The 110473-nt window shown below is 70.7% G+C and carries 119 protein-coding genes, 1 tRNA gene and 1 pseudogene (2 of these 121 running past the window's edge); 64 read left to right on the forward strand and 57 right to left on the reverse strand.

Translation table 11 applies throughout. The annotated features are described in order from the left end of the window. The 3 genes from ACVDFE_RS40125 to ACVDFE_RS40135 all read left to right on the forward strand — a co-directional run. Positions 1–280 carry the 3' end of a DUF2786 domain-containing protein gene (locus ACVDFE_RS40125; RefSeq protein WP_458434080.1) on the forward strand. 761 nt of this gene lie to the left of the window's left edge, so the window shows 280 of its 1041 coding nt (coding positions 762–1041); its start codon lies beyond the left edge, outside the window; its stop codon occupies positions 278–280. Positions 281–374: 94 nt separating this feature from the next. Further along, positions 375–857 (forward strand): hypothetical protein, encoded by a 483-nt coding sequence (locus ACVDFE_RS40130; protein ID WP_360400640.1) that lies wholly within the window; start codon positions 375–377, stop codon positions 855–857. A 64-nt stretch (positions 858–921) separates the two neighbouring features. Further along, positions 922–1197, forward strand: a complete 276-nt coding sequence (locus ACVDFE_RS40135; protein WP_360400637.1) for a GlsB/YeaQ/YmgE family stress response membrane protein — start codon at positions 922–924, stop codon at positions 1195–1197. A gap of 1187 nt (positions 1198–2384) precedes the next feature. Here ACVDFE_RS40135 and ACVDFE_RS40140 read toward each other — a convergent pair. Further along, positions 2385–3851 carry an aromatic amino acid ammonia-lyase gene (locus ACVDFE_RS40140; protein ID WP_458434081.1) on the reverse strand — a complete coding sequence of 489 codons (1467 nt, stop codon included), beginning with the start codon at positions 3849–3851 and terminating at the stop codon, positions 2385–2387. A gap of 30 nt (positions 3852–3881) precedes the next feature. Between ACVDFE_RS40140 and ACVDFE_RS40145 the strand changes: the two genes are divergently transcribed. Genes ACVDFE_RS40145 through ACVDFE_RS40155 form a run of 3 tightly spaced genes read left to right on the forward strand, consistent with a single transcriptional unit; the run spans position 3882 to position 8078 of the window. Then, positions 3882–6857, forward strand: a complete 2976-nt coding sequence (locus ACVDFE_RS40145) for a DEAD/DEAH box helicase (protein ID WP_458434082.1) — start codon at positions 3882–3884, stop codon at positions 6855–6857. Further along, positions 6850–7695, forward strand: coding sequence for an SWIM zinc finger family protein (locus tag ACVDFE_RS40150; protein ID WP_458434083.1), 846 nt, complete (start codon positions 6850–6852; stop codon positions 7693–7695). Before ACVDFE_RS40145 ends, ACVDFE_RS40150 begins: the two co-directional genes overlap by 8 nt. A 23-nt stretch (positions 7696–7718) precedes the next feature. Beyond that, positions 7719–8078 (forward strand): hypothetical protein, encoded by a 360-nt coding sequence (locus ACVDFE_RS40155; protein ID WP_458434084.1) that lies wholly within the window; start codon positions 7719–7721, stop codon positions 8076–8078. Positions 8079–8200: 122 nt separating this feature from the next. Here the strand turns inward: ACVDFE_RS40155 and ACVDFE_RS40160 are convergent, their stop codons facing one another. Both ACVDFE_RS40160 and ACVDFE_RS40165 read right to left on the reverse strand, forming a co-directional pair. Beyond that, a complete protein-coding gene (locus tag ACVDFE_RS40160) occupies positions 8201–8485 on the reverse strand; it encodes a ubiquitin-like small modifier protein 1 (protein ID WP_360400622.1) in 285 nt (94 codons plus the stop codon). Positions 8486–8939: 454 nt separating this feature from the next. Next, positions 8940–9521: a WD40/YVTN/BNR-like repeat-containing protein gene (locus ACVDFE_RS40165; protein ID WP_458434085.1), complete on the reverse strand. Its 582-nt coding sequence runs from the start codon at positions 9519–9521 to the stop codon at positions 8940–8942. Positions 9522–10150: 629 nt separating this feature from the next. On the opposite strand from ACVDFE_RS40165, the gene ACVDFE_RS40170 reads away from it, so the two are divergent. Beyond that, positions 10151–11833: an acyl-CoA dehydrogenase gene (locus ACVDFE_RS40170; protein ID WP_458434086.1), complete on the forward strand. Its 1683-nt coding sequence runs from the start codon at positions 10151–10153 to the stop codon at positions 11831–11833. Here ACVDFE_RS40170 and ACVDFE_RS40175 read toward each other — a convergent pair. Then, entirely contained in the window at positions 11830–12459 is a 630-nt protein-coding gene (locus ACVDFE_RS40175; RefSeq protein ID WP_360400613.1) for a TetR/AcrR family transcriptional regulator C-terminal domain-containing protein, read from the reverse strand. The genes ACVDFE_RS40170 and ACVDFE_RS40175 overlap by 4 nt on opposite strands. 67 nt (positions 12460–12526) lie before the next feature. Between ACVDFE_RS40175 and ACVDFE_RS40180 the strand changes: the two genes are divergently transcribed. Next, positions 12527–12967 carry an ester cyclase gene (locus ACVDFE_RS40180; protein ID WP_458434088.1) on the forward strand — a complete coding sequence of 147 codons (441 nt, stop codon included), beginning with the start codon at positions 12527–12529 and terminating at the stop codon, positions 12965–12967. An 88-nt stretch (positions 12968–13055) separates the two neighbouring features. Here ACVDFE_RS40180 and ACVDFE_RS40185 read toward each other — a convergent pair whose 3' ends face one another. Next, complete coding sequence (locus ACVDFE_RS40185; protein WP_030468404.1) at positions 13056–13262, reverse strand: cold-shock protein; 207 nt, start codon at positions 13260–13262, stop codon at positions 13056–13058. A 232-nt stretch (positions 13263–13494) separates the two neighbouring features. On the opposite strand from ACVDFE_RS40185, the gene ACVDFE_RS40190 reads away from it, so the two are divergent. Both ACVDFE_RS40190 and ACVDFE_RS40195 read left to right on the forward strand, forming a co-directional pair. Next, entirely contained in the window at positions 13495–13734 is a 240-nt protein-coding gene (locus tag ACVDFE_RS40190) for a hypothetical protein (RefSeq protein ID WP_360400607.1), read from the forward strand. A gap of 76 nt (positions 13735–13810) precedes the next feature. Further along, entirely contained in the window at positions 13811–14503 is a 693-nt protein-coding gene (locus tag ACVDFE_RS40195) for a hypothetical protein (protein ID WP_360400604.1), read from the forward strand. Positions 14504–14533: 30 nt separating this feature from the next. Here the strand turns inward: ACVDFE_RS40195 and ACVDFE_RS40200 are convergent, their stop codons facing one another. Next, complete coding sequence (locus tag ACVDFE_RS40200; RefSeq protein ID WP_458434089.1) at positions 14534–15652, reverse strand: sugar ABC transporter substrate-binding protein; 1119 nt, start codon at positions 15650–15652, stop codon at positions 14534–14536. A gap of 214 nt (positions 15653–15866) precedes the next feature. On the opposite strand from ACVDFE_RS40200, the gene ACVDFE_RS40205 reads away from it, so the two are divergent. The 4 genes from ACVDFE_RS40205 (at position 15867) to ACVDFE_RS40220 (ending at position 22287) form a co-directional block, all read left to right on the forward strand. Next, complete coding sequence (locus ACVDFE_RS40205; RefSeq protein ID WP_458434471.1) at positions 15867–17576, forward strand: S8 family serine peptidase; 1710 nt, start codon at positions 15867–15869, stop codon at positions 17574–17576. A gap of 180 nt (positions 17577–17756) precedes the next feature. After that, complete coding sequence (locus ACVDFE_RS40210; protein WP_458434090.1) at positions 17757–18545, forward strand: chitosanase; 789 nt, start codon at positions 17757–17759, stop codon at positions 18543–18545. 227 nt (positions 18546–18772) lie between these two features. Further along, on the forward strand, positions 18773–20683 hold the full coding sequence (locus ACVDFE_RS40215) for a hypothetical protein (RefSeq protein WP_458434091.1): 1911 nt from the start codon (positions 18773–18775) through the stop codon (positions 20681–20683). Beyond that, positions 20680–22287: an ABC transporter substrate-binding protein gene (locus ACVDFE_RS40220; RefSeq protein ID WP_458434092.1), complete on the forward strand. Its 1608-nt coding sequence runs from the start codon at positions 20680–20682 to the stop codon at positions 22285–22287. The genes ACVDFE_RS40215 and ACVDFE_RS40220 overlap by 4 nt, the downstream gene beginning before the upstream one ends. Before the next feature lie 57 nt (positions 22288–22344). Here the strand turns inward: ACVDFE_RS40220 and ACVDFE_RS40225 are convergent, their stop codons facing one another. Next, positions 22345–25275 (reverse strand): glycine--tRNA ligase, encoded by a 2931-nt coding sequence (locus ACVDFE_RS40225; protein WP_458434472.1) that lies wholly within the window; start codon positions 25273–25275, stop codon positions 22345–22347. Positions 25276–25622: 347 nt separating this feature from the next. Between ACVDFE_RS40225 and ACVDFE_RS40230 the strand changes: the two genes are divergently transcribed. The 4 genes from ACVDFE_RS40230 to ACVDFE_RS40245 all read left to right on the forward strand — a co-directional run bounded on the left by ACVDFE_RS40230 (position 25623) and on the right by ACVDFE_RS40245 (position 29982). Further along, positions 25623–27308, forward strand: a complete 1686-nt coding sequence (locus ACVDFE_RS40230) for an LCP family protein (protein WP_458434093.1) — start codon at positions 25623–25625, stop codon at positions 27306–27308. A gap of 116 nt (positions 27309–27424) precedes the next feature. After that, a complete protein-coding gene (locus ACVDFE_RS40235) occupies positions 27425–27910 on the forward strand; it encodes a helix-turn-helix domain-containing protein (protein ID WP_458434094.1) in 486 nt (161 codons plus the stop codon). 124 nt (positions 27911–28034) lie between these two features. Beyond that, entirely contained in the window at positions 28035–29282 is a 1248-nt protein-coding gene (locus tag ACVDFE_RS40240; RefSeq protein ID WP_360398248.1) for a Mur ligase family protein, read from the forward strand. Continuing rightward, positions 29275–29982, forward strand: a complete 708-nt coding sequence (locus tag ACVDFE_RS40245) for a type 1 glutamine amidotransferase (RefSeq protein ID WP_360398246.1) — start codon at positions 29275–29277, stop codon at positions 29980–29982. The genes ACVDFE_RS40240 and ACVDFE_RS40245 overlap by 8 nt, the downstream gene beginning before the upstream one ends. Here ACVDFE_RS40245 and ACVDFE_RS40250 read toward each other — a convergent pair. Beyond that, positions 29966–30577, reverse strand: a complete 612-nt coding sequence (locus ACVDFE_RS40250; protein ID WP_360398244.1) for a TetR/AcrR family transcriptional regulator — start codon at positions 30575–30577, stop codon at positions 29966–29968. The genes ACVDFE_RS40245 and ACVDFE_RS40250 overlap by 17 nt on opposite strands. Positions 30578–30652: 75 nt before the next feature. On the opposite strand from ACVDFE_RS40250, the gene ACVDFE_RS40255 reads away from it, so the two are divergent. Further along, positions 30653–32137 (forward strand): flavin-containing monooxygenase, encoded by a 1485-nt coding sequence (locus ACVDFE_RS40255; RefSeq protein ID WP_458434095.1) that lies wholly within the window; start codon positions 30653–30655, stop codon positions 32135–32137. Between the two features lies 1 nt (position 32138). Here ACVDFE_RS40255 and ACVDFE_RS40260 read toward each other — a convergent pair whose 3' ends face one another. Next, on the reverse strand, positions 32139–33173 hold the full coding sequence (locus tag ACVDFE_RS40260; RefSeq protein ID WP_458434096.1) for a zinc-dependent alcohol dehydrogenase family protein: 1035 nt from the start codon (positions 33171–33173) through the stop codon (positions 32139–32141). A 111-nt stretch (positions 33174–33284) separates the two neighbouring features. Here ACVDFE_RS40260 and ACVDFE_RS40265 point away from each other — a divergent pair, with 111 nt between their 5' ends. The 3 genes from ACVDFE_RS40265 to ACVDFE_RS40275 all read left to right on the forward strand — a co-directional run bounded on the left by ACVDFE_RS40265 (position 33285) and on the right by ACVDFE_RS40275 (position 36026). Continuing rightward, a complete protein-coding gene (locus ACVDFE_RS40265) occupies positions 33285–34439 on the forward strand; it encodes a carboxylesterase family protein (RefSeq protein WP_458434097.1) in 1155 nt (384 codons plus the stop codon). Further along, positions 34436–35182, forward strand: a complete 747-nt coding sequence (locus ACVDFE_RS40270) for a class I SAM-dependent methyltransferase (protein ID WP_458434098.1) — start codon at positions 34436–34438, stop codon at positions 35180–35182. The genes ACVDFE_RS40265 and ACVDFE_RS40270 overlap by 4 nt, the downstream gene beginning before the upstream one ends. A 232-nt stretch (positions 35183–35414) precedes the next feature. Beyond that, a complete protein-coding gene (locus tag ACVDFE_RS40275; protein ID WP_360398234.1) occupies positions 35415–36026 on the forward strand; it encodes a TetR/AcrR family transcriptional regulator in 612 nt (203 codons plus the stop codon). A gap of 188 nt (positions 36027–36214) precedes the next feature. Here ACVDFE_RS40275 and ACVDFE_RS40280 read toward each other — a convergent pair whose 3' ends face one another. Next, positions 36215–36436, reverse strand: coding sequence for a DUF3618 domain-containing protein (locus ACVDFE_RS40280; RefSeq protein WP_360398232.1), 222 nt, complete (start codon positions 36434–36436; stop codon positions 36215–36217). Positions 36437–36556: 120 nt separating this feature from the next. Between ACVDFE_RS40280 and ACVDFE_RS40285 the strand changes: the two genes are divergently transcribed. After that, a tRNA-Leu gene (locus ACVDFE_RS40285) sits at positions 36557–36630 on the forward strand. A 23-nt stretch (positions 36631–36653) separates the two neighbouring features. On the opposite strand, the gene ACVDFE_RS40290 is transcribed toward ACVDFE_RS40285, so the two are convergent. Further along, positions 36654–39197 (reverse strand): LuxR C-terminal-related transcriptional regulator, encoded by a 2544-nt coding sequence (locus ACVDFE_RS40290; protein WP_458434100.1) that lies wholly within the window; start codon positions 39195–39197, stop codon positions 36654–36656. Between the two features lie 341 nt (positions 39198–39538). Here ACVDFE_RS40290 and ACVDFE_RS40295 point away from each other — a divergent pair, with 341 nt between their 5' ends. Continuing rightward, on the forward strand, positions 39539–40219 hold the full coding sequence (locus tag ACVDFE_RS40295) for a DedA family protein (RefSeq protein WP_458434102.1): 681 nt from the start codon (positions 39539–39541) through the stop codon (positions 40217–40219). Positions 40220–40438: 219 nt separating this feature from the next. Here ACVDFE_RS40295 and ACVDFE_RS40300 read toward each other — a convergent pair whose 3' ends face one another. Then, on the reverse strand, positions 40439–41539 hold the full coding sequence (locus tag ACVDFE_RS40300; protein ID WP_458434104.1) for an NAD(P)-binding domain-containing protein: 1101 nt from the start codon (positions 41537–41539) through the stop codon (positions 40439–40441). A 145-nt stretch (positions 41540–41684) separates the two neighbouring features. Between ACVDFE_RS40300 and ACVDFE_RS40305 the strand changes: the two genes are divergently transcribed. From ACVDFE_RS40305 to ACVDFE_RS40320, 4 genes are all read left to right on the forward strand, one after another. Then, positions 41685–42713 (forward strand): LLM class flavin-dependent oxidoreductase, encoded by a 1029-nt coding sequence (locus tag ACVDFE_RS40305; RefSeq protein ID WP_458434106.1) that lies wholly within the window; start codon positions 41685–41687, stop codon positions 42711–42713. A 325-nt stretch (positions 42714–43038) separates the two neighbouring features. After that, on the forward strand, positions 43039–43566 hold the full coding sequence (locus tag ACVDFE_RS40310) for a hypothetical protein (RefSeq protein WP_458434107.1): 528 nt from the start codon (positions 43039–43041) through the stop codon (positions 43564–43566). A 10-nt stretch (positions 43567–43576) separates the two neighbouring features. Further along, entirely contained in the window at positions 43577–44044 is a 468-nt protein-coding gene (gene bcp / locus ACVDFE_RS40315; protein WP_360398220.1) for a thioredoxin-dependent thiol peroxidase, read from the forward strand. A gap of 289 nt (positions 44045–44333) precedes the next feature. After that, positions 44334–44675, forward strand: a complete 342-nt coding sequence (locus ACVDFE_RS40320; RefSeq protein WP_360398218.1) for a DMT family transporter — start codon at positions 44334–44336, stop codon at positions 44673–44675. On the opposite strand, the gene rdgB is transcribed toward ACVDFE_RS40320, so the two are convergent. Both rdgB and rph read right to left on the reverse strand, forming a co-directional pair. Continuing rightward, complete coding sequence (rdgB, locus tag ACVDFE_RS40325) at positions 44672–45271, reverse strand: RdgB/HAM1 family non-canonical purine NTP pyrophosphatase (protein WP_458434108.1); 600 nt, start codon at positions 45269–45271, stop codon at positions 44672–44674. The two genes, ACVDFE_RS40320 and rdgB, sit on opposite strands and share 4 nt — an antisense overlap. Next, complete coding sequence (rph, locus tag ACVDFE_RS40330; protein WP_360398214.1) at positions 45268–46035, reverse strand: ribonuclease PH; 768 nt, start codon at positions 46033–46035, stop codon at positions 45268–45270. The genes rdgB and rph overlap by 4 nt, the downstream gene beginning before the upstream one ends. Before the next feature lie 49 nt (positions 46036–46084). Here rph and ACVDFE_RS40335 point away from each other — a divergent pair, with 49 nt between their 5' ends. Next, positions 46085–46582 (forward strand): DUF2231 domain-containing protein, encoded by a 498-nt coding sequence (locus tag ACVDFE_RS40335; protein ID WP_360398212.1) that lies wholly within the window; start codon positions 46085–46087, stop codon positions 46580–46582. Here ACVDFE_RS40335 and ACVDFE_RS40340 read toward each other — a convergent pair. From ACVDFE_RS40340 to ACVDFE_RS40355, 4 genes are read right to left on the reverse strand one after another with little or no spacing between them, the layout of a single operon-like run. Next, a complete protein-coding gene (locus ACVDFE_RS40340; protein WP_360398210.1) occupies positions 46540–46956 on the reverse strand; it encodes an OsmC family protein in 417 nt (138 codons plus the stop codon). The two genes, ACVDFE_RS40335 and ACVDFE_RS40340, sit on opposite strands and share 43 nt — an antisense overlap. Further along, complete coding sequence (locus ACVDFE_RS40345) at positions 46953–47720, reverse strand: MBL fold metallo-hydrolase (RefSeq protein WP_360398270.1); 768 nt, start codon at positions 47718–47720, stop codon at positions 46953–46955. Before ACVDFE_RS40345 ends, ACVDFE_RS40340 begins: the two co-directional genes overlap by 4 nt. A 2-nt stretch (positions 47721–47722) precedes the next feature. Continuing rightward, positions 47723–48472, reverse strand: a complete 750-nt coding sequence (murI, locus tag ACVDFE_RS40350; RefSeq protein ID WP_458434473.1) for a glutamate racemase — start codon at positions 48470–48472, stop codon at positions 47723–47725. A gap of 11 nt (positions 48473–48483) precedes the next feature. Further along, a complete protein-coding gene (locus ACVDFE_RS40355) occupies positions 48484–49095 on the reverse strand; it encodes a rhomboid family intramembrane serine protease (RefSeq protein ID WP_458434109.1) in 612 nt (203 codons plus the stop codon). A gap of 32 nt (positions 49096–49127) precedes the next feature. On the opposite strand from ACVDFE_RS40355, the gene ACVDFE_RS40360 reads away from it, so the two are divergent. Then, entirely contained in the window at positions 49128–49988 is an 861-nt protein-coding gene (locus ACVDFE_RS40360) for an SMP-30/gluconolactonase/LRE family protein (RefSeq protein WP_458434111.1), read from the forward strand. Between the two features lie 34 nt (positions 49989–50022). Here ACVDFE_RS40360 and ACVDFE_RS40365 read toward each other — a convergent pair whose 3' ends face one another. The 7 genes from ACVDFE_RS40365 to clpS all read right to left on the reverse strand — a co-directional run bounded on the left by ACVDFE_RS40365 (position 50023) and on the right by clpS (position 53865). Then, complete coding sequence (locus ACVDFE_RS40365) at positions 50023–50973, reverse strand: PLP-dependent cysteine synthase family protein (protein ID WP_458434112.1); 951 nt, start codon at positions 50971–50973, stop codon at positions 50023–50025. A gap of 8 nt (positions 50974–50981) precedes the next feature. Then, entirely contained in the window at positions 50982–51254 is a 273-nt protein-coding gene (locus ACVDFE_RS40370; RefSeq protein WP_053735880.1) for a MoaD/ThiS family protein, read from the reverse strand. Between the two features lie 25 nt (positions 51255–51279). Further along, positions 51280–51690, reverse strand: coding sequence for a M67 family metallopeptidase (locus ACVDFE_RS40375; RefSeq protein ID WP_053735881.1), 411 nt, complete (start codon positions 51688–51690; stop codon positions 51280–51282). A 96-nt stretch (positions 51691–51786) separates the two neighbouring features. Beyond that, a complete protein-coding gene (locus ACVDFE_RS40380) occupies positions 51787–52086 on the reverse strand; it encodes a hypothetical protein (protein WP_053735882.1) in 300 nt (99 codons plus the stop codon). 17 nt (positions 52087–52103) lie between these two features. Then, the gene (locus ACVDFE_RS40385) at positions 52104–53015 is read right to left on the reverse strand and encodes a P1 family peptidase (protein ID WP_458434113.1); all 912 of its coding nucleotides are present in this window, start codon (positions 53013–53015) and stop codon (positions 52104–52106) included. After that, the gene (locus tag ACVDFE_RS40390; RefSeq protein ID WP_360398199.1) at positions 53012–53569 is read right to left on the reverse strand and encodes a DUF2017 domain-containing protein; all 558 of its coding nucleotides are present in this window, start codon (positions 53567–53569) and stop codon (positions 53012–53014) included. Before ACVDFE_RS40390 ends, ACVDFE_RS40385 begins: the two co-directional genes overlap by 4 nt. After that, the gene (gene clpS, locus ACVDFE_RS40395; protein ID WP_053736042.1) at positions 53566–53865 is read right to left on the reverse strand and encodes an ATP-dependent Clp protease adapter ClpS; all 300 of its coding nucleotides are present in this window, start codon (positions 53863–53865) and stop codon (positions 53566–53568) included. Before clpS ends, ACVDFE_RS40390 begins: the two co-directional genes overlap by 4 nt. Positions 53866–53944: 79 nt before the next feature. On the opposite strand from clpS, the gene ACVDFE_RS40400 reads away from it, so the two are divergent. Both ACVDFE_RS40400 and ACVDFE_RS40405 read left to right on the forward strand, forming a co-directional pair. Continuing rightward, the gene (locus tag ACVDFE_RS40400; RefSeq protein ID WP_360398197.1) at positions 53945–55234 is read left to right on the forward strand and encodes a nicotinate phosphoribosyltransferase; all 1290 of its coding nucleotides are present in this window, start codon (positions 53945–53947) and stop codon (positions 55232–55234) included. Then, positions 55231–55770 carry an isochorismatase family protein gene (locus ACVDFE_RS40405; RefSeq protein WP_360398195.1) on the forward strand — a complete coding sequence of 180 codons (540 nt, stop codon included), beginning with the start codon at positions 55231–55233 and terminating at the stop codon, positions 55768–55770. Before ACVDFE_RS40400 ends, ACVDFE_RS40405 begins: the two co-directional genes overlap by 4 nt. A gap of 13 nt (positions 55771–55783) precedes the next feature. Here the strand turns inward: ACVDFE_RS40405 and ACVDFE_RS40410 are convergent, their stop codons facing one another. The 4 genes from ACVDFE_RS40410 to ACVDFE_RS40425 form a co-directional block, all read right to left on the reverse strand. Further along, complete coding sequence (locus ACVDFE_RS40410) at positions 55784–56443, reverse strand: hypothetical protein (protein WP_360398193.1); 660 nt, start codon at positions 56441–56443, stop codon at positions 55784–55786. 136 nt (positions 56444–56579) lie between these two features. Then, a complete protein-coding gene (gene wecB, locus ACVDFE_RS40415) occupies positions 56580–57752 on the reverse strand; it encodes a non-hydrolyzing UDP-N-acetylglucosamine 2-epimerase (RefSeq protein WP_360398191.1) in 1173 nt (390 codons plus the stop codon). Between the two features lie 69 nt (positions 57753–57821). Next, complete coding sequence (locus ACVDFE_RS40420) at positions 57822–58019, reverse strand: LPXTG cell wall anchor domain-containing protein (protein ID WP_360398189.1); 198 nt, start codon at positions 58017–58019, stop codon at positions 57822–57824. Positions 58020–58030: 11 nt separating this feature from the next. Then, entirely contained in the window at positions 58031–58795 is a 765-nt protein-coding gene (locus ACVDFE_RS40425) for a choice-of-anchor P family protein (RefSeq protein WP_458434115.1), read from the reverse strand. 293 nt (positions 58796–59088) lie between these two features. Between ACVDFE_RS40425 and xrtP the strand changes: the two genes are divergently transcribed. The 6 genes from xrtP (at position 59089) to ACVDFE_RS40455 (ending at position 65288) form a co-directional block, all read left to right on the forward strand. Beyond that, the gene (xrtP, locus tag ACVDFE_RS40430) at positions 59089–59607 is read left to right on the forward strand and encodes an exosortase P (RefSeq protein WP_458434116.1); all 519 of its coding nucleotides are present in this window, start codon (positions 59089–59091) and stop codon (positions 59605–59607) included. A gap of 44 nt (positions 59608–59651) precedes the next feature. After that, positions 59652–60974 (forward strand): glycosyltransferase, encoded by a 1323-nt coding sequence (locus ACVDFE_RS40435; protein ID WP_458434474.1) that lies wholly within the window; start codon positions 59652–59654, stop codon positions 60972–60974. Positions 60975–61066: 92 nt separating this feature from the next. Further along, positions 61067–61642 (forward strand): biotin transporter BioY, encoded by a 576-nt coding sequence (locus tag ACVDFE_RS40440; RefSeq protein ID WP_360398183.1) that lies wholly within the window; start codon positions 61067–61069, stop codon positions 61640–61642. A 10-nt stretch (positions 61643–61652) separates the two neighbouring features. Beyond that, positions 61653–62321, forward strand: a complete 669-nt coding sequence (locus tag ACVDFE_RS40445) for a hypothetical protein (RefSeq protein ID WP_360398181.1) — start codon at positions 61653–61655, stop codon at positions 62319–62321. 50 nt (positions 62322–62371) lie between these two features. Beyond that, entirely contained in the window at positions 62372–63178 is an 807-nt protein-coding gene (locus ACVDFE_RS40450) for a TIGR04222 domain-containing membrane protein (protein ID WP_458434118.1), read from the forward strand. 100 nt (positions 63179–63278) lie between these two features. Next, a complete protein-coding gene (locus ACVDFE_RS40455) occupies positions 63279–65288 on the forward strand; it encodes an ATP-dependent DNA helicase (RefSeq protein WP_360398177.1) in 2010 nt (669 codons plus the stop codon). Here ACVDFE_RS40455 and ACVDFE_RS40460 read toward each other — a convergent pair. The 8 genes and pseudogenes from ACVDFE_RS40460 to ctaD all read right to left on the reverse strand — a co-directional run bounded on the left by ACVDFE_RS40460 (position 65245) and on the right by ctaD (position 72312). After that, entirely contained in the window at positions 65245–65853 is a 609-nt protein-coding gene (locus ACVDFE_RS40460) for a hypothetical protein (protein ID WP_458434120.1), read from the reverse strand. The genes ACVDFE_RS40455 and ACVDFE_RS40460 overlap by 44 nt on opposite strands. 48 nt (positions 65854–65901) lie before the next feature. Beyond that, positions 65902–66201, reverse strand: coding sequence for a hypothetical protein (locus tag ACVDFE_RS40465; RefSeq protein ID WP_360398173.1), 300 nt, complete (start codon positions 66199–66201; stop codon positions 65902–65904). Further along, entirely contained in the window at positions 66198–66503 is a 306-nt protein-coding gene (locus ACVDFE_RS40470) for a PadR family transcriptional regulator (RefSeq protein WP_360398171.1), read from the reverse strand. The genes ACVDFE_RS40465 and ACVDFE_RS40470 overlap by 4 nt, the downstream gene beginning before the upstream one ends. Positions 66504–66513: 10 nt before the next feature. Continuing rightward, on the reverse strand, positions 66514–67086 hold the full coding sequence (locus ACVDFE_RS40475) for a hypothetical protein (protein ID WP_458434121.1): 573 nt from the start codon (positions 67084–67086) through the stop codon (positions 66514–66516). 23 nt (positions 67087–67109) lie between these two features. Further along, positions 67110–68492, reverse strand: coding sequence for a phospholipase D-like domain-containing protein (locus ACVDFE_RS40480; RefSeq protein ID WP_458434122.1), 1383 nt, complete (start codon positions 68490–68492; stop codon positions 67110–67112). A gap of 43 nt (positions 68493–68535) precedes the next feature. Further along, positions 68536–69162: a peptidyl-tRNA hydrolase gene (locus tag ACVDFE_RS40485; RefSeq protein WP_458434475.1), complete on the reverse strand. Its 627-nt coding sequence runs from the start codon at positions 69160–69162 to the stop codon at positions 68536–68538. A 56-nt stretch (positions 69163–69218) separates the two neighbouring features. Continuing rightward, positions 69219–70434, reverse strand: a pseudogene (gene serB / locus ACVDFE_RS40490) (phosphoserine phosphatase SerB). A 90-nt stretch (positions 70435–70524) separates the two neighbouring features. Then, the gene (gene ctaD, locus ACVDFE_RS40495; protein ID WP_360398163.1) at positions 70525–72312 is read right to left on the reverse strand and encodes an aa3-type cytochrome oxidase subunit I; all 1788 of its coding nucleotides are present in this window, start codon (positions 72310–72312) and stop codon (positions 70525–70527) included. Between the two features lie 176 nt (positions 72313–72488). Here ctaD and ACVDFE_RS40500 point away from each other — a divergent pair, with 176 nt between their 5' ends. Continuing rightward, the gene (locus ACVDFE_RS40500) at positions 72489–72977 is read left to right on the forward strand and encodes a DUF305 domain-containing protein (protein WP_458434123.1); all 489 of its coding nucleotides are present in this window, start codon (positions 72489–72491) and stop codon (positions 72975–72977) included. A 16-nt stretch (positions 72978–72993) separates the two neighbouring features. Next, a complete protein-coding gene (locus ACVDFE_RS40505; protein ID WP_360398159.1) occupies positions 72994–73788 on the forward strand; it encodes a phosphotransferase in 795 nt (264 codons plus the stop codon). 161 nt (positions 73789–73949) lie between these two features. Here ACVDFE_RS40505 and ACVDFE_RS40510 read toward each other — a convergent pair whose 3' ends face one another. The 4 genes from ACVDFE_RS40510 to ACVDFE_RS40525 form a co-directional block, all read right to left on the reverse strand. Beyond that, positions 73950–74669: an LPXTG cell wall anchor domain-containing protein gene (locus tag ACVDFE_RS40510; protein WP_458434124.1), complete on the reverse strand. Its 720-nt coding sequence runs from the start codon at positions 74667–74669 to the stop codon at positions 73950–73952. A 186-nt stretch (positions 74670–74855) separates the two neighbouring features. Next, positions 74856–75035, reverse strand: coding sequence for a hypothetical protein (locus ACVDFE_RS40515; protein WP_458434125.1), 180 nt, complete (start codon positions 75033–75035; stop codon positions 74856–74858). 331 nt (positions 75036–75366) lie between these two features. Then, complete coding sequence (locus tag ACVDFE_RS40520; RefSeq protein ID WP_458434126.1) at positions 75367–76578, reverse strand: aKG-HExxH-type peptide beta-hydroxylase; 1212 nt, start codon at positions 76576–76578, stop codon at positions 75367–75369. 104 nt (positions 76579–76682) lie between these two features. Beyond that, positions 76683–76835, reverse strand: a complete 153-nt coding sequence (locus ACVDFE_RS40525) for a hypothetical protein (RefSeq protein WP_360398153.1) — start codon at positions 76833–76835, stop codon at positions 76683–76685. 160 nt (positions 76836–76995) lie between these two features. Between ACVDFE_RS40525 and ACVDFE_RS40530 the strand changes: the two genes are divergently transcribed. The 4 genes from ACVDFE_RS40530 to ACVDFE_RS40545 all read left to right on the forward strand — a co-directional run bounded on the left by ACVDFE_RS40530 (position 76996) and on the right by ACVDFE_RS40545 (position 79398). Next, the gene (locus tag ACVDFE_RS40530) at positions 76996–77793 is read left to right on the forward strand and encodes a FadR/GntR family transcriptional regulator (RefSeq protein ID WP_360398151.1); all 798 of its coding nucleotides are present in this window, start codon (positions 76996–76998) and stop codon (positions 77791–77793) included. 89 nt (positions 77794–77882) lie between these two features. Beyond that, complete coding sequence (locus tag ACVDFE_RS40535) at positions 77883–79013, forward strand: hypothetical protein (protein ID WP_458434127.1); 1131 nt, start codon at positions 77883–77885, stop codon at positions 79011–79013. A gap of 55 nt (positions 79014–79068) precedes the next feature. Continuing rightward, the gene (locus tag ACVDFE_RS40540; protein ID WP_458434128.1) at positions 79069–79227 is read left to right on the forward strand and encodes a hypothetical protein; all 159 of its coding nucleotides are present in this window, start codon (positions 79069–79071) and stop codon (positions 79225–79227) included. 48 nt (positions 79228–79275) lie between these two features. Then, positions 79276–79398 (forward strand): hypothetical protein, encoded by a 123-nt coding sequence (locus ACVDFE_RS40545; RefSeq protein WP_458434129.1) that lies wholly within the window; start codon positions 79276–79278, stop codon positions 79396–79398. Positions 79399–79470: 72 nt separating this feature from the next. Here the strand turns inward: ACVDFE_RS40545 and ACVDFE_RS40550 are convergent, their stop codons facing one another. Next, the gene (locus ACVDFE_RS40550) at positions 79471–79623 is read right to left on the reverse strand and encodes a hypothetical protein (RefSeq protein WP_458434130.1); all 153 of its coding nucleotides are present in this window, start codon (positions 79621–79623) and stop codon (positions 79471–79473) included. Positions 79624–79743: 120 nt separating this feature from the next. Here ACVDFE_RS40550 and ACVDFE_RS40555 point away from each other — a divergent pair, with 120 nt between their 5' ends. The 8 genes from ACVDFE_RS40555 (at position 79744) to ACVDFE_RS40590 (ending at position 90506) form a co-directional block, all read left to right on the forward strand. Beyond that, positions 79744–80727, forward strand: coding sequence for a LacI family DNA-binding transcriptional regulator (locus tag ACVDFE_RS40555; RefSeq protein WP_458434132.1), 984 nt, complete (start codon positions 79744–79746; stop codon positions 80725–80727). Between the two features lie 105 nt (positions 80728–80832). Continuing rightward, entirely contained in the window at positions 80833–82161 is a 1329-nt protein-coding gene (locus ACVDFE_RS40560; RefSeq protein ID WP_458434133.1) for an ABC transporter substrate-binding protein, read from the forward strand. Position 82162: 1 nt separating this feature from the next. Then, positions 82163–83851, forward strand: a complete 1689-nt coding sequence (locus ACVDFE_RS40565; RefSeq protein WP_458434134.1) for an ABC transporter permease — start codon at positions 82163–82165, stop codon at positions 83849–83851. Positions 83852–83864: 13 nt separating this feature from the next. Beyond that, positions 83865–85349, forward strand: a complete 1485-nt coding sequence (locus tag ACVDFE_RS40570; RefSeq protein WP_458434135.1) for a glycoside hydrolase family 13 protein — start codon at positions 83865–83867, stop codon at positions 85347–85349. Positions 85350–85542: 193 nt separating this feature from the next. Further along, entirely contained in the window at positions 85543–86304 is a 762-nt protein-coding gene (locus tag ACVDFE_RS40575; RefSeq protein ID WP_360398135.1) for a DeoR/GlpR family DNA-binding transcription regulator, read from the forward strand. Between the two features lie 119 nt (positions 86305–86423). Then, complete coding sequence (locus ACVDFE_RS40580) at positions 86424–87761, forward strand: ABC transporter substrate-binding protein (RefSeq protein WP_458434136.1); 1338 nt, start codon at positions 86424–86426, stop codon at positions 87759–87761. A 13-nt stretch (positions 87762–87774) separates the two neighbouring features. Continuing rightward, positions 87775–89520: an ABC transporter permease gene (locus tag ACVDFE_RS40585; RefSeq protein ID WP_458434137.1), complete on the forward strand. Its 1746-nt coding sequence runs from the start codon at positions 87775–87777 to the stop codon at positions 89518–89520. Then, complete coding sequence (locus ACVDFE_RS40590) at positions 89517–90506, forward strand: zinc-dependent alcohol dehydrogenase family protein (RefSeq protein ID WP_458434138.1); 990 nt, start codon at positions 89517–89519, stop codon at positions 90504–90506. The genes ACVDFE_RS40585 and ACVDFE_RS40590 overlap by 4 nt, the downstream gene beginning before the upstream one ends. A gap of 42 nt (positions 90507–90548) precedes the next feature. Here the strand turns inward: ACVDFE_RS40590 and ACVDFE_RS40595 are convergent, their stop codons facing one another. The 3 genes from ACVDFE_RS40595 to ACVDFE_RS40605 form a co-directional block, all read right to left on the reverse strand. Beyond that, complete coding sequence (locus tag ACVDFE_RS40595) at positions 90549–90929, reverse strand: Imm1 family immunity protein (protein WP_360398125.1); 381 nt, start codon at positions 90927–90929, stop codon at positions 90549–90551. A gap of 61 nt (positions 90930–90990) precedes the next feature. Continuing rightward, positions 90991–91200: a DddA-like double-stranded DNA deaminase toxin gene (locus tag ACVDFE_RS40600; protein WP_360398123.1), complete on the reverse strand. Its 210-nt coding sequence runs from the start codon at positions 91198–91200 to the stop codon at positions 90991–90993. Further along, the gene (locus ACVDFE_RS40605; RefSeq protein ID WP_360398274.1) at positions 91145–91381 is read right to left on the reverse strand and encodes a hypothetical protein; all 237 of its coding nucleotides are present in this window, start codon (positions 91379–91381) and stop codon (positions 91145–91147) included. The genes ACVDFE_RS40600 and ACVDFE_RS40605 overlap by 56 nt, the downstream gene beginning before the upstream one ends. Positions 91382–91550: 169 nt before the next feature. Here ACVDFE_RS40605 and ACVDFE_RS40610 point away from each other — a divergent pair, with 169 nt between their 5' ends. The 4 genes from ACVDFE_RS40610 to ACVDFE_RS40625 all read left to right on the forward strand — a co-directional run bounded on the left by ACVDFE_RS40610 (position 91551) and on the right by ACVDFE_RS40625 (position 95005). Then, a complete protein-coding gene (locus tag ACVDFE_RS40610; protein ID WP_360398121.1) occupies positions 91551–91841 on the forward strand; it encodes a hypothetical protein in 291 nt (96 codons plus the stop codon). Continuing rightward, complete coding sequence (locus tag ACVDFE_RS40615) at positions 91820–93694, forward strand: sensor histidine kinase (protein ID WP_458434139.1); 1875 nt, start codon at positions 91820–91822, stop codon at positions 93692–93694. The genes ACVDFE_RS40610 and ACVDFE_RS40615 overlap by 22 nt, the downstream gene beginning before the upstream one ends. Positions 93695–93709: 15 nt before the next feature. Beyond that, on the forward strand, positions 93710–94351 hold the full coding sequence (locus tag ACVDFE_RS40620) for a response regulator transcription factor (protein WP_360398117.1): 642 nt from the start codon (positions 93710–93712) through the stop codon (positions 94349–94351). Positions 94352–94453: 102 nt separating this feature from the next. Beyond that, the gene (locus ACVDFE_RS40625) at positions 94454–95005 is read left to right on the forward strand and encodes a hypothetical protein (RefSeq protein WP_458434140.1); all 552 of its coding nucleotides are present in this window, start codon (positions 94454–94456) and stop codon (positions 95003–95005) included. On the opposite strand, the gene ACVDFE_RS40630 is transcribed toward ACVDFE_RS40625, so the two are convergent. The 10 genes from ACVDFE_RS40630 to ACVDFE_RS40675 all read right to left on the reverse strand — a co-directional run bounded on the left by ACVDFE_RS40630 (position 94989) and on the right by ACVDFE_RS40675 (position 102650). Beyond that, complete coding sequence (locus ACVDFE_RS40630; RefSeq protein WP_458434141.1) at positions 94989–95165, reverse strand: DUF397 domain-containing protein; 177 nt, start codon at positions 95163–95165, stop codon at positions 94989–94991. The two genes, ACVDFE_RS40625 and ACVDFE_RS40630, sit on opposite strands and share 17 nt — an antisense overlap. Then, positions 95140–95892, reverse strand: coding sequence for a DUF5753 domain-containing protein (locus ACVDFE_RS40635; RefSeq protein ID WP_458434142.1), 753 nt, complete (start codon positions 95890–95892; stop codon positions 95140–95142). Before ACVDFE_RS40635 ends, ACVDFE_RS40630 begins: the two co-directional genes overlap by 26 nt. A 154-nt stretch (positions 95893–96046) precedes the next feature. Continuing rightward, complete coding sequence (locus ACVDFE_RS40640; RefSeq protein ID WP_458434143.1) at positions 96047–96982, reverse strand: asparaginase; 936 nt, start codon at positions 96980–96982, stop codon at positions 96047–96049. Between the two features lie 4 nt (positions 96983–96986). Further along, entirely contained in the window at positions 96987–97883 is an 897-nt protein-coding gene (locus ACVDFE_RS40645) for an NAD-dependent epimerase/dehydratase family protein (RefSeq protein ID WP_458434144.1), read from the reverse strand. A gap of 61 nt (positions 97884–97944) precedes the next feature. Continuing rightward, positions 97945–98622, reverse strand: a complete 678-nt coding sequence (locus tag ACVDFE_RS40650) for a polysaccharide lyase family 7 protein (RefSeq protein ID WP_458434145.1) — start codon at positions 98620–98622, stop codon at positions 97945–97947. A gap of 111 nt (positions 98623–98733) precedes the next feature. Beyond that, on the reverse strand, positions 98734–99303 hold the full coding sequence (locus ACVDFE_RS40655) for a 1,2-dihydroxy-3-keto-5-methylthiopentene dioxygenase (protein ID WP_360398103.1): 570 nt from the start codon (positions 99301–99303) through the stop codon (positions 98734–98736). After that, the gene (gene mtnB / locus ACVDFE_RS40660; RefSeq protein WP_360398101.1) at positions 99300–99899 is read right to left on the reverse strand and encodes a methylthioribulose 1-phosphate dehydratase; all 600 of its coding nucleotides are present in this window, start codon (positions 99897–99899) and stop codon (positions 99300–99302) included. The genes ACVDFE_RS40655 and mtnB overlap by 4 nt, the downstream gene beginning before the upstream one ends. Beyond that, positions 99896–100552 (reverse strand): acireductone synthase, encoded by a 657-nt coding sequence (gene mtnC, locus ACVDFE_RS40665; protein ID WP_360398099.1) that lies wholly within the window; start codon positions 100550–100552, stop codon positions 99896–99898. The genes mtnB and mtnC overlap by 4 nt, the downstream gene beginning before the upstream one ends. After that, a complete protein-coding gene (locus tag ACVDFE_RS40670; protein WP_458434146.1) occupies positions 100549–101550 on the reverse strand; it encodes a s-methyl-5-thioribose-1-phosphate isomerase in 1002 nt (333 codons plus the stop codon). The genes mtnC and ACVDFE_RS40670 overlap by 4 nt, the downstream gene beginning before the upstream one ends. After that, the gene (locus tag ACVDFE_RS40675) at positions 101550–102650 is read right to left on the reverse strand and encodes an acyl-CoA dehydrogenase family protein (RefSeq protein ID WP_458434147.1); all 1101 of its coding nucleotides are present in this window, start codon (positions 102648–102650) and stop codon (positions 101550–101552) included. Before ACVDFE_RS40675 ends, ACVDFE_RS40670 begins: the two co-directional genes overlap by 1 nt. A 139-nt stretch (positions 102651–102789) precedes the next feature. Here ACVDFE_RS40675 and ACVDFE_RS40680 point away from each other — a divergent pair, with 139 nt between their 5' ends. After that, complete coding sequence (locus ACVDFE_RS40680; RefSeq protein ID WP_360398093.1) at positions 102790–102993, forward strand: cold-shock protein; 204 nt, start codon at positions 102790–102792, stop codon at positions 102991–102993. On the opposite strand, the gene ACVDFE_RS40685 is transcribed toward ACVDFE_RS40680, so the two are convergent. Then, a complete protein-coding gene (locus ACVDFE_RS40685) occupies positions 102986–103468 on the reverse strand; it encodes a hypothetical protein (RefSeq protein WP_458434148.1) in 483 nt (160 codons plus the stop codon). The genes ACVDFE_RS40680 and ACVDFE_RS40685 overlap by 8 nt on opposite strands. Positions 103469–103610: 142 nt before the next feature. Here ACVDFE_RS40685 and ACVDFE_RS40690 point away from each other — a divergent pair, with 142 nt between their 5' ends. From ACVDFE_RS40690 to ACVDFE_RS40700, 3 genes are all read left to right on the forward strand, one after another. After that, positions 103611–103835, forward strand: coding sequence for a hypothetical protein (locus ACVDFE_RS40690; protein WP_458434149.1), 225 nt, complete (start codon positions 103611–103613; stop codon positions 103833–103835). A 468-nt stretch (positions 103836–104303) separates the two neighbouring features. Then, positions 104304–105512, forward strand: coding sequence for a PI-PLC domain-containing protein (locus ACVDFE_RS40695; RefSeq protein WP_458434150.1), 1209 nt, complete (start codon positions 104304–104306; stop codon positions 105510–105512). Between the two features lie 30 nt (positions 105513–105542). Next, entirely contained in the window at positions 105543–106622 is a 1080-nt protein-coding gene (locus ACVDFE_RS40700; protein ID WP_360398087.1) for an aminotransferase-like domain-containing protein, read from the forward strand. Here the strand turns inward: ACVDFE_RS40700 and ACVDFE_RS40705 are convergent. Continuing rightward, entirely contained in the window at positions 106585–107412 is an 828-nt protein-coding gene (locus ACVDFE_RS40705) for a glycosyltransferase family 2 protein (protein WP_360398085.1), read from the reverse strand. The two genes, ACVDFE_RS40700 and ACVDFE_RS40705, sit on opposite strands and share 38 nt — an antisense overlap. A gap of 94 nt (positions 107413–107506) precedes the next feature. Between ACVDFE_RS40705 and ACVDFE_RS40710 the strand changes: the two genes are divergently transcribed. The 4 genes from ACVDFE_RS40710 to ACVDFE_RS40725 form a co-directional block, all read left to right on the forward strand. Beyond that, on the forward strand, positions 107507–108085 hold the full coding sequence (locus ACVDFE_RS40710; protein ID WP_360398083.1) for a TetR/AcrR family transcriptional regulator: 579 nt from the start codon (positions 107507–107509) through the stop codon (positions 108083–108085). Further along, positions 108082–109413: an FAD-binding oxidoreductase gene (locus ACVDFE_RS40715; RefSeq protein WP_458434151.1), complete on the forward strand. Its 1332-nt coding sequence runs from the start codon at positions 108082–108084 to the stop codon at positions 109411–109413. Before ACVDFE_RS40710 ends, ACVDFE_RS40715 begins: the two co-directional genes overlap by 4 nt. Positions 109414–109428: 15 nt before the next feature. Then, positions 109429–110259, forward strand: a complete 831-nt coding sequence (locus ACVDFE_RS40720; protein WP_458434152.1) for an alpha/beta fold hydrolase — start codon at positions 109429–109431, stop codon at positions 110257–110259. Between the two features lie 75 nt (positions 110260–110334). Next, positions 110335–110473, forward strand: partial view of a MarR family winged helix-turn-helix transcriptional regulator gene (locus ACVDFE_RS40725; RefSeq protein ID WP_458434153.1) — the start only. It continues 311 nt past the right edge of the window; 139 of the gene's 450 nt are visible here — the first part of the coding sequence; it begins with the start codon at positions 110335–110337; its stop codon lies beyond the right edge, outside the window.

Consider the following 110473-nt stretch of genomic DNA (forward strand, 5'->3'; position numbering starts at 1 on the left):
CGAGGCGCGGTCGCGGCCGTTCCGCAAGTCGTTCCTGATCGCCTACGCGTCCCGGATCGCGGAGCGGCTGCACACCGCCGACGAGCCGGTGCCGGACGAGCGGCTGCTGCCGGTGCTGGCGAACCGCAGGAAGGCCGTGGACACGTTGTTCGACGAGATGTTCACGCGGACGCGGACCTCGCGCGTGACGGTGCGGTCGGCCGCCGGGTGGGGCGCGGGGCGGGCGGCGGCGGACGCCGCGGACCTGGGAACGGGCCGGAAGGCCGTGCCACGGGGCTGACCCCGTACCCGTTCGAGTGAACTCCCCCTTCCCGGGGCCGTCCCGGGGCAACCGGGGCCGAAAACCGTCAGACCCCCTCCCTAACGTCAACCCCATGCCAAGCACCTACCAGAACGAGACGAAGCTCGGCGAGGTCCTGTACCGGCTGAGCGCCACGACGGACGCGGACGAGTCCGTGGTCCTGGACCTGCTGGGGTCCGCCCCCTCGGGGGAGGTGGTGGCCGACGGCCGCCTCAGGCTGCCCTCCGAGGGCGGGGCAGCCGTCGGCAAGCTGCTCTCCCGCGTCCTGGGCGCCCACACGCGCCTGCGCGGCCGCCCCGCCCGCCATGCGAACGCCAACCAGCCCTGGACCGACTCCCTCGACTCCGACCTCCGCGCAGCCTGGCTGGCCCCGTCCACCGACGACGCCACCGTCCTCATCCGCGCACTGGGCGAGGAGATGCAGCGCTCCTCGACCGCCATCCGGGCCCGCCTGGCCCGCGTGGGCTGCGACCCGGACGTGCCCGGCCGCGAGCTCTCCTCCACCGCCGCCGCACTGCTAGGGGGAATGTCAGGGCAGCCTCAGGGGAAGACCTGATTCGGCGGACCCCCGCGGCGGCGGACCCTGGAGCAGTACGCACCAGAGTCTTCAGGGGGTAACCGTGGAAATCACCGGCCTGATCAGCGCCCTGCTCATCGGCGCCTTCATCGGCGGCCTCGGCCGCCTGGTGGTCCCCGGCAGGCAACACGTCTCGCTGCTCACGACGATCCTCGTCGGCATCGCGGCGGCTCTGCTGGGCACCGCGGCGGCCACCGTCCTCGGCGTCGCCGACACCGCGGGCATCGACTGGATCGAGCTGGCCCTCCAGGTCGGCCTGGCCGGCGCCGGCGTCACCACCCTCGCCAACCGCCGCACGAGGTCCCCCCTCGTCCACTGACCCATCCCTCGTGGCCGGCTTCCCGCCGCCACCGGCCGGGTGGACCCGTCAGTGCCCCACCCGGCCTTGTCCACCCCGTCACCGCACAACCTCCCCACAAACCGCACCTCTCCCGACCGCCGACCGCCCTCGCGCCAACCGCCGTCGCACAGCCCGCCGGCACCTCGGCCCGCCACCGGTCCCCGGTCGCACCTGACCCCGCCCTCGGCGCCCGCCGCGCACACCCCGTGCCTTGATCCCGCACGCCTCGCGCGCCGCCCGCCGTCCCCGCGGCCCACCTCCCCGGCCCTTCGACGCGCCCGCTTCCCCGGCCACGCCCGCACCGCTTCCCCCGGCCACGCCCGCACCGCGTACCCCGCAAGCGCCCGCGCCGACCACCGCCGCTCCGGCACGCGCATCCTCGGCCGCCCGCCGCACCCCGACCACGCCCAACGCGTGCTCCGCAAGCGCCCGCGTCAACCACCGCCACCCCGCGGTCTCCGACGCGCCCGCTGCCCAGCCACGCCTCACGCGTTGCCACGCAAGCGCCCGCACTGTCCGCCGCCAACCCGGCACTCCGCGGTTTCCGGCCGCCCGCCCCACCTCAACCACGCCTCACGCGTTGCTCCGCAAGCGCCCGCGTCAACCACCGCCATCCCCCGGCACCCCGCGGTCTCCGACGCGCCCGCTGCCCAGCCACGCCTCACGCGTTGCCCACGCAAGCGCCCGCGCCGTCCGCCGCCATCCCGGCACCTGCGGTCCCGGCACGCCCGCCGCACCCGGCCACGCCCCACACCCGTGTCCCACAGCGCCCGCGCCGACCGCCGCATCCCTGGCCACGCATCACGTCCCGTGCCGCCCCAGGCCCGCACCTCAACGCCAGGCCCACCTCACCCAGCGACGAGAGGAGCACCTCCCACCACACCACCAGCTGGCTCGCCCAGCCTCACCAACGCTCGCACCCGTCACAGGACCGGTCCCGCCGCCAGGCCCGTTCCCTCCCCCGGCTCCCCAGGGCCCCGGCGCGCCCGCTGCTCCCGGCCGACTCCCGTCGCCAGCACAGCGCCCGCGCCGCTTCGCGCCACAGGCCGCCTCACCCCACCCATCACCGGCAACAGGCCAACCCATCCACCACTGACACCCCCAGCGTCCGCCCACCCCACCCACAGCAACCCCACCGCCCAACAGCGGGGAGAGGAAGGTGCGAATCAGCAGGAAGCGAACTCGGCGAGCAGACCGGAGGCCACCTCCACGTCCGGGCTGAGCTGGCGGTCGGACATGTCCGGGTTGAGCTTCGACTCGGCGAGCTCGAAGGCCGCGCGCAGCTCCGGGGTGTCGGGCGCGATGCCGCGCAGCCGCAGGGCGCGCACGGCGGCGACGATCTCGCAGGCGAGCACGAGGCGGAACGCGCCGAGCGAGCGCAGGGCCTGGCTCGCGGACTGGAAGGCGAAGCTCGAGTTCTCCTCCTGGCCGCGCGAGACGACGGCGTTACCGATGCTGGCCGGCTCGGCCAGGGTGCGGACCTCGGCGAGCGCGGAGTTGGCGCTGTACTCCAGGATCATCACGCCCGAGCTGCCGCGCACGCCTTCGGCCAGGAACGGGTGCAGGCCGGTGAAGTTCGGCTCGACGAGGGTGGCGAGCCGGGCGGTCGAGAGGTGACCGGTGTGCAGCAGGGCCAACCGCAGGCGGTCGAGGGCCTGGCCGAGGTACGCGCTGTGGAAGGCGCCGTGGTGGTAGGCGGCGTCGTCCTCGGGGCCGAAGTGGTCGGAGACGATGAGCGGGTTCTCGGCGGCGGCGTTGAACTCGACGTCGAGGACGCGGCCGAGGTCGGTGGCGGCGTCGACGGCGGGGCCGTGGATCTGCGGGAAGCAGCGGTAGCCGAACGGGTCCTGGATGCGTGCGGGCGGGCGGGACGGCTCGCCGAGCAGCCTGCGCATCTCGGCGGCGACGGCGACCTGGCCGGGGTGCGGGCGGCCGAGGTGGACGCGTTCGGCGTAGGCCTCGACGGCGCCGTCGACGGCGAGGAACGACAGGGCGGCCACGACGTGGGTGGCCCTGAGCAGTTCCGCGGCGTCGTGCCAGGCGAGGCCCGCCATGCCGATGGTCAGGGCGTTGCTGCTGATCAACGCGAGGGCGTCGCCGGAGTCGAGGTCGATCGGGTCCGGGGTTTGCGTGGACCCGAGCCAGTAGCGCTCGCCGATCAGGGTGAGGCCGGTCTCGGCGAGTGCGGTGAGGTCGCCGGTGCCGATCGCGCCGTACTCGTGCACGCCGGGGTAGCAGCTGCTGTTCAACGCCGCGAGCAGGGCGTCGGCCACGGCACGGCGGACGCCCGCGCCGCCGGCGAGGAGCTGGTTCAGGCGCACGACCATCATGGCGCGCACCTGTTCCTCCGGCAGCATGCCGCCGAGGCCGCCGGCGTGGCTGCGCAGCAGGCGCAGACCGTGCTCGGCCCAGCCTTCGTTGGTGACGAGCTGGTCGCGGTTCGCGCCCACACCGGTGGTGCGGCCGTACACCTGCCTGCGCACGACGAGGCGCTGGCTGGCGCGCCACGACGCTTCGAGGCGGTCGAGCCCGTCGGCGTGCAGGACCACCGGCGTGTGGTACCTAGCCACGCGCAGGACGTCGTCGCCGCCGAGGGACTGACCGTCCAGCACGACAGGGGTGTCATCGACCATGGCGACAATGTGAACACATAGGGTTCACAGGTGCTCGTACTGCATGGCCTGTGCACGACCGACGGCGCGCTTGCGCTGTGGGCCGAGGATTCCGGGCTGCCCGCACGCAGTGAGAGCAGCCGCCGGGACGCACCGCACCCGTTCGCGGCCACGGCGGAGTCGCTCGCGGCGGCGCTCGGGATCGACGACGAACGGGCGACGCGGCGCGCGTTGCTGCTGCCCTCCTACGCGTCGGGTCCGATGGCGTCGCCGGAGCTGGTGCGCGACCCGCTCACGGCGGGCCGGGCGCAGCGCGGCAAGGTCGGGCTGAAGCAGTGGGGTGTGCCCACGATCCGGTTCGGCGATCGGCCGGAACCGGGTCCGGACGTGCGGTTGAGCGACTCGGCGCGGTTCGTGTTCGACGTGGCGGGCTTCGCGGCGGACCTCGTCACGCGCGGGCGCGTGCTGCCCTCGGTCGCACCGGACCGGCCGCGGGCGCGGTGGGTGCCGGTGCTGTCAGGCACGGACTCGGCGCGGTTCGCCGCGTTGCAGGCCGCGATGCCGCCCGCGTGCCGCTGCGAGGAGATCGCCGCCGACCCGACGGAGCTGGTGCGCGCGGCGCTCACGGCGGTGGTGGACGAGCAGGTGCGCGCCCGCCTCGACAAGACCTCGCTCGCGCCGCGCCGCCGAGGGCAGCAGACGACGGCGGAGGCGTGGCTCGCCGCGCTGACCGGGGACCCGGAGTTCGACGCGGACCCGGTGGAGCTCTACGAGCTGCGCGAACAGCTCGACCGGTGGCGGCAGAGCGCGGGCAGCGAGAGTCCGGTGCGCACGTGCTTCCGGTTGCGTTCGCCCGAGCAGCGCGGCGAGGACGAGTGGGCGGTCGAGTTCCTGCTGCAGGCCGTCGACGAGCCGAGCGTGCTGGTGCCCGCGCACCAGGTGTGGTTCGCCGACGACGCCGTGCTGCGGCGCTGGATCCCGGCGCCGCAGGAGCACCTGCTGGCGGACCTCGGCCGCGCGAGCCGGCTGCACCCCGACCTGGACGAGGCGCTGCGCGGCCCGCACCCGGCGGAGCTGGAGGTCGGAACCGAAGGCGCGTACCGGTTCCTGACCGCGGCGCCGGTGCTGGCGCAGGCCGGTTTCGGCGTGCTGCTGCCGTCGTGGTGGCAGCAGCGGGTGCGGCTCGGGTTGAAGCTCACCACGAAGAGCCGCGGCACCGCGGGGACCGTGGCGAAGGAGAGCGAGATCGGCCTGAAGTCCATCGTGGACTACAGGTGGGAGCTCGCTCTGGGCGAGGACTCGCTCACCGACGCGGAGCTGGCCGAGCTCGCCAGGGCGAAGGTGCCGCTGGTGCAGGTGCGCGGCCAGTGGGTGCAGGTCGACCAGAAGCGCCTGGCGGCGGGGCTCGCGTTCCTCCGGCGCGGCGGTGGCCAGATGACCGCCGCCGAGGTGATGCTCCACAGTGGACTGACCGAGGAGGACGAGAGCCTGCCGCTGCCGCTCACGTCGGTCGAGGCGGACGGCTGGCTCGGCGACCTGTTGTCCGGCAGGGCCGACGAGCAGATCGAACCGGTCGAGCCGCCGGCGGGCTTCGGCGCCCGGCTGCGCCCGTACCAGCAGCGCGGTCTGGCGTGGCTGGCGTTCCTCGACAAGATCGGCCTGGGCGCCTGCCTCGCCGACGACATGGGCTTGGGCAAGACCGTGCAGCTGCTGGCGCTGGAGGCCCTGAACCGCGCGAACGGCAAGCGCCCGCCGACCCTGCTGATCTGCCCGATGTCGGTCGTCGGCAACTGGCAGCGCGAGGCGGCGAGGTTCACGCCGGAGCTCTCCGTCCACGTGCACCACGGCACCGGCCGCCTCGACGGCGACGCGCTGCGCGAGGCCGTCGAGAGCCACGACCTGGTCCTCACGACGTACGCGCTGGCGGGCCGCGACAGTGCCGCGCTGGGCGACCTGACCTGGGACCGGGTCGTGCTCGACGAGGCGCAGAACATCAAGAACAGCGCCACCCGCCAGTCCCAGGCCGTGCGCCAGCTCAAGGCCCGCCACCGCGTCGCCCTGACCGGCACCCCGGTGGAGAACCGCCTCGCCGAGCTGTGGTCGATCATGGACTTCGCGAACCCCGGCGTGCTCGGCACGATCAACACCTTCCGCGCGCGCTTCGCGGTCCCGGTGGAACGCCACAACGACAAGGACGCCGCCGCCCGCCTGCGCAAGATCACGAACCCGTTCGTGCTGCGCCGCGTGAAGACCGACCCGCGCATCATCAGCGACCTGCCGGACAAGGTCGAGGTGCGCCAGCTGTGCAACCTCACCACCGAGCAGGCCTCGCTCTACCAGGCCGTCGTGAACGACATGCTGGAGAAGATCGAGGAAGCAGAGGGCATCGGTCGCAAGGGCCTGGTGCTGGCGACGATGTCGAAGCTCAAGCAGGTCTGCAACCACCCGGCCCACTTCCTGGGCGACGGCTCCCGCATCTCCGGCCGCTCCGGCAAGCTCGCGCGCCTTGAGGAAGTACTCGAAGAGGTCCTCGCCGAGGGCGACAAGGCGTTGTGCTTCACGCAGTTCACCGAGTTCGGCAGCATGCTCGTGCCCCACCTCGCGGCCCGCTTCGACACCGAGGTGATGTTCCTGCACGGTGGCACCGGCAAGGCGGCCCGCGACCGCATGGTCGAACGCTTCCAGGACAGCACCGGCCCGTCGCTGTTCCTGTTGTCCCTCAAGGCAGGTGGCACCGGCCTCAACCTGACCGCCGCCAACCACGTCATCCACCTGGACCGCTGGTGGAACCCCGCGGTCGAGGACCAGGCGACGGACCGCGCGTTCCGCATCGGCCAGAACCGCAACGTCCAGGTGCGCAAGTTCGTCTGCATCGGCACGCTCGAAGAACGCATCGACACCATGATCGAGGAGAAACGCGCACTGGCCCAGCTGGTCGTGGGCGCGGGCGAGAACTGGCTCACCGAGCTGTCCACCTCTCAGCTGCGCGACCTGCTCATGCTCTCCGGGGAGGCCGTCGGTGAGTGACCACTGGTCCGGTGAACACCCCCGCTACGGCAGGACCATCAAGGCCGACAACGGCATCAGGGCGAAGAGCCAGCGCGGCGACATCGCCACCACCTGGTGGTCGCGCTGCTTCCTGGAGGTCCTGGAGTCGTTCGGCATGGGCGGCCGCCTGACCCGCGGCCGCAACTACGCGCGCCAGGGCCAGGTGCTGAGCCTGTCGCTGTCCACGAGCATGGTGATCGCCCTGGTCCAGGGCTCCCGCCCCACCCCGTACCGGGCCCGCATCGCGATCAAGTCGTTCACCACACCCGAGTGGCAGCGCATCGAACACGCCCTCGCCGGCCAAGCCCTCTACACCGCGAAGCTGCTGGCCGGCGAGATGCCCCGCGACATCGAGACCCTCTTCGCCGGCCTCGGCCTGCAGCTGTTCCCGGCGACGATGCGCGAGCTGACGATGGACTGCACCTGCCCTGACTGGGAGGTGCCCTGCAAACACCTGGCCGCCACCTGCTACCTGCTGGCCGAGTCCTTCGACAACGACCCGTTCGAGATCCTCGCCTGGCGCGGCCGCGGCCGTGAGGACCTCCTCGACCGCCTCCGCACCCTCCGCGGCGCCACCCGCACGACGGTGACCCGCGAGGAGGCCCCGCCGCTCACCCAGTGCCTCGACACGTTCTGGCACCGCCAGACCACGACCGCCATCCCCCTCGGCGACCCGACGGCCGCGGTGCGCCCGGACGCGGTCCTCGACCAGCTCGACGCGGTTCCGATCTCCGTTCGGCGCGACAACCTCGTGGACCTGCTGCGGCCGGCGTACCTGCGGCTCGCCGAACCGCCTACCGATGTGACCGGCACGTGAGCGATTTGCGGGATGCTGGCCAGATGAGGGAGAAGCTGACCTGGCTCGTCGTGCCGGTCCCGCTGTTGCTGGTGCTCATGGGGGCCGTTTTCGCCTGGGGCAACATCCTGTTCGTCATCAGCGAGCACGACGAGATGTGCGCGCGAGGCCTGGTCTACGAGAGGGCAGTGCTCAAGGAAGAAGTGCAGGACCCGTGGACGCTCACGAGCACCTGCGTCTTCGAGGACGGCCGCACCCACGACGAACAGCCGACACCGTGGGTGCCACCGCTGCTCGTGGTGCTCGCTTCGGTGACCGTGCTCTGCGCCGTCGTCGGTGGCTGGGCCATGTGGACCCAGAGGTCCGCCGCCCGTGCGGGCGGTTCCGGGGACCAGTCGCACTGACCAGCGAGGTCAGGAATGCGAATGGCGGGCACACCCGCCTCGGAGGCCGGTACCCGTGAGCGCGCCGTCCGGAGGTCCGCGACCCGTCCCCGTGGCCGCGGACCCCTGGACGACACCGGCGGCTAGCCGCCGGCCACCGAGGGCAGGATCTGGATCTCGGCGCCTGCCGGGAGTGGGGTGGCCGGGCCGGAGAGGCGGCGGCACTCCTCGCCGTTGACGTAGAAGTTGACGTAGCGGCGGAGGGTGGAGCGTTCGTCGCGCAGGCGGCGGTCCAGGCCGGGGTAGGTGTCGGCGAGGACGTCCAGGGCGGCGCCGAGGGTGGCGGGTTCGGGGACGTCGACGTCGACGTGGGAAGCGCCGGCCGTGGCGGTGCGCAGGACGCCGGGGATCAGGACGGTGACCTTCATGCGGGCACCTCCGGGGTGAGCGCGGACGCCGCGTGGGCGGGCACCACGGCGGACTTGGGCGCCACGGACTCGGGCCTTGCTGCGGGCCTGAGGGCTGTGTGGGCAGGCGCCGCGGCGGGCCTGGACGACAAGCGCGCCGGGACCGCGGCGCGACCGGGTGTCGCGGGTGTCGCGGGTGTCGCGGCGAGCCTGAGCACCGCAGGCGCGGGCCTTGCGGCGGGCCTGGGAGTCGCGGCGGGTGGGGGCGCTGCGGGACGGGGTGCCGCGGGTGGGGACACCACGGTTGGGAGCGCCGCGAGTAGAGGCGTCGCGGAACAGAGGGCCGCGAGTGGAGGCGGAGGCGCCGCAGGCACCAGCGCCGCAGGACGGAGCGCCGCAGGTGGAGACGCCACGAGTTGAGGCGCCGCGGAACAGAGGGCCGCGAGAGGAAGCGCCGCGAGTGGGCCGGCGGGCGTCAAGGGAGCACCGCCGCGCGGATCGACATCACGTCGGGCAGGTGGGCGGCTACCTGGTGCCAGGTCTCGCCCTCGTCGGGGCTCGCGTAGACCTCGCCGGAGCGGGAGCCGAAGTAGACGCCGGGGGTGGGGGCGGTGTCGGTGCACATGGCGTCGCGCATCACGGCGGTCCAGAAGGCGTCGGGCAGGCCGGCGCCCAGGGCCTGCCACGACGAGCCGGCGTCGCGGGTGCGGTAGACGCGGCACTTGCCCTCGGGTGGGAAGCGGCGGGCGTCGGCCTCGATCGGGAACGTGAAGACGGTGTCCGGGTCGTGGGGGTGCACGACCATGGCGAAGCCGAAGTCGGTGGGGAGGCCGTCGGCGATGGACTGCCAGGTGTCGCCGCCGTCGTCGCTGCGGTAGACGCCGTGGTGGTTCTGGGCGTAGAAGCGGGACGGGGACGAGGGGTGCTGGGCCACCTTGTGGACGCACTGGCCGAACTCGGGCCACGGATCGGGGAAGAAGTACGCCTTGATGCCCTTGTTGCGGGCCTCCCAGGACTTGCCGCCGTCGGCGGTGCGGTAGACGCCGCCGGTGGACATGGCCACGAGCACGCGGTCGGGGTCTTCCGGGTCGGGGACGATCGTGTGGACGGCCTGGCCGCCGAAGCCCGCCGACCACTCGGGGCGGTGCGGGTGGTTCCAGAGGCCCTCGACGAAGCTCGAACGTGCGGCCGCCGTCGGTGGACTTGAACAGCGCGGAGGGCTGGGTGCCCGCGTAGACGACGCCGGGCTGGGTGGCGGGGGCGGGCTGGAGCTGCCAGACGCGTTCCAGGGAGGCGTCGGCCGGGAACGCGATCGGGGGTGACTCCGGTTCGTCCCAGGTGGCGCCGAGGTCGTCCGATGTGGACACGCCGGGGCCGAAGTGCGGGGACGACACCCCGGCGAGCAGGCGGGTGCCCCCGCGGGTGTCGAACGCGACCGCGTACACCTCCTGCATGGGGTGGTGCGGGCCGTCCACCTGCCACGTCACGCGGTCCTCGCTGCGGGCCAGCCACAGGCCCTTGCGGGTGCCGATCGCCAGCAACACCGTCATCTCGCGCCTCCTCGAAGATGTGATGTGGAGCACGTTACGCCGGGGGTCTGACAATTTCCGGTGGTGGAGGAAAGGCCACGTAGACCCGCAAGTTACTCACTGGTAGCGTCCGGCGGAGAGACGAAGGAGGCTCCCCGTGCTGCTCGACCCGAACCACTACGACCCCGCGCACCTCGACGACGAGACCCGCCGCCTGCTCAAGGCCACGGTCGACTGGTTCGAGGCCCGCGGCAAGCGGCAGCTCATCGCCGACGCCCAGGACAAGGTCTGGTACGCGGAGTTCCTCGACTTCGTGAAGCGGGAGAAGCTCTTCGCCACCTTCTGCACGCCCGCGAGCGTCGACCCCGCCAAGCGCTGGGACGCCGCACGCAACGCCGCGTTCAGCGAGGTGCTCGGCTTCTACGGCCTGCAGTACTGGTACGCCTGGCAGGTCACGGTGCTCGGCCTCGGCCCGATCTGGATGAGCGGCAACGAGGAGGCCAAGCAGAAGGCGGCCGCGCTCCTCGACTCCGGCGCCGTCTTCGCGTTCGGCCTCTCCGAGAAGGAGCACGGCGCCGACGTCTACAGCACCGACATGATCGTCACGAAGACCGCCGACGGTTACCGCGCCAACGGCAGCAAGTACTACATCGGCAACGGCAACGTCGCCGGCATGGTCAGCGTCTTCGGCAAGATCGACGACGAGTACCTCTTCTTCGCCGTGGACAGCCAGCACGAGAACTTCAAGCTGGTGAAGAACGTCGTCGACAGCCAGATGTTCGTCAGCGAGTTCCGCCTGGAGGACTACCCGCTGACCGACGCGGACGTCCTGCACCGCGGCCCCGACGCCTTCTCCGCCGCGCTGAACACCGTCAACGTCGGCAAGTTCAACCTGTGCACGGCCAGCATCGGCATCTGCGAGCACTCCTTCTACGAGGCGATCACCCACGCCCACAACCGGATCCTCTACGGCAACCCGGTCACCGACTTCCCGCACGTGCGGCAGAACTTCGTCGACGCCTACGCCCGCCTCGCCGCGATGAAGCTCTTCGCCGACCGCAGCGTCGACTACTTCCGCAGCGCCGGCGAGGACGACCGCCGCTACCTGCTCTTCAACCCCATCACCAAGATGAAGGTCACGAGCGAGGGCGAGAACGTCATCGACCTGCTCTGGGACGTCATCGCCGCCAAGGGTTTCGAGAAGGACACGTACTTCACCCGCGCCACGGCCGACATCCGCGCACTGCCCAAGCTCGAGGGCACCGTGCACGTGAACCTGGCCCTGGTGCTGAAGTTCATGCCCAACTACCTGTTCAACCCCAAGGACTACGCCGAGGTCCCGACCCGCCACGACGCGAGCGACGACGACTTCTTCTGGCACCAGGGCCCCGCGCGCGGTCTCGGCAAGGTCCAGTTCCACGACTGGGAGCCGATCTACACCGAGCACGCGCACCTGCCGAACGTGGCGCTGTTCCACGAGCAGGCGAACGCGCTCAAGACCCTGCTCACCACCGCGGCACCGGACGCGGAGCAGCAGAAGGACCTCGACTTCCTGCTGAACCTGGGTCACCTCTTCACCCTGGTCGTCTACGGCCAGCTGGTGCTGGAGCAGGCCAAGGCCACCGGCACCGGTGACGCCGTCGTCGACCAGATCTTCGACGTGCTGGTCCGCGACTTCGCCGGGTACGCGACCGCGTTGCACGGCAAGCCGAGCAGCACCGAGGCCCAGCAGCAGTGGGCGGTGCGGCAGATCCGCAAGCCGCACGTCGACCAGGCCCGCTTCGACGCCGTGTGGCAGCAGGTGGTCGCGCTCTCCGGCCGCTACGAGATGCGCCCCTAGCCCTGGTAGCGCTCCAACGCCGTGATCAGGAGTTCGAGCCCGAACTCGAACTCCTGGTCGTGGTCGTAGGTCCCCAGCTCGTCGATGACCTCCGCCGACAACGGGAACGCCGCCGCGTCCACGCCCTCGAACGGTGAGAGCGCGATCCCGCCGAGCTCCGGCGACGTCGCGACCTCCCTCATCAGGGTTCCGAGCAGGTACGACACCATCGCCCGCATCATCCCGACGGCGACCTTGCCGCGGAAGCCGGCCTTCTCGATGTTCACCAGCGCGGCCTCGATGGTCCGGAACCCCGCCTCCCCGCTCAGCCGCCGGGTCGCGAGCAGCACGAACGCCCGCGGGTGCTGCCGCGCGAGCTCCCGCACCGCACGCGCGTGCGCACGGACGTGGTCGCGCCAGTCGTCGCTGTCGACGTGGTAGGGCTTGGCCTGCGCCATGATCCGCTCGGCGGCGAGGTCGACCAGCACCGCCTTGTTCGGCACGTGGTTGTACAGCGACATCGTGCCCGCGCCCAGCTCCGCCGCGAGCCGCCGCATCGAGACGGCCTCCACGCCCTCGCGTTCGATCAGCCGCACCGCCACATCCACGATGCGGGCGCGGGTCAGCGGTTCACGGGGCGAGGACACTGGCGAAGACCATACGACGTGGAGTAGCTTCCGTCCGACGTACGGCGTACGTAGGAGGTCGGGCGGCATGACCGAGTCCAAGGCGCTCAGAGCGCTGCGCGAGGCGATCGTCCTGGAGCTCATCGAGTCGCAGAACGAGTACGACTTCGACGCGGGCCTGGCCCCCTTCAGCCGCCCCCGGTTCGAGATCATGGCCACCGGTCAGGTCCTCGACGGCACCAAGGCGGTGCGGGACTACTGGACGCGCACGCGCGCGGCGTTCCCCGACCAGAAGAGCAAGGTCGTCGAGGTCTACCACGCCGACGACGCCGTGATCGTCGAGTTCGAGCTGCAGGGCACGCACCTGGGCAGCCTGACCGGCGAACCGGTGACCGGCAAGTCGTTCAAGGTCCGGATGTCCGGGTTCTTCCTGTTCGACAAGGACGTGCTGGTCTGCCAACGCGTCTACGGCGACTCTGCGACGGTGCTGCACCAGCTCGGCCTGATCGAGGCCCCGCAAGAGTATTAGCGCCCGCACGGGCACAAGACGCAGCGAAGCCGCTGCCCGAAAACGGACAGCGGCTTCGCGACAGATCAGATGTGCTGACCAGTCAGACTCAGACGGCGCGAACGCCCTGGGCCTGCGGGCCCTTCTGGCCCTGACCGATCTCGAACTCGACCCGCTGGTTCTCCTCGAGAGCCTTGTAGCCGTTCATCTGGATCTCGGAGTAGTGGACGAACACGTCGGCGCCACCGTTGTCAGGGGAGATGAAGCCGAAGCCCTTCTCCGCGTTGAACCACTTGACGGTGCCCTGTACTGCCATCTTGCTACTTCTCCTCTAACAGGTGCCGGATCGCGCTCGCGACCACCGGGTCAAGCTTGGAACTGCGTCATCTCCGGAACCTGGAGAATCCACACGCTCTCAACCTCGTCGCATGATCACGCTCAAGCACGAACACACAACGTACGACCATGGACAGTGAACCACGACCTCCCGCTCCCAGTCGAGCCATCGTTCGCGCTGCTACCGTGAGATCCGGAACGAGGACGCGGAGGTGGCCGTGCCCCAGGTGGCGGCGTTGTCGATCACGGTGGCGGTGGCCCCGCGCGTGCGCGCCGGACTGCACGCCCTCCTGCTCGCCCGGTTGACCAGCCTGTCCGCCGAGCTCGCCCCGCGGCCCTCCGGCGGCGTGACGAACCTCGTCACCGGGACCGTCACCGGCAACGTGGTCCAGGTCACCGGAAACGTCGACGGTGGCATCAACATCGGCTCCGGGCCGCACCGGAGGCGGTAACCTGGAGGGTCGTTGGACCCGGGGGGCCGTGGCTTTGACCGGCAGTGAACGACTGCTCTTCTTCTTCGTCGGACTGGTGACCACGTTCGTGTTCATCCGCATCAGCGTGCGCATGATCAGGGCGAAGGTGCGCTGGTGGCCGCGCAACGTCGTGCACGGGGACACGCACGTGCACCACGTCGTGTTCGGCACGGTGCTGCTGCTCCTGTCCAGCGTGACCAGCCTGGTGATCCCGGACGACCTGCACGGCGCGCGGCTCGCGGCCGCGGCCGGGCTCGGGGTCGGGGCCGCGCTGGTGCTGGACGAGTTCGCGCTGATCCTGCACCTGCGGGACGTGTACTGGACGAAGGCGGGCCGGCTGTCGGTGGACGCGGTGTTCCTCGCCGTGGGGCTGACCGGGCTGTTCCTGCTGGGCGCGCGGCCGCTGGGCTACGACGAGGTGCTGCAGCTCAACCCGGAGACCACGCCGGCGAGCACGTTCACGTTGCGGCTCATCGCGATCGGCGTCAACCTGTGCTTCGCCATCGCGGCACTGCTCAAGGGCAAGATCTGGACCGGGCTGCTGGGCCTGCTGGTGCCGGTCGTGCCCGCGGTGGGCGCGGTCCGGCTCGCGCGGCCGGGGTCGCCGTGGGCGCGCTGGCGCTACCGGGAGGGCTCGCGGAAGCTGGCCCGCGCGTACCGGCGCGAGGCGCGGATCCGGCAGCCGATCATCCGGGCGAAGATCGCCGTGCAGGAGTTCATCTCCGGCCGCCACGACCTCCCCGACTAGTGCCGGGGAGGTCGTGGCGGGCGACCGGGGTCAGCCGCCGACGATGTCCTGCTGCACGCACACCGGTTGCAGCTCGCTCGCGCACAGCTCCTGCGCCTTGATCACGCCCTGGGTCACCATGGTGCGCACCGTGTCGCGCTTGATCAGCGTGGCGCCCAGCAGCACGGCCTTCACGTCCCGCCGGGAGACGGGGTCGCGCAGGTTGCCCGTCGCGAGGTCGTCGGCACCGGCCAGGTCGCCGCGGGCGACCGCGATGGCCAGCCGGGCGGCCGCCTCCGCCTCGTCGCGCACCGGCTTGTAGACGGTCACGCACTGGTCGCCGCGCAGCACGGCCCGCAGACCGTCCAGTGTGGCGTCCTGCCCGGTGACCGGGACCTTGCCCGCGAGGCCCTTCTTCCTGAGCACCTCGATGACCGCGCCGCCGAGGCCGTCGTTCGCGGCGACCACGCCGTCGACCTTGCCGCCGTTCTCGGTAAGGATCCGCTCGAACACCTGTCCGCCGAGGACCGCGTCCCAGTTGTCCACCGGCGCCGACTTCACGAGCTTCAGCGCCCCGCTGGCGTACTTGGCCTCCAGCCGGTCCTTGTGGCCCTGCGCGAACAGCGTCGCGTTGTGGTCGGTGGGCGCGCCCTCGACCTCGATGATCTGCGCACCCGGCCGGTCACCGAGGCAGCCGAGCAGCCCCTCCGCCTGGAGCTGGCCGACGTTGCGGCTGTCGAAACCGACGTGGTACTCGGCCAGGCCGCCGAGCGTCACGCGGTCGTAGTCGATGACCGTGATGCCGGCGTCTTTCGCCTTCTTCTGCACGGCGAGGCCACCGGCCGACGACAACGGCGTGATGACCAGTACCTTCACCTTGCGCCGGATCATCTCGTCGGCGATCTGGGCGAACTTCGCCTCGTTGCCGTCCGCGTTCTCGATGAACGGCTCGATGTCGGCGTAGTTGAACGCCTGCGTCAACAATGGGCGATCTTGTTCTTCCCACCGCGTCGAGGACGTTCGGTCCGGAAGGATTACACCGACAACGGGTTTGGGGCCGCGCGTGGGCAGGGACAGACCGCCCTGGTCAGCATCGCCGCAACCGGAGAGAAGGAGGAGCGCGCATGCCGACGCCGCCATTACCCGTCTTCGCATAAACGCGGAGTTCATCGCTTGCGAGATGTTAAGTCAAGATTTCTTCTCGGCCATCACGCTCTGCGGCCGATCGACTACAGTTCGATTCCGTACGAAAGGCGCTGATGTTCGCCCTATTTCGCACCTAGTGTGCTGGACTTGGGCGGCAATCGGGGGCCGTACCTTCTGTGTTGGATCCAGCCCTGACCGGGTGTGAGGAGACAGCTAGGTGAGAACGCGCAGAACCGTGATGGCGGTGGCGGCAACGGTGTCGCTGATCGCCGCGGGCACATCGGCGGCGGGGGCAGCGCCGGCCGCGGCCGGGCAGCAGCAGGACACGGAGTACACGGTGCTCCTGCAGGACCCGGGCAACCGCGACTTCGCGATCGACGCCGTGCACGCGGCGGGTGGCGAGGTCGTGCGGGACAACCAGGCGATCGGCCTGCTGACCGTGAAGGCACCCGCGAACGGCTTCGTGGAGAAGGTCTCGGCGTCGAAGGACGTCGCCGGCGCCGCACGCGCGAAGCCGATCGGCCACGCGCCGGCGCAGAAGAAGGCCGAGAAGGCCAAGCGCGACAACGTGGAGAAGGAGAACACCACCACCGCGGCGAACAAGGCTCCCGCCGCGCCGAAGTCGACCGCGGGCATGGACCCGCTCGACGGCGACCTGTGGGGCCTGAACCTCGTCCGCTCGAACATCGCCCGCGCCAAGCAGACCGGTGACAAGCGGGTGTACGTCGGCATCCTCGACACCGGTGTGGACGGTTCGCACCCGGACATCGCGCCGAACTTCAACAACGAGCTGTCGCGCAACTTCACCGTCGACATCCCGAACGACGCCGACGGTGGCGAGTTCGACGGCCCGTGCGAGTTCCGCGGCTGCGTCGACCCGGCCAACTGGGACGACGGCGGCCACGGCACGCACGTCGCCGGCACCATCGGCGCCGCTGCCAACGGCTTCGGCATCTCCGGTGTCGCGCCGGGCGTGTCGCTGGTCAACATCCGCGGTGGGCAGGACGCGGGGTCGTTCTTCCTGCAGCCGGTCGTCGACGCGCTGACCTACGGCGCCGACATCGGCCTCGACGTGATCAACATGTCGTTCTACGTCGACCCGTGGTACATGAACTGCGCCAACGACTCCACCGCCACGGCGGAGGAGCAGCTGGAGCAGCGCACGATCATCGCGACCGTGCAGCGCGCCCTGAACTACGCGCACCGCAAGGGCGTCACGCTGATCGGCGCGGGCGGCAACAACCACGAGGACCTCGGCAAGCCGCGCACCGACACGGCGAGCCCGAACTACCCGCCGGGTCACGCCCGTCCCCGCCCGATCGACAACGCCACCTGCCTCAACCTGCCGACCGAGGGCAACCACGTCATCTCGGTCTCGTCGCTCGGCCCGTCGACCGCCAAGGCGGACTACTCCAACTACGGTGTGGAGCAGACCGCGCTCTCGGCTCCCGGCGGCTACTTCCGCGACGGCCTCGGCACGCCGTGGTACCGCACCAACGAGAACATGATCCTGTCGACCTACCCGCGCAACGTCGCCCTCGCCGAGGGCAACATCGACGAGGCCGGGAACATCACGCAGAAGGGCCTCGACGCCGGCGTCAAGAAGGCCGTCGACGGTGACAGGGTCGGCTACTACCAGTACCTGCAGGGCACCTCGATGGCCGCCCCGCACGCCGCTGGTGTCGCCGCGCTGGTCGTGAGCCAGTACGGCAAGAAGGACAAGAAGAACGGCGGCCTCACCCTCGACCCCGACAAGGTCGAGAAGGTGCTGTACAAGACGGCGATCCAGCGTGCGTGCCCGAACCCGCGCACGGTGTCGTACGTCAACGTCGGTCGTTCCGCCGAGTTCGACGCCACCTGCGAGGGTGACGCGAAGTTCAACGGCTTCTACGGTCACGGCATCGTGGACGCCTACGGCGCGGTGACCCGCGGCGGTCAGTTCATCTGATTTCCGTTGCACCACAGGGGCTCCCGGCTTCGGCCGGGAGCCTTTGCCGTTTCCGGGGCCTGTTGCGGAGATTGTCCGTTTCGCTAATTAGTAAAGACTCTTGCCAATAGTGGTGTGGACCGCTTACCGTTGCCCTCACGCCGCCCGGGACCCCACACATCTCTGCCCCGGAGGAGAACCGTGAAACTCTCTGGTCGCATCGCGGCCGCGCTTCTGGCGTGCGCCGCGCTCATCACCACCACCGCAACAACGGCTTCCGCAGCCAACCTCGACGAGCCGCGCCTCAAGGACATCGCGATGCAGATCGTGTCCAGCGCGGAGAACTCCTCCACGGACTGGAGGGCCCAGTTCGGCTACATCGAGGACATCGACGACGGTCGCGGCTACACCGCCGGGATCATCGGCTTCTGCAGTGGCACGGGGGACATGCTCGACCTGGTCGAGCTCTACAAGTCCCGCAAGCCCGGCAACGTGCTGGAGAAGTACCTCCCCGCACTGCGCAGGGTGAACGGCACGGACTCGCACTCGGGCCTGGACCCGAACTTCACCAGGGACTGGAAGACCGCGGCGAAGGACTCGACCTTCAAGGCGGCCCAGGAGTCCGAACGCGACCGCGTGTACTTCAACCCGGCCGTGGCACAGGGCAAGGCCGACGGAGTGCGCGCGCTCGGCCAGTTCGCTTACTACGACGCGATCGTCGTCCACGGCGACGGTGGCGACAAGACCAGCTTCAGCAACATCCGCAAGCGCGCGCTGGGCAAGGCGAAGCCGCCGTCGCAGGGCGGCAACGAGACCACCTGGCTCAACGCGTTCATGGACGCCCGCGTGTGGGCGATGAAGCAGGAGGCCGCGCACGAGGACGTCTCCCGCATCGAGACCGCGCAGCGCGTGTGGCTCAAGGCAGGCAACTTCGACCTGAAGACGCCGCTCAAGTGGAAGGTCTACGGCGACAGCTTCGAGATCAGGTGACCTCGTGACCGCGCAGGCGAAGGGCGTCCCGATCGGGGCGCCCTTCGCCGTGCGACCGGGGGTGGCCCCCTGCCGCGCTTCGACGCAGCGCGTTCCCCCGCGCGGCCGAACGGGTGATCCATTCGGCCAACACGGCGAAACCGCAGGCAGATTGCGTCGTTCGCCCCCGTAGGAACTCCACGGCTGCATAGAGTTCTTCGATCCCCGCACCTCGGAGGAGGCCAACGGTGTTCGAAGGGCGCACCCGGCTGCGCGGACTCGTCCAAGGCCTGGTCGGGGCCGTGGGGGCAGGTGCGACACCGGTGCTCGTCGTCGAGGGCTGCGGAGGCTCCGGCAAGTCCGCGCTGCTGCACCAGACGGTGCTGGAGTGGCAGGACCGGACGCCCACGGTGCTCGTGCGGCCGCGTGAGCTGAGCGCCGACGACGAGGACACCGCGTGGGACAGCGCGGTGCGGCCGGTGCTCGCGGCCGTGCTGCTGGGGCTGAGCACCGAGGTCCCCGGCTTCCCCCTGTCGTTCGAACGCGTCCTGCTCGCGCAGATCGCCATGCGCGTCGACACCGACACCCTCGACCAGGAGGCCGCGCTCGAAGAGCTCAACCGGCAGACGAACAACTACCGCGACCGCAACCTGCGCGACCTGGTGCGCGACCTCGCCGCCACGGCCGGCTCGCTGATCCAGCTGCCGGTGGACCCGGCGCCGGTGGTGAACCGGATCGCCGACTACCTCGGCGGCATGCTGGAGACCTCGCGCCGGGCGTCCGGCTTCCGCTGGAGCAGGGCGGCGCTGGAGTGGTTCGGGCACCAGGACCAGCGGCTCTCCCTCAACGCCGACCAGGCCCGGTTGCGGCTGAGCGCCCAGGCCCGCAGCAGGGACCCCGACGTGCGCCGCGACGTCGACGACCTGCTCGTCGCCGCCCTGCTGGCCGATCTGCGGCACAGCCTCGCGCCGGTCAGCACCCGGCGGCACAACGTGCTGATGCTGCTCGACGACGGCGACATCGCGGTGGCCACGACGTTCGTCCGCGCGCTGCTGCGGGTGCGCAGGGCGATCGCGGACACCGCCCGCGGCGGCCATCCCGCGCTGCCCGACCCGCTGCTCGTCGTGACCACGAGCGGCGGGCTGCTGGCCGAGGAACTGGCCGAGGACGAGCTGCCGGAGGCACCGGTGCTCGCCGAGTCCGATGTGGACGCCGACCTCGCCCGCTCAGCACGCGTGTGGCTGCGGGTCCGGTCGGAGGACCTGACGAGCAAGGACGTCGTGCAGCTCGCCAAGAGCCACCTGTGGCCCAACGACCTCGCCGCGAGCACCGTGGGCAAGGTCGTGCACCGGTTGAGCCGCGGTCACCCGAAGTCCGTCGACACGCTGCTGCGCAAGCTCCACGACGAACCGAGCCGCACCCGTGAGCCCGCCAGGCTGCTGCGCGGCGCGGAGACGGGCCTGCTCGAACCGTTCGTGCGCGAGTTCTCCGCCGGGGGCAGGGCGAACAAGCACCACGTGCAGGCCCTCGTCACGTTGTCGGCGGCGCTCACCAAGCTGGAGGCGCAGACGCTCGCCCCGCTGCTGCCCGACCCGGTCGGGCTGGGCTCGCCGCTGTACTCGTCGCCGACGCTGTGGACACCGGGTGAGTCCGGTGAGCAGCGGCTGCCACCGCTCGTCCGCTACCTCGGCCTGCGGCTGCTGGCCGCGCGGCCCGGCACCGACGAGGCGTCGTGGGACGCGGTGGTCGGCAAGCTGCGCGACCACGCCGGTGACGAGGGTCCCCGGCTGCGGCACACGCTGCTGCTGGGCGACCGCGCGGCGGTGGCGGCGGAGCTGCTGGAGTCGTTGGCGGACATGGCGACCAAGGCTTGGCTCGACCTCTTCGACCTGGTCACCGGTGAGGTGAACCCGCGCGAGACCGCGCCGGACTCGATCGGCGGTGCCGCGCGCGGCAGCGACCTGGCCCACGTCCACCGGCTGCTCGGCGTCGTGCCCGCGTTCGACCACGACCCGTGCGTCACGGACCCCGACGTGCTGCAGGACTACGCCGTGCACGTGGAACAAGCCCTGCGGCAGCTCTCCAACCGCGCGCAGGACCCGGCGCTGCTGCTCAGGCGCGCACAGCGCTACGAACGGTTCGGGAGGAACCACCGGTGACGTTCACCGAACGCTTCTACCTCGGGATCTGGCCCAGACCGCGAGCGCTGCGGCACCCCGCGAAGTGGACCGACTGGCTGCGCCCGGTCGCCGTGCTCGCGGTCGTCGCGCTCGTGGCCGGGAGCGTCACCGGCGGTCCATGGCTGTGGAAGCGGTTGTCCTGCAAGGACGGCTGGTTGCCCAGCGCGGACGTGTGGTCGGCCGGCGGCGAGTGCGTCGGGCTGAGCCAGGGGCCCTACGCCTTCGAGCTCGACGCGTTCACGAACGTGCTGAAGGTGATCGAGAAGCAGAACGCCGCGGCAGCCGAGGTCTGCGACCCCAGCGGCACCCCGGTGACGGTCGGCGTGCTGCTCACGATGACCGACCAGTACGCCGGTGCGCGAGCCGTGCACGAGCTGGAGGGCATGGCGGCCGGGCAGGCCCGCGCGAACGGCACCGGCTGCCTGCACCCGGTGCGGCTGCTGGTCGGCAACATCGGCGCGTACGGGCCGGAGCAGGAGGCCGTGCAGGTCGCGCGCCGACTCGCCGACCACCCCGAGGTCGTCGCCGTGGCCGGGATCGGGCTGAGCCACCAGCACTCGGCGGAGATCGCCGACCTGCTGGCGGCGGAGAAGATCCCGATGGTCTCGGACCTGGTCACGGCGGAGGGGTTCGACCAGAGCGGTTCCACGGCGCAGGAGACGGACTACAGCGGCTGCGAGCCCGACACGACCTACCAGAACGGCGTGGGCCGCGACCACTACTACCGGGTGGCCTTCCGCGGCTCCGAGCAGATCCGCTCGCTCGGCGCGGCGCTGCCGGGCACCCGGCTCGACTTCATCATGGTGCCGACCGGCGGCACCGACCCCTACACCTGCACCGCGTTGCCGTTGATGCACAAGCAGTTCGGCGGCAACATCACCGAGGTCAAGTTCGACCCGGACGAGGCGAGCACGGTGTCGCAGACCGCCAGGCGGGTCTGCAACGTGACCAAGGACGTGACGGTCGGCTACATCGCCCGCGGCCGCGACCTGGCGATGTTCCTGCACAGCCTCGACCAGGAGTTCTCGCAGGGCCACTGCTCGGCGAGCTCGATCACGGTGGTGAGCACGTCGGACGGGCAGCGGGTGCGGGCGGCCGAGCTCGACCCGCGGCTGGAGGACCTGCGCGTGCAGGCGTTGTCCTCGCCCTCCTTCACCTCCGGCAAGCTGCGCCTGGTGGCCACCCTGGTCGGTGGGGCGGACAAGCAGGTCCCCGGCAACACCGGGTTCGCCGACTTCGAGCGCCAGTTCACCCGGATCGGGTTCGACGTGGCGCACACCGACGCGGGCTGGGCGGTCAACGGCTACGACGCCGTGTCCGTGGTCGAGGAGGCCGTCAACAAGCTGCCGGTGACCAAACCGGTGCAGCGCAGCCAGGTGAACACCCAGATCAGCTTCGTCTCCTCACCGGAGACCGCGGTGCTGGGAGCGGGCGGGCCGATCATGTTCGACAACGACGGCAACCGGGTCGGCGCCGAGCCGCCGGTCGTGCGGGTGTGCCCGTTGCCGCAGAAGCAGAACGGGGCGGTGGGCCGGGTCCGCAGCGTGACGCTGCACCCCGGCACCCCCGCCCCGTCCTGCTGAGCGGGCGTCTGCAAGTACCACCGACTTCATGTCGGTGGTACTTGCAGACGCCACTTCCTAGAGCTGGGTCCAGTCGAGCACCGGCGCCGCGAAGTCGCGGATGGACGCCAGCAGCCCCAGGCGGGCCGCCTTCACGTCCGCGTCCTCGGCCATCACGAGCACCTCGTCGAAGAACGTGTTGATCGGCCCGGTCAGCTCCCCGGCCGCCGCCACGAACGCCGCGAGACCGGCAACGTCCTTGGTCACACCGTCGAACGCCTTGTGCAGCGCCACTTCCGCCGGCTCGGCCTGCACCGCGGCGTCGTAGGACGGCGCCACGTCCGCGGGCACGATCCGGCGCACCCGCTGCAACGCGGCCGCGAGTGCGTCGAAGGACTCGTCGCCCGCCAGCGACTCCAGCTGCGCGAGCGTCTCGTCGGCGAGGACCGGCGAGTCGGCCAGCGGCAGCACCGCCTGCACGAACCGGTGCTCGTGGCCCGCGTCGAGCAGCGCCTGCTCGTAGCGGCGGACGGCGAACTCCCGTGCCGTCTCCAGCGCCTCGGCCGGCACCTCGAGCCCTTCCGCGGCGAGCGACAACGCCTTCGTCAGCGTGATCGCGCGCAGGTCGGGGAACGCGCGCAGCACGCTCACCGCGCCCAGCGCCGCCCGCCGGAGCCCGAACGGGTCGGACGAGCCGGTCGGCTGCGCCCCGATGCCGAAGAGGCCCGCGAGCAGGTCGAACCGGTCAGCGAGCGACAGCAGCGCACCCGGCACCGACGACGGCAGCGCGTCACCGGCCGACCGCGGCAGCTCCATCTCCCACAACGCCTGCGCGACCTCGGGGGTCTCCCCCGCCCGCACCGCGTACTCCTTCGCCATCACACCGGCGAGCGACGACAGCTCGATCACCATCTGCGAGCCGAGGTCGAACTTCGCGAGCTGCCCCGCGCGGTCCAGCGTCTCGCGGTCGACCTCGACCACACCGGCGAACCGGCCGGCCAGTGCGGCGATGCGGCCGGCGCGGTCGGCCATCGAGCCGAGCTTGTCCGCGAACGTGAGCTTCGCCAGCCCCGCCTTCATCTCCTCCAGCGGCGTCTTGAGGTCGGCGCGCCAGAAGAACGCCGCGTCCTCGTACCGGGCGCGCAGCACGGCCTCGTTGCCCGCGCGGACCAGGTCGGCGTCCACCGACCCGTTCGCCACGGCCACGAAGTGCGGCAGCAGCGCGCCGTCGGCGGTGCGGACCGGCAGGTACCGCTGGTGCTTGCGCATGACCGTGGTGAGGATCTGGCCGGGCAGCTCCAGGTACCGCTCCTCGAACGAGCCGAGGATCGGCGTCGGCCACTCGACCAGGTTCGTCACCTCGTCCAGCAGGCCGTCGACCTCCGCGACACCGCCGGCGGACGCGGCGAGCTCCTGCGCGGCGGCCACGATCGCCTCGGCGCGGGCCTGCGCGTCGACCTGGATGCCGTGTGAGGACAGGAACTCCGGGTAACCGTCCGCGGCGGACACCTCGACCACCGGCGCGTCGGCCGTGCGGTGCACGCGGGTGACCGTGCCGGAGGCCAGCGCCGACACCGCGACCGGCACCGGCGTGGTGCCGAGCAGCGCGAGCAGCCAGCGGATCGGGCGGGTGAACGACAGCTTCGGGTCGTTCCACTTCATGTTCTTCTCGGCGCGCAGGTCGGAGATGACCTCGCCGAGCAGCCCGCTGAGCACCTCGACGGCACCGCGGCCGGCATCGGTCCTGGTGAGCGCCACGAACTCGACGCCGTTCTCCTCGACCCGGCCCAGCGCGGCGACGTCGACGCCCTGGCCGCGGGCGAAGCCCTGCACGGCCTTCGTCGGGTTGCCGTCGGCGTCGAACGCGGCGGAGACCCGCGGTCCGCGCACCGTGCGCTCGGCGTCCGGCTCCCGCGGCGACACCTCGGGCACCAGCACGACGATCCGGCGCGGCGTGCCGTGCACGGTCACCTCGCCGTGCGTCAGGCGGGTCGCACCGAGCTTCGCCGTCACACCGGCGCGCACCGCGTCCACGGTCCGCAGCACCTCGGCCGGCGGCAGCTCCTCCGTGCCGATCTCGAACAGCAGCGTCGCGGGCTCGGTCACGTCGGCGAACGACGTCGGCGCGGCGGCGGGGGCCAGGGTCTCGGCGAGGCCCAGCGGGTGGCCGAGCTCCTCGCGCCGCTCCGCCCACAGCGCGGCGACCTCGCGGGCCAGTCCGCGCATCCGGCCGAACGCACGCGCGCGCTCGGTCGTGGAGATCGAACCGCGCGCGTCGAGCACGTTGAAGATGTGCGAGCACTTCAGCACGAAGCTGTGCGCCGGGACGGGCAGGCGGGCGTCGAGCATCCGGCGCGCCTCGGCCGCGAACTCCTCGAAGAGGCGCTTGTTCGCCTCCACGTCCGCGTCGTCGAGGTAGTACCGCGACATCTCGTACTCGGACTGGCCGAACGCCTCGCCGTAGGAGATGCCGGGCGCGTAGGCGATCTTCTTGAAGTGGTCGACGCCCTGCAGCGCCATCATGATCCGCTCGATGCCGTAGGTGATCTCCACCGACACCGGGTCCAGCGTCATGCCGCCGGCCTGCTGGAAGTAGGTGAACTGGGTGATCTCCAGGCCGTCGAGCCAGACCTCCCAGCCCAGGCCCCACGCGCCCAGTGCGGGCGAGGCCCAGTTGTCCTCGACGAACCGCACGTCGTGGGCCCGCACGTCGATGCCCAGCGCCTCCAGCGAGCCCAGGTAGAGCTCCTGCGGGTTGCCGGGGTCGGGCTTGAGGATCACCTGGAACTGGGTGTGGGTCTGCAGCCGGTTCGGGTTCTCGCCGTAACGGGCGTCGTCGGGCCGCACGGACGGCTCCACGTACGCGACGCGCCACGGCTCGGGACCGAGCACCCGGAGCACGGTCGCCGGGTTCAGCGTCCCGGCTCCGACCTCGGTGTTGAAGGGCTGCACGACGAGGCAGCCCCGTTCGGTCCAGTACTTGGTCAGCGCGAGCAGCGCGTCCTGCATCGTCAACACGGCGGCCAGTCTACGAAGCGGACAAAACCCCTGGTCACGGGGCCTGGATCGGGTGGTCTTCCCCACTGTGTCACGCTACGCACAACCAAGTGGGGAGTCACCACGTCTACTTGGGGTACCCGCACGTGCCGAGAGGAGTGGGTGTGGACAACCGGCCGCCGCGGCCAGGAGAGCCGAACGGGTCTCCTCGGCGACCCAGCGCCACCCCGCGTCCGCCGTCGGGGCAGCCCCGCCGTCCTCAGGACCCGCCGCGCGGCTCGGAGCCGCCCCGCAGGGACCCGCGCCGGTCGGACCAGCCGAAGCGCCAGGAACCGCCGCGCCGGGAGCCGCCCAGGCGCGTGGAACCACCCCGTCGCGGCACGTCGGACACCCGCGGCGAGCCAGCGGGCCGCGCGGAGCCGCGCCGTGTGCCCGCCCGCGCCTCGTCGTCCGGCCCGCGCCCGCGTCCGGTGGCCGACCGCCCCACCGTCCGCACGACCCCGGCGAAGACCGCCGCGCCCGCCGCCAAGCCGCCGCAGCGCCCTGCCCAGCGCCCGCGTCCCGCCGCCGCCCGCCGCCCGAGCGCGGCCCAGCGCGGTGCGTCGACCGGCGCCAGGATCTTCATCAGCATGCTGTCGGCGACGGTCCTGCTGGTCACCGGCATCGCGTGGCAGAACCTCACCTCGTTGACCGACGGCCTCACCAAGCAGGACCTGAACCTCGCCGACGCCGGGGAGAAGCCCGCCGACGGCGCGATCGACATCCTGCTCGTCGGCATGGACAGCCGCACCGACTCCAAGGGCAACCCGCTGCCGCAGAACGTCCTGAACGAGCTGCAGGCGGGCGGCAGCGACGACGGCGGGTTCAACACCGACACGCTGATCCTGCTGCACATCCCGAACGACAGCGGCAAGGCCTTCGCGGTGTCGTTCCCGCGCGACTCCTACGTGAAGATCGCGGGCGGCTTCGGCCGCCACAAGATCAACTCCGCCTACGGCTACGCCAAGAACCAGGCCGCCGAGAAGCTCAAGGGCAGCGGCAAGAGCGGCCCCGAGGTCGAGATGGAGTCGCGCAAGGCCGGCGCGAACAACCTCATCGAGACCATCCAGAACCTGACCGACGTGAAGATCGACCACTACGCCGAGGTCAACCTGGTCGGCTTCTACGAGATCACCAAGGCCATCGGCGGCATCGACGTGTGCCTGAACTCGAACGTCCGCGACAGCTTCTCCGGCGCGAACTTCAAGGCAGGCCCGCAGACCATCGAGGGCAAGAACGCGCTGGCGTTCGTCCGCCAGCGCCACGGCCTGCCCATGGGCGACCTCGACCGCGTCGTCCGCCAGCAGGTGTTCATGGCCGGTCTGGCGAAGAAGATGCTCTCCGCGGGCGTGCTGGCCGACAGCACCAAGCGCAACGACATGATCAAGGCCGTGTCCGGCGCGATCGTGCTCGACGACGGCTGGGACATCACGAGGTTCGCGTTGCAGATGAAGGACATGACCGGCGGGAACATGACGTTCCAGACCATCCCGACCGGCAACCCCGACCTGCAGACCCCCGAGGACGGCAGCGCGGTCGAGGTGAAGGAGAACGAGGTCCGCAAGTTCGTGAAGAACCTCGGCAAGACCCCGGACGCCGCCGACGTCCCCGACCCGACCTTCGACAACGCCACCGTCACGGTCGACGTCCGCAACGCCTCCGGCCAGCCCGGCCTCGCGGCCACGGTCCTGCAGTCCCTCGTCACGAAGGGCTTCGTCGGCGGCCAGACCGGCAACGCCGCCGCGCTGGCCACGTCCGTCGTCCGCTACCCCCAGGGCGGTGAGGCGGCCGGCAAGGCCGTCCAGCAGGTCCTGGGCGGCATCGACACCGAGGAGGACGGCGACCTCCCCGCCGGCCGCGTCCGCGTGTTCCTCGGCGCGGACTACTCCGGTCCCGGCTCGCAGGGCTTCACCGGCACCCCGCTGCTCGCACTGGACGGCGCCCGCCAGCAGCCCGCCCCGCCCCCTGCCCCCATCTCCGCGGACGGCGTGCGCTGCGTGAACTGATACTCAGAGTAGAGTTCTTTACCCCGTTCGGGGGATGTTGGCCGTAAGTTGCGTAAGCGGCGAAGCATCGGCGCCTTCCATCAGCGTGAGACCCGCTCATGGGGTGGAGGAAACCGGTGACGACTGCGACAGGACCGATCGACACAGCCGCGTACCAACGCGTGCTCGGTGACGAGATCCGCAGCCTTCGCAAGCAGCGCGGCTGGACCAGGAAAGAACTGAACAAGCGCTTGCAGACGGAGATCTCCCTGCAGACCCTGGCGACGTACGAGCTGGGCACCCGCCAGTGCTCGGTCGTGCGCCTGGTCGAGATCTGCCACGCACTCGACGTGCCCGCGCACGAGGTGCTGGCCCGCGTGCACGAACGCTTCTTCGGCGACACGCCGGCAGGTCACCTGACCCTGAACCTGTCCCTGGTCGCCGCCACGGACAACCCCCGCCTCGCGCCACTGCGCCGGTGGGCGGCCGGGCGCCTGCACGTGCTGCCTCCCGGGGCGTCACCGGAGGTGCACCTCGACCTGGCGGCGGTGGAGAACATGGCGCAGCTCTGCCAGCTGCCGACGGTGGAGCTGATCCGCACGCTGCGGTCGATGTCCCGTTAGAACGGTCGCGGGGAACGCGGGCGGAGCCGCGGGAACAGCACCCACCGTTGTACCGAACCCCGTTCACACCACCGAAACCACCGCCCACGAAGGGTTACCCGCCCACGCCGGTAGCATCGCCGGGGTGAACGATTCCCCCGCCCGCCTCCCCCTGCGCACCGCAGCCGCCGTGAAGCTGGGCAACCTGAGCTCCACGCTGTCCCAGAAGATGGGTCTCGGCGCAGGTGGCATGATCGGCGGCCGAGTCGCCCTCAAGCTCGACCCCCAGGCGTTGAACCGCCTGACCGCCGGCCGCAGGGTCGCCGTGGTCACCGGCACGAACGGCAAGACGACCAGCACGATGATGCTGGCCAGGGCCGTCACGGCGCTGGGTGAGGTCGCCACCAACCACAGCGGCGCGAACATGCCAGACGGGCACGTGACGGCGCTGTCGAAGCAGCCGGACGCCCCGTACGCCGTGCTGGAGTGCGACGAGGGGTACTTCCCCGCCGTCGCCGGTGCCAGCAACCCGGCGGTCGCGGTGATCCTGAACCTCAGCCGCGACCAGCTCGACCGGGTCGGTGAGGTGCGCACGATCGAGCGCAGCATCCGCGACACGATCGCCGGGCTGCAGAACTGCGTGATCGTCGCCAACTGCGACGACGTGATGGTGACCAGTGCGGCGAGGGACGCGAAGAACGTCGTCTGGGTCGCCACCGGCACGAGCTGGCACCACGACAGCGCGAGCTGCCCGCGGTGCGGTGACCCGATCCGCTGGCAGGGCGAGCACTGGCACTGCACGAACTGCGACCTGGCGCGGCCGCACCCGACGTGGATCACCGCCGACGAGGCCATGATCACGCCGGAGCACCGGAAGCTGGAGCTGCGGCTGACGCTGCCGGGCAAGTTCAACCAGGCGAACGCCGTCATGGCCACGGCGGCCGCGCACACGCTCGGTGTGCCGGTCGACGAGGCGGTGCGCCGTTTGCGTGGCGTGAGCAACGTCAGCGGCCGGTACCGCACGATCCAGCGCAACGGCCGCAGTGCGCGGCTGCTGCTGAGCAAGAACCCGGCGGGCTGGAGCGAGACGCTCACCGTGGTCAGGGAGGCGCACCACCCGGCCGTCCTGGTCATCAACGCCCAGGAGGCCGACGGCCGCGACCTGAGCTGGCTGTGGGACGTCCCGTTCGAGAAGCTGCGCGGCCGCCAGGTGATCGCGTCCGGTGAGCGCGCCAGCGACCTGGCCGTGCGCCTGACGTACGCCGAGGTCGAGCACACGATCGTCAAAGACCCGCTGAGGGCCCTCGACCAGCTGCCCGCCGGCGCGGTCGAGGTCATCGCCAACTACACCGCGTTCCGCGACTTGAATGCCAGGGCTGCCGCTGATGAGTGAGTCGACCGTCCAGATCGCCCTCGTGCTGCCGGACCTCCTCGGCACCTACGGGGACTTCGGCAACGCCGTCGTGCTGGAGAAGCGCATGGCGTGGCGCGGGATCAAGGCCGAGGTCGTGCCGATCAACTACGGCCAGCCGGTGCCGGACTCGTGCGACATCTACGTCGTCGGCGGTGGCGAGGACACCGCGCAGACGCTCGCGGTGAAGCACCTGCGCGAGCACCCCGGTCTGCAGCGCGCGGTCACGAAGGGCGCCGTGGTGCTCGGGGTGTGCGCGGGCATCCAGATCTTCGGCGAGAGCTTCACCCGCGCCGACAACGTGACGCACCCCGGCATGGGCCTGATCGACTCGACCTCGCACGCCGGGGGCAGCCGTGCCATCGGCGAGGTGCTGGCCGAGCCGGCGGACGGCCTGTTCTCCGGTGTGCTGACCGGGTTCGAGAACCACCAGGGCCGCACGGTGCTGGGCCCGTCCGCGCGTCCGCTGGCGCACGTGAAGGTCGGCACCGGCAACGACGGCAGCGTCGAGGGCGCGGTGCAGGGCCGGATCGTCTGCACCTACCTGCACGGCCCGGTGCTGCCGCGCAACCCGCAGCTCGCCGACATGCTGATCGAGTGGGCCACCGGCACGAAGGTGGCGCCGCTGGACCTGCCCGCCGTCACGCAGATGCGCGCGGAACGGGTCAAGGCAGCTTCGTGAGCCGGTCGGCGACGCCCGGCCAGACCACGGCCATCACGTAGTCGGTCGCGAGCGCGGGTCCCACACCGGGCCTGCGCTCGCACCACACGGCGAGCCGTTCGCACGCGCCGACGACGATCTCCGCGAACGCCTCCGCCTCCAGCGGGTCGATCTCCGGCGCGAACGACACCAGCACGGACCCGATCATGTCCGTCTGCTGCTGCCGGATGCCCTCGACCTCCTCCTGCGCCGACGGCACCGCGATCGCCGCCTCCTGCCGCAGCAGGGCCCAGGACCGCTGGTGGTCGACGATGAACTCGAAGAACGCGAGCAGCCCCAGCCGCAGGAACTGCTCGGGGTCCTGCGCGCCCGCGATGGCCGCGGCCGTCTTCTCCCGCAGCTCGGCGCGCGCCCGGTGGATGCAGCCGATCAGCAGGCCCTCCTTGGACCCGAAGTACTCGTAGATCATCGGCTTGGAGACGCCGCAGCGTTCGGCGATCTCGTCCATGGAGGTGGCGAGGTAGCCCTGCTCCGCGAAGACCTCCTCGGCGACGGTGAGCATCTGGGCCATGCGCTGCGCCCTGGGCATGCGGCGCCGTGGCGCTGGAGCGGTCACGAATGGAGTCTACCGCTCGTAACTTACTTCGAGTAACCTACTGCGAAGTAGCCAAGCGAGTGGGAGGGTGTCCCCATGCACCGAGAGACGAAAGTGCTCGTCATCGGCACCGGCTTCTCCGGCCTCGGGATGGCCGTCGAGCTGAAGCGCCGCGGTGAGCACGACTTCGTGGTCCTCGAAAAGGCGAGCGACCTCGGTGGCACGTGGCGGGACAACTCCTACCCCGGTTGCGCGTGCGACGTGCCGTCGCACATGTACTCGTTCTCGTTCGAGCTGAACCCGGGGTGGTCGCGGATGTTCGCCCAGCAGGGCGAGATCTGGGAGTACCTGCGCAAGGTCGCCGACAAGCACCGGCTGCGACCGCACATCCGCTTCAACACCAAGGTCTCCGGCGCGCGGTGGGACGACGAGGCCAAGCGCTGGCACGTCACCACCGAGCAGGGCGACACCTACACCGCCACGGCGCTGGTCGCGGGCGTCGGCGCGCTGCACATCCCGAACGTCCCCGAGCTGCCGGGCATCGAGAACTTCACCGGCAAGACGTTCCACAGCGCGCAGTGGGACCACGACTACGACCTGACCGGCAAGCGGGTCGCCGTCGTCGGCACGGGCGCGTCGGCGATCCAGTTCGTGCCGAAGATCGCCGGGCAGGTCGGGTCGCTCAAGGTCTTCCAGCGCACGCCGCCGTGGATCATGCCCAAGGCCGACCGCGAGATCACCGGCTGGGAGCGGAAGCTGTTCCGCGCCCTGCCGTTCACGCAGCGGCTCTACCGCGACTTCGTCTACTGGACCCGCGAGTCGTCGGCGCTGGGCTTCGCGGTCAACCCGAAGATCATGCAGTTCGCGCAGGGGATCGCGGTGCGGCACCTGAAGAAGCAGGTGCCGGACCCGGAGCTGCGCAAGGCGCTGAAGCCCGACTACACCATGGGCTGCAAGCGCGTGCTGATCTCCAACGACTACTACCCGGCGCTGTCGCGGTCCAACGTGGACCTGGTGACGGACAAGATCTCCGAGGTGCGCGAGAGGTCCGTCGTGGACAGCGCGGGCGTCGAGCACGAGGTCGACGCCATCATCTACGGCACCGGGTTCCACGTCGTCGACTCGTTCGACTACCTGGACATCCAGGGCAAGGGCGGGGTCGACCTCGCCAAGAAGTGGCGCGAGCAGGGCATCGAGACCTACTACGGCATCACGGTGTCCGGCTTCCCCAACCTGTTCTTCCTGCTGGGCCCCAACACCGGACTCGGGCACAACTCGGTCGTGTTCATGATCGAGTCGCAGATCCGGTACATCTCGCAGTGCCTCCGGCTCCTCGACCGGCACCGCGCGGCGGAGCTGGACGTGCGGCGGGAGGCCCAGCAGGAGTTCAACCGCGAGATCCAGGGCAAGCTGACCAAGGGCGTGTGGACCCAGGGCGGCTGCAAGAGCTGGTACCTCGACGCGCAGGGCGTCAACCGCACCGTGTGGCCGGGCTTCACCTGGCGGTACTGGATGCGGACGAAGCGCGTGCGCGCCGAGGACTACGTGCTCACCGCCGCCGCGCGGACGCCGGCGCCGTGAGTCACGGCTTGACGATGACCTTGAGGGCGGTCCGCTCGTCCATCGCCTGGTAGCCCTGGGCGACGTCGGCGAGCGCGACCGTCCGGTCGAACACGGGACCGGGGTCGATCCGCCCGGCGAGCACGTCGGCGAGCAGCTCGGGCAGGTAGGCGCGCGCGGGTGCGACGCCGCCGCCGATGGCGATGTTGCGGCCGAACAGCTTGCCCAGCGGCAGCCCCGGCATCTCGTGCGGCACGCCGACGTACCCGATGCGGCCGCCGTCGCGCACGATGCCCATGGCGGTCTGCCACGACTGCTCCGTGCCCACGCACTCCAGCACCGCGGCCGCCCCGAGCCCGCCGGTCATCTCCTTGATCCGCTCGACGGCGGCGTCACCGCGTTCGGCCACCTGGTCGGTCGCGCCGAACAGGGTCGCGATCTTGGCGCGGTCCTCGTGGCGGCCCAGCGCGATGATCCGCTCGGCGCCGAGGCGCTTGGCCGCGAGCACACCGCACAGGCCCACGGCGCCGTCACCGACGACCGCGACGGTGCTGCCGGGTTGCACGCCCGCGCCCAGTGCCGCGTGGTGCCCGGTGCCCATGACGTCGCTCAGGCTCAGGAACGCGGGCAGCAGCTCCGCCGGCGCGTCGGCCGGGACGCGCACCAGCGTGCCGTCGGCCTGCGGCACCCGCACGGCCTCGCCCTGGCCGCCGTCGCTGCCCTTGCCGCCCCAGAACCCGCCGTTGAGGCACGACGTCTGCAACCCGGCCTGGCAGTAGGCGCAGGTGCCGTCGCTCCACACGAACGGCGCGATGACCCGGTCGCCGGCCTGGACGCTGCGCACGTCCGCGCCGACCTCCTCGACGACACCGAGGAACTCGTGGCCGATCCGCTGACCGCTCTCGCGCTTGGCGACACCCCGGTACGCCCACAGGTCGCTGCCGCAGATGCAGGCGAGCTCGACCCGGACGACGACGTCACCCGGCTCCTGGACGCGCGCGTCGGGCACCTCCTCGACGCGGATGTCACGGGTGCCGTAGATCGTCGTAGCCCGCACCTGGGTTCCTCCTCTGCCTCGTGGTCCAACCGGTCCATCGTGCTCCGGGCAGGCCGGTCGCGCCCACTCGGGAGGCTGTGGAGTTGACCACCCACGCCTACCATCGGGGACGTGCTGAACACTGCGGAAGGCCTCGTGCGGGCACGCGCGATCCGTTACGCGACGGCGGCCCGGTTCGCCGCGCCAGAGCCGCTCACCTGGGACGGCGTGGTGGACGACACCCGCCGCGGGCCAGCCTGCCCGCAGTCGCCGTCGGCGCTGGCCGCGGTGGTCGGCAACTCGGTCGAGGGGCTGTCGTTCGACGAGCACTGCGAGGTGCTGAGCGTGACGGCACCGGCCGACGCCGACGGCCTGCCGGTGATGGTGTGGTTCCACGGCGGCGCGTACGTGACCGGCAGCGGCGAGTCGGCGAAGTACGACGCAGGGCTCTTGGCCGCGCAGGGCGTCGTGGTCGTGAGCGTCAGCTACCGGCTCGGGATCTTCGGTTACCTGCGGGACGACCTGGGGCTGCTGGACCAGCTGGCGGCGTTGCGGTGGGTGCGCGACACCATCGCGGAGTTCGGTGGCGACCCGGCGAACGTGACGGCGTTCGGCCAGTCCGCGGGCGCTGACTCCGTGTACGCGCTGCTGCTCACCGACACCGAGGGCCTGTTCCAGCGCGCGATCCTGCAAAGCGCGCCGCTGGGCACCCGCAGCCCCGACCGCCCGGCCATGACGGCGGCGCTGCGCGAACACGTCGCCGCCTCCGTCGACGCCGGCACCCCCGTGGCGGACGTGCTGGCCGCCCAGCAGCGCGTCACCGCCGAGCTGGGGCCGAGGTTCACGCCGTCGGGCAGCATGCCGTTCGGCCCGGAGCTGCCGGGCGAGCCCGACCTGACCGCGGTGGCGCCGCGGGTGGAGCTGCTCGTCGGACACACGCGGGACGACGGCAGCCCGTACGTCGCGAACCACCCGGAGGCCTGGGCCGTCGCCACCGAGCTCGTCTTCGCGGGCCCCGCGCGCCGGCTGGCCGCCGACTGGGCCAAGGCCGGTGGCCAGGCCGCCACCTACGACTTCCGCTGGCGGCCGGAGGGCGCTCCGCTGGGGGCCTGCCACTGCATGGAGCTGCCGTTCCTGTTCGACCCGGACGCCTGGAGGGGCGCGGGCATGCTGGCCGGGCAGGAGCCGGACCCGGCGCTGGCCGCGGTCGTGCGGCGGACGTGGACCGACTTCGCCCGGAAGGGGATCGACGCGCTGCCCTCGCGCGAGCTCGAGCTCGGCGCATGACCGAACGCGAGCGCCTGCGCGCCACCTTCGGCACGGACGCGGCCCGCTACCACCGGGCCCGTCCGACCTACCCCGCCGAGCTCTTCGCCGCGCTGCACGGCGACCGCATCCTGGAGATCGGCCCTGGCACCGGCCAGGCCACGCTGCCGCTGACCGCGCTCGGTTCCGTGACCGCCGTGGAGCTGAGCCCGGACCTCGCCGCGATCGCCCGCACCCACGCGCCGCGCGCGCACGTCGTGGTGGCGGACTTCGACGAGTGGGAGCCGGACGGGGAGTTCGACCTCGTGGTGTCCGCGACGGCGTTCCACTGGCTGGACCCGGACACCCGCATGGCCCGGTGCGCACGCGCGTTGCGGAACGGCGGGACGCTCGCCGTGATCTCCACGCACCACGTCGCGGGCGGCACCGAGCAGTTCTTCGCCGACGTGCAGGAGCTCTACGAGCGCTGGGACCCGGGCACGCCGCCGGGCTTCCGGCAGCCGACGGCCGGCACCGTGCCGTTCGAGCTCGACGACAGCCCGTTCTTCGAGCCGCCGGAGTTCCGCAGGTACGAGTGGGAGCGCGACTACACCGCGGAAACCTACGTCGACCTGCTGCTCACGTACTCGAACCACATCACGCTGCCCACCCGCGACGAGCTGGTCGCCGGCATCGGCAGGCTCATCGACACCCGCTACGGCGGCCGGATCACCAAGCGGTACCTGACCCAGCTGGCCACGGCCGTGAAGGCACCGGCGGACTGACCGTCTGATGTGGACTGTCCAGCTCCCTGGCACGATCTTCAGGTTCTCGACAGGTGCCGGAACGGAGTTCCCGGTCCTCTTCCCGGTACCGGCCGCACAGGAGTCGACCGACCACAACACGATCCAACAACCGGGTGCTGCTGCCCCTGCGAGTAGGGCGAGACGCCTAGGATGTCCCGCCAAAGGGGCGGGGAGAACACGCACGAGCCGTGCCCTTGCACTAGGAGGTGGCATGGCCGTGCCGACAGCGGCGCTCAACGAGGGAAGGGCCCCACAGCGGGGCCGGCCTCGCGACGCCAGCAGGGACGACGCATTACGTCAGGCAGCGCTCGAAGTGATGGCCGAGGTCGGATACCGGGCCCTCACCATGGACGCGGTGGCAGCGCGCGCGAGAGCGGGCAAGGCCACGATCTACCGGCGCTGGGAGTCGAAGCTCGATCTGGTGATCGACACGTGCACGCAGCTCGCCACGCAGAACCTCGGCGCACCGGACACCGGCTCGCTCGCCGGTGACCTGCGCGAGTTCCTGTCGTCGTTCGCCGCGTTCCTGTCCGGTCCGATCGGCAAGGCCGCTCAGGCGCTGGTGGGCGAGCTGCCGCACGAGCCGGAGCTGGCGGCGGCGTTCCGGGAGACGTTCCTGATCTCGCAGCGCGACGTGCTGCGCGGAATCCTCGACCGGGCCGCCGACCGGGGTGAGCTGAGGGCCGACGCCCCGCGCGGCATGGCCGTGGAGATCGCGGGCGCGGCGTTGATCTACCGGCTGATGCTCACCGGTGACCCGCTCGACGAGCCGTTCGTGGAGAAGGTCGTCGAGCAGGTCCTACTACCGTTGGTGCACGCCTAGCGCCCCCCGGCTTTGCCGGCATCTGCAAGTACCACCGACTCAACATCACCAAGCACTTTTCTACTGCCAACAGCTCCGCCGGCCGTCCGCGGACCTGGAATCCGGTTCGACGGGCGGCGACCATGTTGGTGGTACTTGCAGACGCCTGGGCAGCAACGAGGGGGCGGACGAGACTTCTGGCCAGGTGCTCAGCGGAAGAGCTTGCGCACGAGCGCGAAGCCGACCACGGCACCGACCGCGATCAAGGTGTACTTGACCTTGGGCTGGCTCAGCGTGGCCAGCACGGACGAGCGGCCCTGTTCGACGAGCTTCTGCGGGTTCGCGCGCTCGCTGAGCTCGTCCAGGGTGTTGGCCAGCGCGGCACGAGCCTGTTCGATCTCGCGCTGGATGGTGTCGGGATCGCGTGCCACATGTCCTCCTAGCAGCGGTTCTGGCAGTCACCGTAGTGGACGGCCGTGGGCGGGGCCGCACACGACCCACGTGCGCCCCGGGAGAGCGTGTACATGGCCGCGCTATAGGCTTCCACCCGAGGGGTCGTAGCCCAATTGGCAGAGGCACTGGGTTTAGGTCCCAGCCAGTGGGGGTTCGAGTCCCCCCGACCTCACGATCGTCCTGGGCGCGGTGTGCTCACGGGGCACGTTCGCCCAGGTCAGATCGCATGTTCCTGCGTTCGACCCAGTCCGCGATCTGAGTGCGGCTGGTCAGGTCGAGCTTGCGCCGGACCCGTTGCAGGTGCGTCTCCACCATCCGCTGCGAGATGTGCAGCTCCGTGCCGATGCCACCGTTCGTCCGCCCCGCGGCCACCAGCGCGACGACCTGCCGTTCGCGTGCGCTGAGCTCCTGCTGCTCGATCCGGCCCTCCAGCGCGTAGGCGACCGCTTGCTCACGCGTCATCTGCCGGCCGTCGGCGAGACACGAGTTCCCCACGGCGACCCGTGCGGCCCGCACGACCTCGACGACCTCCCGCTGCCACACGAGGTCGTCGGTGGGCCCGCCTTCCCTCAGGCACGAGGCCGCGCCGACCAGCCTGAGCGCGCGCCTCGGGTCACGGCGCCGGTACGCGATCACGGCCAGCCCCTCCAGCACGTCCGCCACCCAGAAACCCGTGCAGGACGCACGAAGCGACTGCTCGAACCAGTCCGTGGCCTCGTCTGTCTCGCCGCGTTGCAACGCGCGCACGCCGACCGTGTGCAGGAAGACCGCTAGTCGGCGTGGTGGAGCGAACCGCCGGTAGACCGGCAGCACGTCGGCGAGCAGGGCGTCCGCGAACTCCTCGTCGCCCGCCCGCAGCGCCGACCAGGCCAGGTTGTGCTCGATGATCGCGAGGTCCAGCGGCCCGGCGACCGGCACCAGCAACGCCAGCGCCTCCTCGTAGTGCTTGCGCGCCTCGCTGGTCCGGCCCGCGCGCACCAGCTCGCCCGCGACCGCGTTCAGGGCCTGGGCGAGCAGCACCGGTGCGCCGAGCTCGCGGGCCAGCGCGACGGCCTGCTCGGCCGTGGGCAGACCGGTGTCGTCGTCGGTGCCGGCCAGGTAGGCGAGGTGGCACAGGGCGAGGCAGCGCACGGCGGGTTCGCTGGGCACCGTGGAGCGCACCGCCGCGTGCAGCGACCGGCGCCCCTGCGACACCTGCCCCTGGTCGCGCCAGGCCGTGGCGAGCATCGTCGCGAGCCGCAGGTGGTTCCGGTCGCCGGTGCGGGCCGCCCAGTCGACGGCGCTCTGCAGCGCGGCGCACTCGGCGATCAGCGGTTCGACGACGGCCGGCGCGCTGAACACGGTCGCCGTGAACGCGGTCCAGCGGCCGGCGAACCAGTGCGCGACCCGCGCCAGCACGACGTCCCGCAGCTCGCCGAGCTCCTCCCTGCCGTACAACCGGAGCGTCTCCAGCTGCTCGAACCGCCCCGCGCCCGTGAACGTGAGCAGCGACTTCGACACGAGCCCCGACAGCAGCGCCAGCACCCGGTCCGTGCGCAGCGCACACGCCGCGACCGCCACCTCCAGCCCGAACCCGCCGGGGAACACCGACAGGCAGCGGAACACGTGCTGCTCGTCGGCGCCGAGGTGGTCGTAGCTCCACTCGACGGCCGCGCGCAGGCTCTGGTGCCGCACGGCTGCGGTCCGGTTGCCGCGGTTGAGCAGCTCCAACCGGTCGTCCAGACGGGCCAGCAACTCGCTGACCGGCAGCACCGTCACCAGCCGCGCGGCCAGCTCGACCGCCAACGGCAGCCGGTCCAGCCGCACACACAGCCCGGCGAGCACCTCCCGCCCCGGCAACCGCACCCCGAGCTGACTGGCCTCCGCACGGTCGGCGAACAACGCGACCGCCCCCTCGACCGGCAACGGCGGCACCGGCACCAGCACCTCCCCCGGCACCCGCAACGGCTCCCGGCTCGTCGCCACCACCCGCACCCCGGGACAGCCGATCAGCAACGGCTCCAGCAACGCCGCGCACTCCCCGGCGACCCGCTCGCAGTTGTCCAGCACCAGCACCACCGTCCGCCCGGCCAACGCGTGCACCACCGTGCTCAGCACCGTCTCACCGGTGACCTCGCCGATGCCCAAACTCGTCGCACACGCTCGCGGCACGTGGTCGCCTCCCGCGACCGAGGCGAGCTCCACCCAGGCGACCTCGGGCAGGCGGGCGGTGAACTCCTTGGCGAGCCTGGTCTTGCCGACACCGGCCGGGCCGGTGAGGGTGAGGACGCGGGCGGTGCCGGTGGTGTGGAGGGCTGCCAGGCGGTTCAGGTCCTCGGTGCGGCCGATGAAGCTGTCAAGGGCTGGGTGGCGGTGGGCGGGCTCGTTCGTCGGGTGGTTCTTGGGCTGGTTCGCTGGGTGGTTCGGCGGCTGGTTGGTGCGTTGGTCGGCTTGGACGTTGGTGGCGCGGTGGATGGTGTGGCCAGTGCTCTGGTGGTTCGCGCGGCCGCTGCTCGGCTGGCCGTTGCTTCGCTGACTGTTGCTTGGTTGGCTGCTGCCTGGCTGGTTGCCGCCCGCCTGCCAGCCGTTGGTCGTTTGCCAGCCGTTGCCGGTCTGCCAGCCGCCGGTCGGCTGCCGGTTGGTGGCCCGCCGCCGGTACGCGCGCTGCCGGCACGCGTTCGAGCAGTACCGGGCCTGACTCCGCCGGGAGGTAGCGGTCGCGGCGCCACACGTCGCACACGTCCCCGCCTGGTCGGTCATCGCACGGAGCCTAACGACCCTGTTCAGCCCCGGAAAGGCCTTTCCACCAGATGTGGCCCAATGGACGTACCCGCACACCGTCCCGCTCCAGTCCACTGTGGACCGCTCGACCCGCCGAACCTCGCCCTCGGTCCGCCCACCGCACCCGGTCGCGTGAGCACTCTCACGCGACATTTCGGACACCACCGCGGCCCTCGGGGGCCTACCGCGTTTCCCCGTCCGCGGCAACGACTTCCCAGCTCACCCCCGGCAAACCCCGACCCCTGGGTGGGGTCACCCCCACCCAGGACCTCGGGTTTCCCCCAATGTCACCGGCCACCCGAATCCGTACCGTCGATCCCATGAACCTCGTCGACTGGGTCACCGACCTGATGCAATCGGCCGGCGCACCCGGAGCGGCACTGGCGATCGCGCTGGAGAACCTCTTCCCGCCCCTGCCCAGCGAGGTCTTCCTCCCCCTGGCCGGTTTCACCGCGGCCCAGGGCAAGATGTCCCTGCTCGACGCGATCCTCTGGACCACCGCGGGTTCGGTGGCCGGCGCCCTGCTCCTCTACTGGCTCGGCCACCTGCTGGGCCGCGACCGGGTCCGGCGCATCGCCGCCCGCATGCCGCTGGTGCGCGTGTCCGACGTGGACAAGACCGAGGCCTGGTTCCTCCGCAACGGCTACCGCGCGGTCTTCTTCGGCCGGATGATCCCGGTGTTCCGCAGCCTGATCTCCATCCCGGCCGGCGTGGAGCGGATGCGACTGGCACCGTTCCTCGGCTACACCGCGGCCGGCAGCCTCCTCTGGAACACCGCGCTGATCCTCGCGGGCTACCTCCTCGGCGACAACTGGCACCTCGTCGAGCAGTACGTCGGCCTGGCCTCCACGGGTGTGCTGGCGCTGGCCGGTGTCGCGCTGGCCGTCTTCATCACCACCCGGCTCACCACCTCCCGGCTCACCACCTCCCGACTCGCCACCACCCGGCTCGCCGCCTCCCGACTCGCCAAGCCCAAGCGCCGGACCCACTCGGACTCCTGACCCGGTCCGGCACCCACGCGTTCCGACACGTTCCGTCCCGCCTCCCCGCGTTCCTCTTCCCCCACGGGGCGAGCGAGCGGCCGATTCCGGACACAAGTCACCCGATCGAGCGACACCACACGAAGTCACCCCGGTAAGACGGGCGAACCGCCGGATCAGGACACGCGCCACCCGATCGAGCGACAACGCGAGACCGCCGCAACGCCGCTACCAGCGCCTTCACCCCGCCAAAGCACCCTCAACCCCCGAGCGCCCAACCCCCGGACTCCCAGCCCCCGAACCCCCAGCCTCAAGACCGAGAAACCGCACCAACTCCCGCACCGCACTCCGCCCCGCCCGGTTCGCCCCGATGGTGCTGGCCGAAGGCCCGTACCCGACCAGGTGGATCCGCGGATCACGCACGACCCGCGTCCCGTCCACCTGCACCCCACCCCCGGCCGCACGCAGACGCAGCGGCGCCAGGTGGTCGAGGTCGTGCCGGAACCCGGTGGCCCACAGGATGACGTCGGCGGCGTACCGCTCGCCCGACTCCCATTCGACGCCGTCGGGGACGACGCGGGAGAACATCGGCCAGCGCTGGAGGACGCCGTCGGCCAGCGCGGCGAGGGTCCGGTCGTTCAGGGGGAGGCCGGTCACGCTCACCACGCTGCGCGGGATCAGGCCGGCGCGGACGCGTTCCTCCACCAGGGCGACGACCTGGCGGCCGTAGTCCTCGGTGAACGGGCCCTCGTGCCACACCGGTTCGTGGCGGGTGACCCAGCGGGTCGAGGCGGCGAGCGGGGCGATTTCCATCAGCAGTTGGGTGGCTGAGGCGCCGCCGCCGACCACGACCACGCGTTTGCCGGCGAAGGCGGTGGGGCCCTGGTAGTCGGCGGTGTGCAGGTGCAGGCCGCGGAACGTGGACTGGCCGGGGTAGTGCGGCCAGAACGGGCGGCGCCACGTGCCGGTCGCGTTGATCAGGCCGCGGGTGGTCCAGGTGCCCGCGGAGGTCTCGACCCGCAGCAGGGGCGAGTCGGAGGTGACCGCGGAGACGGTCACCGGGCGCAGCACCGGCAGGTCGAACAGGCGCTCGTAGCGCGCGAAGTACGACGGGATCGCCTCGCGGGCGGGGGCGTCCGGGGGTGGTTGTTCGAAGGGCATGCCGGGGAGCTCGTGGATGCCGTGCACGGTGCGCATGCGCAGGCTCGGCCACCGGTGCTGCCACGCGCCGCCGGGTGCGGGGTTCGCGTCCAGCACGACGTGGTCGACGTTCCGCCTGCGCAGGAAGTAGGAGGCCGAGAGGCCCGCCTGGCCCGCTCCGATCACCACGACATCCGTCACACCCACGTCAACCCGCGACCGCCACCGGGTGATTTCGGATGTGACCGAGCAGTCACCAGCACCGCGCGCAGGCTCGGACCGGCGGACGCCCGACGAGTTACCCGGCTCACGGAAGAAGTCGCGAAGTATCGGTGTTGATCGATGTATGAGCCGCCTCAGTGAGATCCCGCTGTCCGTCCTCGACCTCGCCCCGATCGGTTCGGGCTCGGACGCGACGGCCGCGCTGCAGAACTCCAGGGAGCTCGCCCAGCAGGCCGAACGCCTCGGCTACCACCGCTACTGGTTCGCCGAGCACCACAACATGCCCGGTATCGCGAGCTCGGCGCCCGCGGTGCTGATCGGGCACGTCGCGTCGGCGACCGAGCGGATTCGCGTCGGGTCGGGTGGCGTCATGCTGCCCAACCACGCGCCGCTCGTGGTCGCCGAGCAGTTCGGCATGCTGGAGGCGCTGCACCCCGGCCGCATCGACCTGGGCATCGGGCGCGCGCCCGGTACCGACCAGAAGACGGCGCGGGCGCTGCGGCGGACCGAGGCCGGGCTGTCCGCGGAGAACTTCCCGCAGGAGCTGACCGAGCTGATCGGCTACTTCGACGGCACCGCCGAGCTCAACGCCGTGCCCGCCGCGGGCAACAAGCCGCCGATCTGGCTGCTCGGCTCGTCCGGCTACAGCGCGCAGGCCGCGGGGCTGCTGGGGCTGCCGTTCGCGTTCGCCCACCACTTCAGCGCGCAGAACACGCTGCCGGCGCTCGCGTTGTACCGCAAGCACTTCCGGCCCTCGGAGGTCCTCAGCGAGCCGTACGCGATGGTGTGCGCCTCGGTGGTCGTGGCCGACACCGACGAGCGCGCCCGCTACCTCGCGGGTCCGGGTGCGCTGTCGTTCGTGAAGCTGCGCCAGGGCCGGCCGGCTCCGCTGGCCACGCCGGAGGAGGCCGCCGCCTACCCGTACACCGAGATCGACGAGCTCGTGATCGAGGACCGGATGGCCACCCAGGTCATCGGTTCGCCGCAGACGGTCGCCGCCGGACTGGGCGAGCTGCTGGAGTCGACGGCGGCCGACGAGCTCATGGTGACGACCATCGTGCACGGGCAGCAGGACCGGCTGCGGTCGTTCGAACTGCTGAGCGAGCTTGCCGAACGGACGCCCGCGCTGGGCCGTTCAGCCGCACATACGTGAGTCGGTCACGCCTGAGCTTCACGTTTCGTACGACTGACGTTGGTCTGAACGGGTGATAATCGGCTCCGCTTGTAGCGCGAGGCACACCCTGCGCGATGATCGGTGTGAGCGCGCACGCCCCCCGACGCGCTCCCTAGCTTCACCCGACGGACGGCGTGGGGCCGGCGCTCTCTTGTGGCGCCGCCCACGCCGCCCATCACGAGTCGGCATCGTCCCGGCACCAGGTCCGCTTCAAGGGCCCCTTTCCTCCCCCGCTCGCCCCGCGGCACCGTCACAGTTGACGGGAGTCGTCCACACCCACCGCCGGGGTGGGAAAGGGGAGTTCGTGAAGTTCGCCAAATCGGCAGCGGGTCTCTGCCTGCTGCTGGCCGTGGCGGGATGTGCGGGCCCCAGTGTCGCCGTCACCACGGACGAGAGCCTGACCGTCGAGCAACGGGCCGAGACGCCCGACGCCGCCACCAACGCCGCCTTCGGCACCCAGCGGGTGTGGGGCTCCGGTCTCTCCGTCGTGGTGTCGGCCCCGAGATCGCTCTCACCGTCGGACACGGCCACCCCGCGCGCCGCGCGCACGGCCGTCTTCACGCTCACCGTCTACAACGGCTCGAAGAACGCCTACAAGCCCTCTCAGCTCGCCGTGAAGGCGACGGCGAACGGTGCCGCGGCTCCCGAGCTGGTCGACTCGGTGCAGGGCCTCAACGGCCTCGCCGCGGCCGTCGCCGAGCTGCCGCCCGGCAAGGACACCCAGGTGGTGCTCGCGTTCGCCGTGGCGGAGGGGCCGGTGCAGATGCAGCTGACCGTGCAGCCCGGCGGCCAGGGCCAGGACGCACCGACCGTGTTCGAGGGCCAGGCCTAGTCTCAAGGCCATGAGCACCCGTCTCGAACCAGGGGACACCGCACCCGCCTTCACGCTGCCCGACAGCGACGGCAAGCCGGTGTCGCTGTCCGACTACCTCGGCAGGTCAGTGGTCGTGTACTTCTACCCGGCCGCGAGCACCCCGGGCTGCACCAAGCAGGCCTGCGACTTCCGCGACAGCCTCGCCCAGCTGAACGACCTGGGCTACGCCGTCGTCGGCATCTCGCCGGACAAGCAGGAGAAGCTCGCGAAGTTCCGCGACGCGGAGGGCCTCACCTTCCCGCTGCTCGGTGACACCGAGAAGACCGTCCTCACCGAGTGGGGCGCGTTCGGCGAGAAGCAGAACTACGGGCGCACCGTGCAGGGCGTCATCCGCTCCACGTTCCTCGTCGGCCCGGACGGCAAGGTCGTGAAGGCGATGTACAACGTGCGCGCCACCGGTCACGTCGCGAAGCTGCTGCGCGAGCTCCCGGCCTGAAAAATCACCTGGAAATGTGATACCGCCGCCGCAGGACTTGCGGCGGCGGCCCCTTCTTCGGGTATGGTCGAGGTGAGGGCGTGCAACAACTGCCGCCCCTGTTCCGGTGAGGGTGATACACCGTGTGTCGCTTGACGGCACCTCGCGGCCCCGACATCCCGTCTGATTTCGTCTTGCGCGTCCACTTCCCCACGCGCGGCGGTTGACCAGGGCGTTCTGCCCTCAGTCCACCGTTCGCAAGCAAACACGCATGCCTGGCGCTGCGTGCATTTCGTGCTGGGAAAATTCAATGCTCAAGTGGGTGCTGCTCACCATCGCCGTGGCAGCGGAAGTTTTCGCGACCCTTTGTCTGAAGTACTCCGACGGTTTCACGAAACCGTGGCCCGTCGTCGGTCTCGGCGCCGGGTTCCTCACCGCTCTCTACCTGGAGTCGGTGGTGATCCGGATGGGGCTGCCGGTCGCCATCACGTACGCGATCTGGGCGGGCGCGGGCATCGCGCTGGTCACCCTCACCAGCCGCGTGCTGTTCTCCGACCCGCTGAACCTCGCCATGCTCGGCGGCATGGCGCTCATCGCGGCCGGCGTGTGCGTGGTGTCGGTCGCCTCGCACGCACACGCCGTCACGGCCTAACGCAGCTTGCGCAGGTGCGGGACCAGCAGCTTCAGCGCCCGGCCCCGGTGGGACTGGGCGTCCTTCTCCTCGGCGCTCAGCTCCGCCGAGGTGACCATGTAGCCCTCGGGCAGGAAGATCGGGTCGTAGCCGAAGCCGTTCGTCCCGCGCCGCTCGCGCAGCAGGGAACCCCGCCACTCGCCGCGGACCACGACCTCCTCGCCGCCGGGCACGACCAGCGCGACCACCGACACGAACGCCGCGCCACGGCGTTCGTCCGGCACGTCGCCGAGCTGGCCCAGGAGCAGGTCGAGGTTCGCGTCGTCGTCGCCGTGGCGGCCGGACCAGCGCGCGGACAGCACGCCGGGCATGCCGTTCAGCTCGTCGACGGCCAGGCCGGAGTCGTCGGCCACGGACACCAGACCGGTGGCCGCAGCGGCGTCACGGGCCTTGGCCAGCGCGTTGCCCTCGAAGTCCGGCGCGGTCTCCGGTGCCTCGGGGAACTCCGGCACGTCCGCGAGCGACAGCACCTCGATGCCCGACAGCTCCTCGGCCACGACGATGCGCTGCAGCTCGCGGAGCTTCTTGGCGTTGCGGGAGGCGAGCAGGAGCTTCACCGGCGACCACCGGACTTCGGCTCGGGCAGCACGCCGGGGTACGGGGCGGACAGGGCCTCGGCCTGCAGGCGGTTGAGCTGCGCGCAGCCCTCCAGGGCCACGTCCAGCATGCGGTCCAGGGTGGACCGGGCGAACGTGGCGCCCTCACCGGTGCCCTGCACCTCGATCAACGTGCCCGCGTCGGTGGCGACGACGTTCATGTCGACCTCGGCGCGCGAGTCCTCCTCGTAGGGCAGGTCCAGGCGCACGCGGCCGTCGACCACGCCCACCGACACCGCGGACACCGCGCACGACAGCGGCGACGGGTCGGCCAGGCGACCGGCCGCGCCCAGGTACGTCACCGCGTCGGCCAGCGCCACGTAGGCGCCGGTGATCGCCGCCGTGCGGGTGCCGCCGTCGGCCTGGATCACGTCGCAGTCGATGACGATGGTGTTCTCGCCCAGCGCCGCCAGGTCGATGCACGCGCGCAACGAGCGGCCGATCAGCCGGGAGATCTCGTGCGTGCGCCCGCCGATGCGGCCCTTCACGGACTCCCGGTCGCTGCGGGAGTGCGTGGCGGACGGGAGCATCGCGTACTCGGCGGTCACCCAGCCGAGACCCGAGCCCGACCGCCAGCGGGGAACGCCTTCGGTGACACTCGCGGCGCACAGCACGCGGGTGTTCCCGAACTCGATCAGGACCGAGCCGGCCGGCCAGGTCTGATATCCACGCGTGATCCGGATGTCACGCAACACGTCGTCGTTTCGGCCGTCGCTTCGCACCACGGCCCATACCCTAATGAACCCCGCGGGGCGCACTGGCGTAGGGAGAGACATGCTGACGATCGACGGTATTCCGATCCACCCGTTGCTCGTGCACGCCGTGGTCGTGCTGCTGCCCCTGGCGGCGCTCGGCTCGATCGCGATCGCACTGGTCCCGGCCTGGCGGCGCAGGTACGCCTGGCCCGTTCTCGGGGTCACCCTGGCCGGTGTCGCCGCCGTGCCGGTCGCGAAGCAGGCGGGCGAGGACCTCCAGGCCGCACTCGAACGCGCCACCGGTGCGGCGAACCCGGTCATCCAGGCGCACGCGGACCTGGGCGACCTGCTGCTGCCCGTCGCGCTCGGCTTCGGCGTCGCGGTGATCGCGCTGCTGGTCGCCGGGCGCCTCGCCGACCGGGAACGCGAGGCGGAGGCACCCACCACGAGGACGTGGCGGGTGGTCTCAGTCGTCGTGTCGGTGCTGGTCGTCGTGCTCGCGGCCGGGACCGTGGTGCAGACGGTCAGGGCCGGTCACAGCGGGTCGGAGGCCGTCTGGAGCGGCGTCGGGAGCTGAAGCGGCGCGGTCGCGGACTGCTTCAGCGTGCGGGTGACCGTGCAGAACTGCTCCACGGCACGCCGCACGACGACCTCCAGGGCCTCCGGGTCGTCCACCGCGGACAGGTCGTAGGACAGCGCCACCGGGATCGACACGACCTCGTTGCCGCTCTCGGACTGGACGGCGTCCGCGACCGCCGACAGCTCCTCACCGCCGGTGCGGCGCAGGATCAGCGTCTCCGACGTCACCAGCGCGCAGCCCGCGGCGGCCGCGACGAGCAGCTCCACCGGGCTGAACGAGCCCTCCTGCCCCTTGCGCCCGATCCGCACCGACGCGCCGCGGTCGTTCGTCGCGACGAACTCGTGCTCGCCCACCCGTTCCAGCTCGATCACGCCATCTCCCCCACTTCGTACCGGCCGCCCTCTACGACCAGTTCGCTCGGCCCGGCGAAGGCCGACCGGGCCTCCGCGAGCACGTCGTCCCGCGACGTCCACGGCGGAACGTGCGTCACCAGCAGCCGCCCCGCGCCGGCCCGCGCGGCCAGCTGTCCCGCTTCGAGCCCGGACAGGTGCAGGTCCGCGACCCGGTCGGGCGCGTGCGTCCAGCTCGCCTCCGCGAGCAGCACGTCCACCCCGTCGGCCAGCGCGTCCAGCGCCGCGCACGGCCCGCTGTCACCGGTGTAGGCCAGTGTCGCGCCACCGCAGGAGATCCGGAACCCGTACGCCTCGCAAGGATGCGCGACCACAGCGGACTCCACGGTGAACGGTCCGATGTGGACGGTGGAGCCCAGCGGGTGGAACTCGAAGACGTCCGTGAGGTCCAGCGACGCGCGTTCCTCCTCGGAAGGCGCGTAGGCGGCGGCGAACCGCGCGTGGGCCTGGGAAGGCGCGTAGACCGGCAGGACGGCGGACGGCGGGCTGGGGTGGTACTTGCGCGCCACGTACAGCGACGACACGTCGATGCAGTGGTCGGGGTGCAGGTGCGACAGCACCAGCGCGTCCATCGAGAACAGCGGGCGCTCCTGCTGGAACCGCCCCAGCACGCCGTTGCCGAGCTCCAGCACCAGCGTGAAGCCGTCCGCCTCCAGCAGGTACCCCGACGCCGCCGCGCCAGGTCCCGGAATGCTGCCGGAGCAGCCCAGCACGGTCAGCAGCACCGTTACCCCCACTGTTCGAACGTCGGCAGGAACCTGGCGGCCAGCTTGGCGAAGCGCTCCGGCGGACCGGTGCACGTCACCCGGTGCACGGGCGGGTCGGCGGCGAAGTCGTCGCGTTCGGTCAGCAGCCGCACCACGTCCTTCACGGTCTCCTCGGCGCTGGACACCAGCGTCACGTGCTCGCCCATGACGATCTGGATCACGCCGGTCAGCAGCGGGTAGTGGGTGCACCCCAGCACCACGGTGTCGACCTCGGCGCGCTGCAACGGTTCCAGGTAGGCCTGGGCGAGACCCAGCACCTGCCGGCCGGAGGTGACGCCGCGTTCCACGAAGTCGACGAACCGCGGGCAGGCCGCCGCCGTGACGGTGACGTCCCGCGCGGCCTGGAAGGAGTCCTGGTAGGCGTGCGAGTTGATCGTGCCGACCGTGGCGATCACACCGACCCGGCCGGACCGCGTCGACCGCACCGCGCGGCGCACCGCGGGCAGGATCACCTCGACCACCGGCACGTCGTAACGTTCCCGCGCATCGCGGAAGCAGGCGGCGGAGGCGGTGTTGCAGGCGATCACGAGCATCTTGGCGCCCTCGCCGACCAGCCGGTCGCACACCTCCAGGGCGTGCTTGCGGGCCTGCGCGATGGGCAGCGGCCCGTAGGGACCGTTCGCGGTGTCACCGATGTAGTGGATCGACTCGCCGGGCAGCTGTTCCACGACGGCTCTGGCGACCGTCAGGCCGCCGACGCCCGAGTCCATGATCCCGATCGTCACGCCGTGAATGTAGCCGGTGCGGCCGCCCTGCGGTTGTCGCGAGAAACACCCCACGCGGCCAGGACTCCACCCATTGCGCCGAACAGGTGGCCTTCCCACGACACGCCCGGCTGGCCCGGCAGCACACCCCACAGCGCCGCGCCGTACAGGGCGAACACGCCGACGGCGATCACGAGCTGCAGCCACGACCGCGCGAAGACACCGCGCACCAGCAGGAAGGTGAGGAAGCCGAACACGAGCCCGGACGCGCCGATGTGGCTGCCCTCGCTGCCGAACACCCAGACGCCGAGCGTGCTCGTCAACCAGATGACCGCGGTGACCTGGAAGAACTGCTTCAACCCACCGGAGGAGGCCAGGAACCCCAGCAGCAGCAACGGAACCGCGTTGCCGGTGAGGTGGCTCCAGTCGCCGTGGATCAGCGGCATCCACGCCAGGTTGTCCCACTGGCTGAAGTCGCGCGGCCGCACGCCGTCGTCCTCCAGCGAGCCACCGGTGGCGACGTCGAAGGCCTCGACGACGTAGAGGAAGCCGACGAACCCGGCCACCACCAGCAGCGACAGCACGGGGTGCGGCGGTATGACCCGTTTCGCGAGCGCAGTGCGGTCCACGTGTCCAGCCTACGTGCACCTAAGGTGGTCGGGTGTCGATCGAGGTAGCGGTGCGCGTATCGGCCCAGCTCGGCGAGGGGCCGACCTGGGACCACAGCAGCTCCACCCTGCTGTGGGTGGACATCCTGGCGTCCGAGGTGCACCGGTACGCGCCGGCGCGTGACGACGACGCGGTGCTCGCGCTCCCCCAGCACGTGGGCGCCGCGAAGCCGCGTGCGCAGGGCGGCCTCGTCTGCAACCTGCGCGACGGCATCGCGCTGGTCGACCGCGACGGCACCAAGAGCTGGCTCGTCTACTGGGCGCGCGACGGGGTGCGCGGCAACGACGCGGGCGTCGACCCGTCCGGCCGGCTGTGGGCCGGGACGATGCGCTACGACCAGGCGGCGAACGAGGGCTGGCTCGCGCGGGTCTCCGGTGACGGCGCGGCGAAGGTCGTGGTCAGCGAGGTCAACACGAGCAACGGCGTGGGCTGGAGCCCGGACGGCACGCTCATGTACTTCATCGACACGCCCACCCGCCGCATCGACGTGTTCGACTTCGACAACGCCGCGGGCACGGTCTCGAACCGCCGCCCGCTCGCCCATATCGGCGGCACCGACGGCTCACCGGACGGGCTGACGGTGGACGCCGACGGGTGCGTGTGGGTCGCGCTGTGGGGTGGTCACGCGGTGCGCCGCTACACCCCGGGCGGCGAGCTGGACCGGGAGGTGGCGCTGCCGGTGGACCAGCCGACGGCGTGCTGCTTCGGCGGCAGCGACTTCACCGACCTCTACGTCACCTCGGCCCGCGTCGGGCTGTCCGACGAGACGTTGGTGCAGCGGCAGCTCAACGGGTCCGTGCTCGTGCTGCCCGGGATCGGCGCCGGACTGCCGGGAGTCGCGTTCGCGGGCTGAGGTGCGGTGACCGGAGTGGTCACCGCACAACCGGTCAGGCCCAGAGGTGCCCGTCGAGCCGCGCCGCCGCCTCGTCCAGGGTGCCCGAGTACGCGCCCGTGGACAGGTACTTCCAGCCGGCGTCGCAGACGATGAACACGATCTCGGCGGACTTGCCTGCGACCTCGGCCTTCTGCGCCACGGCCAGCGCGGCGTGCAGGATCGCACCGGTCGAGATGCCCGCGAAGATGCCCTCGGACTCCAGCAGCTGCCGGGTGCGGCGCAACGCGTCGTAGGAGCCGACCGAGTACCGCCCGGTCAGCACCGACTCGTCGTACAGCTCCGGCACGAAGCCCTCGTCGAGGTTGCGCAGGCCGTACACCAGCTCGCCGTAGCGCGGTTCCGCGGCGATGATCTGCACGTCCGGCTTGGCCTCGCGCAGGTACCGACCGACACCGACGAGCGTGCCCGTCGTGCCCAGGCCGGCCACGAAGTGCGTGATCTCCGGCAGGTCGGCGAGGATCTCCGGCCCGGTGCCGCGGAAGTGCGCGTCGGCGTTGGCCGGGTTGCCGTACTGGTAGAGCATCACCCAGTCCGGGTTCTGCTTGGCGAGCTCCTTGGCCGTGGCGACGGCCTGGTTCGACCCGCCGGCCGCCGGGGAGAACACGATCCGCGCGCCGTAGGCCTGCAGCAGCTGGCGGCGTTCGGTCGAGGTGTTCTCCGGCATCACGCACACCAGGCCGTAGCCCTTGAGCTTCGCGGCCATGGCCAGCGCGATGCCGGTGTTGCCCGAGGTCGGCTCCAGGATCGTGGCACCGGGGCGCAGCACGCCGTCCCGCTCCGCCGCCTCGATCATGGCCAGCGCGGGCCGGTCCTTGATCGAGCCGGTCGGGTTGCGGTCCTCGAGCTTCGCCCAGATGCGCACGTTCTCCGACGGGGACAGCCTCGGCAGGCCCACCAGCGGGGTCCCGCCGAGCGCGTCCAGCAGCGAGTCGTAGCGCGCCATGGTGTGGCTCAGCCGCCCGCGACGGCCGGGAGGATGGTGACGTTGTCGCCGTCCTTCACCGCGGCGTCGAGGCCACCGGCGAAGCGCACGTCCTCGTCGTTGACGTAGACGTTGACGAAGCGGTGCAGCGCACCCTCCTTGACCAGGCGGGCCTTGAGGCCGCCGTGGTTGTTCTCCAGGTCGTCGATGACCTCGGCGAGCGTCGCGCCGGTGGCGGACACCGACTTCTCGCCCCCGGTGTGGGTGCGCAGGATGGTCGGGATCGACACGGTGACGGCCATGGTGGTTCTACCTCCGGGAGAAACTTCAGGATTCGATGATCTTGACCGGTTCCTCGGTCACGACGCCGTCGACGATGCGGTACGACCGCAGCTCGTGCTCGATCGGGTCACGCGTGGAGACCAGCACGTAGTGCGCCTCCGGCTCGCCCGCGAACGAGATGTCGGTGCGGGACGGGTACGCCTCGGTGGCGGTGTGCGAGTGGTAGACGACCACCGGCACCTCGTCGTTGGCGTCCATCTCCCGCCACACCTTGAGCTGCTCACCCGCGTCGAACCGGTAGAAGGTGGGCGACCTCTCGGCGTTCTCCATCTCGATGAAGCGCTCGGGGCGGTCCGAGCCCGCGGGCCCGGCGATCACCCCGCACGCCTCGTCGGGGTGGTCACGGCGGGCGTGGGCCACCATCGCGTCCACCAGGTCACGGCGAATCACCAGCACGCAGTCAATCCTACGGGCTGGCGGAAGTTGTCTCGGTATGCGAGATAACACCTCCCGCACCTGGCCTTGCCTGCGCAGATGCGGGCTCCGGGACGGTCACCGCCGCCGGCTGAGCACCACCACGAGGTAGAGCGCCAGCAACGCCACACCGCGCCGCCGCTGCCCCTGGTCCAGGGTGCGCCATGCGGCCAGCTCCGCCCACGCGGCGAGCGGGGTGGTGAGCACGCCCAGCTTCATCAGCACCTTCCCGACCCCCGGCGGGACCAGGAAGGACGCCACGAAGAGCCCGGCGGGCGCGACCGCCACCAGCTCCCTCCCGGGCACCTCGCGGCCCGCCACGGAGGGCGGTACGAGCTCGGACACGACACCGGCTGCCTGATCGATCACATCGGCCATGCCGGCGGGTTACCCACTCAGAGGTCGCGGAACGCCTGCACGCCGTTCGCGGTCGTCGCCTCGCGCGCACCGGACACCACGGCCTCGGCGAACGCGTCCGCGGCGGCCGTGCAGAGCGCGTCCAAGGCGAACGCGCGCGGTTCCGCGAGCGGGCGGGCGCCGGTGGCCAGTGCGAACACCGTGTCACCGTCGAACATGGAGTGCGCGGGGCGCACCGCCCGCGCGAGCCCGTCCTGGGCGACCATCGCGAGGCGCTGGCACTCCGCTTTGGACAGTTCCGCGTCGACGGCGACCACGCCGATCGTGGTGTTCAGCCCGTCCGGTTTGCGCTGCGGCAGCACCACCGGTGACGTGCCGAGTGACGGCAGCCACGGCAGGCCCGTCGCGCGGTCCACGACCTCACCGGCCGCGTTGACCACGGCGAGCGCCCCGATGTGGTGGTCACCGACCCGGCCGGTGAACGCGCCGATGCCGCCCTTGAGCGACCCGACCCGCGCACCGGCACCCGCGCCGACGCAGCCCAGGGCGAACTCCGCGGCGGCAGCGGCACAGGCTTCGTAGCCGAACGAGGCGTCCGGCCGGTTGCCCCACTCGGACATCGGCAGGTCGAAGATCACCGCACCGGGCACGATCGGCACCACGTGGTGCGGCTGCGCGCCGACCTGGAAGCCGATCGAGCGTTCGGAGAGCCAGCGCATCACGCCGTCCGCCGCCGCGAGCCCGTACGCCGACCCGCCGGACAGGCAGATCGCGTGCACCTGCTGCACCAGGTTCGCCGGGTCCAGCAGGTCGGTCTCGCGGGTGCCCGGGGCGCCGCCGCGGCCGTCGACCGCGCCCACCGCGCCGGCGGGCACCAGCACGACCGTCGTGCCGGTGTTCCAGCCGGGTTCGACGCGGTGGTGGTGCCCGACCAGCACGCCGGGGATCACGCCAGCATCGCCTCGACCAGCGTCTCCTGCACCCAGGTGAGCCAGTGGTAGACGCCCAGGTGCGGCGAGCGCGGGTCCTCCGGGGGCAGCTCGTCCGGCATGTCCTCCTGGACGTCCAGCGCCGTCCCGAGGGCCAGACGCACGTCGTTGAGCGACGCGAGCCAGGCCTCCGCCTCACCGATCGTCAGCCTGATCTCCCCGCCGTCGGGAGAGCAGGTCCGCAGCACGGTCTCGGCGGCACCGGTCTTCTGGTCCAGCAGCTCCGGCTCGTGCAACGACCGCAGAGCCGCCGCGGAGTCCACCTCCGCGGGGTCGGGCGCGTCGTCGTCGAGCCGGTGGAAGTCCGGCAGCAACCGGCCCAGGATCGGGTCGTCGGGTGCCTGCGAGGGTCCGGTCCTGATCCCGGTCAGCTCGGCGAGCTCGTCCTGGGGCGCTTCCTCGGCGCGGGCCATCAGCATGTCCTGGATCTGGCTGACCAGACCCCGCACGACCGCCGCCTCCTGGCGGTCGAGCCTGCCGACGACGACGTCACCGTCGCGGATCCACCGCTTCACGAGGCCCGCTGCATGGTCGCCCAGAGCCCTGCCGCGTGGAGCTTCGCCACGTCGGCCTCCACCTTGTCCTTGGTGCCCGATGTCACGATCGCCTTGCCCTTGTGGTGCACGTCGAGCATCAGCTTGGTCGCTTTGTCCCTGCTGAACCCGAACAGCTTCTGGAAGACGTACGTCACGTACGACATGAGGTTGACCGGGTCGTTCCAGACCACGGTCTGCCATGGCCGGTCCTCGGCTGCGATCTCCGCGCCAATGGGCTCGGCATGCGTCCGTTCCTGTTCGACGGGCGTGGTCATACCGCCAATGGTGTCATGTTCGCCGCAGTCGCGGAGACGGCATGCGGCTAAACCGGATGCGACCTTAGGGTGGGTGACCATGAACTCCACGGCCTTGCTGACCGACCACTACGAGCTGACGATGCTCGCGGCCGCGCTGCGTGACGGCACCGGTGACCGTCCGTGCGTGTTCGAGGTGTTCGCGCGCAGGCTCCCGGACGGCCGCCGCTACGGCGTGGTCGCGGGGGTGAACCGGCTGCTCGACGCCATCGAGGACTTCCGCTTCGGCGAGGAGGAGATCGACCAGCTGCGCCGCAACGCCGTGGTCGACGACGCCACGCTGGAGTGGCTCGCGAACTACCGGTTCTCCGGTGAGGTCGACGGCTACCCGGAGGGCGAGCTCTACTTCCCCGGCTCCCCGGTGCTGACCGTGCGCGCCTCGTTCGCCGAGGGCGTGGTGCTGGAGACGCTGGCGCTGTCGATCCTCAACCACGACAGCGCCATCGCCTCGGCCGCCGCCCGCATGGTCACCGCCGCGAACGGCCGGCACATGATCGAGATGGGCTCCCGCCGCACGCACGAGGAAGCCGCCGTGGCATGTGCCCGCGCGGCCTACCTGGCGGGCTTCCACGCGACCTCCAACCTGGAGGCGGGCCGCAGGCACGGCATCCCGACGGCCGGCACGTGCGCGCACGCGTTCACGTTGCTGCACGACACCGAGGAAGAGGCGTTCCGCAGCCAGGTCGAGGCGCTGGGCGTCGGCACGACGCTGCTGGTCGACACCTACGACATCACCGAGGGCATCAAGACGGCCGTGGCCGTCGCGGGCCCCGAGCTGGGCGCGATCCGGATCGACTCCGGTGACCTCGGCGTGATGGCCAGGCAGGCGCGCGACCAGCTCGACGCGCTGGGTGCGAAGAACACCCGGATCGTCGTGTCCAGCGACCTCGACGAGTACGCCATCGCCGCCCTGCGCGCGGAGCCCGTGGACGCCTACGGCGTGGGCACCTCGGTCGTGACCGGGTCCGGCGCGCCGACCGCGGGCATGGTCTACAAGCTCGTCGAGGTCGACGGGCGGCACGTGGAGAAGCGCAGCACGTCGAAGCAGTCGCGCGGCGGCTGGAAGAAGGCGCTGCGCCGGCACAAGGACACCGGCACGGCGCTGGAGGAGGTCGTGTTCCAGGCCACCGCGGAACCCGAGCTGGGCCCGCACGACCGGCTCGTGCAGGTCCCGCTGATGCGGGCGGGCAAGCTCGCCGACGGCGTCCCCGGGCTGGAGCAGAACCGCGAACGCCTGCGGGCCGCGCTGGTCAGCGTGCCGTGGGAGGGCCTGAAGCTCTCGCGCGGCGAGCCCGCGATCCCGACGGTCTACCTGGAGGAGTCGAAGTGACCAAGGCACTGATCGTCGTCGACGTGCAGAACGACTTCTGCGAGGGCGGGTCCCTCGCGGTCGCCGGTGGCGCGGCCGTGGCGGAGGCCATCTCGCGGCACATCGCGGCCTCGTCCTACGACCACGTCGTGGCGACCCGCGACTACCACGTGGACCCCGGTGAGCACTTCAGCGAGACGCCGGACTTCGTCGACAGCTGGCCGGTGCACTGCGTGGCCGGCACGGCCGGTGCGTCGTTCCACCCCGAGCTCGACGTCGCCGGGATCGAGCAGGTGTTCTCGAAGGGCCGGTTCGCCGCGGCGTACTCCGGGTTCGAGGCGGAGAACGACCTCGCGGGCTGGCTCACCGCCAAGGGCGTGACCGAGGTGGACGTCGTGGGCATCGCGACGGACCACTGCGTGCGGGCCACGGCGCTCGACGCGCACCGCAACGGGTTCCGCACGACGGTGCTGGCCGGGCTGACCGCGGCCGTGGCGCAGAACACCCGCGACGCCGCTCTGGACGAGCTGCGCGCCGCGGGTGTCGTGGTGTCCTGAGCTGCCCCGACCGCTACGGGGTGGGCGAGCAGGCCGCCGTGCCGAGGGTGATGCTGCCCGTGTAGCCGGACGACGGCTCGAACGTGATCCGCAGCAGGGTCGTGCTGAGGCTGCCGTCGTTCGGCTCCGGGAACGCGGTGTCGGTGAACTTCGCCTTGGCCAGCACGGTTCCGGTGCTGGACTTGACGTCGTGGACGTACCCGGCGGGGATCTGCGCGGGCAGCCCCGGCCAGCCGGACAGGCCCTTGAGCCCCCAGGCCGCCTGCGTGCCCTCCGCGTCGGCGGAGCAGGTGATCGTCCACTCGGCGATCTTGAGCCGCGGGCCCTTCTGCGCCATCAGCGCCGACAGCTCGAAGGCGGTGCCCTTGGCCGTCGACGTCGTCGTGGTGGTGAACTCCGCCTCGTTGACCACGGTGGTCGTGCAGGTGGAGGACGTCGCACCGATCTTGAGCCCGGTCCCGCTCACCGCGGGGCTCGCCCCGGTGACCGTGCCCGCCTGCTCCGGGTTCACGTCGCACACGGCGAGCGGGCCGACCACGACCGTCTGGCCGCCCTGCTGCGCGAAGTCCGCGGACCCGGACGACGCGCGGCCGGGCGGGTTCGCCGCCAGCGCGGGCGCGGCCGTGGCGAAGGTCAACGCGACCACGACACCGGCGATCACACTCTTGCGCACTTCGGTCCCCTAGGGCTCGGTCATGTTCGGTTCCTGACCCCGATCCTCTCCGCGTCGCACGGCTGAGCCGACAGTTCGCCCCGTACATCACCCGTTCGTGGAAGCCGGACCAACCGACCTGGTGACGCACGAGCTGCTAATACACGCCCGCGAGGGTGGCGAACGGCTCCCGGCGCGGCAGTGCGGTCGGCAGGCCGGCCAGCCGCTCGATCGCCGCGCAGACCCGGACGGCGGCACGCCCGTCGCCGAAGGGGTTGCGCCCTGGGGGGAGCCGCAACCGGGAGCCGAGCACCCAGCCCGCCTCGGCGAGGATGCGGGTGGTGTCGGTGCCGACGAGCCAGGCGCACCCGGCGTCGACGGCCAGCACGCGTTCGGTCGTCTCGCGCAGCACCAGCACGGGCACGCCGAACGACGGCGCCTCCTCCTGGAGTCCGCCGGAGTCGGTGAGCACCAGTGCGGCGCGCTTGAGCACCCGCACCAGGTCCGGGTAGTCGAGCGGGCCGGTGATGACGACCCGCTCGTGCCCGCCGAGCAGGGAGACGACCTGTTCGCGCACACCGGGGTTCGGGTGCGCGGGGACCAGCACGTGCAGGTCGGGGTGGCGGTCGGCGAGGGACCGCACGGCGTTGAGCACGCGCATCAACGGCCGGCCCCACGACTCGCGCCGGTGCACGGTGAGCAGCAGCAGCCGGCCGCCGGTGGCGTCCAGGCCGCGTTCCAGCGCGGCGAGGTCGGCGCTGCGGGCAGGGAGGTCGAGGGCGGCGACCCGCTGCACGGCGTCCACGACCGTGTTGCCGGTGACCACGACGTGGCTGTCCGGCAAGGACTCCGCGTGGAGGGCGTTGGCCGCGTCGTCGGTCGGCGCCAGGTGCAGCGAGGTGACGCGGGAGATCATCTGCCGGTTCCCCTCCTCGGGGAACGGGCCGTACAGGTCGCCGGTGCGCAGACCGGCCTCCAGGTGCGCCACGGGGATGCCGCGCCAGTACGAGGCGAGCGCCGCGGCGAGGGCGGTGGTCGTGTCGCCCTGCACCAGCGTGACCGCCGGGTCGCGGCCGGCCAGCACGGCGTCGAACTCGGGCAGCAGCCGGGAGACCAGCTCGGCCTGGGTGCCGCTGGTCCTGGGCACGTCCAGGCGCAGGTCGGGGACGAGGTCGAACGCGCTGAGGGCCTGCTCGACCATGCCGGAGTGCTGTCCGCTGTGGACGATCGTGGGGCGGAGGCCGGGGTGCCCCCTCAACGCGATCGCGACGGGGGCGATCTTCACGGCTTCCGGGCGGGTGCCCGCGACCAGCAGAACTTCCTTGCTCACACCGTTGTCCTCTCGGGGGAGGCGGGCCGGTCCGCCCGGGTGCGGGGGCATCCCCGGGCGGACCGGTGATCAGCCCGCTCGATTCGGTCTGGTTGTGGCCGGGACGGGGACCGCGCGCCGCTTCCTGCGCGCCGAGCGCAGGAGGAACGCGCCCGCGACGAGCAGCACGACTCCCGCGGCGATCCACCACGTCACGTCCGCGCCGGTGACCGCGAGGGCACCGACACCCGTGCCGACGCCCACGCCGGTTCCGGGGACCTTGTACATCGGCCGCTCTCCTAGACCGCGGTGAGCGACGCGCGCCTGCGCAGCGCCACGAACGCGACCGGGACGGCGACGACACCGAGCAGGCCGAGGCCGATCCACAGGCCGGCGCCCGACGCCATCGGGATGGGCAGGCCGGCGGGGCCGCAGGTGGCGGACGAGATGATCACGTCACCGGTGCCGATCGAGCCGAGCACGCCCTGCAGCAGCCTGATGTGGATCGCGTTGACCGTGAGGCTGCCGTCGGCGTTCTTCAGCTGCTCGTTGAAGACCACCTCGGCGACCTTGACCCCGGCGAGCGCGACGTCGAGCACGGTGTTCGGCGCCGGGTCGGCGTTGACCTGGCCGAGCTCGCCCAGGTCGACGCCCGTGAGCTTCGCCTTGCCGGCCAGGCCCTTCTGGGTGGCCGCGCACTCCGCCTCCACCAGCTCGGCGGAGACCTTGCCGGTGACCCCGGACAGCAGGTCGACCCGGACGTCCGCGGTGCTCGCCCGCGAGGACACGCCGCCGGACCTCTCGTCGCGCGACGCGGAAGCGTTGATCACACCGGTCTTGAGGATGCCGGTGAGGTCGACGCCCAGGAACGTGTTCTGCGTCGGCCCGTTCGCGCTGGCGGCGGCGAACGGCTCGGCGTTGACCGCCGGGCTGCCGAGCAGGGTCACGGTGAGCTTCGCGCCGTGGGCCGAGGCGTCCCCCGGAGCGGCCGAAGCGGGTGCGGCACCGGCCAGAAGTGCTGCGATGGCAGCAACTCCGGCCAGTCCCGTCAGTCGGAAACGCATGAAACTCCCTCCGTCATTCCTCCGGCCCCAGGGCGCGTTCGAACCAAGCTGGTTCACGCTTTCCGGGGGCAGTTACCGGCATCGGCGTTATTCCGGGGGAACTGAGGGTTACTCCCCGTATCGGGCGACATGATCACTCGACTCGCCCAGTCGGTGCCACGGATCGTGGGACTTTTGATCAATTTCCGGTCACGGCATCACTCGATCCGGGGATGAGGGCTGACGTTCCGTCAACCGATGGAAGGTCAAGTAGCCCGTCTGGGCGCTCCCTCATCGGTGGAAAGGATTCTCGGGTGACGCTTGCCCTGCGCCGCGCCGCATTCCCGAGCCGGGTGACGGTGGTCGTCCTGCTCGCACTCGCCGCCGGACTCGTGTTCGCGCACCGCCTCTACCGCACGGTGGAGATCTCGCTGTCCGGTGCGGTGCTGAGCGCCGTCAGCTCCTACGGCGTGGAGGTCGTCGCCGACCGCCAGACCGTCTACTTCGGACTGGGCTCGGACACGCCGCTGGGCCTGCGCATGACGCCCGAGTGCACGTCGGCGTTCCTGGTGCTGCCGCTGGTGGTCGTGGGCGCGGTGATGATCGCGCTGCGGCCGCGGGTCCAGTCGCGCGTGCTGGTCGCGCTGGGCGTGGCCGCGCTGGCGGTCGTGGTGGTCAACCAGTTCCGGGTGCTCACGCTGGTGGGGCTGGTGGACTGGCTGGGCGTGGACACCGGCTACTACTGGGGGCACACGCTGCTGGGGTCGATGGTGAGCGTGTTCGGTGGCGCGGCGGCACTCGTCGCATTCGTGTGGCTGGCGACGCGGAAGTGAGTCTCGACCTCGTCCTCGGGTTCACGCAGGCGCTCGCCCTGACCATGAGCGTCGCCTTCGTGACGTACGTGTTCGTGATCGTGGTGCCGTACCTGCGGCGCAAGCCCGCGCCCGTCGGTGAGCCGTCGTCGTTGGAGTGGCACTTCTTCGTGCCGTGCCGTGACGAAGAGGCCGTCATCGGTGACACGATCCGCTATCTGCGCGGGACGTTCCCCATCGCGCACGTGTGGGTCATCGACGACGACTCCGACGACCGCACCGCGGGAGTCGTGCGCGCGTTGAAGCGCAACGGTGGCGTTCGCGACCCGAACATCCATCTCGTGCAACGCCAACGCCCGTACGCGCGCACCGGCAAGGGCAACGCGTTGAACGACGCCTACCGCACGGTGAAGCTGTGGATGGGCCGGCGCGCGGACACCGAGAGCGCGATCATCGTCGTGGTCGACGCGGACGGCCGGCCGGCACCGAACTTCCTGGAGGTGTGCGCGGCCCAGCACCTCTTCGGCAACCCGCGGATCGGCGCGGTGCAGGTGGACGTGCGGATGATCAACGTGGGCCAGCGCCAGCCGGGGGTGTCGCGGTGGCGGCGCGCGTTCGGCGCCGGGCTGGTGCGCATGCAGGACCTGGAGTTCCGCACGGCCATCGCGGCGATCCAGCTCTCGCGCGGCGCGACCGGCACGATCTCCATGGGCGGCAACGGACAGGCCACGCGACTGTCCGCTTTGGACTCGATCGCCGGACCGGCGGGCAGCCCGTGGCGCGGGTCGCTGCTGGAGGACTTCGAGCTCGGCGTGCACCTGCTGACCGAGGGCTGGCACACCGGGTTCACGCTCGACACGCACGTGAACCAGGAGGCGCTGTACTCGTTGCGCCGGTTCCTCGCGCAACGCACCCGGTGGGGTCAGGGGACGATGCAGTGCACGCGCTACCTGCGGCGCATCTGGGACTCCGACCACCTGACCACGCTGGGCGCTGCCGAGATGACGTACTACCTCGCCCAGCCGTGGATGCAGCTGCTCGGCACGCTGATCTACCCGATCCCGGTGGCGCTCATGGCCTACCGGTTCGCCGTGTCGCCGTCGGAGGTCGTGTTCTGGTTCTTCGACGGCGCGTGGGTCCTGTTCACCGTGTACGGCGCGTTCGGGCTGTTGCCGTTCGTGCTGTGGGGACCGGTGTACCGCGCGCGTTGCGAGCCCGTGGGTTTCTGGAGGTCCATCGGGTACGGGTTCGGTTACGCGTTGTACATCTACACCTTCTACATCACGTCGTGGCGCGCGGTGGTCAGGCTGGCCCGAGGCCACAACGGATGGGCGAAGACCAGGCGCAACACCGAACGCGTGGGCGGCAAGGTCGCACTCGATGTGTGACCGGTCACTTTGTGCAGATCAGACAAAGACGTTCTCGAGTTCCCCTGGTTAATCTCAGGCCCTCTTGCCATTCCGCCTGGGAGGGAACGCTCGTGGCCGCTCTCGCACTCGCGCCCCGTCGCACCGTGCTCGCCGACTTCGTCCCGGGCGCACTCGCCCGCGACCTCACCCTCGTGGTGGCCGGTGCCGCCCTCACCGGTCTCGCCGCGCAGGTGGCGCTGCCGATCCCGGGCAGCCCGGTGCCGCTGACCGGTCAGACGTTCGCCGCGCTGCTGGTCGGTGCCGCGCTGGGCTGGCAGCGCGGCGCGATCTCGATGCTGCTGTACCTGATCGCCGGTGTCGCCGGTGTGCCGTGGTTCCAGGGCGGTTCGTCCGGCGTCCCGGTGTCGCTGGGCTACGTGGTGGGCTTCGTGTTCGCCGGTGCCCTGGTCGGCGCGCTCGCCGCCCGCGGTGGTGACCGCACGCCGGTGCGCACGGCCGGCACGATGGTGCTGGGCAACCTCGCGATCTACGCGGTCGGCGTGCCGTGGCTGATGGCGATGACCGGCATGGGCTTCGTGAAGGCGCTGTCGGTGGGCGTGCTGCCGTTCCTGCTCGGTGACCTGCTGAAGGTCGCACTGGCCGCCGGTCTGCTGCCGGGCGCCTGGGCCCTCGTCCGCCGCCGGTAGCGTGGACCGGGTGGTGACGCCCGGGGAGTACCTGGACCTGCTGGATGCGCGCCTGCCCGGTCTTGTGGCAGGCGCGCATCTTCACGGCTCGCGCGTGCTGGACGACGTGGTGTTCGACTCCGATCTGGACGTCGTCGTCGAGCTCGCCGCTGCTGCTGATGTGCCCGCCGTGGACGGTGTGGACGTTTCCGTGGTGATGGCGGGCGACCTCTCTCGTCCCGTTTCTTCGGTGACGCCTCTTTTCGGCGAAGTCACGCCCGTGCTGTGGCAACAGTTGCGGACCGTCGGTCAGACCGTGCGCGGCACACGGCCCGCATGCCCGGTCACTGCTGCTGAGGTGGCGGCGTACTGCCGTGCGAACCTCGTGTCGTACTGGAAGCCTCAGCTCGACGCCGGTCGTGCCGCGCTGAGGACCGTCGACCAGCGCATCCCGGTGTTCCGCGAGGCCGTGCTGTGGGTCGGTCTGGGTCCCGCGCGCCTGTGGCACACCATCCGCACGGGTGAGATCGTCAGCAAGTCCCGCGCCGGCGTCCTGGCCGCCGAGCAGTGGCCCGACCTCGGCCCGTTGCTCCTGGACCTGGTCGAGGCTCGCCGGGACGCCGCCGTCGTGCTGACGCCGGACCACCTCGCGGCGGCACTCGGCCTGGGTGACCGCGTCCTCGCCGACGTGACCGCCTGACCTCGTTCGGTGACCGGCGTAACACCGTGCCCCGGCCCGTCGAGAACTCCGTGACGTCCCCTGCTCACGGAGATCCCCCAGTGCAGACCACCCCCGAGGAACTCGCCTGCCTCGCCGGCGGCCCCCGCCGCGCCGCCGAGGTCGCCGTCGCCCGCCTCGCCGACGCGGGCCAGCTGCGCCTGTCCCGTGAAGGCTTCGCCACGGCCACCTCCCGCCACGGCGCCGCCACCCCGCTGGAGGCCCGCGTCCTCGGCGAGCTCCGCCGCTCCGGCCGCTACCTGCCGGACCTGCTGTCCGCGGTGGCCGAGAGCCAGGAGGCCGCAGGCCTGCGCGCCCACCTGGTGGACCGCGGTCTGCTGCGCGCCCGCCGTTCCCTGCGCCCGCGCCTGTACCCGTGGCTGTTCCTGCTGGGCTTCGCCCTGATCGGTGCGGGCGTCGTGTCGTTCGTGGCACCGGACGTGCTGTCGTTCGTGCCGGTGACCGTGCCGGGCTGGGCGTACTTCCCCGCGGCGGTGGCCCTGATCGCGCTGGCCGCCGTGCTCGGTGCCCGTGACCCCGGCCGCCTGCGCACACGGGCGGCGATGCGGATCGTGCGCCGCGCCGAAGCCCAGGTGTCGTCCGCGCGCAGTCCCGAACGCCACACCCCGCACTACCGCCTGCGCGCGGTCGCCGTGGCCGGTCTGGGCGGGCAGGCGGCGTTGTTCGGGCTCACCCCGGCCGTGGTGGGTGCGCGGACCAAGTCGTCGGACGGCGGCAGCAGCTGCGGCGGCGGTTGCTCGTCGAGCAGTTGCAGCAGCAGCAGCAGCGACGGCGGCAGCAGCTGCGGCGGCGGTTGCGGCGGCGGAGGCGGCGACTGACCCAGTCGGTAGTGGAAAAGTGCCTGTTGATGTTGAGTTGGCGGTACTCGCAGATGCGGGTGGAGCAGGAGTGTCAGGGGTGGCGGGTACGGTCTTCCCCGTGCCTGAAGTTCCCCCCACCCTGAGCCTGCTGGAAACCGCCGTCCACGCCGTCGGCGGCGCCGAGCGCCCCGGTCAGGTGGAGATGGCCGAGGCCGTCGACCGCTCCATCCGCACCGGTGAGCACCTGGCCGTGCAGGCGGGGACCGGCACCGGCAAGTCGCTCGCCTACCTGGTGCCGAGCATCCGGCACGCGGTCGCCGAGAGCGAGACCGTGGTGGTGTCGACGGCCACGATCGCGTTGCAGCGGCAGCTGGTGGACCGGGACCTGCCGCGGCTCGCGAAGGCGTTGAAGAAGGAGCTGGGGCGCGAGCCCACGTACGCCATCCTCAAGGGGCGGCGGAACTACCTGTGCATGCACCGGGTGCACAACGGCGCGCCGGAGGAGCCGGAGGACGCGCTGTTCGACCCGTTCGCCGTGTCGAAGCTCGGGCGTGAGGTGAAGCGGCTGCACGAGTGGTCGTCGGACACCGAGACGGGCGACCGGGACGAGCTGGTGCCCGGTGTCAGCGAGCACGCGTGGCGGCAGGTGAGCGTCACGGCCAGGGAGTGCCTCGGGGTGTCGAAGTGCCCGATCGGGTCCGACTGCTTCGCCGAACGGGCACGGGCGCAGGCCGGCAAGGCCGATGTCGTGGTCACGAACCACGCGATGCTCGCCATCGACGCCCTTGAGGGCTACCAGGTGCTGCCGGAGCACGACGTGGTGGTGATCGACGAGGCGCACGACCTGGTCGACCGGGTCACGTCGGTGGCCACGGAGGAGCTCACCGGGGCGTCGATCTCGATCGCGGCACGGCGCTGCGGGCGGCTGATCGACCAGGACGTCGCCGACCGGCTGGCGGAGGCGAGCGACGGGCTCGCGATGATCCTGGAGGACCTGCCCGCCGGCCGGCTGGACGAGCTGCCGCGGGCCTTGGCCGGTGCGCTGGCGGCGACCAGGGACGCGGCGCACATGTGCATGTCGTCGCTCGGGCCGGAGCGCAAGGAGGACGTGGACGGCGCCACGGACCGCAAGCTCGCGATGTCGTTGCTGGAGGAGGTCCACGACTGCGCGGTGCGCATCCTCGACGCGTTCGGCGAGGAGCGCGACGTGGTGTGGGTGTCGGGCGACTTCAACCAGAAGACGCCGGCGTTGCGCGTCGCCCCGCTCGGGGTCGGCGGGCTGTTGCGGGAGCGGTTGTTCGGCAAGCGCACCACGGTTCTCACGTCGGCGACGCTCACGCTGGGCGGCGCGTTCGACGCGATGGCGCGGCAGTGGGGGCTGCCGCCGTCGGAGCAGGTCCGCAAGATCGAGGGTGCGGCCACCGACAAGGAGGTCAGGGACGTCGACGGTCCGAAGTGGAGCGGTCTCGACGTCGGGTCGCCGTTCGAGCACCGGTCGAGCGGCATCCTCTACGTGGCACGGCACCTGCCGCAGCCGGGGCGGGACGGGCTGCCGAAGGAGTACCTCGACGAGATCGAGGGGCTGGTGAACGCCGCCGGCGGTCGCGCGCTGGGGCTGTTCTCCTCGACGCGGGCGGCCAAGGCGGCTGCGGAGGCGTTGCGGGACAAGATCGAGTACCCGATCCTCTGCCAGGGCGACGACGCGACCGGCCTGCTGGTGAAGAAGTTCGCAGAGGACGAGCGCACGTGCCTGTTCGGCACGCTGTCGCTGTGGCAGGGCGTGGACGTGCCGGGGCCGAGCCTGCAGCTGGTGATCATGGACCGCATCCCGTTCCCGCGCCCGGACGACCCGCTGGCCTCCGCACGCCAGAAAGCCGTCAACTCCCGTGGAGGCAACGGCTTCCTGACGGTCGCGGCGACGCACGCGGCCCTGCTGCTCGCCCAGGGCGCCGGCCGCCTGCTGCGGTCGATGTCGGACAAGGGCGTGGTCGCGATCCTCGACCCGCGCCTCGCCACCGCCCGTTACGGCGGCTTCCTGCGCGCCTCGCTGCCTCCGTTCTGGACGACCTACGACCCGGACGTGGTCAGGGCCGCTCTCCAGCGCCTGGACGCGGCGCAGACCCGGTGACGCGCTCGACCAGCTCGTCGCGGTAGGCCTCCGCCGCCGCCCGTTCCGGATCGTCGGCGGAGGCCCGCTTCAGCGCACCCTCCAGGATCTTCAACGCCTGGCGCTCATCTCCGCGCGCGTCCCCCTGGCGTGCGGCGTTCTCCATCGCCCTGGCCAGCGCGGTCCGTGCCTCGGGTGCGGTGCCGGGCGTGCTGATCCGGATCCAGTTGCCGCCGGGGTCGACGACGGCGAACCCGGTGTACCGGTCGTTGCGCAGCCGGGGCCGGGTCATCCGCGGGATGCCGGAGATGAGCAGTTTTCCGTGCACGGCACGCATTCCCGCCGCGAACGCTTCGAACAACTCGTTGATGTCCGGCACGATGACCACGCACGTGCTGTACGACTGCTCCGGGTCGTAGCCGTCCATGCCGAAGAAGTGCAGGTTGATGTCTTCGCGCCGCAACGCCACATAGGGGTTCGGCTTCGTCTGCCGGTACGTGATCTCGAACCCGAGCATCTCGTAGAACGGCGCGATCTCGTCGATAGAGGGACAGGGCAGAAGTGGAATCGTCAGTTCGTTCGCCACCGCCCGAAGCTAAGCCCGGTCCCGCCGAAACGACACCGAGCTATTTGCTCATGCGAACAGCATGACCACGCCGGCCAGCACGAACAACGCCGACACCACCGCGATCGCCAGCACACGGCCACGCGGCGTCTGCGCGTGCCGCAACGCCATCCCCAACGGTCCGATCCCAGCCACAACAGCTCCCTTCGACGGCATGACGACAACAGCGAGCAAAGCCCCGAACGCCACGCGCACCGGCGACATGCCGAGTTCGCGCGCACCGGCAACGTCCGCTTCCCATTGCTCGCGATAGCGCTCATCGCCCACAACGGCAGCCGCAAGGCGCACCAACAACAACGCGACTCTCATTGCGCCGTCCTCGGCACGAAACGCGGTTCCGGAGCACGCGCCGCGACCACGCGACGAGCCTCCGCCGCACCGTCGGGCGTCAGCACGTACATCCGCCGCCGCGGCCCCTTGCGCGTGTCGTCGTCCTCCCACGACGACGTCACCCAGCCGGCCCGCTCCAACCGGTCCAGCAACGGGTACACGCTGCCCGACGGCCGCCCGGTCAGCTTGATGATCTCCAGGCCCCAGCGGGGTCCGGAGGCGCCGAGCAGCACCTCCAGCACGTCCACCGTGGCCTTGCCGATGCGGCGCAGTGGCTCCACGCCAGTAATACTACCTATGTAGATTAAGCCGTTCAAGCAGCTCTTCGCGGAACTCCAGCGCCGACGCCAGGTCGTCCTCCGATGCGTCCCGCTCGCGGGCCAGCGCCCCTTCGAGGATGCGCAACGCCTGCCGTTCCGCCCCGTGCGACCCGGCCAGCGTCTCCGCGCTGTGCAGCGCCCGCGCCAGCCCGTTGCGCGCGGGCTCGCTCTCCTCCACCGCCGGCACGACGCGGATCCAGTTGCCGCCGGGGTCGACCACGAGGAACCCGTCGCGCCGGGGCCGGGTCATCCGCGGGATGCCGGACGACAGCACCTTCCCGTACACCGCCCGCATGCCGTGGGCGAACGCGTCGAACACCTCACGCGTGTCCTCCACCTGCACCAGGCACGAGCTGTACGACGTGGCCGGGTCGAAGCCGCGGATGCCGAAGAAGTGGAGCTGGACGTCCTCGCGCCGCACCGACAGGTAGGGCGTCGGCCGGTACTGCCGGTGCGTGATCGTGAACCCGAGCATCACGTAGAACTCGGCCACCTCGTCGATAGAGGCGCACGGCAGCAGCGGGATCGTCACCTCGTTGGCCACGCAGGCCACGCTAGACCCGGAGATCAGCCGTCGACCAGCAATCCGCGCAACGGCCCTTGCAGTCTTCCAGCCCGTCGCGACACCCCGGGCAGCGGCATCACCCGTGACGGCCGCTTCAGCGCCGGGCGCCAGATCTCGTCCACGACCTCGTGCGCGGGCCCGGACACGTCGGCGTCCAGGTGCTCCGCCCACAGCCGCAGCCGGGTCGAGCGGGCCACCTCGGCGTCGTCGGTCACGACGTTCACCTCGGTGTCGTTGAACAGCGAGTGCTCGTTCAGGTTCGCCGAGCCGATCGACAGCCACTCGTCGTCCACAATGGACAACTTGGCGTGCACGTACACCGGTGCATCGCCGTGGGAGACGAGGGTCGCGGCGATCAGCCGGCCGCCCTCGGGGTCGGCGTCGAGCAGCCTGCCCAGCTGCCCGCGGGTGGTGTCGGCGCCGTTGCTGGGCTTCTGCGGCAGCAGCAGCACCATCCGGAACTCGTCCGACGGCGGGTTGCTCAGCTTCTCCAGCAGCACCTCGGTGATCTCGGGCGACCACAGGAACTGGTTCTCGATGTAGATCAGCGACTTGGCCGCGCGGAACGCCCGCAGGTACGAGTCGAGCAGCGTGAAGTCGCCGTGCGGCGCGAAGTCGTAGGTGCCCTCGGGGATCGTCCGCACCAGCTGCACCGACGACGAGCCCGCCTCCGGTGGCACCTCGGGCGCGGGCAGGGTCTCCCCCGCGATCTCCAGCCACCGGGCGGCGAAGTGGGCGGCCACCTCGGACACGGCCGGGCCGGAGACCTTCGCGATGTGGTCGTGCCAGCCGAGGTCGCGCGGCGGGTGCTCGGGCGAGTCGTGCCGGTCGCCCTCCACCGCGGTCATGTCGAGGCCGCCGACGAACGCCACGTCGTCGACGATCACGACCTTCTCGTGGTGGCAGTGCAGCGTCCGCTCACGCGCGTCCAGCTCGCACCGGACCGCACCGCACTCCAGGAACGCGTGCTTCGCGGCCTCCGCGCGTTTGCGGGTCGGCTCGAAGAACGGCACCGGCGGTCCCGCCCACAGCAGCACCCGCACCGGCACCCGTTCCGCGGCGGCGGCCAGCAGCTCGCGCAGCTGCGGCGCACCCGGCTCACGGGTCAGCCGGAAGTCAGGCGAGGCGTGCCAGTTCGCGATGTGCACGTACTTCTGGGCGTTCTCGATGGCCTCGGCGATGGCGGGGAACGCCTCGGCGCCGTCGACGAGGACCTGGATCTTGTTGCCGTGCTGGACCGGACGGCGCGGGGTGAACCACCCGGCGCCGTCGCCGTCCAGCACCTCGCCCCAGCCGAGCCGGCGGAGCCTGCGCGTGTGGTGCGAGCACAGCAGGTTCTCCAGGCCGTCACCCAGCCTGGAGTCGAGCACGTCGAGTAGGCCCACAGAACGTGGATTTACCCGAATTACGCGGTTCTAACCCGAAATGTCAGCCCAGAGGTGCGATCACAGTTGTCGTCCCCGGCTCCACCTCGGTGAAACCGGCGTCCCGCACCGCCACGACGTCCGCGCTGTGCACCAGCGCGTCCCACTCGGCCACCGACGGCGTGCGCACGGCGCAGCGGTAGTCGATCGCCGCCCACGCCTTCAGCTCGTCGCCGGACAGGTGCGGTGCGAGCAGCATCGACGCGTGGCCGACCTGGGCCGCGAGCTTGCCGGCGGACATCTCCACGCGAGGGTTCGTGTACAGCACGTGGGCCCCCTCGGGCACCGCACCCGGCTCGTCGAGGGGCAGGTCCGACCCGGAGATCTGCAGCTTGGCGACCTCGCGGGGCGTCTCGGAGACCAGCACCGGCAGCAGCGAGCGGACCGACGCGCCCTCCACGGTGACCGTCACGCCCGGCAGCGCCTGCACGGCCTCCCACTGCACGCCACGAGCCCGCCGCGACACCTTCCGGATCCGCCCGGCCACCCACGCCCGCACGGCCTCGTGCCACTCCCCGCCCTCGTCGGCACGCGGGTCGAGGCACACCGCGACCGCCGACGCGGCCGCGGCCTCCAGCAACGCGGTGCGGCCCGGCGGGTCGACGCGTTCGATGCGCATGACCATCGGCATCGCGCGGACTTCCGACTCCTCGGCGTAGTTCCGGGAGGCGATCAGGTCGAGGATCGTCACAGCCGGGTCGACTCCAGGCCGTCCGCGGCGTCCGCGGCCTCCACCTCGGCGCGGGTGACGCCCAGGATGAACAGCACGGCGTCCAGGAACGGGTGCGACAGCGCCGTGTCGGCCACCTCGCGCAACGCGGGCTTGGCGTTGAACGCGATGCCCAGGCCCGCCGCGTTCAGCATGTCGATGTCGTTCGCACCGTCACCGACCGCCACGCACTGGGCCAGCGACACGCCGGCCTCCTCGGCGAACCGGCGCAGCGCCACGGCCTTGCCCGGCCGGTCGACGATCTCGCCGACGACCTTGCCGGTCAGCTTGCCGTCGACGACCTCCAGCGTGTTCGCCGCGCAGAAGTCCAGCTGCAGCTCGTCCGCGAGGCCGGTGATCACCGACGTGAACCCGCCGGACACCACACCGCAGTAGAAGCCGAGGCGCTTGAGCGTCCGGATCGTCGTGCGGGCACCGGCCGTGCAGCTCCAGCGACGCCCCGACCTCGTCCAGCACCGTCGCGTCGAGGCCCTCCAGCAGCGCCACCCGCCGCCGCAGCGACTCGGCGAAGTCGAGCTCGCCGCGCATCGCGGCCTCGGTGATTTCGCGGACCTGCTCCTCGCACCCGACGTGCGCGGCCAGCATCTCGATCACCTCGCCCTGGATCAGCGTGGAGTCGACGTCGAACACGACGAGCCGCTTCGCCCGCCGGGTGAGCCCGGCCCGTTCGACCGCGATGTCGAGGCCGACCCGCACGGAGACGTCCGCGAGCGCCGACCGCAGCTCCGAGTCGTTCTCCAGCGTGTCGTCCGCGACGGACACGCGCAGTTCGAGACCGGTGACGGGGTAGTCGGCCACACCGCGGATCGCGTCGATGTTGACGCCCAGCGAGGCGAGCCGGCGGGCGACCTCGGTGAACGCCTTGGCGGTCACCGGGCGGCCCAGGACGATCAGCACGTGCGAGGACTCCAGGCGCGCGCTGCGCTTCGAGTCGGCGCCGACCTCGATCTCCACCTGCATCGAGACGGTCGCCATGGCCTGCTCGACGGCCTCCTGCAGGCCCTCCGGGTCGTGGTCGGTCGACACCAGCGCACCCAGCACCAGCCGGCCCCGGATCACGACCTGCTCGACGTCGAGCACCTCGACCCCGTGCCTGGTCAGCACGGCGAACAGCACCGAGGAGACACCGGGCTTGTCGGGACCGGTCACGGTGATCAGCACGGGCGTTTTCACGTCGTCGTCTCCTCGCAGCACGCGTAGTACGCGACGAGCCCCGGCCGCACGCGGCGGCCGGGGCTCGTCGTTGAACCTGTGACGTGCAGGTTACTTGTGGTCGGAGTCGTCCTTCTCGGAGGCCGTCCCCGACTTCAGCGCGGAGGCCGCCAGCTCCGACAGGGCGGGCGGCGCGTCCTCGTGCCGGATCGCCTTGCCGGTGAAGGTCACGTGACCCTCGTTGCGGATGCGCTCCACCATGTGCGGGTAGTGCAGCTCGAACGCCGGGCGCTCCGAACGGATACGGGGCAGCTCGGTGAAGTTGTGCCGCGGCGGCGGGGACGAGGTCGCCCACTCCAGCGAGTTGCCGTAGCCCCACGGGTCGTCCACGGTCACGACCTCGCCGTACCGGTACGACTTGAAGACGTTCCAGATGAACGGCAGCGTCGACGCGCCCAGGATGTAGGCGCCGATCGTGGAGATCATGTTGAGCGTGGTGAAGCCGTCGGACGCCAGGTAGTCGGCGTACCGGCGCGGCATGCCCTCGTTGCCCAGCCAGTGCTGGACGAGGAACGTCGCGTGGAAGCCGAGGAACGTCGTCCAGAAGTGCAGCTTGCCCAGCGGCTCGTCCATGAAGCGACCGGTGATCTTCGGGAACCAGAAGTAGATGCCCGCGAAGGTCGCGAAGACGATCGTGCCGTAGAGCACGTAGTGGAAGTGCGCCACGACGAAGTACGTGTCGGACACGTGGAAGTCGATCGCGGGCGCGGCCAGCAGGATGCCGGAGAGACCACCGAAGAGGAACGTGACGATGAAGCCGATGCTGAACAGCATGGGCGTCTCGAACGTCAGCTGGCCCTTCCACATCGTGCCGATCCAGTTGAAGAACTTCACACCGGTCGGGACCGCGATGAGGAACGTCATGAAGGCGAAGAACGGCAGCAGCACGGCGCCGGTCGCGTACATGTGGTGCGCCCACACGGCCACCGACAGGGCGGCGATGCCGAGCGTCGCGTAGACCAGGCCGTTGTAACCGAAGATCGGCTTGCGGCTGAACACCGGGAAGATCTCCGACACGATGCCGAAGAACGGCAGCGCGACGATGTAGACCTCGGGGTGGCCGAAGAACCAGAACAGGTGCTGCCACAGGATCACGCCGCCGTTGGCGGTGTCGAACACGTGGGCACCGAGGTGGCGGTCGGCCAGCAGGCCGAGCAGCGCCGCGGTGAGGATCGGGAACGCGAGCAGCACCAGCACCGACGTCACCAGGATGTTCCAGGTGAAGATCGGCATCCGGAACATCGTCATGCCGGGCGCGCGCAGGCAGACCACGGTGGTGATCATGTTCACCGCGCCGAGGATCGTGCCGAGACCACCGATCACCAGACCGGCGATCCACAGGTCGGCGCCGACACCGGGCGAGTGGATGGCGTTGCTCAGCGGCGTGTACGCGAACCAGCCGAAGTCGGCGGCACCACCGGGGGTGATGAAGCCCGACATCACGATCAGGCCGCCGAAGAGGTACAGCCAGTACGAGAACGCGTTCAACCGCGGGAACGCCACGTCGGGCGAACCGATCTGCAGCGGGAGGACGAAGTTCGCGAAGCCGAACACGATCGGCGTCGCGTACAGCAGCAGCATCACGGTGCCGTGCATCGTGAAGAGCTGGTTGAACTGCTCCTGCGAGAGGAACTGCATGCCGGGCCTAGCCAGCTCGGTCCGCATCAGCATGGCCATCGCGCCGCCGACCATGAAGAAGGCGAACGAGGTGACCAGGTACATGATGCCGATTTGCTTGTGGTCCGTGGTGCGGAACATCCGCAGCAGGAAGGACCCCTTGACCGCAGTGCGCGTCGGAAAAGGACGCGTTGCGATCGGCTGCGGGGCTACGGCCGTCACGGTGCCTCCAGGCCTTGGTGGGACCAGTCGTTCGGGAAACTCCCCGGATATTAGACGCAGCCGATCAGCTCCACTCGGGTGGGCCATGGCCCGTGGCCAGCGGCGTAGCGCAGGTCACACGTAAGGTGACCCCCGTGCTTCGTACGTTCGCCGTAGCCGCGACCCTTCTGCTGGGTATGTCCCCTTTGGCCGCGTGCGGCTCGCCCGCCACGCACAACTCGGCGGACGTCGCGTTCGCGCAGGGCATGGTCCCGCACCACGAGCAGGCCGTGGAGATGACCGGTCTGGTGGCCGAGCGCACGGACAGCGCGCACGTCGTCGACCTGGCCGAGCGCATCGCGCGGCACCAGCAGCCGGAGATCGACCGCATGAACGGCTGGCTCAAGGCGTGGGGCGCCCCGGTGAAGGCCTCGTCGCACGCGGACCACGGGCACGCAGCCGACCACGGCGTGGTCGACCTCGGCACCCTCGCCGACCTGCGCGGGACCGACTTCGACCGGCAGTGGCTGTCGCTGATGATCCAGCACCACCGCGGCGCCGTGGAGATGGCGCGCAAGCACCTCGACGCCGGTACCGACCCGGGCGCGCGCTCGCTCGCGCAGGACGTCGTCACAGCTCAGGAGAAGGAGATCGCGGAAATGGAGTCGCTCCTGCCCCAGGGGTGATGTGACCCTCGTCCCCATGAGCGCCTCCGCCGCCGTGAGGGCCGCCGTGTCACTGGCCGCCGCGCACGGCATCACCGCCACGGACCCGGCCGTGCTGAAGGACGGCAGCAACGTCATCGTCCACCTGCGCCCGGCACCGGTGGTGGCCCGCGTCGCCGCCCGCACGGCCCTGGTGCGCCCGTCCGTGGCCGATCACTTCGCGCGTGACCTGGCGATTTCCGCGTTCCTGGCCGCTCGTGGCGTGCCGGTCGTGATGCCCTCGGCGGAGCTTCCCGCGGGGCCGCATCCGTACGACGGGTTCGTGGTGTCGTTCAGCACGTTCGTGCCGCACGACCCCGGCTACGAGTTCTCACGACTTGACGTGCTCAAGCTGCTGCCCGCCCTGCACGCCGAGCTGCGGTCCTATGACGGCCCTCTGCCCGTGCGCGGCCCTGTGGACGACGTCGACAACACGCTGGCCTATCTGAATGGCATAGGCGTGCCGGATCTTGAACCGTTCCGTGAACGCCGTGCCGAACTCATGGCGTCGTGGGACGCCCACTACCGCGACGTCCAGCCTCTGCACGGCGACCCGCACTGCGGCAACCTGCTGATGGGCCCGCACGGTCCCGTGTGGCTCGATTTCGAGGACACCTGGCGCGGCCCGGTCGCCTGGGACCTCGCCTGCCTGGCCGGTGCCGAAGGCGCGGAAGCCGCCCGGCGCACCGTGGAGACCTACGGTGGCGGGGCGGCTTCCGAGGACGTGGAGTTCCACGTCCGCACACGCATCCTGTTCGGCACGCTCTGGGGCGTGCTGATGCAGAACTCCTAGGGCCTGTGTCGAGGTCCCGTTCGATGAGAGTCGCGCCTGAGGTGGTTCCTGGCGGTGCGGGCGGACAGCCCGCATACCGGTGTTGTATGTGGGCTGTCCGCCCGTGCCCCCAGGGGCCGCCTCAGGCCCGGCTATCGCGAACATGGACTTCGGCACAGGCCCTATGCGCGGCGCTTGCGCAGCACGAACAGCACGGCGGCACCGGCGGCGAGCAGGGCGGCGCCCAGGCCGATCAGCCAGGCGGACCCGAAGCCCGTGGAGGCCAGGTCGTCGTCCTCGTTCACCGGCACGACGGCGGCGTTGGTGGTGGTGACGGCCGGCGCGGACGTGACGGCGCCGGAGGACGAGGTGGTCGTGGTCGTCACCGGCGAGGTCGTCGTCGTGGTGGTGCCACTGCTCGACGTGGTCGTGACCGTCGTGGTCGTCGTGGTGGTCGAGCTGCTGCTGCTCGACTGCTGCGTGGTGGTCCCGCACGCGTACCAGTGGCTGATCGCCGGCACCTGCCCGCCGTTGTTCTGCGGCGCCCGCAGGTCGTTCCACGGCAGCGAAGCGAGCTTGGGGGCCAGGTAGACGTTGTAGGCGTCCCCGCCCTTGACCACGACACCCGTGATCGTGGTGCCGGCCGGGACGGCGGTGATGTCGACGTCCTGCTGGTTCGCGCCACCGGTGAAGGTGAACTGACCGGGTGCGATCGGCGTGCCGCTGAGCCCACCGACGGTGCAGGCGTCCCTGTGGTTGATGTCGACGTTGCCGTCGTAGGCGACCGCACGCTCGTCACCGGACACCGGCGCCGGTGCCGGCTTGGCGGTGGCGGCGGTCGTGAGCGCGAACAGGGCCGCCACGGCGGAGGCGGCGAGGCCGGCGGTTCTCAGGGGCGTCATGCGCATCGGGTTGCTCCGTTGGGGTCGGCGGGTTGCCGAGATCTAAGACCATCGGCGTGCGCTTGACGGACCAGTAACCAACTCACAGTAGGCCTTGTGGCCCAGTTGTTATACGACCACGAGGAGGTGTGCACCCGAACGAGGAAAGGGCCGGCTGGTGGCCGGCCCTCCTCCGTCGATCACGACTCAGTCGTTCTGCGCGCCCTCGGAGGGCCTCAGGAACACGGTGCCACCGTTCGGCATCCGCCTGAACCAGTCGACCGGGGTGACGGGCTGACCGATCACCGGACCCGCACCGGTCGGGAGGTGCGGAACAGGGACGCCGGGAGTCTGCGGCCGGCGAAGAGGCTGGTTCGGGGTGGTCATCGTTCCTTCTCGAGAAGTGAAGCGGAACCCTGTGATGATCTTCAGATGGTGCCGCACCGCACCGGTGCGGAACTCGAACCGGAACGTGCGTCGCCGAAAACTAGCGGACCGGGCTTCGTGGGCCGTCAACCGCCGCTTCCCGCGGAACGGGATTCGGCAGTCTACGTCGGACCGCAAACCCCTTTCACCAGCAGTTTTCCCGACACGGACGAGCCCGGCGCGAGCAGCTTTGCATTCTCACCCGATCGGGTTCGCGCGGCGGAACCTTCGGTAAGCCGCACCGCTTCACCGGGACGAACGGCACCCGGCGGGAGCGCCAGCCGCGGACCGCTCAGGACACCCGTTCGACGATCGAGCTCGCCAGGAGCGAGGCCAGCGCGGCCCTCGAACGCCGCGCCGCGGTCTCCCCGTCCACCGTCCACGACCTGCTCGCCCCCGCAACGATGTCGTCGTACGCCACCGGACCGCCGTCGTGCGGTAGCCGGCCGATCACCCGGCCCGCGTCCTCGTCCAGGAAGAAGATCTCCGGCAGCGGGGCCACCCGGCCCACCACCGCACGTCCCGACGCGGCACGCCGGTGGCGGACGCCCGCGCCGAGGCGGAACCGGTCGCCGGCGCCGATCCCGGCACCGCCGTCGTCCACAACGGACGGAGCGCCGCCCGGCTCGCCCGCGAGAGCGCGCAACAGCCAGCGCGCGTCCGGACGCAGGTCCTGTTCATGGGTGAGCAGCCACGCGCCGATCTCCTCGGCCCGCTCGCGCGCCTTCGGCAGCAGCGAGTCGGGGCCGGGCTCGACGCCCGCGCAGGCCTGCGCGAACTGGGCGAGGCAACTGTAGGCGTGCCAGGCCGCGAACGTCTGCTCCAGCGGCCACCGCGCGTGCGACCAGGACGTCTCGAAGAGCTCGACGTCCTCGGCGTGCGCGTCGAGGAACTCGCGAGTGATCGCCAGGTCGAAGAACTTCTCGTGCGCGCCCTCGTGCACGAGGGCCTCGGCCACCTCGATCGGCAGCGCGGGCTCGTCGACCAGCACGATGCCGGGCACGTACCGCGACGACGCGGAGACGACTCCCCCGGACGTCTCCCGCTTGAGCACGGCGAGCATCGACACGTGGGCGAGCAGGTCGCCGGCGGTGTCGGGGGCGAGGGCGCGGAACAGCCGGACACCGTCGGTGACGACCCGCAGCGCCGCCGAGAAGCGCTCCCCGTCCGCCTCGGTCAGCGGCTCCACGACCACACCGGGCGGCGCGATGATCCGCAGCGGTGCTTCGAGCAGCACGGCCGACCTCGGGTCCGCGGCCACCGGCACACCGGCGTCCCGCACGCGCAGGCCGGCCGCCTCGTGCAGGCGAGCGAGGTCCAGGTCGCCGGCACCGGCGAGGGCGCGGCCGATCTCGTAGCGGACGACCGGGTGGTCGGCGAGGTTGTCCGACAACTCGGTGCCCGGCGCGAACAGGTCGGCCGCGAGGCGGTAGAGCGTGCGCCGTTCGTCGACCAGGACGGCTGCGGGCGCGATGCGCGCGTGCAGCGTGTGAGCAGTGGCCACCGCCGAGACCCTAGAGCACCCGGTGGCCCTTTCCCGGAACGGCGCCCGGAAGAGGAGGTGCCCGGCCTGCGGGCGGCGCAGACCGGGCACCCTGGTTCTGCTCATCAGCCGAACATGATGCTGGTGACGTTCACGAAGCCGACGACGGCCAGCGCGACGACCGAGACGGCGACCATCGTGAGCACGGTGCGCCATCCGATCGCGGTGACGGCGACTGCGACGGCTGCTGCGATTCCGAGTGCACTCCCTGCGGACATCTCGTTCCCCTCCCGACTGGGCGAGCCGGGGCTCCTCGGTGTGGGCGGTCCGAGGCCTCTCGCCCCAGTGCAAGGATCGCCTAGTTGTAGGTTGTCTGTCAACTGCGGACAGGTTGCCAGACAAGTTGCAACCAGACCGCCAGCGCCCTACGCTGGGCCAATGCCCGCCGACGACTCCCATCCGGGCGAGAGCTGGGCGCTCTCGCCCGACTCGCGACGGCCGCTTCCGGAACTCATCGAGCAGAAGCTCCGGGAGCAGATCATCGGCGGCACCCTCAGGGCGGGTGATCGACTGCCCACCGAGCCGGAGCTGGCCCGCAAACTGGACGTCGCCCGCTCGTCGTTGCGCACGGCTCTGCAGCGCCTTCAGCTCCAGGGCATCGTCGAGGTCCGCCGCGGCCTGGGCTGGTACGTCCGCCGCACCGACCTGACCGCTGTCGAGGAGCACCTGGAGGGCCGCCTCGCCGCCCGCCAGTTCACGCACACCGACCTGCTGGAGGTGCGCATCGCCCTGGAGACCACGGCCGCCTCGCTGGCCGCGGTCCGCGCGGGTGACGGCGAGCTGGACGAGCTCGCGAAGCTCAACCACCGCTACCAGCGCGCCGAGGTGGAGGACGTGCAGGAGGTGATCGAGGCGGATGAGGAGTTCCACTCGGCCCTGATCCGCGCGGCGCACAACGAGCTGCTGGAGCAGATGTACCAGGCCCTCGTGCCCGGTCTGCAGGACTGCAAGCGCCACGCGCACCCGTCCCGCGAGGTGCACAACCGCTCGGCGAACGAGCACGAGCAGGTCATCTGGTTCCTGCGCCGCCACGACGAGGTGGGCGCGAAGAGCGCGATGACCACGCACCTGCTCGGGTTGTACGACGACCTGACGTCCGACGACACCAAGCCCCGCGCCGGCCTGAGCACCTACGTCGGCGTGCACGACGAGCCGATGTGGGACCGCTCCCGCTAGTACGGCGTCCACCGAACGGGTCTGGTGCCGCTGCCCCGTCACTCCCACCATGTATGGACGAGCCGGTGGAGTGAGGGGGCGGCGGGAAGGTGGCGCACAGGCGGGTACAGGCGCTGGCCCTCGCACTTTTCTTGGTCCTGCTGGCCGCCCTCGACCTGAGCGTCGTCCTGCTCTGGCAACCCGCCACCCGCTCGGTGCTGCACGACGTGCTCGTCGTCGCCTGGCCGCTGCCCGCGCTGGCCGGGTTCCTGCTCGGCGCCTACGAGCTCTTCTGGCACCAGCGCCTGGTCGCCGAGGTCGGCCGGCTGACCGGTCCCGTCTTCCTGGAGCACCTGCTCCCCTCCGAGGTGCTGCGCACGTTCCTGGCCTCCGTCTACGGCCCGAACGTCGCCAACGACGACGTGGTCGCCGGCGTCCTGGGCGGCAGCGGCATGCTCCCTCGCGGCGACGACCTCACGATCAGCACCGGCACCACCGTGAAGCTGGAGCTGCAGGGCATCGACACCAAGACCTACCACCTGATGACGACGCAGCGGTACCAGTTCCGCAACAGCGTCCCCGTCGACCGCTTCGTCATCTTCGCGACCTCCAACGCCCTGCTGCGCGACACCATCAGCGCCGCCTGCCGCTACCCGCTCTTCGAGCTGTACTTCATCCCCGACTCGTCGCTGTTCCTGGAGTCCGTCGACGACCTGCGCCGCTCCACCCAGATCGCCATCGACTACCTCGACCACGAGGGCCAGCGCCGTTCGGCGGAACCGAGCCAGATCCCGCCGGTCGAGGTGAGGTTCGGCGAGTGGGCCACCTACCTGACGTTCTTCCGCGAGGCGATGGGCCCGCTGCCCAAGCTCAGCCCGATGAGCCACATGAGCGACCTGCGGATCTTCGAGTGCGACCTCTCCGGCATCGCCGACGACCACGTGGTGCGCGCGATCTGCGGCCTGACGGTGTGGTCGCGCACCTTGCAGCGCACCAACGACGGGTTCTGCTACTGGCAGTCGCCCTACCCGTCCTTCGTGGACACCATCAGCTTCGACGCGACGGGGCTCGCGGTCGCCGAGTCGCCGCCGCACGAGTTCCGGGTCATGCCGTTCACGTTCCGGTCGGCGACGGCGTCCGCGCAGTGGCTGCAGGCCGGGGAGCTGCGGGACCTGGACGTGCGGTCGTGGTTGTTGCCGGGGCACGGGGTGGCGTTGCTGTGGCGGGAGGCGCTGGGCTGACCGCCGGCCGCGGTCACCAGATGGCCGCGATGCCCTGCCGCCCTTGGTGTCGAGGATGAGCGAGCCGACGCCGTCGAGGAACGGCTGCACCCACACCTGCAGCTCACCGTCCTGCGTGAGCTCGCGCAGGACCATCGCGACCGTCCGGACGAACATCGGCCTGACAGCGGACCAGAACAGGAAGTGGTCGGCGAGCGTCTGCGACCACCGGTAGTGGTGCCGCACGCGAACGAGCTCCGACGTCTCCCGGCTCAGGTCGGCGATGAAGAGCACAACGTCGGCGTCCGTCATCCCGACCGGCAACGAGATGTGCCGGCGCAGAGCGCTGGCCGGCACCCTGCGGAACTCGGCTTTGCGCACCGCGCCGTGCTCCGGTCCCGCGTAGCACTCGAGCCGCTCCTCGAACGCGTTCGCCGCCTCCCGGAAGGTGTCGAGCGCGCGGGATCTCGTGCAAGGGTCAGGGACGCCGGTAGACCGTGCCGCCGCCGTTCGGCATCCGCCGGAACCAGTCCACGCCGCTCACCTTCGGCTGCGGCTGGCCGAACCGGTCCGGCTCGGCCGGCGCGGGCACCATCGGCGCGGGCACGCTCGGAACAGGTTCGGAAGCCATGACGTCTCCCCTCGCCCGGGAACGGCCCTCCAGCGTAGCCACGAGCCACCCCGGCGGCCTCCCGCCAGCCGGGTGAGCGTGGCGCGCAAATGAGCGCAAGAACTTGCGTACACTTGCGCCATGACGCAACGGAGGCTGGCCGAGGTCGCGGCCAAGGTCGGGGTCAGCGAGGCCACCGTCAGCCGGGTGCTGAACGGCAAGCCCGGCGTGTCGGACGCCACCCGGTCGGCGGTGCTGACGGCGCTGGACGTGCTGGGGTACGAGCGGCCCACCCAGCTGCGGGGTGAGCGGGCGCGGTTGGTCGGGCTGGTGCTGCCGGAGCTGCAGAACCCGATCTTCCCGGCGTTCGCGGACGTGGTGGGCAACGCGTTGGCCCAACGGGGCTTCACGCCCGTGCTGTGCACGCGGACGGCCGGTGGGGTCACGGAGGCGGAGTACCTGGAGCTGCTCCTCGAACAGCACGTCAGCGGGATCGTGTTCGCCGGCGGGCTGTACGCGCAAAGGGATGCAAGCCACGGGCACTACCAGCAGATGATGGCCAGGAAGCTGCCCGCGGTGCTGGTCAACGCCGCCATAGACGACCTGGCGTTCCCGCGGGTCAGCTGCGACGACGCGGTGGCGGTGGAGCAGGCGTACGGGCACCTGACCTCGTTGGGGCACAAGCGGATCGGTGCGGTGCTGGGGCCGCCGGACCACATGCCGAGCCAGCGCAAGCTGGAGACGATCCAGCGGTGTGGCGGGGCGGACGTCGAGCACGCCATGTTCAGCCTCGAAGGCGGGCAGGCGGCGGCGACCAAGCTGGTGCAGCGCGGCGTCACGGCGATCATCTGCGCCAGTGACCCGCTGGCGCTCGGCGCCATCAGGGCCGTCCGGCGGGCGGGGCTGGACGTGCCCAAGGATGTGTCGATCATCGGGTACGACGACAGCGCCTTCATGACCTGCACCGATCCGCCCCTCACCACGGTGCGGCAGCCGATCGAGGCCATGGGGCGGGCGGCCGTGGAGCTGCTGGCGAACCAGATCAGCGGCAACGCCGTCGCGCCCGACGAGCTGCTGTTCGAGCCGGAACTGGTGGTGAGGGCCTCCACGGCACCGGCCAGGTAGGTCAGTCAACTTCTTGCGAGTTTCAGTCTGGATATTGCGTTCAGATGTAACGGGGACTTATGGTCGCCGTCACATCGACGCGCTCGCGAGAAGGGCGGCCCCACCATGAAGAAGTCCGCTGCCGTGTTGTTGGGCTGCGTGCTCGTTGCCGGCTGTGGGAGCGGTACCACGGCTGACACGGGCGGCAAGGTCGTGATCAACATCAACGGTCAGCCGCCGCAGACGCAGGCGTTCGACCGCAAGGTGTTCGACGAGGACGTCGCGGAGTTCGAGCAGCAGAACCCCGACGTCGACCTCGTGCCGCACGAGGGGTTCATGGACCCGAAGACGTTCTCCGCCAAGCTCGCCGGCGGGCAGCTGGAGGACGTCTTCTACGTCTACTTCACCGATCCGGCGGCGCTCATCGCGCGCAAGCAGGCCGCCGACATCACCGACTACGTCAAGGACGTCCCGCATTACGGCGACCTCAAGCAGGAGCTCAAGGACGTCTTCACGGTCGACGGCAAGGTCTACGGGCTGCCCACCGCCAACTACACGATGGGCCTGCTCTACAGCCGCGCGAACTTCACCAAGGCGGGCCTCGACCCGAACACGCCGCCGCGGACGTGGGACGAGGTCCGCGCGGCCGCCAAGAAGCTCAAGGACGCCGGTGTCACCGGGTTCGCCGAGTACAGCAAGAGCAACCAGGGCGGCTGGCACTTCACCACGTGGATGAAGTCCGTCGGCGGGGACGTCGCGCGCAAGGACGGCGAGAAGTACAGGGCCGACTTCAACAACGACAAGGGCAAGGAAGTCCTGCGCCGGCTCAGGGAGATGCGCTGGGACGACGGCTCCATGGGCGAGAAGCAGCTCCTGGAGATCGGCGACGTGCAGAACATGATGGGCGCCGGGCAGCTCGGCATGTACCTGGCCGCGCCGGACAACGTCGCCGCGATCGTCAACCAGTTCAAGGGCAAGTACGACGACTACGGCCTCGCCGCGATCCCCGGTCAGCAGGGCACGCTGCTCGGCGGCGAGGGCTACATGATCAACCCGAAGGCCACGCCGGAGAAGATCAAGGCCGGTCTCAAGTGGGTGCAGTGGAAGTACCTCAACCCGGACCGGCTCGAAGCGAACCTGCAGAAGTACAAGGACCGCGGCCAGCCCGTCGGCCTGCCGATCCCGCCGATCGCCGACATCTGGACCGGTGAGCCGCGCAAGCGGCAGGAGGAGCTCAAGGGCAGGTACGCCACCATGCCGGTGCAGAACTTCCAGGCCTACGTGGACGGTTCGGAGAAGACCAGGGGCAGCCTCGAACCGCCGCAGGCGCAGCAGGTCTACGCGATCCTCGACAACGTCGTGCAGGCGGTCCTCACGAACAGGGACGCCGACCACGCGCAGCTGCTCGCGGACGCGGAGACCAAGGTCAACGCCGTTCTGGCGCAGGTGAAGTAGGTTGCGGCGGCACGTCACCGCGTACGGCTTCCTCAGCCTCGCGCTCGTCGTCTTCGCGGTGTTCTCCTGGTACCCGATCGTGCGCGGGGTGGTCCTGAGCTTCCAGCAGGTCAACTTCGTCTCCGACCCCGAGTGGGTCGGATGGGAGAACTTCCGGCGCCTGTTCGACGACCCGCTGTTCGCGGTGGCGTGGCGCAACACGGCCTACTACACGGTCCTCGCGCTGCTGATCGGTTTCGGCGTCCCGTTCCTCACCGCCGTGGTGCTCAACGAGCTGCGGCACGCCAAGGGCTACTTCCGGCTGCTGGTCTACCTGCCGGTGATGCTGCCGCCGGTCGTCACGGCCCTGCTGTGGAAGTGGTTCTACGACCCGGGACCCGGCCTGTTCAACTCGGTCCTGCGCGGAGCCGGGCTGCCGGGCCTGCAGTGGCTCGACTCGGCGGACACCAGCCTGATCAGCATCGTCCTGCTCACCACGTGGGCGAACATGGGCGCGGCGACGCTGATCTACCTGGCCGCGCTGCAGACGATCCCCGGCGAGCTGTACGAGGCCGCGGAGCTCGACGGCGCGGGGATCTTCAGGAAGGTCTGGAACGTCACGATCCCCCAGACCAAGTTCGTGCTGCTGATGTTGTTGCTGCTGCAGGTCGTCGCGACCATGCAGGTCTTCACCGAGCCGTTCATCATGACCGGCGGCGGCCCCGGAGGACTCGACCGTCACGGTCCTGCTCCTGCTCTACCGCTACGCCTTCGTCTACAACGACTTCGGCACCGCCAGCGCGCTCAGCCTCATCCTGTTCGCGGTGCTCGGCGTCTTCTCCTTCCTCTACCTCAAGCTCACCAGGAGGGCGGACGCGTGAGGACCCTCACCAAACCCGGCGGCAAGCTCTACTGGGTCGTCCTCGCGCTCACCCTCGTCCTGTTCACGGTCGCGTTCCTCGTGCCGCTGGTGTGGGTGCTGCTCGGTGCGTTCAAACCACCGGCCGAGCTCGCCCAGCAGCCGCCGACGGTCCTGCCGCGGACGTGGGAGCCGGGTGCGTACGCCGACGCCTGGAACTACATGGACCTCGGCAAGTTCTTCCTGAACACCGTCGTCGTCGCGTTCGGGGCGTGGGCGGTGCAGATGGTCGTGATCATCCCGGCCGCGTACGCGCTGTCGAAGCTGAAGCCGTTGTTCGGCAACGTGGTCCTCGGCCTGATGCTGGCCACGATGATGCTGCCCGCCACGGCCCTGCTGGTGCCGGTGTACCTCACGCTCACCGACTTGGACCTGCTGAACAACCCGGCCGGCATCTGGCTGCCGGCCGCGGCGAACGCGCTGAACGTCTACCTGCTCAAGCGCTTCTTCGACCAGATCCCCGAGGAGCTGCTGGAGGCGGCCAGGATGGACGGTGCGAGCACCTGGACGGTCCTCACGCGCATCGTCCTGCCGATCTCGCGCCCGATCCTCGCCGTCGTCTCCATCTTCACGGTCGTGGCGGCGTGGAAGGACTTCATCTGGCCGCTGCTCGTGTTCCCCGACCCGGCGAAGCAGACGCTCAGCGTCGCGTTGCAGCGCTTCGCACCGGACACCCCGATCAACCTCCTGCTCGCCGGGCTGGTGCTGGCGAGCCTGCCGATGGTGGCGCTGTTCCTGGCGTTCCAGCGGCACATCCTCGCGGGGCTCACCGCAGGATCTATCAAGGGCTGAAAGGACACCGCGCATGAGCTGGTGGCGCAACGCATCCATCTACCAGGTCTACCTCCGCAGCTTCGCCGACGGCAACGGTGACGGCGTCGGCGACCTCGCCGGCCTCAGGCAGCGTCTCCAGCACATCGCCGGACTCGGGTTCGACGCGATCTGGCTCAACCCCTGGTACCCCAGCCCGCTGGCCGACGGCGGGTACGACGTGGCCGACTACCGCGACATCGAGCCGGTGTTCGGCACGCTGGCCGATGCCGAGGAGCTCATCGCCGACGCGCACGACCTCGGCATCCGGATCATCATCGACCTGGTGCCGAACCACTGCAGCGACCAGCACCCGTGGTTCAGGGACGGGTTGTGGGACCGCTTCCACATCCGCGACGGCGAGGAGCTGCCGAACGACTGGAAGTCGCGGTTCGGCGGGCCCGCGTGGAGCAAGCTCGACGACGGGCGGTGGTACCTGCACCTCTACGCCGCCGAGCAGCCGGACTTCAACTGGGAGAACCCGGTGGTCCACCAGGAGTTCGAGGACATCCTGCGCTTCTGGCTCGACCGGGGTGTCGACGGGTTCCGCATCGACGTGGCCGACGGGCTGGTCAAGGACTTCTCGAAGCCGGACGCGGACCTGCCCTACTCCGACCAGGACGGCGTGCACGAGATCTACCGGCACTGGCGCAAGGTCGTCGACGAGTACGACGGCGACCGGATCCTCGTCGGGGAGATGTGGCTGCCGGACCCGGAGCGGTTCGCGCGGTACCTGCGCAACGACGAGATGCACAGCGCGTTCAACTTCGACTTCCTGTGCTGCCCGTGGAACGCGGCCGAGCTGCGCAAGGTCGTCGACAGCACGCTCGCGGCGCACGAACCCGTGGGCGCGCCGCCGACCTGGGTGCTGTCCAACCACGACGTCACGCGGCACGTCACGCGGTACGGGCGGGAGAAGACCGGGTTCTCGTTCGCGGACCGGCAGCACGGGGCGCCCACGGACTTCGAACTGGGCACGAAACGGGCCCGCGCGGCGATCATGCTCACGGCGGCGCTGCCCGGTGGGGTGTACGTCTACCAGGGCGAGGAACTGGGGTTGTGGGAGGTCGAGGACCTGCCGGACGAGCTGAGGGAGGACCCGGTGTGGCACCGGTCGGGGTTCACCGACCGCGGGCGCGACGGGTGCCGGGTGCCGCTCCCCTGGTCCGCTGACGACGGTCCGAGCTGGTTGCCGCAACCGGAGAACTGGCAGGAGTTCTCGGTCAGCGCGCAGACCGGCGAACCGGGGTCCATGCTGGAGCTGTACCGGCGGGTCTTCGCCCTGCGCAAGGCCGTCGAGGGCGACCTGGAGTGGCTCGACCTGGGCGAGGACGTGCTGGCGTTCCGGCGCGGCGACCACACCTGTGTCGTCAACCTGTCCGGCCACCCGGTCGCGCTGCCCGGGACACCGGTGGTGACCAGCGTGCCGCTCGACGACGACGGCAGGCTGCCGGTCGACGCGGCTGCCTGGTTGGGCTAGAAACGGGCCATTCGGACACCCGAAACGGGCATGCCCGAAAGCCGCGTCCCAGGTGGGCGCGGCTTTTGCCATGTGAAACGGGCTGAAACCGGGCAAGATGTCACTCTGTTGTGGTACCGACCACAACGTTTCAGGGGTGTTTCATCTATGCACAGCCCGAACGGGCATCAGCAGATCCGAACGGGCAGGTGACATGCGAGCCGAGGACCGCAAGCGCCGCATCCTGGCCAGGGCTCGCGCCGACGGGCGCGTCGACGTGGTGGAGATGGCCCAGGAGCTCCAGGTCGCACCGGAGACCGTCCGGCGTGACCTGCGGTTGCTCGACGAGCACGGGCTGGTGCGGCGCACGCACGGTGGCGCGGTTCCGGTCGAGAGCGCCGGCTTCGAGACCGGTCTGCGGTTCCGGGCCGGGTCGCACGTGCCGGAGAAGCGGCGCATCGCGAAGGCCGCGGCCGAACGGCTCGACGACGCCGAGACGGTCTTCATCGACGAGGGTTTCACGCCGCAGCTCGTCGCGGAAGCGTTGCCGACCACCAACCCGCTCACGGTCATCACCGCGTCGCTGCCGACCGCGGCGGCGATGTCGGAGCACCCGTCGTGCGTCGTCCTGCTGCTGGGCGGCCGGGTCCGCGGCCACACGCTGGCCACCGTGGACCACTGGGTGCTGCGGATGCTCGGCGAGATGGTGATCGACCTGGCTTACATCGGTGCGAACGGGATCTCCCGCGAGCACGGTCTGACCACGCCCGACCCGGTGGTCGGCGCGGTGAAGGCCAAGGCGCTCAGCGTGTCCCGGCGGAAGATCTTCGTCGGGGTGCACACGAAGTTCGGCGTGTCGAGCTTCAACCGGTTCGCCGAGATCGGCGACCTGGAGGCGATCGTCACGGACTCGGGCCTGTCCGCCCACGAGGCCCACCGCTACTCCTTGCTCGGCCCCAAAGTGATCAGAGCCTGAGGGCGTCTGCAAGTACTGCCAACAGCCAGTTGGCGGTACTTGCAGACGCCAGGACAAGCCCCCTGACGGGTACGCCTGGTGTCTTCGCCGTGCCCGAAATCCCCCGAAAGGAACCGACGATGTCGTCGATCCGCACGCTCGGCGCCGCGACCGCTGTGCTGCTCCTCGCTTCCGCCTGCGCGGGCGCCGGCGGTGGCGGAGGCGGCGGTGCCGACTCCGTGAACGTCCTGATGGTGAACAACCCGCAGATGCAGGACCTGCAGAAGCTCACCGCGGACAACTTCACCAAGGACACCGGCATCAAGGTGAACTTCACCGTGCTGCCCGAGAACGACGTCCGCGACAAGATCAGCCAGGACTTCTCCAGCCAGGCCGGTCAGTACGACGTCGCCACGATCTCCAACTACGAGACGCCGATGTTCGCCAAGAACGGCTGGCTGGCGCCGATGGACGACTTCGTGGCCAAGGACAGCGCCTTCGACCAGGCCGACATCCTGGAGCCGATCAAGCAGTCGCTGACTGCTGCGGACGGCAAGGTGTACGCGCAGCCGTTCTACGGCGAGTCGTCGTTCCTCATGTACCGCAAGGACATCTTCGAGGCCAAGGGCGTCACGCTGCCGGAGAAGCCGACCTGGCAGCAGGTCGCCGAGGCCGCGCAGAAGGTCGCGACGCCCGAGGTGCGCGGCATCTGCCTGCGCGGCCAGCCGGGCTGGGGCCAGGTCATGGCGCCGCTCACCACGGTCGTGAACACCTTCGGCGGCACGTGGTTCACCAAGGACTGGCAGGCGCAGGTCAACGCGCCGGAGTTCAAGGAGGCCACCAAGTTCTACGTGGACCTCGTCCGCAACCACGGTGAGGCGGGCGCCCCGCAGGCCGGGTTCGCCGAGTGCCTGAACAACATGACGCAGGGCAAGGTCGCGATGTGGTACGACGCCACGGTCGCCGCCGGTCTGCTGGAGGCCGCCGACTCGCCGGTCAAGGGCAAGCTCGGCTTCACCCAGGCGCCGGTCGTGAAGACCGACAGCTCCGGCTGGCTCTACACCTGGGCGTTCGGCATCCAGAAGGCCTCGAAGAAGCAGGACGCGGCCTGGAAGTTCGTCTCGTGGGCGTCCGGCAAGGGCTACGAGGAGCTGGTCGGCAAGAACCTCGGCTGGTCGAAGCTGCCCGACGGCAAGCGCGCGTCGACCTACCAGCGCGCCGAGTACAAGCAGTCGTCCGGCTCGTTCTCCGCGATGGCCGAGGCCGCGATCAAGAGCGCGAAGCCGCTCAACCCCGGTGTGCAGGAACGTCCGGCGCCCGGCATCCAGTTCGTCGGCATCCCCGAGTTCACCGACCTGGGCACGCAGGTGTCGCAGCAGATCAGCTCCGCCATCGCGGGTGCGGTGAGCGTCGACGAGGCGCTGAACAACGGTCAGGGGCTCGCTGAGAAGGTCGCCGCGAAGTACAAGGGCCAGTGAAGGGGCCGTTGACATGGCAGTCATGACGCAGGCGCGGCCGGACACCGACGACCGGCCGCCGCCCGTCCCCCGCAAGAAGACCAACCGGTGGGTCACGCGGGCACCGCTGCTGCCCGCGCTGATCTTCCTGATCATCGTGACGCAGCTGCCGTTCGTCGCCACGCTGGTCATCTCGTTCATGAAGTGGAACTCGCTCGACCCCGCCAACCGCGGGTTCGCCGGGTTCGACAACTACGTCAACGTCTTCACCGACCCCGACCTGCGCTCGTCGGTCGTCAACACCATCGTGCTGACGGCGTCGGTCGTGCTCATCAGCCTCGTCCTCGGGCTGGGGCTGGCCCTGTTGCTGGACAAGAAGTTCGCCGGCCGCGGGCTGGTGCGCACGCTGCTGATCGCACCGTTCCTCGTGGTGCCGGTGGCGGCGGCGCTGATCTGGAAGCACGTGCTCTACAACCCGGAGTACGGCCTGTTCAACGGCATCCTGAACTGGCTGGGTTTCGACGCCCAGCCGGACTGGATCTCCAGCATGCCGATGACCGCGGTCGTGCTGTCGCTGGTGTGGCAGTGGACGCCGTTCATGATGCTGATCCTGCTGGCGGGCCTGCAGTCGAAGCCGGTCGAACCGGTCGAGGCCGCGACGATCGACGGCGCGTCGTCGTTCCAGATCTTCCGGTACCTGACGTTCCCGCACCTGCGGCAGTACCTGGAAGCTCGGCGGTCTGCTCGGCTCGATCTACGTCGTGCAGAACTTCGACGCCGTCTTCACCATCACGTCCGGTGGTCTGGGCACGGCGAACCTGCCGTACATGATCTACCAGACCTTCTACCAGGCCCACGAGTACGGCGAGGCCTCCGCGGCCGGCGTGATCGTGGTGGCGGGGTCGATCATCATCGCGACGTTCGCGCTGCGCACGGTGTCCTCGCTGTTCAAGGAGGAGAAGCGATGACCGCCAAGTGGATCGGCCGCGCTTGGGGCGCGCTCGCCTGGTTCTGCGGCCTGGTGTTCTTCGCGCCGGTGGCGTGGATGTTCCTGACCTCGCTGCACAGCGAGTCGGACGCCGCGACCAACCCGCCGTCGCTGCTGGCGCCGCTGACGCTGGACGGGTACGGCGAGTTCTTCGACGCCGGCGCGTGGCCGCCGTTGCTGAACTCGTTCAGCGCGTCCATCGGCTCGACGATCATCGTGCTGCTGCTGGCGATCCCGGCCGCGTACGCGTTGTCGATCAGGCCGGTGGAGAAGTGGACGGACGTCCTGTTCTTCTTCCTGTCCACCAAGATGATGCCGGTCGTCGCGGCGCTGCTGCCGATCTACCTGTTCGCGCAGTTCTCCGGGATGCTCGACAACATCTCGTTCCTCACGCTGCTCTACACCTCGATGAACCTGCCGATCGCGGTGTGGCTGATGCGGTCGTTCCTGTCCGAGGTGCCGAAGGAGATCCTGGAGGCCGCGTCGATCGACGGTGCCGGCCTGCTGACGATCCTGCGCAGGGTCGTGGCGCCGATCGCGATGCCGGGCATCGCGGCGACGGCGTTGATCTGCTTCATCTTCAGCTGGAACGAACTGCTGTTCGCGCGGGTGCTGACCGGTGTCGTCGCCGGTACCGCGCCCGTCTACCTCACCGGGTTCGTCACCTCGCAGGGCCTGTTCCTCGCGAAGGTGTGCGCGGCCGCGGTCGTGGTGTCTCTGCCGGTGCTCATCGCCGGGTTCGCCGCCCAGGACAAGCTGGTCCAGGGCCTTTCGTTGGGAGCGGTCAAGTGAAAGCAGCAGTGATCACGGGCGTCGGGTCCGTCGAGGTGACCACTGTGGACGATCCCAGGTGCGGTCCGCGCGAAGTGGTCGTGGACGTGGCGGCGTGCGGCCTGTGCGGCACTGACCTGCACATCCTGCAGGGCGAGTTCGCACCCACCCTGCCGGTCGTGCCGGGCCACGAGTTCGCGGGCACGGTCGTGGAAATCGGTGCGCAGGTCAACGAGGTGAAGGTCGGCGACCGCGTGGCCGTCGACCCGTCGCTGTACTGCCACGAGTGCCGGATGTGCCGCAACGGCAAGAACAACCTGTGCGAGCGCTGGGCGGCCATCGGCGTCACGACGGCCGGTGGCGCGGCGGAGTACGCGGTGGCGCCGGTGGCGAACTGCGTGAAGCTGCCCGACCACGTGCGGACCGAGGACGCGGCGCTGATCGAGCCGCTGTCGTGCGCGGTGCGCGGCTACGACGTGCTGCGCTCGCAGATGGCGTCCCGGGTGCTGATCTACGGCTCGGGCACGATGGGCCTGATGATGCTCCAGCTCGGCAAGCTCACCGGCGCGTCGTCCATCGAGGTCGTCGACCTCAACGCCGAACGGCTCAAGACGGCGCAGCAGCTGGGCGTCACGGCCACGGCGGCGTCGCCGGACGAGCTGGACCGGCCGCAGGGCTGGGACCTCGTCATCGACGCGACCGGCAACGAGAAGGCCATCCAGGACGGGCTGGGCCGGGTCGCGAAGGGCGGCACGTTCCTCCAGTTCGGCGTCTCGGACTACTCGGCGCGGGTCACGATCGAGCCGTACAAGATCTACAACCAGGAGATCACGATCACCGGCTCGATGGCGGTGCTGCACTCCTTCGAACGGGCGGCCGACCTGTTCGCGACCGGGGTGCTCGACCCGGAGGTGTTCATCAGCGACCGGCTGCCGCTGGCCGACTACGCCGGCGCGCTCGACCAGTTCAAGGCCGGGAAGGGCCGCAAGATCCAGGTCCTGCCGTAGCAACCGCGGGTTCTGCCTGCTCTGCGCAGGCAGAACCCGTGCTCAGTCCTCGACCTCGTGCAGCGCGGCGAAGTCCGGTGGGATGAACCCGTCGTGTTCGAGATAGGCCGACAGCACAGCCCGCACTGCCGCAAGCGGCACGACGTGGCGCGACGGGATCTCCTGCACGTGACCCGCGTAGTCGAACAGGACGGTGCCGTCGGCGTCCGACGCGCCGATCGTCGCCCGCGAGGAACTCCACAGCTCGTAGACGAAACCGGACTCCGGCCCGATGCCCGCTTGAAGCGCGGGAAAGGCGTACGGGTTCTCGTCGTCGACTCCGATCTCCACGATCGAGGCGATCGATTCGCCTTCCGACAGCGCGATCACCTGAGCGATCAGCTCGGCCAGCTCGTCGTGAGTGCTGACGAGGAGCGGAGACATGCCGGTTTCGTGGTCGAAAACGGCTCTGAGTGTCACCACGGCGCCTTCTCACCTCCTGTGATCATCTGCTCATACCGTTGTTGCGCATGCGCACCGCGAGCTTCGTTTCAACATGCGAGGCCACGAACGGCACACCGCGACGGGGCATGTCGAGGCTCTTGAGGAACTCGGCGGCAGCATCAGCCTCCGCTCCCCCGCCACTCACGATTTCCTGATCAGGGGAATCTGGTGTGAACCACCGCCCGTACGTCTTCTGGCCTCGTTCCTGCACAGGTGGTGGCAGCCGACCCCGAAGTCGTGCGATGTGTTCTGAGGTGAGCCCAACCGGCGACACCGACCAGGCGCCGGGCATCTTCGGCCAGGTCCGCCGCGGTGTGCGCCGCGCCGATCGCCTGGCTGATCTTGTCGAGCACCAACCGGAGCTTTTCCCCGACTTCGCCGAGTGTCGGCACGGCGCCACCTCCACCGCAGCCGATGATGGCACGGGGAGACAACCGGAAAAGCGGTCATCGCGATGCAGGTCCTACCCTGAGTCACCAGCGCAACCCCGCGTGGCCCCGATCGTCGCAACGATCGGGGCCACCCGTGTATCTGGGGTGTGCACGACGGCTCCTACTGGGCATGTCGAAGTCCGAGCAGAAAGCCGGGCAGGAAGTACAGCTGCCGCCCTACTTCTCGACCATGTCAGACGAAGAGCTCCTGTCCTGGTACGCGGAGCTTCAGGCGCGGGCGATGAGCCCGCAGCCTGGTGACGTCGATTTCGACCACGCCCACCGGCCGGGCAAGCCGATGACCGTGGAGCAGCTGCGGCACCGACTGCTCACGTTCCAGGGCTGGCCGGGCGGGTCCGGGCTCAGCACGATGGACTCCGGTTCTCCGTTCCACAACCTGTGGCACTGGCTCAGCGCCTGACCCGCGGCGAGGTCGCCCTCGCCAGGGTCGTCGGCGCGCTGGTGGCCGCCTGTGTGCTCTACGCCGTGGTGCACACGGCGCTCACCGGCGCGGTCTCGCATCCCCGCAACTGGCTCGTGGCCTTCGCCTGCACCCTGCTCGGGGTGCGGGTGATCGGTCACGTGGAACGGTCGGCCGTCGGCTGGTTGCTGCTCGTCATGGGCCTGTTCGGCGGGATCACGGTCGCCGTGGCGGGCCAGCCGGTCGAGCACCCGGCGCGGTGGGTGGAGGCGTGGGTCTGGTGGCCGACCTACGCGCTGCTGCCCGCTGTGGCGCTGGTCTTCCCGAACGGCAGGCCGTTGGGGCACCGGTGGTGGTTCGCCATCGGCGCGAGCCTGGTGAGCGCCGTCCTCGGCACGGTCGGGCTCGCCTGGGGGTCGTGGGGTGACCCGGCGGGTTTCTGGGAGCACGCGGGTGGCGGGCTGGCCAAGGGCATCACGGTGGTCGCCGTGCTCGCGGCCGGGGTGTCGGTGGTCGCGGCGGTGGCGGCGTTGTTCCTGCGCTGGCGGCGGGCCGAGGGGGACGAACGCCGGCTGCTCGTGTGGGCGTTCGCGTTGCTGGCGCTGGCGGTCGTCGCGACGGCGCTGGAGACCACGGACGGGCACTTCGCGTGGGTCATCGGGGTGCTGGCGTTCCCGGCGGCCGCGGTGATCGCGATCGTGCGGTACGGGCTGTACGACATCAGCCTGCTCATCCACCGGTCGTTGCTCTACGGCACGCTCACGGTGGCGTTGCTGCTCATCTACCTGGGTGTGATGCTCGCGGCCGGTCAGTTGTTCAGCAGTGACGCCGAGGTCATCGGGGTCGTGGCGGCGGGGCTGGTGTTCGCGCCGTTCCGCAGCTGGGTGCAGAAGAAGCTCGACCGGTGGCTTTATGGCGAACGGTCTGACCCTTATGCCGCGCTGTCGACGTTGAGCGAGAAGCTCGAACGGTCCCAGGACGTGCTGCCGACCGTCGCGCAGACGGTCGCCGAGTCGTTGAAGCTGCCGTACGTCGCGATCCGCGGCGGGTCGGTGCTGGCCGAGCACGGGCGCAGCCGCGGGTGGCCGCAGCTGCGGTTCCCCATGACCTACCGCGGTGCCGCGGTCGGTGACCTGGTGGTCGAGCCGCGTGCGCCGGACGAGCGGTTGAGCGACAAGGAGCTCAGCCTCCTGGTCGACCTGGCGCGGTCCACCGCACCGGCCGCCCAGTCGATGAAGCTGACGGCCGATCTGCAACTCGCTCGCGAACGGCTCGTGCGTGCGCGCGAAGAAGAACGGCTGCGGCTGCGGCGCGACCTGCACGACGGCGTGGGACCGGCGTTGGTGGGCATCCGGTTGCAGCTCAAGGCATTGCGGCGGTCGATGGGTGAGGCGCTGGACCCGGTGCTCGGTGACGTCGACTCCACGGCGGGCGAGGTGCGCAGGCTGGTGGACGGGTTGCGGCCACCGATCCTCGACCAGGGCTTGGCGCTGGCGGTGCGGGACGAGGCCGCGCGGTTCCACGGCGAGCTGGCGGTGCGCGTCGAGGCCGAGGAGGTCGAGGGCCTGTCCGCCGCGGTCGAGGTCGCCGCCTACCGGATCGTCGCGGAGGCGTTGACGAACACCGCACGGCACTCGGGCGCACGGCACTGCGTCATCACGGTCCGGCACGACGGCGACCTGGTCGTGGAGATCACCGACGACGGCCGCGGCGTGGCACCGGACGCGACGCCCGGCGTCGGGCTGGACTCCATGCGAGAACGCTGCGCCGAACTGGGCGGATCGTGCACAGTGGGACCCGCACAACCACACGGCACTCGGGTGGTCGCGCGGCTTCCGCTGGAAGTCCGCTGATGCGGGAGGTTCTCGATGGCGCGGGTCGTGATCGCCGACGACCACCCGGTGTTCCGGCGCGGCATGAAGGCGTTGCTGGACGGCGAGGACGGCATCGCGGTGGTCGGCACGGCGGCCGACGGCGTCGAGGCCGTGGAGGTCGTGCTCGCCACCCGCCCGGACGTCGTCGTGCTCGACCTGCACATGCCGCGGCTGGGCGGTGTCGAGGCCGCGAAGCAGATGCTGGCGGCCCTGCCGGAGGTCGGCGTGCTCGTGCTGACGATGCACGAGGACGACGAACTCGTCTTCGCCGCGATGCGGGCCGGCGCACGCGGGTACCTCGTCAAGACCACGGACGACGACGAGATCGTGCGCGCGGTGCAGGCCATAGGAGCCGGTGAGGCGATCTTCAGCGCGACCATCGCCCAGCGCATGATGGGCTACTTCACGGCGATCTCGTCGTCCAAGGCGGTGGCGTTCCCGCAGCTGACCGACCGCGAACGCGACGTGCTGGAGCTGATGGCCTCCGGCAAGGACAACGCCTCCATCGCGCACCGGCTCAGCCTCTCGCAGAAGACCGTCCGCAACCGGGTCTCCGCCATCTTCACGAAACTCCAGGTCGCGGACCGCGCGCAGGCCATCGTGGCGGCACGGGAAGCAGGCCTCGGCAGCTCGTGAGCAACCGCCGTCCCGGCCGGTTCGGGACACCGGTCACCTGACAGCGGGACACCTCCCCGGCTTCGATCGGCGCATCCGCCGAGCCTTCAGGGAGCCCTGCCCATGGACATCACCTGGGACGTCGCACACGCGCGGCTCAGCCACGACCGCATGCTGCACATCGCCAAGGCGCTCATCTCCATGCGCCCCGACACGGTCACGCTCGGAGGGGGCGAACCCCTCGGCGTGCCCGGCCTGTTCGAGATCGTCGAGAAGTTCCGCCGAGCCGGCATCGACGTCGTCCTGCGCACGTCCGGCAAGTCGCTGCACCCGTCGATGGTGCGCACGCTCCTGGCGTCGTGCGCCCGCATCGAGGTGTGCGCGATGGCGTTCACCCACGCCCTGCACGCGTTGCACCTGCTCGACGTGGGCGCCGCCAAGCTCGACCGGCACGCCGTCTTCGGCCTCGACGCCACCGGCATCCGGCGCGGCTTCGACCGGCTGGAGGACTTCTGCGCCACCACGGCGTTCGACCTGCCGCGCCTCGCGTTCATCGCGCTCGGCGACACCATCGGCCGCGACCACGCCCAGTACCTGCAGTCGCTCGCCCCTCAGACCGTCCGCGTGACGGTCGAGACCGCGAACACCTCGGTCGCCGTCAGCCGATCCAGCTGACGAGCGCGCGCCACGCGGGAGTCGAGAACGTGAGCACGTCACCGCTCACGTTCTTGGTGTCCCGCACGAGCGCGTCCTGGACCAGTGACACCTCCACACAGTTGCCGTTGCCGTTGCCGGTGCTGTAGCTGCTCTTACGCCAGGTCTGTTCCTGGGTCATGAGAATCCTCTCGCAGTCCGCTGACGTACTCCATCAGCTTGCTCCGCGATTGTTCCTCATCCAACGCAACGGCATCCAGCCGCTGAAAGAGTCTCCTGGCCTGTGCGACAGCGGCCTTCTCCTGAGCGAAGACCTGAGTGGTGTCGGTTTCCGTGAAGACCACCGGAGACGCCTTTGCGAACTCGTACAACACGCTCGGCGACCTGAAACTGGTGATGTGCGCGGGCACGATGCGCAGTATGTGCGTGTTGAAGAGCAGCCGCAGGTACTGGTCTTCACGGATCTGAGCGTCGCCCATCCGCATCTGCAGAGCAAGTTCGTGCACGTAGAACACGCAGTCTGGCCGGTTCCACCGCTTGAGAATCGCCTGGCGCTCCATGCGAGCCTCGATGTACGCCTCGATATCCTCTGGCGCCTCGATGTGGGAGTCGACGAACAACTCCCGTGCGTAGCGTTCCGTCTGGAGGAGGCCGTTGACGATGATCAGGTCGTAGGCGAAGATCCTGGTGGCCATCGTCTCTGTCATCGCCAGCGTGCGCAGGTTGCTGTTGTCCTGCGCGAAGTACAGGTCGAACGCGTGGTGGTACCGGCGGCGGAAGGACTCGACGAACTCCAGGTTCTTCCCGCAGGTCGCCAGGTACTGCACGAGGTCGATGTCGCTTGCGCGAGCCTTGCCGAGTTCGATGTCGGACACCTTGCTCGGGTCCCAACCCAGGTGCAGTGCCATCGCCCGACCATGGAACGAGGTGCACGACTCCCGTATACGGCGGAGCTCGTCGCCGAGGTCCCGGCTGTACGGAGTGGACGCGATTGCTGCCATAGCAAGGAAGTTATGGCGTGGAATGAAACCAAGTAACGGGCTCGTTCGGGTGAAAACAGAGCTAGAAAACCCCGCCGCGAGCTGCGAATACGTCGTTGATAGGCACCATCGCGCCGAGGGCGAGCCGCAGCAGCACGCGTGCCTTACGGGGACATAGCCAGCCGGCCATCACCGCGCCGCGCTGGATGAGGTCGGACTCGGAGCCGGTGAAGCCGTAGGTGTTCTGGAACGTGGTGCCCGCGCCCGTCCGCGTGGCGACGACGACCGGGAACCGCGCCCGTGAGATCGCCGCGGCCATGCCCGCCGACACGTGCCCGACGCCCGTCGCGGCGATGACCACTCCCCCGACGTTGAGCCAGTCGAGCAGGGTGCCGTCGTCGTCGATCGTGGCCTCGACGAGCGGGACCGGTGGCACGGTGCGGGGCCGTGGCAGGGCGGGCAGCCGGTGGGCGGGGTGGAAGTAGTGCGGGGCGCCCTCCACGAGGAGACCGAGCGGGCCGGGGAAGGAGCTGAAGGCGCTGGGCAGGCTGCTGTGCGTCTTGCGGACCCAGCGGGCGGCGTGGACCTCGTCGCCCAGCACCAGGAGCGCGCCGCGACCGCGGGAGTTCCCGGCCAGGGCCACGGCGACGGCCGCCGCGAGGTTCGCCGGGCCGTCCGCGCCGGGCAGGCCGGGGTGGCGCATGGCGCCGGTGACGACGAGCGGGTGGTCGTGCGGCCACAGGCAGTCGAAGAAGTACGCGGTCTCTTCGAGGGTGTCGGTGCCCTGGACGATCACCACACCACTCGCGCCCTCGGCGACCTGCCGGTCGGCCCAGTCGAAGGTCTCCAAGAGCACGTCGAACGTCAGCGAGGCGCCGGGGGTGGTGGCGAGGGTGGCGATCTCGCCGACCTCCAGGCCGCCGACGAGGTCCCGCGCGCCCAGGGTCGGTGACACCGCGCCGGAGCCCGTCATCGTGATCGTGCCGCCGAGCGATGCCACCGCCACCTGTGAGCCCATGCGCTCACGATAAGGGCATCTCGTGTTCGAGCCAGTCCGTGAGGGACGGACGCGAGGGGCGCCAGCCGAGGGCGCGGGCGCGGGTGGCGCGGACCCGGCTGTTGGCGCCGAGCGCGTAGCGGGCGAACCCCTCGCCCCACGCGGCACCGGCTTCCTCCAGGCCCCACGGCCGCACCGGGCCGAGGCCGAGGCGGCGGGCGATGGCCTGGCCGATGTCGGCGAACGAGACGTCCTCACCGCCCGCCACGAAGTACAACCCGGTGGCCGCGGGCTCGGTGAGGGCCAGGAGGTAGAGGTCGGCCATGTCGTCGAGGTGCACGGTGGACCAGCGGTTGAGGCCGCGGCCGACCACGCGGACCACACCGCTGCTCCTGGCCTGCTCGACCAGCGGCGGGACCAGGACGGTCTGCGGGCGGGGGCCGGTGCCGGTGCCGTAGACCAGCGAGTTGCACAGGACGACCGAGCGCAGGTCCGCGTCGACCACGGCGCGGTCGAGGTCGTAGCGGGCACGCCGGACCGGGTGGTCCCCCGGGGTGAACGGCACGGCGTCGTCGACGACGGTGCCGGACGGCCCGCCCTGCGCGTCGTCGCCGACCACGCTGGTGCCGCTGGTGTGGACCAGCACCTTGTCCGTGCCGCGCAACGCCTCCACGAAGGTGTCCACCGCACCGCGGTGGTCGCTGTTCGCGGTGTTGACGACCGCGTCCACCCGCCGGGCCTCCCGGTCGAGCAGGGCGGTGTCGCCGAGGTCGCCGACGACCGGGTCGATGCCCGCCGCGGCCAGCTCGCCGACGACGCCGGGGGTGCGGGTCAGGCCGCGCACGGTGTGGCCGGCGCCGATGAGCCGCCTGGCGACGGCGCCGCCGATGTAGCCGCCGGCGCCCGTGAGGAAAACGTGCATGGGTGAAACCTGCCAGCCGCGACCCGACCCGCACCACTTCCGTTGCCGTTCCGGCAAAGGATCACTGGCGCCAGTAGGTGATGTTGCGGAAACGGGCCTCCGCGCGGCCGCTGCCGTGGTGGTAGACGCCGTTCTTGAAGTACCGCGTGGCCGGGCCCTCGTCCTGGTGGGTGAGTTTGAGGGTGCCGTTGTAATAGGTCTTCACGGTGCCGCGCCCGCCCGCGACGGCGGTGTGCTCCACGCGAATGCGGAACCACTTGTTGTAAATGCCGGTCGCGATGACCTGGTCGCTGTCCTTGCGCAGGGTGCCGCCGTTGATGTTGGCGACGTTGAGCATCACGTCGGTGGCGCGGGTGCCGTCCGGGCGGCTGCCGCGCAGGATCTGCACGACCGTCGGGCCGCTGACGCCGGACGGGATGTAGACCTCGCCCTCCCAGGCGCGCGACCCGCTGGAGTACTCCTGGTTGAAGCGCAGCTCGGTGCGGGGATCAGTTGGGCTGCCGGGGGTGTGCGGCTCGTCGTAGTCGTAGACCCACATGGTGTGGACGCCGCCTTCGAACTTGTAGCGCGCGCTGGTGGCGAGGTTGTGCGGCTTCTGCACGGTGTAGGTGTACGGCGCCGAAACCCATTGGGCAGAGGGCGGCTGGGCGAGGGCCTGACCGGCCGGCGCGACGAGCAGGGGTGCGGTGAGGGCGAGGGCGAGCACGGAACGGCGTGGGTGGAGCGCAGGGGTTTCCACGGTGAATCCCTCCGACCTTCGACAAGTGGTCTGCACCACTTTGGGGGCACGAAGGCGGAGGGATCAACAGTTCTCCGGAATTCCGGAACAACATTCAGATGGGCGAACTTTTCACATTCCTGAACCGGAGACCAGCTCGTCGAAGGTGGGGAACTTCGTGGCGATGTCGCTGCCGGTGAAGTTGCCGACCCAGCCGTCGTCGTCGTGGAAGAACCGCACCGACACGTAGTCCGGCTTCGTGCCCATGTCGAACCAGTGCGTGGTGTTCGCCGGGACGCTCAGCAGGTCGCCCTCGGTGCACAGCACGCCGTACACCCTGTCGCCGATGTGCAGGTAGAAAACACCGGCGCCACGGGCGAAGTAGCGGTCCTCGTCGTCGTCGTGCGTGTGCTCGGCGAGGAACCGGTTGCGGAACTCGACGGCCTTCGCGCGGTACTCGTCGGTGTCGGCGGGGGTCATCTCCATCGCGTCGACGTAGGTGTAGCCCTCCGTCTCGCTGACGCGGGCGATGTCCTTCTCGTACGCCTGCAACGCGTTCTCGGCCGTCACACCGTCCACGACGGACCAGCGGGAGAACCGCACGCCGTGCTCCTTGAGCGCGGTGGCGACCTCCTCGGGGTCGCTGGTGCGGAGCAGGGTTTCCTCGGGGCCGGAGTCCGGCCACACCGTCAGCAGCGTCATGCGTGCCTCCCCGTGAAGGTTTCCGTGCGCGTCTCCACCTTGAAGCGCAGCAACCACTCCAGGCATTCCAGCCGGTGCCGGGCCTGCACCAGGTCGTCGCCCCAGACGTAGACGCCGTGCCGTGCGACGATCAGCGCGGGCGTGCGCGGGTCGAAGCCCTTCTCGAAGGCGTCGCCCAGCTCGACCATGTCCTGCGAGTTCGGCACGACCGGGACGACCACCTCCTCGTGCGCGTACCGGCCGAAGCCCTTGAGCATCTCCAGGTCCTTGAGCACCACGCCGTCCGGCCAGTGCTCGGCCGCCACGACCGGTGCCAGCGCGTGGACGTGGACGACCGCGCCCGCCCCGGCGACCTTCGCGATGCGGGCGTGCAGGCCCGCCTCGGCGCTCGGGACCTTGTCGCTGTCCACGGCGGCGCCGTTCTCGTCGATCACGACGCTGTCCTCGGCGGTGATCTCGCCCTTGTCGACGCCGCTGACCGTGACCGCGAGCCGCAGCGGATCGCGTTGCAGGACCACGGAGAGGTTGCCCGAGGTGCCGCGCATCCAGCCCATCGCGGCGAACCGGGCGCACTCGCGGGCGAGCTCCGCGGTCACGACAGCTCCCACACCGTCGGGTGCGGCGCGAAGTCGGCGTTGGCGTACGGCTCGCCCGCGCGCGCGACACCGACCGTCTTCCAGCCCGCCTCCTGCGCGGCGTGCAGCTCCGCGGGAACGTCGCTGTAGAAGGTGATGTCGTCGGACCGCAGCGTCTCGGCGATCTTGTGGTACGACGCGGCCTCGCGCTTCGGGCCGGCGTTGACCGTGTCGAAGTGGTGCTCCAGCAACGGGGTCAGGTCGCCGTCGGTGGTGTGCCGGAAGAACGCGACCTGGCCCGCGACCGACCCGCTGGAGAAGATCGCGAGCTTCACGCCCTCGCCGTGCCACTTGCGCATGGCGGGCACGACGTCCGGGAAGAACTCCGCCACCAGGTCGCCCTGCGCGTAGCCCTGCTGCCAGATGAGGCCCTGCAACGTCTTGAGCGGCGTGACCTTCTGGTCGGCGTCCATCCAGTCGTGCAGCGCCTTCACGACGTCGTCGTGACCGGACAGCTCCTTGACCTGCGCGACCGCGTCGGCGACCACCGGGTCGTCGCCGTGCTGCTCGATCCACGGCCCGAGCCGCGGGCGCGCGTAGTCGTAGAGGACGACCAGCACCTGGTCCGTCGCGCTCAGCGTGCCCTCGATGTCGAGCACGACCCACTTGCTCACCGCTGTTCTCCCTCGTAGTACTCGTCCAGCTCCCCGGCGCGGAAGACACCGCGGTCGGTCACCACGTCGGTGACGAACCGCGGCGGCGTCACGTCGAACGCCGGGTACAGCCCCTTCGCCCGCGGCGTGGCACTCGGCCGGCCGAGCACCTGCAGCACCTCGGCGCCATCGCGGTACTCGATCTCCACGTCCTCCGCCGTCGGCGCATCCAGGTCGGGCGCCTGCACCTGGGCGTGGAACGGCACGCCGAACGCGTGCGCGGCCACGGCCAGGCCCAGTGTGCCGACCTTGTTCACCACGTGCCCGTCCATGGTCACCCGGTCGGCCGCCGTGACCAAGGCGTCGACCTCACCGCTCTGCAACACCGCCGCGCCCATGCCGTCGGTGATGAGCGTGGTGTCGACGCCCATCTCGATCAACGTCTCGGCGGTGAGCCGGGCGCCCTGCAGGTACGGGCGGGTCTCCGTGCAGAAGAACTTGAGCCGCTTGCCCCGCCGCTGGGCGGCTTTGACCGTCTCCGTGAGGTAGAGGTCGGCCCAGCAGTGGGTGAGGACGGTCGCGTCGTCGGGCAGCAGGGCCGCGGTGTGCTCGCCGAGCGCGCGGCTCTTGCCGCGGTAGCGCTCGTCCCCGGTGCGGGCGCCGTCGAGCGCCCGGCTGACGTCCCGGTGCTCGTCGACCGCCTCCAGGACGACCGCGGTGGCCTTGCGCAGGGCGTTGTTGGTGCGCCGGGTGTTCTCCAGCACGTGCGCGGTGGCGGCGAGCTGCTGCCTGGCCTGCTCGAACGGCAGGTGTTCGAGGGTGCGGGCCTTGAGCACCATGCCGTAGAGGACGGCGAAGTACGGTCCGGAGGACTGGGTGACCATGTCCTCGACGGCCTTCGCGACCTCCTCGGCCGTCCGGCACAGCACCCACTCGCGTTCGAACGGGAAGCGGCGGCGGTCCAGGACCAGCACGCCCTCGTCGGTGAGCCGGACCGAGTCGGCGAGAACGGGTTCCATCAGCTGTACCCGGTGTGCGCGGGACGGGCACCGGTGAGGAAGTGCTCGCCGACCTCACGGGCCTTGTAGACGACCGGGTCGTGCAACGTGAGCGTGCGCGCGTTGCGCCAGAACCGGTCAACGCCGTACTTGGCCGCCGTGCCGCGCGCGCCGACCTGTTCGAAGATGCGGCTGGTGACGTCGTTGACGAGCTTGGTGCTGACCACCTTGGCGGCGGAGATCTCGACGGCCACCTGCGCGCGCTTCTGCGGCGTGAGGCCCCGGCCCAGCTCACTGGCCTCCCAGAGCAGCTCGGCCGCCCGGTCCGCGAGCAGCCCGGCCGCCTTCGTCTGCGCCACCATCTCGCCGTAGGCGGCGACGACGTACGGGTCCTCGGTCGCGGCGTCGACCCCGCTGACGAACCACGGGCGGGTCTTCGTGCGGGTGTAGTCGGCGGCCTCCTCCAGCGCGCCCTCGGCGATGGCGACGTAGAGCTGCGCGAGCACGAGCTGGAACCCGATCGCGGCGAGGCTGAGCCGCGGGTCCTCGTTCGCCGGCTGCACGCCCAGGACCTCGGAGACCTCGACGTTCTCGAACACGACCCCGCCGGACGCGGTGAGCCGCTGACCGATGTTGTCCCAGTCGTCCAGGTAGGTGATTCCCGTCGCTTTTCCGTCGAGCAGGAAGGTCAGCTTCTCGCCGTTGTCGGTGCGCGTCGCGCTGACCACGATGCGGTCGGCGACGCTCGCGCCGGTGGCGAACGTCTTGCGCCCGTTGAGCAGGAACCCGGAGCCCGTGGGCGTCAGTTCGAGCGCGGCGTCGAGCGGGTTGCTGACCCCGGCCCAGAACTGGTCGTCGTGGCGGGAGAAGGACGTGTCGAACAGGCCGGAACGCCAGACCTGCAGGTAGTGGTACCCGAGGAGGTGCCCGGCGTTGGCGTCGGCGGCCCCGATGACCCGGGTGACCCGCTGCTGCACGGCCCAGTCGCCGACGTTCAGCAGGCCGCTCTGCCGGAGCAGCTCCACCTCCTTGGTGGGCGGCTGGTTGGCCCGGTCCCGGTCCGCCGCGTCGGACCTGAGCGTCGCCGCGACGTCCCGCGCGACGTCCAGCCAGTTCGTCATCCCTGCTCCTCTCGGTGGCACCCGTGCCAACTTACTTCTTCACACCACCGGGCTAACCACGATGTGAGAAGGACGCGGACCTGGCACACTGGGTCCTACCCCGGTCTCCGGGGTTGGCAGACTTTAGGGAGCATTTCGCATGGCGCAGGGCACCGTTAAGTGGTTCAACGGCGAAAAGGGCTTCGGATTCATCGCCCAGGACGGCGGCGGACCGGACGTTTTCGTTCACTACTCGCAGATCTCCGGCAACGGCTTCAAGTCGCTGGACGAGCAGCAGCGCGTGGAGTTCGAGATCGGGCAGGGTCAGAAGGGACCGCAGGCGCAGGACGTCCGCGTCATCTGATTTCGCTCTTGGTGTGACGAAGGGCCCGTTCAGCTCCGCTGAACGGGCCCTTTCGCATGCTCAGGCCTCGGCCGACGACGAGGATGACGGCGAGGACGAGCGCGCCGCCGTCCGTGACCAGCGACGGCAGCATGCCCGCCAGGCCGAACTCCTCTCTCGCGGCCGCCCACATCTCCGGCGGCACCATGAACACCCCGGCGGCTTGGGTGACGTTGACCGCGAGGACCGGCCAGAAGAGCCACCTCGGCGGGCTCTTGCGCAGGGCGAGGACGCCGAGGGCGTTGCCGGCGATGTAGAGACAGCCGACGACGCGGAACGTGGTCAGGAACTGGCCGGCGGTGGCGGGGTCGGCGTTCGCCTTCACCATCATCAGGGTGAGCGTGTGGTGGTTGACGACCACGAACGCGTGCAGTGCCGTGCCGGTGGTGAAGATGATCGAGGCGATGCCGGTCAGCCTCCGCAGCCCGTCGTCCATGGTTCTGATGGTGGCGAGGGGGCGGGGTGGGGGCATCCGGGACGTCCCTGAGGTTTCCCGCGGCTCTGACCTGCGGTTCCCGAAAATGTCAGACCTCGTCGTCATCCTGGGTTCTCCACGACTTCGTGTCCGAGGAGGACCAGTGATCGACAGCACGCACCTCGCCTCCGCCGTCAACGCCAGGGTCGTCCAGCTCGCCCGCTGGACGTGGCGGCACCCGCGGGAGGTGAACCGCCGGGTCGGCGTGAGGTCGCGCCGGGGTGCGACCGAGGGGCAGCTGCGGGAGGCGCTGCGGTACGTGGAGGAGCGGCTGCGTGCCGTGCTGGCCTCGCCGGGGCGAGGAGGTCCGGGAGGGGCGCTGGAGTGAGAAGGCGCTGGAAGGTGGGTCGCCGGGCGGAGGAGGCGCCTGGAAGTGGGCCGCCGGGCTGACGCGTAGCCCGGCGAGGTCTGTGCCGCGCGGAACCCGCGCCGTGCGGCGAGCGACACCGCGGCGAGCGACACCGCGGCGAGCGGCACCGCGGCGAGTGGCACCGCGGCGAGTGGCACCGCGGCGAGTGGCACCGCGGCGAGTGGCACCGCGGCGAGTGGCACCGCGGCGAGTGGCGACTGAGGGAGTCGAACCCTGCGCGGCTTGTGGAGGCGGCGCTCCACACTGGCCCTGACCCTTCGGCTGGGTGACGGCTGCCTTGCTCGCAACCAGGCCCGTGACCAGGCCCTCAACCGGCCCCGCAACCAGGTGCGGCGGGCGGTCCGACGCGCGGAACATCCACAGTGTTAAACGTTCACACTGCTGAAGATGTTTCATGTTTCGCTCATCTAAGTGACGCTGTTCACCATGCGATACCTCCCTGCCATCGCAGCCGCGCTGCTACTGCCCCTGGTGCCCGTCGTCACCGCCTCCCCGGCGGTGGCGGCCCCGAGCGGCACGTTCTACGTCACCGGTGTGCGCACCGGGCTCAACGTCGCCCAGAGCGGCACCGGACTCGCCCTGCACCGCCCGAAGGGCAACGAGGACCACCAGCAGTGGCGGCTCGCCGACGGGAGGTTCGAGAACACCGACTCGCCGGGGCAGTGCATCACCCGCCAGCTCAGCATGGCGCCGTGCTCACAGGGGGACACGGTCCACTCGCTCACGCAGTTCGGTGACCAGTGGGAGGTCTTCGGCCTCGGCGGGGAGACGCGGTGGTACCTCACGCCCGTCACCGGTCGGCAGAACCCGATGCCGGCTGACCCGCGGCTCGACCAGATGACGTTCCTGACGGCCCACAACGCGTATGCGAACGGGGTCGACGGCGGGTTCGCGCCGCCGTTCGTCAACCTCGCCAAGAACCAGACGCGCGGCATCGTGCAGCAGCTGAACGACGGCGTGCGCGGGTTCATGCTCGACATCCACCAGACGCCGGACGGCGCGATCCTCTGCCACAACAGCTGCACGCTCGTCAGCCGGCCCGTGGCGCTCAACGTCGACCTGCAGCGCATGGTCGACTTCCTGCGGAACAACCGCCAGGAGATCATCACGGTCTTCCTGGAGGACTACGTCGACGCCGCCACGCTGCGCGCCGAGCTGCGCAAGGTCAACGGGCTCAACGACGTGCTGTACCGGGCCGAGGGCGTGAAGGAGAACGGCTGGCCGACGCGCAGCCAGCTCCAGAGCGCGAACAAGCGGTTGATCGTCTTCACCGACCACGACAAGGACGGGCGCGAGGACACCGGTGTGCTGTACCAGCGGGACTGGACCGTCGAGAACTACTGGTCGATGGGGCCGGGGGTGGGCGCGTCCGACTGGTCCTGCTACAGCCGATGGGCTGAAAAACCGCTCACGGCCACCGACCGGTTCCAGCCGCTGTTCGTCATGAACCACTTCCGGGACGTGCCGTTCACGAACACCGCCACGACGGACAACGAGAAGGTGCTGAACCGGGCGCAGCAGTTCTGCCAGCCCGCGGCGCGGAAGAAGCCGAACTACCTGTCGGTCGACCTCTACCACCTCGGTGGCGCGAAGAGCGCGGTCGACCAGCTCAACGCATACGCATACGCGCCGTAGCCCAAATAGTGGGAGTTGTACGCTCCGCGCATGGCCTCGATCCTGTTCACGCGCGGAGCGCCCTCTCTCGACATCATCGACCAGGAAGGTCTGCGCGAAGCAGCGCAGAAAGCCTTCACGGACGACCCCGGCGGCACCTTCGCGTACGGAACGAGCGTCGGCTACGTGCCGCTGCGGACCTGGCTCGCGGAGCAGCACGGGGTCGAGCCGGAGCAGGTGCTCGTCACCAACGGGTCGATGCAGGCCGACGCGTTCCTGTTCGAGCTGCTCGTGGGCGAGGGCGACGACGTCGTGGTCGAGGCGCCGACCTACGACCGCACGCTGCTGAACCTGCGCCAGCGCGGCGCGAAGGTCCACGCGATCGAGCTGCAGACCGACGGCATCGACGTCGACGCGCTGGAGAAGCTGCTGGAGAGCGGTGTGCGGCCGAAGCTCGCGCACATCATCCCGAACTTCCACAACCCGGCCGGCTACACGCTGTCCGCGGCCAAGCGGGCGCGGCTGCTGGAGCTCGCGGCCCGGTACGACTTCGTGCTGTTCGAGGACGACCCGTACGTGAAGGTGCGGTTCGAGGGCGAGCCGCTGCCGACGATGCTGTCGCAGGACGAGAACGAGAAGGTCGTCTACGCGTCGTCGTTCTCGAAGACCATGGCGCCCGGCATCCGCTGCGGGTACCTGGTGGGGCCGAAGTCCGTCATCAAGGCGGTCCAGGACATCGCCACCACCACGTACATCTCGCCGAACATGGTGGCGCAGTCGATCGTGAACTCGTACTGCCGGTCCGGTCGCCTCGACGAGTCGGTCGTCAACGTGCGCACCGCGCTGCGCGCCCGCCGGGACGCGCTCGTCGCGGCGTTGCGGCGGGAGCTGCCCGAGGCCGTGTTCACGGCGCCGCAGGGCGGCTACTTCATGTGGGTCGAGCTGCCGGGCGTGTCGATCGAGAAGCTGTTCCCGGTCGCCAAGGAGCACGGCGTCGAGTTCGTGAAGGGCTCCGACTTCCTGCTGGAGGGCGGCGACAACGAGATGCGCCTCGCGTTCTCGGGTGTCACGCCGGAGCAGATCGACGAGGGCATCACGCGCCTCGCCGCGGCGGTCCGCTCGCTTTCCTGATCTGCGCCTCCAGGTGCTCCGGCAACGCGCTGCGCTGCCGGAGCGCCTGGCGCAGGCGGGGCACGGCCGCGCGGAACGCCACCGGGTCCCGCAGCGAGTCCGCCAGTGCCCGGCTCACGGGCCTGCGCATCCACGACGTCAGCACGGCGTTGCGCCGTTCGACGATCTCCCCTCCCTGCTCGCGGTGCGGTGACGGGTGGTGGTGCGCCACCACGTCCTCGACGTAGCAGAGCGCCCAGCCCGCTGCCGCGAGGTCCCACGCCAGCAGCGTCTCCTCGCCGCGGAAGAACAGCAGCGCGCTGAACCCGCCGACCTCCTCGAACGCCTGCCGCCGCACGATCGCCGAGCAGGCCAGGAACCCCAGCACCGCGGGCCCCGCCACGCCCTGACCGAGCGGGCTGTCGCGCAGCAGCGGTGTGATCGGGTCCGGTCTCTCCTCAGGACCGACGAGCGTGCGGCCCGCGATCACGGCGAGGTCCGGGTGGTCGTCGAAGATCCGCTCGGCCCGCTCGAACGCCCCCGGCGCCCACCACGAGTCGTCGTCCGCGAACGCCACGTACGGCGTGCGCGCGGCCAGCACCCCGGCGTTGCGACCGGCCGCACCGCGGTTGACCGGCGACTGCAACACCCGGACCAGCGGGAACTCGGCCCGCACGCGTGCGGCGGTGTCGTCGGTGGAGGCGTTGTCGACCACGATCACCGGCACCCGCGACGGGCTGAGGTGCGCGAGGGTGCGCAGCAGGCTGTCGGCGCGGTTCCGCGTGGCGATGACGACGGTCGTGCGGGGCATGCAGGTCGTCTACCCCAGAACCCGCACCCCACACTCTGACAGTTCCTGCCAGAAAATCTGGCAGTTGCTGACATTTCGCGCTAGGTTGAGCCGCGTGGAGACGCTCACCGGCCGCGCCGCGAAGGACCTGCGCACCCGCCTCGCCATCCAGCAGGCGGCCATCGAGCTGTGCCTGGAGCACGGGTTCGCGGCGACCTCGACCAAGGCGATCGCCGACCGGGCCGGGGTGTCCGAGCGGACGCTGTTCCGCACGTTCGGCAGCAAGGCCGCGATCTTCTGGTACGACGCGTTCCTCAGCCGGGTCGTCCGCGCGCTGCGGCCGGGCCCGGACCCCGTCGCGGCACTGGTGGACGCGGTTCGCGCCGCGGTCGGCACGATCACGCCGGAGCAGTGGGCGCTCAAGCTCGGCCGCCGCGAGGTGATCCTGCGGGAACCGGACCTCATCGCCACCGGTACCCGGGAGCTCAACGCGGGTGCCGAGAGCATCGCCGCGCTGCTCACACCCCCGCTCGCCTCCCCCGCGCAGGCCTTCGACCTGCTGCTCTTCGCGCGGTTCGCGGTGGCGGGGTTCGGCGTCGTGCCGTTCCACGCGGACACGACTCCGGCAGAGTGGGGTGCGGAACTGGAACGCGTGGCGCACAAGGCCGCGCACGGCGCGTTGGAGCGGTCATGACCTTGCCGAACCTGATCACCGACCCGAACTCGCTCGTGAACCTGAGCCACGACGAGGCCGAGTGGGCGCCCGCGGGCACGCCCTGGGCCGCGTTCCGGCCGCAGTCCACGGCGGAGGTCCAGGAGGCGGTGCGGCACTGCGCCGCCCACAACGTCCCGATCGTGCCGCGCGGTGCGGGTACCGGGCTGTCCGGCGGGGCGAACGCCGTCGACGGCTGCCTCGTGCTCGACCTCAGCCGGATGGACCGGGTGCTGGAGATCGACCAGGAGAACCTGCTCGCCGTCGTGCAGCCCGGCGTGGTGAACGACGACCTCAAGAAAGCCGTTGCCGCGCAGGGGCTCTGGTACCCGCCGGACCCGGCCAGCTCGCCGTGGTCGACCATCGGCGGCAACGTCGCCACGAACGCCGGCGGCCTGTGCTGCCTGAAGTACGGCGTGACCCGCGACTACGTCCTCGGCCTGGAGGTCGTGATGGGCGGGCCCGTCGAGTACGGCACGGCGGTCCGGCTGGGGCGGCGCACCACCAAGGGCGTCGCCGGGTACGACCTGACCAGCCTGCTGGTCGGCTCGGAGGGCACGCTCGGCGTCGTCACCGAGATCACCCTGCGGCTGCGCCCCGCGCCCGCACCGCAGGCCACCGTCGTCGGCGCGTTCGCCGGACTCGTCGCCGCGGGTGACGCGGTCGCGCTGTGCACCCGCCGCGGCCTGCAACCGGCGGCGCTGGAGCTGGTCGACCGCGCGTGCCTGCGGGCCGTCGAGGACTGGAAGCGCCTGGGCATCGAACCCGACACCGAGGCCATGCTGCTGGCCCGCGCCGAGACCGCCGCGGACGCCGACGGCCTGGCCAGCGCGTTCACCGAGGCCGGCGCCGTGTGGACCGAGCGGTCGACCGACTCGACCGAGGCCGAGGCGCTGTTCGCCGCCCGCCGCCTCGCCTACCCGGCGCTGGAACGCCTCGGGCCGCTGCTGACCGAGGACGTGTGCGTGCCGCGGTCGGCCGTGCCCGCGATGCTCGCGCGGATCGTGGAGATCGGTGCGCGGCACGGCGTCCAGGTGGCGACCATCGCCCACGCCGGCGACGGCAACCTGCACCCGATGCTCGTCACCCCGCCCGGCGACGACAACGCGCGCATCGCCGCGCAGGCCGCGTTCACCGACATCATCGACGCCGCGCTCGCACTCGGCGGCACCGTCACCGGCGAGCACGGCGTGGGCCTGCTCAAGCGCGACGGCATGATCCGCGAGCTCGGCCCCGACGTGTGCGCCGTGCAGGACGCCGTCAAGCACACCCTCGACCCGTTGCGCATCTTCAACCCGGGCAAGGCCTGAGAGGAGCTCCGGCACATGCTGCACCACGTCCCCGTCACCGGCGGGACCCTGACCGTCGAGGTGGTGGACGGCGACACCGCACCCGTGCTCGCCGTCCACGGCCTGACCAGCAACCGCAAGCTGTGGAGCTGGGTCGCCGCGCACGGCTTCACGCTGGTGGCACCCGACCTGCGCGGCCGTGCCGACAGCGTGGCACTGACGGGCTCGTCGCTCCGGCAGCACACCGACGACATGGTGCGCGTGCTGGACGCGTTGGAACTCGACGCGGTGACGGTGTGCGGCATGTCCATGGGCGCGTACGTCGGCGTCGACCTCGCCGTGCGCCATCCGGACCGGGTGCGCGCGCTCGTTCTCGTGGACGGCGGTCTGCCCATGCCCGCGCACGCCGCCATGACCCCCGAGCTGATCGAGGCCGCGTTCGCTCCGCAGCTCGCCGTCCTGGACCGGACCTGGACACCGGACGGCTACCTCGCCGCGAACGCCGCCGCGAACCCGCTCATCGACCCGGCCGACCCGCTGCAGCGCGCGTACTTCGCCCACGACCTGTCCCCCGACGGCCACCGCAGGCTCGACCGGGCCACCGTCCTCGCCGACGCGCGCGACACCGTCCTCGGCACCTCGCCCTGGCGCTCGCTGACCGTGCCGACGTGGTTCGTGCACGCCGGGTGGAGCACCGGGCCGGACACCCCGCCCGCCTACTCGGCGCAGGACGCGGCCGGGTTCCGCGCGGCGCTGCCCGTGCTGCACGAGCCGGTGCTGATCCCCGAGGTCGACCACGGGGGCACGGTGATGACGGCCGCCGGTGCCGCGGTGACGGCCGGGGTGCTGACCGAAGCGCTGAGGTAGGGCCTGGAGCGGGGAACGTCTCCCCCGCCACACCCGCTGGACCGCAGACACGCCCCCGAGATACTGTGTGCACAAATGATTAGCACGCCAAGTATCCCGGAGAACCCCCTTGAGCTGGAGCGGCAGGTCTGCTTCGGGCTCACGGTGGCCAGCCGCACGGTGATCGCGGTCTACCGGCCGATCCTCGAACCCCTCAACCTCACCCACCCGCAGT

This window comes from Lentzea chajnantorensis (assembly GCF_054300775.1).

What these genes read in the sequence shown, in the direction of transcription:
- ACVDFE_RS40130 (WP_360400640.1), top strand. Translation starts at nt 375, where the DNA reads ATGCCAAGCACCTACCAGAACGAGACGAAGCTCGGCGAGGTCCTGTAC.
- ACVDFE_RS40140 (WP_458434081.1), bottom strand. Translation starts at nt 3,851, where the DNA reads ATGGTCGATGACACCCCTGTCGTGCTGGACGGTCAGTCCCTCGGCGGC.
- ACVDFE_RS40155 (WP_458434084.1), top strand. Translation starts at nt 7,719, where the DNA reads ATGAGGGAGAAGCTGACCTGGCTCGTCGTGCCGGTCCCGCTGTTGCTG.
- ACVDFE_RS40160 (WP_360400622.1), bottom strand. Translation starts at nt 8,485, where the DNA reads ATGAAGGTCACCGTCCTGATCCCCGGCGTCCTGCGCACCGCCACGGCC.
- ACVDFE_RS40165 (WP_458434085.1), bottom strand. Translation starts at nt 9,521, where the DNA reads ATGTCCACCGGCGGCGTCTACCGCACCGCCGACGGCGGCAAGTCCTGG.
- ACVDFE_RS40180 (WP_458434088.1), top strand. Translation starts at nt 12,527, where the DNA reads ATGACCGAGTCCAAGGCGCTCAGAGCGCTGCGCGAGGCGATCGTCCTG.
- ACVDFE_RS40185 (WP_030468404.1), bottom strand. Translation starts at nt 13,262, where the DNA reads ATGGCAGTACAGGGCACCGTCAAGTGGTTCAACGCGGAGAAGGGCTTC.
- ACVDFE_RS40200 (WP_458434089.1), bottom strand. Translation starts at nt 15,652, where the DNA reads ATGAACTCCGCGTTTATGCGAAGACGGGTAATGGCGGCGTCGGCATGC.
- ACVDFE_RS40205 (WP_458434471.1), top strand. Translation starts at nt 15,867, where the DNA reads ATGGCGGTGGCGGCAACGGTGTCGCTGATCGCCGCGGGCACATCGGCG.
- ACVDFE_RS40225 (WP_458434472.1), bottom strand. Translation starts at nt 25,275, where the DNA reads ATGCAGGACGCGCTGCTCGCGCTGACCAAGTACTGGACCGAACGGGGC.
- ACVDFE_RS40245 (WP_360398246.1), top strand. Translation starts at nt 29,275, where the DNA reads ATGAGTGAGTCGACCGTCCAGATCGCCCTCGTGCTGCCGGACCTCCTC.
- ACVDFE_RS40255 (WP_458434095.1), top strand. Translation starts at nt 30,653, where the DNA reads ATGCACCGAGAGACGAAAGTGCTCGTCATCGGCACCGGCTTCTCCGGC.
- ACVDFE_RS40270 (WP_458434098.1), top strand. Translation starts at nt 34,436, where the DNA reads ATGACCGAACGCGAGCGCCTGCGCGCCACCTTCGGCACGGACGCGGCC.
- ACVDFE_RS40275 (WP_360398234.1), top strand. Translation starts at nt 35,415, where the DNA reads ATGGCCGTGCCGACAGCGGCGCTCAACGAGGGAAGGGCCCCACAGCGG.
- ACVDFE_RS40290 (WP_458434100.1), bottom strand. Translation starts at nt 39,197, where the DNA reads ATGACCGACCAGGCGGGGACGTGTGCGACGTGTGGCGCCGCGACCGCT.
- ACVDFE_RS40295 (WP_458434102.1), top strand. Translation starts at nt 39,539, where the DNA reads ATGAACCTCGTCGACTGGGTCACCGACCTGATGCAATCGGCCGGCGCA.
- ACVDFE_RS40305 (WP_458434106.1), top strand. Translation starts at nt 41,685, where the DNA reads ATGAGCCGCCTCAGTGAGATCCCGCTGTCCGTCCTCGACCTCGCCCCG.
- bcp (WP_360398220.1), top strand. Translation starts at nt 43,577, where the DNA reads ATGAGCACCCGTCTCGAACCAGGGGACACCGCACCCGCCTTCACGCTG.
- ACVDFE_RS40320 (WP_360398218.1), top strand. Translation starts at nt 44,334, where the DNA reads ATGCTCAAGTGGGTGCTGCTCACCATCGCCGTGGCAGCGGAAGTTTTC.
- ACVDFE_RS40335 (WP_360398212.1), top strand. Translation starts at nt 46,085, where the DNA reads ATGCTGACGATCGACGGTATTCCGATCCACCCGTTGCTCGTGCACGCC.
- murI (WP_458434473.1), bottom strand. Translation starts at nt 48,472, where the DNA reads ATGGACTCGGGCGTCGGCGGCCTGACGGTCGCCAGAGCCGTCGTGGAA.
- ACVDFE_RS40365 (WP_458434112.1), bottom strand. Translation starts at nt 50,973, where the DNA reads ATGGCGCGCTACGACTCGCTGCTGGACGCGCTCGGCGGGACCCCGCTG.
- ACVDFE_RS40370 (WP_053735880.1), bottom strand. Translation starts at nt 51,254, where the DNA reads ATGGCCGTCACCGTGTCGATCCCGACCATCCTGCGCACCCACACCGGG.
- ACVDFE_RS40380 (WP_053735882.1), bottom strand. Translation starts at nt 52,086, where the DNA reads ATGGCCGATGTGATCGATCAGGCAGCCGGTGTCGTGTCCGAGCTCGTA.
- clpS (WP_053736042.1), bottom strand. Translation starts at nt 53,865, where the DNA reads ATGACCACGCCCGTCGAACAGGAACGGACGCATGCCGAGCCCATTGGC.
- ACVDFE_RS40400 (WP_360398197.1), top strand. Translation starts at nt 53,945, where the DNA reads ATGAACTCCACGGCCTTGCTGACCGACCACTACGAGCTGACGATGCTC.
- ACVDFE_RS40420 (WP_360398189.1), bottom strand. Translation starts at nt 58,019, where the DNA reads ATGTACAAGGTCCCCGGAACCGGCGTGGGCGTCGGCACGGGTGTCGGT.
- ACVDFE_RS40425 (WP_458434115.1), bottom strand. Translation starts at nt 58,795, where the DNA reads ATGCGTTTCCGACTGACGGGACTGGCCGGAGTTGCTGCCATCGCAGCA.
- ACVDFE_RS40435 (WP_458434474.1), top strand. Translation starts at nt 59,652, where the DNA reads ATGAGCGTCGCCTTCGTGACGTACGTGTTCGTGATCGTGGTGCCGTAC.
- ACVDFE_RS40465 (WP_360398173.1), bottom strand. Translation starts at nt 66,201, where the DNA reads ATGAGAGTCGCGTTGTTGTTGGTGCGCCTTGCGGCTGCCGTTGTGGGC.
- ACVDFE_RS40485 (WP_458434475.1), bottom strand. Translation starts at nt 69,162, where the DNA reads ATGCCGATGGTCATGCGCATCGAACGCGTCGACCCGCCGGGCCGCACC.
- ACVDFE_RS40500 (WP_458434123.1), top strand. Translation starts at nt 72,489, where the DNA reads ATGTCCCCTTTGGCCGCGTGCGGCTCGCCCGCCACGCACAACTCGGCG.
- ACVDFE_RS40505 (WP_360398159.1), top strand. Translation starts at nt 72,994, where the DNA reads ATGAGCGCCTCCGCCGCCGTGAGGGCCGCCGTGTCACTGGCCGCCGCG.
- ACVDFE_RS40510 (WP_458434124.1), bottom strand. Translation starts at nt 74,669, where the DNA reads ATGACGCCCCTGAGAACCGCCGGCCTCGCCGCCTCCGCCGTGGCGGCC.
- ACVDFE_RS40515 (WP_458434125.1), bottom strand. Translation starts at nt 75,035, where the DNA reads ATGACCACCCCGAACCAGCCTCTTCGCCGGCCGCAGACTCCCGGCGTC.
- ACVDFE_RS40525 (WP_360398153.1), bottom strand. Translation starts at nt 76,835, where the DNA reads ATGTCCGCAGGGAGTGCACTCGGAATCGCAGCAGCCGTCGCAGTCGCC.
- ACVDFE_RS40530 (WP_360398151.1), top strand. Translation starts at nt 76,996, where the DNA reads ATGCCCGCCGACGACTCCCATCCGGGCGAGAGCTGGGCGCTCTCGCCC.
- ACVDFE_RS40540 (WP_458434128.1), top strand. Translation starts at nt 79,069, where the DNA reads ATGAGCGAGCCGACGCCGTCGAGGAACGGCTGCACCCACACCTGCAGC.
- ACVDFE_RS40545 (WP_458434129.1), top strand. Translation starts at nt 79,276, where the DNA reads ATGAAGAGCACAACGTCGGCGTCCGTCATCCCGACCGGCAACGAGATG.
- ACVDFE_RS40550 (WP_458434130.1), bottom strand. Translation starts at nt 79,623, where the DNA reads ATGGCTTCCGAACCTGTTCCGAGCGTGCCCGCGCCGATGGTGCCCGCG.
- ACVDFE_RS40555 (WP_458434132.1), top strand. Translation starts at nt 79,744, where the DNA reads ATGACGCAACGGAGGCTGGCCGAGGTCGCGGCCAAGGTCGGGGTCAGC.
- ACVDFE_RS40560 (WP_458434133.1), top strand. Translation starts at nt 80,833, where the DNA reads ATGAAGAAGTCCGCTGCCGTGTTGTTGGGCTGCGTGCTCGTTGCCGGC.
- ACVDFE_RS40570 (WP_458434135.1), top strand. Translation starts at nt 83,865, where the DNA reads ATGAGCTGGTGGCGCAACGCATCCATCTACCAGGTCTACCTCCGCAGC.
- ACVDFE_RS40575 (WP_360398135.1), top strand. Translation starts at nt 85,543, where the DNA reads ATGCGAGCCGAGGACCGCAAGCGCCGCATCCTGGCCAGGGCTCGCGCC.
- ACVDFE_RS40580 (WP_458434136.1), top strand. Translation starts at nt 86,424, where the DNA reads ATGTCGTCGATCCGCACGCTCGGCGCCGCGACCGCTGTGCTGCTCCTC.
- ACVDFE_RS40585 (WP_458434137.1), top strand. Translation starts at nt 87,775, where the DNA reads ATGGCAGTCATGACGCAGGCGCGGCCGGACACCGACGACCGGCCGCCG.
- ACVDFE_RS40595 (WP_360398125.1), bottom strand. Translation starts at nt 90,929, where the DNA reads ATGTCTCCGCTCCTCGTCAGCACTCACGACGAGCTGGCCGAGCTGATC.
- ACVDFE_RS40610 (WP_360398121.1), top strand. Translation starts at nt 91,551, where the DNA reads ATGTCGAAGTCCGAGCAGAAAGCCGGGCAGGAAGTACAGCTGCCGCCC.
- ACVDFE_RS40620 (WP_360398117.1), top strand. Translation starts at nt 93,710, where the DNA reads ATGGCGCGGGTCGTGATCGCCGACGACCACCCGGTGTTCCGGCGCGGC.
- ACVDFE_RS40625 (WP_458434140.1), top strand. Translation starts at nt 94,454, where the DNA reads ATGGACATCACCTGGGACGTCGCACACGCGCGGCTCAGCCACGACCGC.
- ACVDFE_RS40630 (WP_458434141.1), bottom strand. Translation starts at nt 95,165, where the DNA reads ATGACCCAGGAACAGACCTGGCGTAAGAGCAGCTACAGCACCGGCAAC.
- ACVDFE_RS40635 (WP_458434142.1), bottom strand. Translation starts at nt 95,892, where the DNA reads ATGGCACTGCACCTGGGTTGGGACCCGAGCAAGGTGTCCGACATCGAA.
- ACVDFE_RS40640 (WP_458434143.1), bottom strand. Translation starts at nt 96,982, where the DNA reads ATGGGCTCACAGGTGGCGGTGGCATCGCTCGGCGGCACGATCACGATG.
- ACVDFE_RS40645 (WP_458434144.1), bottom strand. Translation starts at nt 97,883, where the DNA reads ATGCACGTTTTCCTCACGGGCGCCGGCGGCTACATCGGCGGCGCCGTC.
- ACVDFE_RS40655 (WP_360398103.1), bottom strand. Translation starts at nt 99,303, where the DNA reads ATGACGCTGCTGACGGTGTGGCCGGACTCCGGCCCCGAGGAAACCCTG.
- ACVDFE_RS40670 (WP_458434146.1), bottom strand. Translation starts at nt 101,550, where the DNA reads ATGGAACCCGTTCTCGCCGACTCGGTCCGGCTCACCGACGAGGGCGTG.
- ACVDFE_RS40675 (WP_458434147.1), bottom strand. Translation starts at nt 102,650, where the DNA reads ATGACGAACTGGCTGGACGTCGCGCGGGACGTCGCGGCGACGCTCAGG.
- ACVDFE_RS40680 (WP_360398093.1), top strand. Translation starts at nt 102,790, where the DNA reads ATGGCGCAGGGCACCGTTAAGTGGTTCAACGGCGAAAAGGGCTTCGGA.
- ACVDFE_RS40685 (WP_458434148.1), bottom strand. Translation starts at nt 103,468, where the DNA reads ATGGACGACGGGCTGCGGAGGCTGACCGGCATCGCCTCGATCATCTTC.
- ACVDFE_RS40695 (WP_458434150.1), top strand. Translation starts at nt 104,304, where the DNA reads ATGCGATACCTCCCTGCCATCGCAGCCGCGCTGCTACTGCCCCTGGTG.
- ACVDFE_RS40700 (WP_360398087.1), top strand. Translation starts at nt 105,543, where the DNA reads ATGGCCTCGATCCTGTTCACGCGCGGAGCGCCCTCTCTCGACATCATC.
- ACVDFE_RS40705 (WP_360398085.1), bottom strand. Translation starts at nt 107,412, where the DNA reads ATGCCCCGCACGACCGTCGTCATCGCCACGCGGAACCGCGCCGACAGC.
- ACVDFE_RS40715 (WP_458434151.1), top strand. Translation starts at nt 108,082, where the DNA reads ATGACCTTGCCGAACCTGATCACCGACCCGAACTCGCTCGTGAACCTG.
- ACVDFE_RS40720 (WP_458434152.1), top strand. Translation starts at nt 109,429, where the DNA reads ATGCTGCACCACGTCCCCGTCACCGGCGGGACCCTGACCGTCGAGGTG.